The organism is Neotamlana laminarinivorans, from assembly GCF_020523925.1.
Classification (GTDB): domain Bacteria; phylum Bacteroidota; class Bacteroidia; order Flavobacteriales; family Flavobacteriaceae; genus Neotamlana; species Neotamlana laminarinivorans.
Map to the genome: position 1 here is coordinate 1 of NZ_JAJAPW010000007.1, position 115,343 is coordinate 115,343.

At 32.2% G+C, this 115,343-nt stretch carries 94 protein-coding genes, 1 tRNA gene and 2 pseudogenes; 53 read left to right on the plus strand and 44 right to left on the minus strand.

Annotation, left to right across the window (positions count from 1 at the left end; genetic code table 11):
- The 8 genes and pseudogenes from LG649_RS13865 to proB form a co-directional block, all read left to right on the plus strand.
- A partial coding sequence (locus tag LG649_RS13865; RefSeq protein ID WP_226544420.1) for a T9SS type B sorting domain-containing protein occupies positions 1 to 2,675 on the plus strand: 2,675 nt, incomplete at its 5' end.
- A gap of 30 nt (positions 2,676 to 2,705) precedes the next feature.
- Positions 2,706 to 3,638, plus strand: coding sequence for a PorP/SprF family type IX secretion system membrane protein (locus LG649_RS13870; protein WP_226544421.1), 933 nt, complete (start codon positions 2,706 to 2,708; stop codon positions 3,636 to 3,638).
- A 12-nt stretch (positions 3,639 to 3,650) separates the two neighbouring features.
- Positions 3,651 to 5,594 carry an OmpA family protein gene (locus tag LG649_RS13875; RefSeq protein ID WP_226544422.1) on the plus strand — a complete coding sequence of 648 codons (1,944 nt, stop codon included), beginning with the start codon at positions 3,651 to 3,653 and terminating at the stop codon, positions 5,592 to 5,594.
- 138 nt (positions 5,595 to 5,732) lie between these two features.
- Complete coding sequence (locus tag LG649_RS13880; RefSeq protein WP_226544423.1) at positions 5,733 to 6,041, plus strand: hypothetical protein; 309 nt, start codon at positions 5,733 to 5,735, stop codon at positions 6,039 to 6,041.
- Positions 6,042 to 6,353: 312 nt separating this feature from the next.
- Positions 6,354 to 6,791, plus strand: coding sequence for a GNAT family N-acetyltransferase (locus tag LG649_RS13885; protein ID WP_226544424.1), 438 nt, complete (start codon positions 6,354 to 6,356; stop codon positions 6,789 to 6,791).
- 28 nt (positions 6,792 to 6,819) lie between these two features.
- Positions 6,820 to 7,011: a hypothetical protein gene (locus LG649_RS13890; protein ID WP_226544425.1), complete on the plus strand. Its 192-nt coding sequence runs from the start codon at positions 6,820 to 6,822 to the stop codon at positions 7,009 to 7,011.
- 30 nt (positions 7,012 to 7,041) lie between these two features.
- A pseudogene (gene proC, locus LG649_RS13895) lies at positions 7,042 to 7,851 on the plus strand (pyrroline-5-carboxylate reductase); the annotation flags it as partial.
- 1 nt (position 7,852) lies between these two features.
- Positions 7,853 to 8,623, plus strand: coding sequence for a glutamate 5-kinase (proB, locus tag LG649_RS13900; protein ID WP_226544427.1), 771 nt, complete (start codon positions 7,853 to 7,855; stop codon positions 8,621 to 8,623).
- A gap of 5 nt (positions 8,624 to 8,628) precedes the next feature.
- On the opposite strand, the gene LG649_RS13905 is transcribed toward proB, so the two are convergent.
- The 3 genes from LG649_RS13905 to pepT are packed head-to-tail and all read right to left on the minus strand — an operon-like array spanning position 8,629 to position 11,201.
- The gene (locus LG649_RS13905) at positions 8,629 to 9,228 is read right to left on the minus strand and encodes a YdeI/OmpD-associated family protein (RefSeq protein WP_226544428.1); all 600 of its coding nucleotides are present in this window, start codon (positions 9,226 to 9,228) and stop codon (positions 8,629 to 8,631) included.
- Positions 9,229 to 9,241: 13 nt separating this feature from the next.
- Entirely contained in the window at positions 9,242 to 9,958 is a 717-nt protein-coding gene (locus LG649_RS13910; protein WP_226544429.1) for a glycine-rich domain-containing protein, read from the minus strand.
- Between the two features lies 1 nt (position 9,959).
- On the minus strand, positions 9,960 to 11,201 hold the full coding sequence (pepT, locus tag LG649_RS13915) for a peptidase T (protein ID WP_226544430.1): 1,242 nt from the start codon (positions 11,199 to 11,201) through the stop codon (positions 9,960 to 9,962).
- A 131-nt stretch (positions 11,202 to 11,332) separates the two neighbouring features.
- Here pepT and LG649_RS13920 point away from each other — a divergent pair, with 131 nt between their 5' ends.
- The gene (locus LG649_RS13920) at positions 11,333 to 12,367 is read left to right on the plus strand and encodes a quinone-dependent dihydroorotate dehydrogenase (RefSeq protein ID WP_226544431.1); all 1,035 of its coding nucleotides are present in this window, start codon (positions 11,333 to 11,335) and stop codon (positions 12,365 to 12,367) included.
- Here LG649_RS13920 and LG649_RS13925 read toward each other — a convergent pair.
- Positions 12,360 to 13,529, minus strand: coding sequence for a zinc-dependent metalloprotease (locus LG649_RS13925; protein WP_226544432.1), 1,170 nt, complete (start codon positions 13,527 to 13,529; stop codon positions 12,360 to 12,362). The genes LG649_RS13920 and LG649_RS13925 overlap by 8 nt on opposite strands.
- Positions 13,530 to 13,789: 260 nt before the next feature.
- Between LG649_RS13925 and LG649_RS13930 the strand changes: the two genes are divergently transcribed.
- The 5 genes from LG649_RS13930 (at position 13,790) to LG649_RS13950 (ending at position 20,957) form a co-directional block, all read left to right on the plus strand.
- The gene (locus tag LG649_RS13930; protein ID WP_226544433.1) at positions 13,790 to 14,653 is read left to right on the plus strand and encodes a hydroxymethylglutaryl-CoA lyase; all 864 of its coding nucleotides are present in this window, start codon (positions 13,790 to 13,792) and stop codon (positions 14,651 to 14,653) included.
- 92 nt (positions 14,654 to 14,745) lie between these two features.
- Positions 14,746 to 15,945 carry a DUF4856 domain-containing protein gene (locus tag LG649_RS13935; protein ID WP_226544434.1) on the plus strand — a complete coding sequence of 400 codons (1,200 nt, stop codon included), beginning with the start codon at positions 14,746 to 14,748 and terminating at the stop codon, positions 15,943 to 15,945.
- Between the two features lie 91 nt (positions 15,946 to 16,036).
- A complete protein-coding gene (locus LG649_RS13940; protein WP_226544435.1) occupies positions 16,037 to 17,128 on the plus strand; it encodes an imelysin family protein in 1,092 nt (363 codons plus the stop codon).
- 54 nt (positions 17,129 to 17,182) lie between these two features.
- Positions 17,183 to 18,559, plus strand: a complete 1,377-nt coding sequence (locus LG649_RS13945) for an HTTM domain-containing protein (protein ID WP_226544436.1) — start codon at positions 17,183 to 17,185, stop codon at positions 18,557 to 18,559.
- Positions 18,540 to 20,957: a TonB-dependent receptor domain-containing protein gene (locus LG649_RS13950; RefSeq protein ID WP_226544437.1), complete on the plus strand. Its 2,418-nt coding sequence runs from the start codon at positions 18,540 to 18,542 to the stop codon at positions 20,955 to 20,957. The genes LG649_RS13945 and LG649_RS13950 overlap by 20 nt, the downstream gene beginning before the upstream one ends.
- On the opposite strand, the gene LG649_RS13955 is transcribed toward LG649_RS13950, so the two are convergent.
- The 3 genes from LG649_RS13955 to LG649_RS13965 all read right to left on the minus strand — a co-directional run bounded on the left by LG649_RS13955 (position 20,954) and on the right by LG649_RS13965 (position 24,753).
- Entirely contained in the window at positions 20,954 to 22,021 is a 1,068-nt protein-coding gene (locus LG649_RS13955; protein WP_226544438.1) for an imelysin family protein, read from the minus strand. The two genes, LG649_RS13950 and LG649_RS13955, sit on opposite strands and share 4 nt — an antisense overlap.
- 3 nt (positions 22,022 to 22,024) lie before the next feature.
- A complete protein-coding gene (locus LG649_RS13960) occupies positions 22,025 to 23,434 on the minus strand; it encodes a di-heme oxidoreductase family protein (RefSeq protein ID WP_226544439.1) in 1,410 nt (469 codons plus the stop codon).
- Between the two features lie 107 nt (positions 23,435 to 23,541).
- On the minus strand, positions 23,542 to 24,753 hold the full coding sequence (locus LG649_RS13965; protein WP_226544440.1) for an imelysin family protein: 1,212 nt from the start codon (positions 24,751 to 24,753) through the stop codon (positions 23,542 to 23,544).
- A gap of 202 nt (positions 24,754 to 24,955) precedes the next feature.
- On the opposite strand from LG649_RS13965, the gene LG649_RS13970 reads away from it, so the two are divergent.
- Both LG649_RS13970 and guaB read left to right on the plus strand, forming a co-directional pair.
- On the plus strand, positions 24,956 to 27,697 hold the full coding sequence (locus LG649_RS13970) for an outer membrane beta-barrel protein (protein WP_226544441.1): 2,742 nt from the start codon (positions 24,956 to 24,958) through the stop codon (positions 27,695 to 27,697).
- A 114-nt stretch (positions 27,698 to 27,811) separates the two neighbouring features.
- A complete protein-coding gene (guaB, locus tag LG649_RS13975) occupies positions 27,812 to 29,284 on the plus strand; it encodes an IMP dehydrogenase (RefSeq protein WP_226544442.1) in 1,473 nt (490 codons plus the stop codon).
- Positions 29,285 to 29,338: 54 nt separating this feature from the next.
- On the opposite strand, the gene LG649_RS13980 is transcribed toward guaB, so the two are convergent.
- The 10 genes from LG649_RS13980 to LG649_RS14025 all read right to left on the minus strand — a co-directional run bounded on the left by LG649_RS13980 (position 29,339) and on the right by LG649_RS14025 (position 38,873).
- The gene (locus LG649_RS13980; RefSeq protein WP_226544443.1) at positions 29,339 to 30,316 is read right to left on the minus strand and encodes an MBL fold metallo-hydrolase; all 978 of its coding nucleotides are present in this window, start codon (positions 30,314 to 30,316) and stop codon (positions 29,339 to 29,341) included.
- A 121-nt stretch (positions 30,317 to 30,437) separates the two neighbouring features.
- Positions 30,438 to 31,016, minus strand: coding sequence for a type 1 periplasmic binding fold superfamily protein (locus LG649_RS13985; RefSeq protein WP_226544444.1), 579 nt, complete (start codon positions 31,014 to 31,016; stop codon positions 30,438 to 30,440).
- A gap of 10 nt (positions 31,017 to 31,026) precedes the next feature.
- Complete coding sequence (locus LG649_RS13990) at positions 31,027 to 33,426, minus strand: TonB-dependent receptor (protein ID WP_226544445.1); 2,400 nt, start codon at positions 33,424 to 33,426, stop codon at positions 31,027 to 31,029.
- A gap of 40 nt (positions 33,427 to 33,466) precedes the next feature.
- Positions 33,467 to 33,808 carry a hypothetical protein gene (locus tag LG649_RS13995; protein WP_226544446.1) on the minus strand — a complete coding sequence of 114 codons (342 nt, stop codon included), beginning with the start codon at positions 33,806 to 33,808 and terminating at the stop codon, positions 33,467 to 33,469.
- On the minus strand, positions 33,801 to 34,109 hold the full coding sequence (locus LG649_RS14000) for a DUF6787 family protein (protein WP_226544447.1): 309 nt from the start codon (positions 34,107 to 34,109) through the stop codon (positions 33,801 to 33,803). The genes LG649_RS13995 and LG649_RS14000 overlap by 8 nt, the downstream gene beginning before the upstream one ends.
- Positions 34,110 to 34,143: 34 nt before the next feature.
- The gene (locus tag LG649_RS14005) at positions 34,144 to 34,584 is read right to left on the minus strand and encodes a DUF6146 family protein (RefSeq protein ID WP_226544448.1); all 441 of its coding nucleotides are present in this window, start codon (positions 34,582 to 34,584) and stop codon (positions 34,144 to 34,146) included.
- Positions 34,585 to 34,706: 122 nt separating this feature from the next.
- Positions 34,707 to 35,342, minus strand: a complete 636-nt coding sequence (locus LG649_RS14010) for a DUF937 domain-containing protein (RefSeq protein ID WP_226544449.1) — start codon at positions 35,340 to 35,342, stop codon at positions 34,707 to 34,709.
- 115 nt (positions 35,343 to 35,457) lie between these two features.
- A complete protein-coding gene (locus LG649_RS14015; RefSeq protein ID WP_226544450.1) occupies positions 35,458 to 36,408 on the minus strand; it encodes a D-2-hydroxyacid dehydrogenase in 951 nt (316 codons plus the stop codon).
- Positions 36,409 to 36,564: 156 nt separating this feature from the next.
- Positions 36,565 to 37,629: a 3-phosphoserine/phosphohydroxythreonine transaminase gene (serC, locus tag LG649_RS14020; RefSeq protein WP_226544451.1), complete on the minus strand. Its 1,065-nt coding sequence runs from the start codon at positions 37,627 to 37,629 to the stop codon at positions 36,565 to 36,567.
- 182 nt (positions 37,630 to 37,811) lie between these two features.
- Entirely contained in the window at positions 37,812 to 38,873 is a 1,062-nt protein-coding gene (locus LG649_RS14025; RefSeq protein ID WP_226544452.1) for an acyl-CoA reductase, read from the minus strand.
- Positions 38,874 to 38,968: 95 nt separating this feature from the next.
- On the opposite strand from LG649_RS14025, the gene LG649_RS14030 reads away from it, so the two are divergent.
- The 3 genes from LG649_RS14030 to LG649_RS14040 all read left to right on the plus strand — a co-directional run bounded on the left by LG649_RS14030 (position 38,969) and on the right by LG649_RS14040 (position 40,427).
- Positions 38,969 to 39,322, plus strand: a complete 354-nt coding sequence (locus LG649_RS14030) for a 4Fe-4S dicluster domain-containing protein (protein ID WP_226544453.1) — start codon at positions 38,969 to 38,971, stop codon at positions 39,320 to 39,322.
- 98 nt (positions 39,323 to 39,420) lie between these two features.
- A complete protein-coding gene (locus LG649_RS14035) occupies positions 39,421 to 40,023 on the plus strand; it encodes a thiamine diphosphokinase (protein ID WP_226544454.1) in 603 nt (200 codons plus the stop codon).
- Positions 40,020 to 40,427 carry an ACT domain-containing protein gene (locus tag LG649_RS14040; RefSeq protein WP_226544455.1) on the plus strand — a complete coding sequence of 136 codons (408 nt, stop codon included), beginning with the start codon at positions 40,020 to 40,022 and terminating at the stop codon, positions 40,425 to 40,427. Before LG649_RS14035 ends, LG649_RS14040 begins: the two co-directional genes overlap by 4 nt.
- A gap of 48 nt (positions 40,428 to 40,475) precedes the next feature.
- Here LG649_RS14040 and LG649_RS14045 read toward each other — a convergent pair whose 3' ends face one another.
- A complete protein-coding gene (locus tag LG649_RS14045; RefSeq protein WP_226544456.1) occupies positions 40,476 to 43,163 on the minus strand; it encodes a TonB-dependent receptor in 2,688 nt (895 codons plus the stop codon).
- Between the two features lie 193 nt (positions 43,164 to 43,356).
- Here LG649_RS14045 and ychF point away from each other — a divergent pair, with 193 nt between their 5' ends.
- The 8 genes from ychF (at position 43,357) to LG649_RS14085 (ending at position 55,216) form a co-directional block, all read left to right on the plus strand.
- Positions 43,357 to 44,451 carry a redox-regulated ATPase YchF gene (ychF, locus tag LG649_RS14050; protein ID WP_226544457.1) on the plus strand — a complete coding sequence of 365 codons (1,095 nt, stop codon included), beginning with the start codon at positions 43,357 to 43,359 and terminating at the stop codon, positions 44,449 to 44,451.
- A 193-nt stretch (positions 44,452 to 44,644) separates the two neighbouring features.
- Positions 44,645 to 45,097, plus strand: coding sequence for an SRPBCC family protein (locus tag LG649_RS14055; protein WP_226544458.1), 453 nt, complete (start codon positions 44,645 to 44,647; stop codon positions 45,095 to 45,097).
- A 176-nt stretch (positions 45,098 to 45,273) separates the two neighbouring features.
- Positions 45,274 to 47,139 carry a DNA topoisomerase IV subunit B gene (locus tag LG649_RS14060; protein WP_226544459.1) on the plus strand — a complete coding sequence of 622 codons (1,866 nt, stop codon included), beginning with the start codon at positions 45,274 to 45,276 and terminating at the stop codon, positions 47,137 to 47,139.
- A 3-nt stretch (positions 47,140 to 47,142) separates the two neighbouring features.
- The gene (locus tag LG649_RS14065; protein WP_226544460.1) at positions 47,143 to 49,740 is read left to right on the plus strand and encodes a DNA gyrase/topoisomerase IV subunit A; all 2,598 of its coding nucleotides are present in this window, start codon (positions 47,143 to 47,145) and stop codon (positions 49,738 to 49,740) included.
- 755 nt (positions 49,741 to 50,495) lie between these two features.
- Positions 50,496 to 51,065, plus strand: a complete 570-nt coding sequence (locus LG649_RS14070) for a TetR/AcrR family transcriptional regulator (RefSeq protein ID WP_226544461.1) — start codon at positions 50,496 to 50,498, stop codon at positions 51,063 to 51,065.
- 41 nt (positions 51,066 to 51,106) lie between these two features.
- Positions 51,107 to 52,933: a T9SS type A sorting domain-containing protein gene (locus tag LG649_RS14075; protein ID WP_226544462.1), complete on the plus strand. Its 1,827-nt coding sequence runs from the start codon at positions 51,107 to 51,109 to the stop codon at positions 52,931 to 52,933.
- Between the two features lie 306 nt (positions 52,934 to 53,239).
- A complete protein-coding gene (locus LG649_RS14080) occupies positions 53,240 to 53,893 on the plus strand; it encodes a hypothetical protein (protein WP_226544463.1) in 654 nt (217 codons plus the stop codon).
- A 297-nt stretch (positions 53,894 to 54,190) separates the two neighbouring features.
- Complete coding sequence (locus LG649_RS14085; protein WP_226544464.1) at positions 54,191 to 55,216, plus strand: LLM class flavin-dependent oxidoreductase; 1,026 nt, start codon at positions 54,191 to 54,193, stop codon at positions 55,214 to 55,216.
- Between the two features lie 30 nt (positions 55,217 to 55,246).
- Here LG649_RS14085 and LG649_RS14090 read toward each other — a convergent pair whose 3' ends face one another.
- The 4 genes from LG649_RS14090 to LG649_RS14105 form a co-directional block, all read right to left on the minus strand.
- Positions 55,247 to 56,539 carry a PorP/SprF family type IX secretion system membrane protein gene (locus LG649_RS14090; protein WP_226544465.1) on the minus strand — a complete coding sequence of 431 codons (1,293 nt, stop codon included), beginning with the start codon at positions 56,537 to 56,539 and terminating at the stop codon, positions 55,247 to 55,249.
- Positions 56,540 to 56,636: 97 nt separating this feature from the next.
- Complete coding sequence (locus LG649_RS14095) at positions 56,637 to 57,422, minus strand: TerC family protein (protein WP_226544466.1); 786 nt, start codon at positions 57,420 to 57,422, stop codon at positions 56,637 to 56,639.
- A gap of 114 nt (positions 57,423 to 57,536) precedes the next feature.
- The gene (locus tag LG649_RS14100; RefSeq protein WP_226544467.1) at positions 57,537 to 59,363 is read right to left on the minus strand and encodes a cytochrome-c peroxidase; all 1,827 of its coding nucleotides are present in this window, start codon (positions 59,361 to 59,363) and stop codon (positions 57,537 to 57,539) included.
- A gap of 78 nt (positions 59,364 to 59,441) precedes the next feature.
- Positions 59,442 to 61,034: a PhoX family protein gene (locus LG649_RS14105; RefSeq protein WP_226544468.1), complete on the minus strand. Its 1,593-nt coding sequence runs from the start codon at positions 61,032 to 61,034 to the stop codon at positions 59,442 to 59,444.
- Positions 61,035 to 61,310: 276 nt separating this feature from the next.
- On the opposite strand from LG649_RS14105, the gene bshC reads away from it, so the two are divergent.
- The 6 genes from bshC (at position 61,311) to LG649_RS14135 (ending at position 69,194) form a co-directional block, all read left to right on the plus strand.
- Positions 61,311 to 62,912: a bacillithiol biosynthesis cysteine-adding enzyme BshC gene (gene bshC / locus LG649_RS14110; protein WP_226544469.1), complete on the plus strand. Its 1,602-nt coding sequence runs from the start codon at positions 61,311 to 61,313 to the stop codon at positions 62,910 to 62,912.
- A gap of 6 nt (positions 62,913 to 62,918) precedes the next feature.
- Positions 62,919 to 64,289 carry a pyridoxal phosphate-dependent decarboxylase family protein gene (locus LG649_RS14115; RefSeq protein ID WP_226544470.1) on the plus strand — a complete coding sequence of 457 codons (1,371 nt, stop codon included), beginning with the start codon at positions 62,919 to 62,921 and terminating at the stop codon, positions 64,287 to 64,289.
- 281 nt (positions 64,290 to 64,570) lie between these two features.
- On the plus strand, positions 64,571 to 66,106 hold the full coding sequence (guaA, locus tag LG649_RS14120) for a glutamine-hydrolyzing GMP synthase (protein WP_226544471.1): 1,536 nt from the start codon (positions 64,571 to 64,573) through the stop codon (positions 66,104 to 66,106).
- A gap of 259 nt (positions 66,107 to 66,365) precedes the next feature.
- Positions 66,366 to 68,294, plus strand: coding sequence for a LysM peptidoglycan-binding domain-containing protein (locus LG649_RS14125; protein WP_226544472.1), 1,929 nt, complete (start codon positions 66,366 to 66,368; stop codon positions 68,292 to 68,294).
- 40 nt (positions 68,295 to 68,334) lie between these two features.
- The gene (locus tag LG649_RS14130; RefSeq protein ID WP_226544473.1) at positions 68,335 to 68,880 is read left to right on the plus strand and encodes a DUF922 domain-containing protein; all 546 of its coding nucleotides are present in this window, start codon (positions 68,335 to 68,337) and stop codon (positions 68,878 to 68,880) included.
- Between the two features lie 83 nt (positions 68,881 to 68,963).
- Positions 68,964 to 69,194 (plus strand): DUF3820 family protein, encoded by a 231-nt coding sequence (locus LG649_RS14135; protein ID WP_226544517.1) that lies wholly within the window; start codon positions 68,964 to 68,966, stop codon positions 69,192 to 69,194.
- A 3-nt stretch (positions 69,195 to 69,197) separates the two neighbouring features.
- Here LG649_RS14135 and LG649_RS14140 read toward each other — a convergent pair whose 3' ends face one another.
- The 12 genes and pseudogenes from LG649_RS14140 to LG649_RS14190 form a co-directional block, all read right to left on the minus strand.
- Positions 69,198 to 69,707: a DUF3124 domain-containing protein gene (locus LG649_RS14140; protein ID WP_226544474.1), complete on the minus strand. Its 510-nt coding sequence runs from the start codon at positions 69,705 to 69,707 to the stop codon at positions 69,198 to 69,200.
- Positions 69,708 to 69,777: 70 nt separating this feature from the next.
- Positions 69,778 to 70,233: a tRNA (cytidine(34)-2'-O)-methyltransferase gene (locus LG649_RS14145; protein ID WP_226544475.1), complete on the minus strand. Its 456-nt coding sequence runs from the start codon at positions 70,231 to 70,233 to the stop codon at positions 69,778 to 69,780.
- Between the two features lie 94 nt (positions 70,234 to 70,327).
- Positions 70,328 to 70,471 (minus strand): hypothetical protein, encoded by a 144-nt coding sequence (locus tag LG649_RS14150; protein WP_226544476.1) that lies wholly within the window; start codon positions 70,469 to 70,471, stop codon positions 70,328 to 70,330.
- Positions 70,472 to 70,568: 97 nt separating this feature from the next.
- A complete protein-coding gene (locus LG649_RS14155; RefSeq protein ID WP_226544477.1) occupies positions 70,569 to 70,787 on the minus strand; it encodes a hypothetical protein in 219 nt (72 codons plus the stop codon).
- A 21-nt stretch (positions 70,788 to 70,808) separates the two neighbouring features.
- A complete protein-coding gene (locus LG649_RS14160) occupies positions 70,809 to 72,086 on the minus strand; it encodes an NAD(P)/FAD-dependent oxidoreductase (RefSeq protein WP_226544478.1) in 1,278 nt (425 codons plus the stop codon).
- Between the two features lie 12 nt (positions 72,087 to 72,098).
- Positions 72,099 to 72,863 (minus strand): tryptophan synthase subunit alpha, encoded by a 765-nt coding sequence (gene trpA, locus LG649_RS14165; RefSeq protein ID WP_226544479.1) that lies wholly within the window; start codon positions 72,861 to 72,863, stop codon positions 72,099 to 72,101.
- Between the two features lie 403 nt (positions 72,864 to 73,266).
- Positions 73,267 to 74,451, minus strand: coding sequence for a tryptophan synthase subunit beta (gene trpB, locus LG649_RS16400; RefSeq protein ID WP_317197666.1), 1,185 nt, complete (start codon positions 74,449 to 74,451; stop codon positions 73,267 to 73,269).
- Positions 74,452 to 74,487: 36 nt separating this feature from the next.
- Positions 74,488 to 75,153: pseudogene (locus tag LG649_RS16405) on the minus strand (phosphoribosylanthranilate isomerase); the annotation flags it as partial.
- 41 nt (positions 75,154 to 75,194) lie between these two features.
- Positions 75,195 to 75,977 carry an indole-3-glycerol phosphate synthase TrpC gene (trpC, locus tag LG649_RS14175; protein ID WP_226544481.1) on the minus strand — a complete coding sequence of 261 codons (783 nt, stop codon included), beginning with the start codon at positions 75,975 to 75,977 and terminating at the stop codon, positions 75,195 to 75,197.
- 299 nt (positions 75,978 to 76,276) lie between these two features.
- Positions 76,277 to 77,269 (minus strand): anthranilate phosphoribosyltransferase, encoded by a 993-nt coding sequence (gene trpD, locus LG649_RS14180; protein ID WP_226544482.1) that lies wholly within the window; start codon positions 77,267 to 77,269, stop codon positions 76,277 to 76,279.
- Between the two features lie 313 nt (positions 77,270 to 77,582).
- Positions 77,583 to 78,149, minus strand: coding sequence for an anthranilate synthase component II (locus tag LG649_RS14185; RefSeq protein ID WP_226544483.1), 567 nt, complete (start codon positions 78,147 to 78,149; stop codon positions 77,583 to 77,585).
- Between the two features lie 119 nt (positions 78,150 to 78,268).
- Complete coding sequence (locus LG649_RS14190; protein WP_226544484.1) at positions 78,269 to 79,675, minus strand: anthranilate synthase component I family protein; 1,407 nt, start codon at positions 79,673 to 79,675, stop codon at positions 78,269 to 78,271.
- Positions 79,676 to 79,967: 292 nt separating this feature from the next.
- Here LG649_RS14190 and LG649_RS14195 point away from each other — a divergent pair, with 292 nt between their 5' ends.
- From LG649_RS14195 to LG649_RS14210, 4 genes are all read left to right on the plus strand, one after another.
- Entirely contained in the window at positions 79,968 to 80,501 is a 534-nt protein-coding gene (locus LG649_RS14195; RefSeq protein WP_226544485.1) for a TlpA disulfide reductase family protein, read from the plus strand.
- A gap of 5 nt (positions 80,502 to 80,506) precedes the next feature.
- Complete coding sequence (locus LG649_RS14200; protein WP_226544486.1) at positions 80,507 to 81,133, plus strand: thioredoxin family protein; 627 nt, start codon at positions 80,507 to 80,509, stop codon at positions 81,131 to 81,133.
- 109 nt (positions 81,134 to 81,242) lie between these two features.
- Positions 81,243 to 81,557: a rhodanese-like domain-containing protein gene (locus LG649_RS14205; protein ID WP_226544487.1), complete on the plus strand. Its 315-nt coding sequence runs from the start codon at positions 81,243 to 81,245 to the stop codon at positions 81,555 to 81,557.
- 222 nt (positions 81,558 to 81,779) lie between these two features.
- Positions 81,780 to 82,058 (plus strand): hypothetical protein, encoded by a 279-nt coding sequence (locus LG649_RS14210; protein ID WP_226544488.1) that lies wholly within the window; start codon positions 81,780 to 81,782, stop codon positions 82,056 to 82,058.
- Positions 82,059 to 82,123: 65 nt separating this feature from the next.
- On the opposite strand, the gene scpA is transcribed toward LG649_RS14210, so the two are convergent.
- The 10 genes from scpA to LG649_RS14260 all read right to left on the minus strand — a co-directional run bounded on the left by scpA (position 82,124) and on the right by LG649_RS14260 (position 93,303).
- On the minus strand, positions 82,124 to 84,280 hold the full coding sequence (gene scpA, locus LG649_RS14215) for a methylmalonyl-CoA mutase (RefSeq protein ID WP_226544489.1): 2,157 nt from the start codon (positions 84,278 to 84,280) through the stop codon (positions 82,124 to 82,126).
- 6 nt (positions 84,281 to 84,286) lie between these two features.
- Complete coding sequence (locus LG649_RS14220) at positions 84,287 to 84,943, minus strand: hypothetical protein (RefSeq protein WP_226544490.1); 657 nt, start codon at positions 84,941 to 84,943, stop codon at positions 84,287 to 84,289.
- Positions 84,933 to 86,291 (minus strand): methylmalonyl-CoA mutase subunit beta, encoded by a 1,359-nt coding sequence (locus LG649_RS14225; RefSeq protein WP_226544491.1) that lies wholly within the window; start codon positions 86,289 to 86,291, stop codon positions 84,933 to 84,935. Before LG649_RS14225 ends, LG649_RS14220 begins: the two co-directional genes overlap by 11 nt.
- Before the next feature lie 2 nt (positions 86,292 to 86,293).
- Positions 86,294 to 86,608, minus strand: a complete 315-nt coding sequence (locus tag LG649_RS14230; protein WP_226544492.1) for an FtsB family cell division protein — start codon at positions 86,606 to 86,608, stop codon at positions 86,294 to 86,296.
- A gap of 7 nt (positions 86,609 to 86,615) precedes the next feature.
- Entirely contained in the window at positions 86,616 to 87,221 is a 606-nt protein-coding gene (gene udk / locus LG649_RS14235; protein WP_044632449.1) for a uridine kinase, read from the minus strand.
- Positions 87,222 to 87,282: 61 nt separating this feature from the next.
- Positions 87,283 to 87,690, minus strand: coding sequence for a c-type cytochrome (locus tag LG649_RS14240; RefSeq protein ID WP_226544493.1), 408 nt, complete (start codon positions 87,688 to 87,690; stop codon positions 87,283 to 87,285).
- Positions 87,691 to 87,693: 3 nt separating this feature from the next.
- Positions 87,694 to 88,815, minus strand: a complete 1,122-nt coding sequence (locus LG649_RS14245; protein WP_226544494.1) for a PQQ-dependent sugar dehydrogenase — start codon at positions 88,813 to 88,815, stop codon at positions 87,694 to 87,696.
- Positions 88,816 to 88,817: 2 nt separating this feature from the next.
- Positions 88,818 to 91,112: a TonB-dependent receptor domain-containing protein gene (locus LG649_RS14250; RefSeq protein ID WP_226544495.1), complete on the minus strand. Its 2,295-nt coding sequence runs from the start codon at positions 91,110 to 91,112 to the stop codon at positions 88,818 to 88,820.
- Positions 91,113 to 91,222: 110 nt separating this feature from the next.
- Complete coding sequence (locus LG649_RS14255; protein WP_226544496.1) at positions 91,223 to 92,302, minus strand: alpha/beta hydrolase; 1,080 nt, start codon at positions 92,300 to 92,302, stop codon at positions 91,223 to 91,225.
- Between the two features lie 8 nt (positions 92,303 to 92,310).
- Positions 92,311 to 93,303, minus strand: coding sequence for a helix-turn-helix domain-containing protein (locus LG649_RS14260; RefSeq protein WP_226544497.1), 993 nt, complete (start codon positions 93,301 to 93,303; stop codon positions 92,311 to 92,313).
- A 192-nt stretch (positions 93,304 to 93,495) separates the two neighbouring features.
- Between LG649_RS14260 and LG649_RS14265 the strand changes: the two genes are divergently transcribed.
- The 16 genes from LG649_RS14265 (at position 93,496) to LG649_RS14340 (ending at position 114,963) form a co-directional block, all read left to right on the plus strand.
- Entirely contained in the window at positions 93,496 to 95,841 is a 2,346-nt protein-coding gene (locus LG649_RS14265) for a TonB-dependent receptor (RefSeq protein ID WP_226544498.1), read from the plus strand.
- 18 nt (positions 95,842 to 95,859) lie between these two features.
- A complete protein-coding gene (locus tag LG649_RS14270) occupies positions 95,860 to 97,128 on the plus strand; it encodes a DUF4374 domain-containing protein (protein ID WP_226544499.1) in 1,269 nt (422 codons plus the stop codon).
- 80 nt (positions 97,129 to 97,208) lie between these two features.
- Positions 97,209 to 98,198, plus strand: coding sequence for an ABC transporter permease (locus tag LG649_RS14275; RefSeq protein WP_226544500.1), 990 nt, complete (start codon positions 97,209 to 97,211; stop codon positions 98,196 to 98,198).
- Complete coding sequence (locus LG649_RS14280) at positions 98,195 to 99,145, plus strand: iron chelate uptake ABC transporter family permease subunit (protein ID WP_226544501.1); 951 nt, start codon at positions 98,195 to 98,197, stop codon at positions 99,143 to 99,145. Before LG649_RS14275 ends, LG649_RS14280 begins: the two co-directional genes overlap by 4 nt.
- A complete protein-coding gene (locus LG649_RS14285; protein ID WP_226544502.1) occupies positions 99,142 to 99,900 on the plus strand; it encodes an iron ABC transporter ATP-binding protein in 759 nt (252 codons plus the stop codon). Before LG649_RS14280 ends, LG649_RS14285 begins: the two co-directional genes overlap by 4 nt.
- Before the next feature lie 6 nt (positions 99,901 to 99,906).
- Complete coding sequence (locus LG649_RS14290) at positions 99,907 to 100,848, plus strand: siderophore ABC transporter substrate-binding protein (RefSeq protein ID WP_226544503.1); 942 nt, start codon at positions 99,907 to 99,909, stop codon at positions 100,846 to 100,848.
- Between the two features lie 9 nt (positions 100,849 to 100,857).
- Positions 100,858 to 101,658, plus strand: coding sequence for a siderophore-interacting protein (locus LG649_RS14295; RefSeq protein WP_226544504.1), 801 nt, complete (start codon positions 100,858 to 100,860; stop codon positions 101,656 to 101,658).
- Between the two features lie 91 nt (positions 101,659 to 101,749).
- Positions 101,750 to 101,824 (plus strand) — tRNA-Pro (locus tag LG649_RS14300).
- A 233-nt stretch (positions 101,825 to 102,057) separates the two neighbouring features.
- Positions 102,058 to 103,026 carry a site-specific integrase gene (locus tag LG649_RS14305; protein WP_226544505.1) on the plus strand — a complete coding sequence of 323 codons (969 nt, stop codon included), beginning with the start codon at positions 102,058 to 102,060 and terminating at the stop codon, positions 103,024 to 103,026.
- 87 nt (positions 103,027 to 103,113) lie between these two features.
- Positions 103,114 to 103,350 carry a helix-turn-helix transcriptional regulator gene (locus LG649_RS14310; protein ID WP_226544506.1) on the plus strand — a complete coding sequence of 79 codons (237 nt, stop codon included), beginning with the start codon at positions 103,114 to 103,116 and terminating at the stop codon, positions 103,348 to 103,350.
- Positions 103,351 to 103,353: 3 nt separating this feature from the next.
- Complete coding sequence (locus tag LG649_RS14315; protein WP_226544507.1) at positions 103,354 to 104,625, plus strand: type II toxin-antitoxin system HipA family toxin; 1,272 nt, start codon at positions 103,354 to 103,356, stop codon at positions 104,623 to 104,625.
- 462 nt (positions 104,626 to 105,087) lie between these two features.
- Positions 105,088 to 106,641, plus strand: a complete 1,554-nt coding sequence (locus tag LG649_RS14320; RefSeq protein ID WP_226544508.1) for a DNA cytosine methyltransferase — start codon at positions 105,088 to 105,090, stop codon at positions 106,639 to 106,641.
- Positions 106,642 to 106,651: 10 nt separating this feature from the next.
- Positions 106,652 to 108,175, plus strand: coding sequence for an ATP-binding protein (locus LG649_RS14325; protein WP_226544509.1), 1,524 nt, complete (start codon positions 106,652 to 106,654; stop codon positions 108,173 to 108,175).
- A gap of 8 nt (positions 108,176 to 108,183) precedes the next feature.
- Positions 108,184 to 111,366, plus strand: a complete 3,183-nt coding sequence (locus LG649_RS14330) for a Z1 domain-containing protein (RefSeq protein ID WP_226544510.1) — start codon at positions 108,184 to 108,186, stop codon at positions 111,364 to 111,366.
- Positions 111,367 to 112,335 carry a PD-(D/E)XK motif protein gene (locus tag LG649_RS14335; RefSeq protein WP_226544511.1) on the plus strand — a complete coding sequence of 323 codons (969 nt, stop codon included), beginning with the start codon at positions 111,367 to 111,369 and terminating at the stop codon, positions 112,333 to 112,335.
- Positions 112,336 to 114,963 carry an AIPR family protein gene (locus LG649_RS14340; protein WP_226544512.1) on the plus strand — a complete coding sequence of 876 codons (2,628 nt, stop codon included), beginning with the start codon at positions 112,336 to 112,338 and terminating at the stop codon, positions 114,961 to 114,963.
- Positions 114,964 to 115,343 lie beyond the last annotated feature (380 nt).

Genomic DNA, 115,343 nt, shown 5'->3' on the forward strand with positions numbered 1-115,343 from the left:
ATGTACCAAGCACGACGGACGATACGGCAAGTGTAGATGAAGACGATACAGTAAACATTGTAGTATTAGACGACGATAGTTTTGGCGGCGATGGTCCAAGCACCGGCACGATAACTATCACCAGTGGCGCGAGCAATGGAACCGCCACGGTAAACGATGGGGGCACACCAAATGACCCAACGGACGATACGATAGATTACACGCCAACAGGCGATTACAATGGTCCAGATCAAATCACGTATCAGATCTGCGATGCGGATGGCGATTGTGAAACAGCAGTGGTAGATATTACGGTTAACTCGGTAAATGATGATCCTGTAGCAAATGATGATAGCAGTACTACTACAGAAGATGTTAATGTTATAATAGATATTACAGATAATGATACAGATACAGACGGTACTATTGATGATTTATCTATTGATTTAGACCCGAATACTCCAGGTCAACAAAATACTTTTACTGTGCCAGGAGAAGGAACATTTACAGACAATGGAGATGGCACTGTAACGTTTGATCCAGTTCCAGGTTATAATAATGCAACAACAACCATAACATATACTGTTCAAGATGATGGTGGTAATGTTTCAAATGTAGCTGAAATTTCAGTTTCAATTCCAGGTTGTCCAAGTGCTTTAGATACTGATGGAGATGGATTAACCGATTGCGAAGAAACCACAGGAATTGATGACCCTAATACACCTTTAGATCCAACTAATATTCCTGGAGGTCCGCTAAGTGATCCGAATGATCCTTGTGATCCATTGGTAACTACAGGAGATTTAAATAATGCTACATGGTCGGATGCAGATTGTGATGGTGATGGAGTAACAAATGGAGATGAAATTGATCCCGATGGTAATGGAATAGATGATGGTAATGGTACAAATCCTACCGACGCATGTGATTACAACGTATCAGATATCACAGTAACAATAACAGTGACAACCGATTGTGATGGTGATGGAGTAACCGATGCCGATGAGATAGCCAACGGAACCGATCCAAAAGATGAGTGTGATTATAACGTATCAGATATCACAGTATCAATAACAGCTACAACCGATTGTGATGGTGATGGAGTAACAGATGCTGATGAGATAGCCAACGGAACCGATCCGAAAGATGAGTGTGATTATAACGTATCAGATATCACAGTATCAATAACAGCTACAACCGATTGTGATGGTGATGGAGTAACCGATGCCGATGAGATAGCCAACGGAACCGATCCGAAAGATGAGTGTGATTACAACGTATCAGATATCACAGTAGTAATAACAGCGACAACCGATTGTGATGGTGATGGTGTAACAGATGCCGATGAGATAGCTAATGGAACCGATCCGAAAGATGAGTGTGATTACAACGTATCAGATATCACAGTAGCAATAACAGCGACAACCGATTGTGATGGAGATGGTGTAACAGATGCCGATGAGATAGCTAATGGAACCGATCCAAAAGATGAGTGTGATTACAACGTATCAGATATCACAGTAGCAATAACAGCAACAACCGATTGTGATGGAGATGGTGTAACCGATGCCGATGAGATAGCTAATGGAACCGATCCAAAAGATGAGTGTGATTACAACGTATCAGATATCACAGTAGCAATAACAGCGACAACCGATTGTGATGGTGATGGAGTAACCGATGCCGATGAGATAGCCAACGGAACCGATCCGAAAGATGAGTGTGATTACAACGTATCAGATATTACAGAAACAATAACAGCGACAACCGATTGTGATGGAGATGGTGTAACCGATGCCGATGAGATAGCTAATGGAACTGATCCAAAAGATGAGTGTGATTATAACGTATCAGATATCACAGTAGCAATAACAGCGACAACTGATTGTGATGGTGATGGTGTAACCGATGCCGATGAGATTAACGATGGTACAGATCCAAAAAATGCATGTTCTTATATGTCAGATTCTAGAACAGTGTCAGTAACCTCTAGTGTTGAATGTTTGGGAGCTATAGAAGTAGTTAAAATAGCTCATACATCAGGAACAGATGTAAACGATAGAATTACTTATTCAGTTTACGTTGAGAATACTGGAAATATGATAATAACAGATTTAATACTGGAAGATGTTTTCACAGATGTAAATGGAGTTGAAATGAGTTTGACTGAAGATTTAGAATTTGATAGTTCAGATTTAGGTAGTGAAGAAGGAACGTTGTTAGTAGGAGAAATAGCAACTTATACAGCTAGTTTTGTAATAACAGAAGAAGCCTTAAATGCAGGAGGTGTATCAAATACAGTACTTGCTAATGGCGTAGCATCAAATGGGGATTTAGTAGATGATATTAGTGACGATGATGACGATTTTGATGGAAACACAGAAGACGATCCTACAGTAACAGAATTAGGATGTTTAATAACTTTTAATGAATTTTCTCCTAACGGAGATGGAATTAATGATACATTTATTATAAATTGTATTAATAGTTATCCAAATAATATATTAAGAGTTTATAACCGTTGGGGTAACATAGTTTACGAGAGTTCTAATTATCAAAATGATTGGGATGGTATTTCCAATGGACGCGCAACTTATAATAAAAAAGAACAATTACCAGTAGGAACCTATTATTATATCTTAGATTTAAAAGACGGATCAAAACCAAAAGTAGGTTGGATATATATAAACAGGTAAACTAAAAAAATCCCTTAAGATAGAAAAACCATGATAAAAAAATCATTATTTCGAAAGAGTTTAGCGCTAATTACTTTTATAGCGTTGATTAGTACAAAAGATTCGTTTGGGCAGCAAGATGCTCAATACACACAGTATATGTACAATACTATGAGTGTTAATGCTGCTTATGCTGGCCAACGAGATGTTTTAAGTATGACTGGCTTATACAGAACACAGTGGGTAGGTGTAGATGGGGCTCCCAAAACTATGACGTTTGGTATACATTCACCTTTAAGGAATGAAAGGCTAGGGTTAGGCCTAAATATAGTTAGTGATCAACTAGGACCTTCAGTAGAGACTAATTTAGATGTCAACTTTTCATATACCATTCCTGTAAATAGCGATGGGTTAGAATTTTCATTTGGAGTAAAAGGAGGTGTTCATTTTTTAGATTTAGATTGGAGTAAAGGAAGATATCAAAATTCAGATAATTTGTTTAATCAAAATGTAAATTTAATATCTCCAACATTTGGAGCGGCAAGTTATTTGCATTCAGACAAATGGTATGTAGGACTGTCAGTTCCCAATGTAGTTAAAACGGAACATTATGATGATTTTCAGGAATCTGTAGCTATTGAGCGTTTGCATTTCTTTTTAATTGGAGGTTATGTTTTTGATATAAACAGAAACACTAAATTAAAACCAGCATTTTTAGTAAAAGCAGTGGAAGGCGCACCAATAATAGCAGATTTATCGGTAAATGCACTTTTTAATGAAAAGTTTACTTTGGGGCTAGCATATCGTTGGGATGATTCGTTTAGTGGTTTAGTAGGGTTTCAAGTAACCGATGGTTTATTAATAGGTTATGCGTACGATTTAACAAGTACCGAATTGAATAACTATAATAGTGGAACCCATGAAATCATGTTAAGATATGAGTTGCAAAAAGTAGGGCGTTTAATTTCACCAAGATTCTTTTAAAAAATATTAATTATGAGAAAAATATACTTATATATACTATTATTAATTCCAGCATTATCTGTAAATGCTCAGGAGAAATTAATAAAAAAGATATCGAAAAAGAATTACGACAATTTAGCATATGTAAAGACTAGTGAGGTGTTTTTAGAAGTAGCTGAAAAAGGACATGAATCTGAAGAGATGTTTAAAAAATTAGGTAATTCCTTCTATTTTAATAATGAAATGGAATCAGCATCAAAATGGTATGGAAAATTAATGGAAATAGAAACCGGAAATTTAGATCCAGAATATTATTTCAGATATGCACAAGCTTTAAAAGGTATTGGTAATTATGAATTATCAGATCAATGGATGCGTAAGTTTGAAGCACAAAAACCACAAGATTTAAGAGCGAAGGCATTCGCCTCTACAGAAGATTACTTAAGTAAAATAGAAAAGATAAGCTATAAAGACGCCGAGGTTAAAAATTTAGAGATAAATTCAGAATTATCCGATTTTGGATCAACTTTATACAACGGTAATTTAATATTCTCTTCATCTCGTGGTACTGGCGAATTATATAGTTGGAACGAGCAACCATATTTAGATCTTTATTCTGCAGAAATAGACGCCGAAGGAAATTTTTCCAAAGTAAATAAATTTGGTTTAGACATAAATACAAAGTATCACGAATCATCGGCTGCTTATACGCCAGACGGTAAATATTTATTCTTTACGCGTAATAACTATTTTAAAAGTCGATATTCAGAGGATGATAAAAAGTTTAATCGTCTTCAAATTTATAGAGCAGAAATCGATGAAAATGGAGGTTATAATAACCTAACAAGTGTTCACTTTAACAATGATGAGTATAGCGTTGCACATCCAACTATTAATAAAGAAGGGACAAAAATGTATTTTGCTTCAGATATGCCAGGAAGTACTGGACAGTCTGATATATATGTGGTAAATATTAACCAAGATGGCACATTAGGCGAACCAGAGAATTTAGGTATAACTATAAATACAGAAGGCGCAGAAAGTTTTCCATTTATAAGTGATAACGGCGATTTATATTTTTCATCGACAGGATATCCTGGTTTAGGAGGTTTAGATGTTTATGTGGTAAAAAGTTTTGAATCACAATACTCAAGTTCTGAATCAAGAACATTTAAAGTACAAAATATAGGAAAGCCATTTAACAGTAAGCAAGACGATTTTGCCTATTATATTAACGATGAGAAAGGTCAAGGTTATTTCACATCTAATAGAAAGGGAGGAAAAGGCGATGACGATATTTATGCTTTTAATTTACCAGAATGTAAGCAAGAGTTGCAAGGTGTTTTAAAAGACGCAGAAACACAAGAGGTTTTAGCTAAGGCTAAAGTAATTTTACAAGATGCTTTAGGTAATATAATTGCAGAAAGCATTACAGATAAAAAAGGAGCTTATAGTTTAGAAGTAAGTTGTGATACAGAATATTTGATTAGAGGAGAAAAAGTAGATTATGAGTCAAGTGAAAATCGTTTTGTTAGTACCAATCGCTTTGAAAAGCTAACGCAAGATTTAAACTTAGTTCGAGATGTTAAGCCAATACAAGTTGGAGACGATTTGGCTAAAACGCTAAACATACCAATAATTTATTTTGATTTTGATAAACATAATATACGTCCAGATGCAGCGGTAGAACTAGAAAAGGTAATAGCTGTGTTAAAGCAGTATCCAACTATGGAGATTGAAGTACGATCTCATACAGATAGTAGAGCGACTAAGGTGTATAATGAAGCTTTATCAACACGAAGAAATAAATCAACTAAAGTGTATATTATTGAAGAAGGGCAAATAAACCCAGATAGAATAACAGGAGCAGGTTACGGAGAGAGCCAATTAGTAAATGGTTGTAGTGATGGTGTAAAATGTTCAGAAGAAGACCATCAATTAAACCGAAGATCAGAATTTATAATTATCAAAATGTAAGTTATAAAAATAGATTAAATTGTATAAAAGCACCTAATTAAAAAATAGGTGCTTTTTTTATAAAAAAATTAAATTAGGTGTAGGGTAAATAACTATTTGGTTGTCTTTATAATAGATAAATAATAAATACTCCCTAAAATGTCATATTATTTTGTAGCTTTAACTGTAGCTTTAATTGCTTTAAACACCTATTTATATCTTAAATCTTTTATGAAATCGAATTTGGTATCATCAATTGATGTACATGAAGAATATTCTTCATATTTAATGTCTAATAACGAAAAACTTTACAATCAATTAAAAATGTTAGATTGTTTATCGCATTTGGAAATATATCTTTCAGACAATAAATTAAGAACAAATCAGCCTTTTGAACTAGATTCATTTAAAACAATAAAATACGAAACTCAGAAAAGCATTTTAGAAACTGTAGTTAAACTAAAATGAGTATTCAATAAGTTTTGTGTTTATCTTAACAAAGCTAATTTGACTTTAGTGCAGTTGTTTTGTAAATTTGTAATATGGGAATAAAATTGCACGAAAAGCAAAATAATAGAATCTTCAACTTTAACTTTCTGGTTTTTAGAACACAATCAGATAAATTTATTCCTCCTACCTTATAATCAGTATTTATTTTACGTAGCTGTTTAAAATCGCTTCAACCTTTATGGTTTAATGCGTTAAATTTCCTTGTTTCATTATTATAAATTGTCTCACTTTCAGCATTTTTATAAATACTGTAGGTGAATCGTTTTTTATATGACTATAAAAACTTTTGATGCTTTTTCTAGGCTATCATTTAATGATATAAATAGAATAGCCCATTTCTTGTATACATACTCTGGCGAGTTTAGAGATACTAAGCGCGCTATTAAAAAATCAATTCTTTATGCCACTAAAGAAATTTCTGGTTTAGGTGGTTATGTGTTTGTAATAGAAGGAAATAATGAAATTCTAGGAGCTATCGTGATTAATAGAACCGGAATGAACGAATATATTCCCGAGAACATTCTGGTTTATATAGCTGTAAAAGAAGATAAAAGAGGTAAAGGTTTAGGTGAGACTTTGTTAAAACATGCAAAGTTTTATTGCAAAGGTGATATAGCCATACATATAAATGTAAATAATCAGGCAATTTCGCTTTTTGAAAAACACGGGTTTAAAAAAAATAACTTAGAAATGCGATTAACCAGATAAGTATTTCAAAATAAAACATAAAATATAAATGAAAATTATTCAAGTAAAAAGAAAAACAACTTACGAAAAACTACATACCATCCAAATGGGCGAATTAACCACACAAGTAACTAGTATAAAAAGATGCTTGTTTGGTCTGCCTATAAAAACCTTGTATAAATACCGTCAAACTTATTATGGCGAGGTAAAGGAAACAAAAGATTGTATGCTGTTTATATAGAATTGTAATTTAAAAACAACAAATACATACACAATGAAAGTATTAGTAATTGGAGCAGGAAACATGGGGCTTACTTATGCCGAAGGCATGTCTAAATCAAAACTTCTTAAGCGCAAGAATATTATGGTTTTAGATAAATCTGAAGAAAAGTTAGAAGCACTAAATCAAATGGAACATTTTGATGCTTTTAGTGATTTAAAAGATTGCGTTCCCGAAGCAGACATTATTTTTGTAGCCGTAAAGCCCTATCACGCCGAAGCTTTATTTAAAACTATAAAGCCTATGGTAAATAGCCAACAAATAGTAATATCTATTATGGCAGGAGTTACCATTGCTTCAATAAAAGAGCACACTGGTTTACAAAAAATAGTAAGAGCAATGCCAAATTTACCTGCAAAAATAGGTAAAGGTTTAACTTCTTACGTTATATCTCCAGAAGTTTCACGAATAGAAATGTTAACTGTAGAAAGTTTATTAGATACCACAGGAAAATCTTTACAAGTAAGCAACGAAATGCGAATTGATGCTTCCACAGGAATTAGTGGTAGTGGGCCTGCATACGTGTTTTACTTTATGCAAAGTATGATGGAAGCCGCTATGCAAATGGGTTTTTCTAAAAACGAATCAACAGTTTTGGTGAGTCAGACCTTTTCTGGTGCCGTCGAGCTTTTTAAGCAATCGAACTTATCGCCAAATTCTTGGATGGAGCGTGTAGCCTCAAAAGGAGGAACAACACGAGCAGCTCTAGACTCTATGGAAGATAACAATGTAAACGAATTAATTAAAGAAGCCGCTTTTGCTGCATTTAACAGAGCAGTAGAACTTGGTAAAGAACATTAAAATGTACAAAGAAAAAATAGTAATAAAAGTTGGTACTAATGTAATGACCAACAAAGATAACCGTATTATAAAACCTGTTTTAGAAGGTCTTGTAAAGCAAATAGCAGAACTTTACGAGCGCGATATTATTTGTGTATTAGTATCGTCTGGATCTGTAATAGCAGGAAAAGAAGTTTTAGGCAGATCTAACATAGAAGATAGAACCCAACGGCGTCAAGTTTATTCTGCAATTGGGCAACCAAGAATGATGCGACTTTACTATGGTATTTTTCATGATTATGGCATGAAGTGTGCTCAAGTTTTACCAACAAAAAACGATTTTAAAGCAGGTGTACATCGCGAAAATATGAGAAGCTGTTACGAAGGTTTACTATCTGAAGGTGTAATTCCTGTAGCTAATGAAGATGATGCTGTTTCTGTTACAAACTCTATGTTTAGCGATAATGATGAACTTGCGAGTTTAATTGCTGAATTAATTAATGCTGATAAATTAATTATTTTAACAGATATTGATGGACTTTACGATGGACATCCAGAAGAAGCTGATAGCGATGTGATTAGAACAGTAAACCCCAACGAAAATCTTGCAAAATACATTAAGGACAGCGGAAAAACCGAAGGTGAAGGTCGCGGAGGTATGGGATCAAAATTAGGTTTTGCTCAAAAAACTGCAGCTAAAAATATTCCAACATTTATAGCAAATGGTAAAAACCCAAATACAATTATCGATATTATCGAAGGAAAATCTATTGGTACAAAAGTAGCTTTATAGCTGCTTTAGCAATTTTTGTATTTATCATGTAAACCTATGTTATTTAATATCATAGGTTTTATTTTTTCTAATCGGGTTTGCTTGGTAGCTTCACGTTTGGCGCTTTCAATATATTCGCAGTATTCTCGCTGTTTACCAGGAGTTAAGTTTTTAAATGCAGCGTTTAGCTTGTCGTTATTGGTTAATTCGGTTTTTAATTCATTAGGAATAGTTACAGTTTTACCTTTGCGCTCAGGTTTAATTTCTTTACCTAATTTTTGGTTTTCAATAGCTTCTTTCACATAAGCCAGAACAAGTTTTTTGTTAATGTCTTCAAAGGTTTCAAAACGCATTTGTCGTAATGCTTTTGTTTTGTTTTCTTGCGCATTAACCAAAAGTTTAGATTCGTCTTTTAAAAACACACCATTAAAAAACCAAATACCAAAATGGTTTTTAAAGGCACCTAAACCAATAACATTCTTGCCATTTACCGTGTAAACAGGAGCATTCCATTTAATGGTTTCTTCAACTTCTGTAGATAAAATAAGGGTTCTTAAAAGCGTTAAGGCTTCAGAGAAGTTAGCATGACTTTCTATGTATTCTTCTACAGATGTTGGTTTTTTCATGTTCTAATAAATTTTAATCTCCGCAGCCGCTACAACCACCACAACCACTACTGCATCCAGAGTCATCAGAGTAATCACAACCTGTATCACAGCCATCGTTATTATTGTTTTTACCTTTCTTAAAAATTTGTATTAGAATAAAAATAATAATAATTAATATTATAATGGTAGAGGAATTATTATTGGCTTGAATAAATAGCGTAGAACAAATTAACCCTAAAACTAATATTGAAATATTTGTTCTAATATTAGAAGAAGGTTTTTTAATTAACCAATAGTTATCTAAGTTTATGCGTTTGTAATTTACGTTTAGAAATCTTTTTTTAGTATTTAACCAAATTTTTTCTGGTGGCGACATTCCAAATTCAGTTTTATAGACATCAAAAGTTAAATTATAACAATTTGAAAATTTATCCTTTTCTTGATTACCTCCTTTAGTTGGGTTGTGATGAATTTCTTTGCCTATTGTTTTTAAGCAAAAGTCTTTCCAATATGATTTTGTGTATGTAAGATGTAAATGCCATGCTTGATCAACTGCATCGGAAGGTGTGATTTGAGCATTAGAAGCAGCACACAAATAAATAAATTTTTTGTATTCTAGAATTACGTTTTGGGCGAAACTTAATGTCCAATTATTATCTCTTGCAAGTCTATGCGTAAAATTAAATGCAGCATTTTCATCATCTAATTTAAAATCGTTTATTTTTTGCCATAAAACAGTATTTGTCATTTCATGAGTTTTTCAAAGCAGTCAACTCCGCAATTTTACAAATAACTTCGGTGGCTTTAATCATACTTTCTACCGGAACATATTCGTAACGTCCATGAAAATTATGTCCGCCAGCAAAAATATTAGGGCATGGTAAACCCATATAGCTTAGTTGAGAACCATCGGTGCCGCCTCGAATAGGTTTAATAATAGGTTCTATATCTATTTGCTTCATGGCTTCTTCGGCAATATTAACAATATGCATAACAGGCTCAATTTTTTCCTTCATATTAAAATATTGATCTGTAATAACGGTTTCAATAACTTCTTTACCGTATTGAGAGTTTAGTTCGTTGGTAAGTTTTACCATAACTTCTTTTCTAGCCTCGAAATGCATTTTATCGTGGTCGCGAATTATGTATTGCAATTTAGTTTCTTCAACATTACCGTTAATATTATGTAGATGGAAAAAACCTTGATAATCTTCAGTGTGTTCTGGAGTTTCAATTCTAGGTAATGAGTTTATAAATTCTTGAGCAATGTACATGGAGTTTACCAATTTATCTTTGGCATAACCAGGGTGTACAATTTTGCCTTTTACATTTACCACAGCGCTTGCAGCATTAAAATTTTCGTATTCTAATTCGCCAATTTGGCTGCCGTCCATGGTGTATGCCCAATCGGCTCCAAATTTTTTAACATCAAATTTATGAGCGCCACGACCAATTTCTTCATCTGGAGTAAAGCCAACTCTAATTTTTCCGTGTTTTATTTCAGGGTGATTAATTAAGTATTCCATAGCCGAAATTATTTCACAAATTCCAGCTTTATCATCGGCACCTAAAAGGGTTGTACCATCTGTTGTAATTATAGTTTGACCTTTGTATTGTAATAAATCTTCAAAATAATCTGGCGATAATACAATATTTTCAGCTTCATTTAAAACAATGTCTTTGCCATCGTATTTTTCAATAATTTGAGGATTTACGTTGGCTCCGGTAAAATCTGGAGACGTATCAAAATGAGAAATAAAACCAATGGTTGGTACCTCGTGTTCCACGTTACTTGGTAAGGTTGCCATGATGTAGGCGTTCTCATCAATCTCGACATCTTGCATGCCAATAGTTTTAAGTTCTTCAACAAGTTTATTTGCTAAATCCCATTGTTTTTCGGTGCTTGGTGTAGTGTTCGATGTTGGGTCAGATTCGGTATCAACAGTAACGTAACTTATAAAACGTTTTATAATATGGTCTTTTGAAATCATGCTGTTTTTAGATTGGGTTCTGAGTAGAAATTATCAGTTATTTTCGAACTACTAAAATACAATTATTAATTTTTTGTGTTTAGTAATTGGTTGATTTTTTATTTACACTTACTTTTGCACAAACCATACAGATGTACAAACAATTACTTCGTCCGTTATTTTTTCAATTCGATCCAGAAAAAATTCATCATTTTACCTTTTCGTTAATAAAATCGACCTCTAAAATACCGGGTATTCCTTCACTTTTTAAAAGTTTATATGTTATAGAAGATGAGCGATTAGAACGCGAATTGTTTGGATTGAAATTTAAAAACCCTGTTGGGTTGGCAGCGGGTTTCGATAAAAACGCAGTGTTGTACAACGAATTAGCGAATTTTGGTTTTGGTTTTATTGAAATTGGTACGGTAACCCCAAAAGGACAAGCTGGAAATCCTAAAAAACGATTATTTAGGCTAAAGGATGATAAAGGTATTATTAACCGAATGGGGTTTAATAACGAAGGATTAGAAGCCGCTATTTCTCAACTAAAAAAGAATAAGGGTAAATTAATTATTGGTGGAAATATTGGTAAAAATACCCAAACAAAACCCGAAGATTATACCAAAGATTATTTAGAGTGTTTTAATGCATTACATCCTTACGTTGATTATTTTGTACTTAATGTAAGCTGCCCAAATGTTGGTAGTCATGCTAAATTAAACGATAAAGATTATTTAGAAGAATTAATTGCAGCTGTACAAAAAGCAAACAATACGTTTAATGTGCAAAAACCTATTTTATTAAAAATTGCACCCGATTTAAACAATAATCAATTAGATGAAATTGTTGATTTAGTTAAAGAAACTAATCTTGATGGTGTGATTGCTAGTAATACATCTACAGATAGAAGTCATTTAAAAGCTTCAAAGGAGCGATTAGAAGAAATTGGTAATGGCGGTTTAAGCGGACAACCTATTAAGGATAAAAGTACGAGTGTAATTAAATACCTTTCAGAAAAAAGTAATAAGTCTTTTCCAATAATTGGAGTTGGCGGTATTCATTCTGCTAACGATGCTCTAGAAAAAATTGAAGCTGGTGCCGATTTAGTTCAAATTTATACCGGCTTTATTTACGAAGGACCAAGTTTAATAAAGCAAATAAATAAGGCAATATTAAAATCTATTTAATGAATTTTTTAACCACGCTGTTATTTTCATCTTTTAATGAAATTAAATAGCTGCCTTTAGGTAAGTTGTTTACATCAATTTCGGTTGTAGTTGTTTCTCCTTGGCGTAATATTTGTCCTTGTAAATTTGATATTCTGTATGTCACAGCATTCTCAAAAGTAGATAAATTAAAGCTAATTTTACCTCCAGTTACCGGGTTTGGGTAAATTTTAATTTCAGATAAAATATTAGTGTTGTTTAAATCGGAATAATCTGTAGAAAAATTTTCTTTAACCAATTTATAGTATGCGTATATTCTTGAAAATTGTTGGCTTGTGAATGATGCTCTACATGATTTAGGAGAATAAGACATAATATTTTCCACATCTGGAGAGTAAAAATCTCCATTAGCATCAGTTATGCTAGCTATGTATTTACAATTATCATCAACATTATCATAAGATAAGCCTGGATCAGCAGGCGTATCACATATGCCATCACCATCGGTATCACAGTTGCTTCCATCTACTAATTCAGTTGTACTTCCATTGTCACTCCAGCCATGAGTGTGAACTAGAGAAAAAACATGACCAATTTCATGAGCCAAAGAGGTTGTATTTATTGCACAACTCGTTTTCATAGCTATAATGTTTAAGCGCTCTTCGGTATATCCACAAATACTTTCACCTGAAACATTTTCTAAATTATCAATAAAATAAATGTTTATTGCATTATTTGTATAATTGTTAGAAAGGAGCTTATATTCATCACCTTTTTTATAATGGTATAAGTCATCATTATTTATGTAATTAATACCGCCATACAAATAAAAACTCATAGCAGCTTCTTTATAAATATCGTTTAAATTTTCTATGGCTTCATTTAAATCTTTTACAGTAAATTCAGAAGATCCATTGGACATTCTAATAATGTGTGCCTTAATAGGTATGTAATTTAAATCAGAAGTTTTATCTAAGTTACCTTTGGCTGTTTTGATATTGTATTCAGTTTCAAAGCTTTTTAACTGAGGTTTTAAACTATTATAGTAATTTACACGTTCTTTGGAAGTAGTTGTTCCGCAAAACAAATCATTTTGTGCTTTTACAATAAAAAAACTCAGAGCTAAAATAAGCGAACAAAATATGTTTCGTGTATTAATGTATGATGTTTTGGGACGTTGCATATAACAAATGTAGAAGCAACTAGAAGTGAGCCCAAAAAAAGACGATAAAACAATAAATTATTCGTTTAAAGTGTTAAGGGTTAACTTTTTAAGTTAAAATACATTAACATATTAGTGTAATTTTTGTTAAAAAAATATTAATATAACATATATATGAGGTTATAATAATAAATATGTAAATTTTATGAAAACCACATATTTATGAAATTTATGTTTTATGAACTTTATGCTGTATATTTAAAAACTTTTTTTAGGATTTAATGACTGATAATATCAAAATAATTGAATGTCCTCGCGATGCTATGCAAGGTATAAAAGCCTTTATTCCAACCGAGAAGAAAGTGCAATACATACAGTCGTTGTTGCGGGTAGGTTTCGATACTATAGATTTTGGAAGTTTTGTATCGCCTAAAGCCATTCCTCAAATGGTTGATACGGCCGAAGTTTTATCTCAATTAAACTTAGAAAATACAACAAGTAAGTTGCTAGCCATTGTTGCCAATGTTAGGGGAGCTCAAGATGCTTCAAAGCACAAAGCTATTAATTATTTAGGATATCCGTTTTCAATATCAGAAAACTTTCAAATGCGCAATACGCATAAAACAATATCACAATCGGTCGATACACTAAAGGAAATTTTAAATATTGCAGTAAAAACCAACAAAGAAGTTGTAGTTTATATATCTATGGGGTTTGGTAACCCTTACGGCGATCCTTGGAATGTTGATATTGTTGGCGAGTGGACTGAAAAATTAGCCAAAATGGGTGTAAATACTATTTCATTAAGCGATACCATTGGTAATTCTACACCAGAAACTATTAGTTATTTGTTTTCAAACTTAATTCCCAAATATAAAAATATTGAGTTTGGTGCACATTTGCATACCTCGCCGAATTCATGGCACGAAAAAGTTGATGCAGCTTATAGCGCCGGCTGTTTGCGTTTTGATGGCGCTATTAAGGGCTACGGTGGCTGCCCAATGGCCAAAGATGAACTTACCGGAAATATGCCTACCGAAAAACTATTATCTTACTTCACAGCAAAACATGTGAATAATTTAGATGCTATGAGTTTTGAAAGCGCTTACAACGAGGCGCTGAAAATTTTTAATAATTATCATTAAATTAACATTTTTTTAAGATTATTCTTTTTTAATCAAGAGTTGGATATTATATTTGCGCCAAACTATTTTAAATTAATCTAAATAAACAAAAAATGAAAAAGATTGTTTTAAGTGCTCTTGTTATGGGGAGTTTTTTTGTATCCTGTTCTAGCGACGATAATGGAGGAGATTCTGGAGTAGTAGCTCCTGCATCTTATTCTTTTACTAGAGACGGTGAACCTACAGTAGATTTTAATGGGCAAACCACTAGAATTTTAATGGGAGAAGAGTTTTTATCGGCTCTAACCGAAACTAGTAATTCCGAAGCGGTTTTAGATGCTATGTTTGCACATGCCGAAGGAGAAAGCGATTTTAGTGATGCCGATTTAAATGCATCAGATAAAAGTATTAGAAGTAAAACAGCTGCATCAACCGATTATTTTTCTGCAAATACAACAGATGCAAGCGCTATTAAAGCAGAGTTCGACTCTTGGATTGCAGCACAAGTTGATGAAGTTTTCCCTAACTGGGATACAGATGCTGTTTCAGGAACTGCGGGTAAAATTCAAGAAGCTGGTGGTGGTTCTACAAGATATGTAAACGCAAAAGGTTTAGAGTATAATCAGGCAATTAATAAAGGTTTAATAGGAGCTTTAATGGTCGATCAAGCTTTAAACAACTATTTAAGTCCTGCGGTTTTAGATGCAGGATCAAATGTAGCAGATAATGATGCCGATGTTGTTGCCGATGGAAAATCGTATACAAACATGGAGCATAAATGGGACGAAGCTTACGGTTATGTTTATGGATTAAATGCTGATGCTACAAACCCAAATGCAGATTTAGGTGCAGATAGTTTCTTAAATAAATATATTGGTAGAGTAGAAGATGATGACGATTTTGCAGGTATTGCAGACGAAATTTACGAAGCTTTTAAATTAGGAAGAGCAGCAATTGTAGCTAAAAATTACGATGTAAGAGATGCTCAAGCCGAAGTTATTAAAGAAAAGTTATCTGAAGTAATTGGTGTAAGAGCTGTTTATTACTTATTACAAGGAAAATTAAATTTAGGTGTAGATTATGCTTCTGCATTTCACGATTTATCTGAAGGTTTTGGTTTTGTTTATAGCTTACAGTTTACAAGACAACCAAATTCAGACGAGCCATATTTTACTAAAGCCGAAGTAGATGCTTTTATTGCAACCTTAACAGATGGTAATGGTTTCTGGGACATTTCTACAGACGATTTAGATGCTATGGCTACAGAAATAGCCTCTCGTTTTAACTTCACAACAGAGCAAGCTGGAAGTTAATTCACACATACATTATTAATTTAGTTTTTTAAGTTGCTGTTGTATTAATTTACAATGGCAACTTTTAGTATTTTTGTAAAAAAAAATAAAAATGAAAAAAATTATTCTAGGAACTATAATTATTGGCTTTATTATAGCTTGTAGTTCTTCTTCATCTGGTGGCAGTGGTGGAACTACCGATAATTACGACAGAAGCGCACTTCTTGTAAATTTAGCCGATAATATCATTATTCCGGCTTTTCAAGATTTAGAAACCGAGCTTTCGGCACTAACAGAAGCTAAAAACAATTTTGTAGCTACACCAAATCAAGCCAATTTAGAGGCTTTAAGAGCATCTTGGTTAACTGCTTACACAGCATGGCAGTATGTTGAAATGTTTAATATTGGTGAAGCAGAAACGGTACTTTATGGTTTCCAAATGAATATTTACCCAACAAATATTGACGATATATCTGCAAATATAAATTCTGGTTCTTACGATTTAACACATACAAATAACAACGATGCCGTTGGTTTTCCTGCTGTAGATTATATGATATATGGTTTAGCCGATAACGACACCGATATATTAACGTTTTACCAAAGTGAAAACTATACAAGTTATCTTTCAGATTTAATAGATCAAATGGAAAGCTTAACATCAAGTGTTTTAACAAACTGGAATAGTTCTTACCGAAATACTTTTGTAAGCCAAACAGGAAATACGGCAACAAGCTCTTTAAATAAATTTACAAACGATTTTATTTATTATTTCGAAAAAGGATTAAGATTGAATAAATTTGGGACTCCAGCAGGTGTTTTTTCTACAGATCCTTTACCAGAAACAGTTGAAGCATTATATGCCAAAGCATTTTCAAAAGATTTGGCTTTAGAAGCTTTAAGTGCTGTTGAAGCTGTTTTTTATGGCGATGCCTTTTCAGGAAGTGGTTCTGGTGAAAGTTTTGAAAGCTATTTAATTAGCTTAGATAGAGCAGATTTAGTAACCGAAATTGCAACGAAGTTTGAAGATGCCAGAGAAAAAATTGAAGCTTTAGATGATAGTTTTTACGATCAAATAAATACAGATAATACAAAAATGACTGAAGCTTATGATGCATTACAGTTATTGGTAGTATCTTTTAAAGTTGATATGTTACAAGCCTTCAATATTAGCGTTGATTATCGTGATAACGATGGCGATTAATTTTTAAAATATTTTAATTAAAGGTTGCTTAAAAGCAACCTTTTTTTTGTTAAAATGAACATGAGTTTAAGCTCGTATTTAAATAAAAAAACAAATGCAGCACCATTAGCAGTTTTTAGAATTGCTTTTGGCATCATGATGTGTTTAAGTATGGTTCGTTTTTCGTATCATGGTTGGATAGAAACCCTTTATTTGCAGCCTAAATTTCATTTCTCTTATTATGGTTTTTCTTGGGTTAAACCAATTGGTAATTACACCTATTTACTTTTTGTAATTTGTGGTTTATCAGCGTTATGTGTTGCCGTTGGGTTAAAATATAGGTTGGCCATTATTACCTTTTTCTTAAGTTTTACTTATATCGAGTTAATGGATAAAACCAGCTACTTAAACCATTATTACTTTATAAGTTTATTAAGTTTTTTAATGATTTTTTTACCGGCAAGTACATACTTTTCGGTGGATAATTTAATTCGAAAAAAGACTTTTAAAAACGTTCCTAAATGGAGTATAGATAGTATAAAATTACTACTCGGAATCGTTTATTTTTATGCTGGTTTAGCAAAATTAAATTCCGATTGGTTATTTAGAGCTCAACCTCTAAAAATATGGTTGCCTTCAAAATACGATTTACCCATTATAGGCGATACATTAATGCACCAAACTTGGTTTCATTATGTTATGAGTTGGAGTGGTATGTTGTACGATTTATGTATTCCTTTTTTATTGCTTTATCGTAAAACCAGAATATACGCTTTTATTTTAGTGGTGTTTTTTCATGTGTTTACACGAGTTTTATTTCCCATTGGTATGTTTCCGTTTATCATGATTGTAAGTTCATTAATATTTTTTGAGTCGGACTTTCATCAGAAAATAATAAATTTTTTAAAACGTGTTTTAAATAAGCTCTCATTTAGTTCTAAACAAGTACCTCATTTAAAAATCTACGATTATTGTGCTATAAAAATTAAAAAAGCAACGCTAACTATTGTTGGGCTGTTTTTTATACTGCAATTAGCAATACCATTTCGTTATTTGCTTTATCCTGGAGAATTATTCTGGACCGAAGAAGGTTACCGTTTTTCGTGGCGCGTTATGCTTATGGAAAAAATGGGAATTGCTACTTTTAAAATAGTTAACGCAGAAACAGGCGACTTTTTTTATGTTGATAATAGCGATTTTTTAACACCATTCCAAGAAAAGCAAATGAGCTTTCAACCCGATTTTATTTTAGAGTACGCACATTATTTAGGCGATCATTTTACATCTCAAGGTCATAAAAATGTACAAGTATTTGTAGATAGTTATGTGGCACTTAATGGACGTTTAAGTAAGCCGTTTATTGATAAAACCGTAAATTTGTACGCCCAAAAAGAATCGTTTAAATCAAAATTTTGGATATTACCTTTTAAAGATGACATTAAAGGACTTTAAATTTATTATCGCACTAATTTTTAGTGTGTCTGCTTTCTCTCAACAAAACGTTACCGGTGTGGTAACATTTCAAGAAAAACCTGTAAACGCCGTTAATGTTTACGATAAAGACTCCGGTTTATTAGCCATTACAGATGCCTCTGGAACTTTTAAATTTTCAACACATAAAATAAATTTAACTTTAGTGTTCTATGCTTCAGAATACGAAATAAAAGAAGTTATAATTAACTCCAAACAATCCAATAATTTAAAAATTGAACTATATAGTTTAGCCACCGAACTTTCCGAAGTTGTTGTAAATGCTAACAAACGTAAAGCGTTCGAACTAAAACGTTTAAACGATGTTGAAGAAACCGCTATTTACGCTGGTAAGAAAACCGAAGTGGTTTTAATAGATCAATCTATGGCGAATTTAGCAAGCAATAATGCACGCCAAATTTACAGTCAAGTAGCGGGCTTAAATATTTACCAAAACGACGATGCTGGTTTGCAATTAAATATTGGTGGTCGTGGCTTAGATCCAAACCGAACGGCTAATTTTAATACCAGACAAAACGGTTACGATATTAGTGCCGATGTTTTAGGTTACCCAGAAAGTTATTACTCGCCACCTGCAGAGGCTTTAAGCGAAATTCAAATTGTTCGTGGTGCGGCTTCGTTGCAATACGGAACACAATTTGGTGGTTTGGTTAATTTTAAATTTAAAGAACCGAACTCTTCAAAACCATTAGAGTTTATTACTAGAAATACTTTAGGAAGTTTTGGCTTGTTTACAAATTTTACAAGTGTTAGCGGAACACAGAATAAATTAAGTTATTATACTTATGCAAATTATAAAAAAGGTGATGGGTTTAGACCAAATTCAGAGTTTGAATCTATAAACACTTTTACTCATTTAGGTTATCAACTTTCCGAAAAAACTAAAATTGAAGGCGAACTTACTTATTTAAATTATTTGGCAAAACAAGCGGGCGGTTTAACCGATGATATGTTTTACAACAATCCTTATCAAAGTAATCGCGCTAGAAATTGGTTTAAAGTAGATTGGTTACTCTATAATTTAAAATTAGCCCACGAGTTTAATGCCAATACCAATTTTACGTTTAATTTTTTTGGATTGAATGCGTCGCGAAAAGCTTTGGGTTTTAGAACAAACCGTGTAAGTCAAGTAGACTCTGGTGAAGCGCGTGATTTAATTGTAGGCGATTTTAATAATTTCGGATTCGAGTCTAGATTACTAAGCAAGTACACAATTTTAAATAAAAATGCCACCTTTTTAATTGGAACTAAATTTTATAAAGCCAATAATTACCAAAGACAAGGTCCTGGGAGTGATGGTGCTGATGCTGATTTTAATTTTTATAATGATGATTTTCCTAATTACTCAGATCAATCGGAATTTGATTTGCCAAACTTTAATGTTTCTGTGTTTGGAGAAAATATTTTTTATGTAACCGATAAGTTTTCGGTAACACCAGGATTTAGATTTGAATATATTAAAACCGAAAGTGAAGGTTTTTACAAACAAATAAATACAGATGCTGCTGGAAATGTAATTTTTGAAGAAGATGTTGCAGATAATAGAAATTTTGAGCGCTCGTTTGTGTTATTGGGCATTGGGTTAAGTTATAAACCTAATAGTAGTTTAGAATTTTACGGAAACGTTTCGCAAAACTACCGTTCGGTTACATTTTCCGATATAAATATTGCGAATCCTGCTTTTTCAATAGATCCAGATATTACAGATGAAGAAGGCTTTACAGCCGATTTAGGTATTCGTGGAAATTATAAAGGTTACGTATCTTACGATGCTGGTTTATTTTGTTTGTTTTACAACGGAAGAATTGGTTTTGTGCAAAAAGAAGCTGCCGATGGAAGTATAACAAGCCAACGTGGTAATGTTGGAGATGCTGTTATGTATGGCGTAGAGTCTTTATTCGATTTTAATTTGAAAAAGATTTTAGGTTTGAATAATAATATTCAGCTTAATTATTTTATAAATACTTCAATAATTAATTCGGAGTACACCAGTTCGGAAGAACCGGGAGTAGAAGGTAATAAAGTAGAATTTGTTCCCGATTTAAATTTAAAAACAGGTTTAAACGGTGGTTACAAAAACCTACTGGCAAGTATTCAATATACCTATTTGGGGCAACAGTTTACAGATGCTACAAATGCAACGGCAGGAAGTATTAGTGGTGTTATTGGAGAAATACCAGCTTACGATATTTTAGACCTGTCGTTATCGTATAAATACAAAAAATTTAAGCTTGAAACAGGCGTAAATAATGTTTTAGATAATGCCTACTTTACAAGACGTGCAACCGGTTATCCGGGGCCGGGAATTATTCCTTCGGCGCCCAGAAATTGGTATGTTACTTTGCAAATTAAGCTTTAATCGCCATCATTATCGGTGGCAAGTACAGAAATAGATAAAGTACTAGCACCATCAACCGAAAAATATACGACTAAAGTATAAAGTTCGTTGTATAGAAGTTCTACGTTTTCATCATTATTTAAAATAGCATCGTATAAACTAGAATCTATATTATTTATATAAGTGAAAATGTTTGTGAAACTAGCATCAATATTATCCGATAGTTCTGTGTTACCTGCAATGTCGTCCACAATATTCGCGAAATTAGCGCTACTTAAAGCATAGGCGTTTTGCACTTCTTCTAATTCGCTTTTAATTAAGTTTAGCGATTGTCCGCTGCGGTAAGCTTCTAAATCAGTTACAGTTGCACTGCTTGAGCTTTCCAAACCGCTTGGTTTTCCTAATTTGGTTACGCGAATAACATCAATAACATTAATAAGTTGGTTAAAGGCCAAACAACGTGCGTTTTCGGTACAGGATACATCGGTTAAATTAATAAATGTGTTTTTGTAATTAAGTTCCCAAAAATCAACTAAATTATTGGTTTGGTTTAAAACTTCTGTAGTAACGCCAAGCAAATAATCTACTCTAAAGGTGTCATTTTGTAAAAGGCTTAAAGCAGTTGCTTCATCTTGTTCGTTGTAAAGTAAATATTCCAAAGCACCTAAACCTTTTGATACTGTACTTTTTGTACTAAAGTAAGTAGCATCGTAAGTTGTTTGTTCTTCAATGTTGGTTTCAATAACCGATGGTGTTACAGGAAAATTGTAAATTATAATATCGTAAAACAAAGATTTTACTGCAAGCACGTTATATGGTCTTACTTTCGCAAAAGCTTCAGTGGTTGCTAGCCATTGGTTTTGTAGGCTAATAAAATTTTCTTTTGTTGGTGTTGTTTGAAACGTTTCAGATAAACTGACTTGTAATTCTACTTGAGCTTTAAATGTAGTAAGCGCAGGATAAATATTTTCGTTGTAATAGTTGTTGTGAAATGTTGTAATTGCAGATTCTGAATTGTCATCATCTTTCTTACAGGCAATTACTAAAATAGCCAAGGCTAAAATGCTGAAAATTAGTTTTTTCATTTTTTATAAAGAGTTTAGGAAGCTTAAAAGTTGTTCCCGTTCGGTTGCTGTTAAATTCATAAAATTGTTTTTTGATGTTTCGGCTTCACCACCGTGCCATAAAATAGCTTCTTCAATATTACGAGCTCTTCCATCGTGAAGTAAAAAGGTATGATCGTTTACAAGTTCAATCATGCCTAATCCCCAAAGTGGTTGCGTACGCCACTCGTTACCTGTTGCTAAAAAATCGGCTCTATCATCGGCTAAATCGTCTCCCATATCGTGTAATAAAAAATCGGAATATGGCCTAATTGTTACATTGTCTATAATTGGAACAATTTCAGATTGTCCGGTAACGTAATAATCGACATGGCAGTTTACACAAGCTAAATTTTTAAAAAGTTCTTTTCCTTTTAGCACATCGTAAGTATCGTAATCTCGTCTTACAGGTACAGAAATGCTACTCATATAAACCATCATTCGGCTAAGTTGGGTATCTGGAACTTCTACATCTTCACCTTCATTATTTCCATTTGGAATAGTAGAACAATCTACACCAGAAGGACAGTTTTCTTCAGGAAAAAGGGTAGTGGTTAATCCCATGTCTCCATTAAAAGCCCCAGAAACTTGCTGTGTTAATGTAGGTTGATTAGCCTTCCAGCCAAATTTCCCTAAAGTAGTTTTGTTTTCGGCAATATTCCAAACATAATTGGCTTTACCAGAAATGCCATCGCCATCGGTATCAAACTCGTCTTCATATTCTAAAATACTGGCATCGCTTAAAGCTTCAATAAAACCTAAACCAATAAGTTGTTGCCCAATTCTAGGTGATTGTTCTGCAGAAAGTGCTCCATAATTTGTGTTAATTACTGTGTATGTAGGTTTGCGTAATTCGTAAGTTGTGCCATCTGGATATGCTCCAGAAATATACTCGAAATTAACGGCTATATCGCCTTCGGCTTCAATGTTTAGGTTAGAAGCATCTTGTAGTTGATCGCCATATGTAGCATGTGGTATTGGACCAGTTATAGGGTTGTTCCCCGAACTTAATCGCAGTAAAAAACCACTACTTGCAGCGCCAGTTTCTAGTATAGGTTCTCCACGACCATCGTTTAAGTGACACGTAGCACAAGCTCTAGCATTAAAAATAGGACCTAAACCGTCACGAGAAGTTGTTGAAGCTGGAGCTGAAACCCATGTTTGATTAAACATAGCGTTGCCAACTCCAAAGAATGCAGTTTCTAAGTCTGTTAAGTTGGGTATATTTGTGCCAAAAGCTTTATCTGCAGTAAAGCCTGTTATTGAAAAATCTGAAACTAAATTTTCTTCATCAATTTCATAAGTTAAGTTTATATAATCTTGCTCGGTAAACTCATCATCTTGACAGGAGAAAACCAAAATAGATACGCATAGCAACCAACTAATCTTTTTCATCTACATTTTTTTTGGCAAATTTATAAAATAACTAAAGTCTCAATAAAAATATTGAGACTTTAGTTTATAATAATATGTTGTTTTAATATAGTGCAGTAATGCTTATATTATTGAATTGTAATACTAACACCTAAAGCGGTAGCAGCTTCAGAAATAGCTGTACTTTGTGTAATTAAAGCAGAAGCTAAATCGCCAGCAGGCCCTCCAGATTCTAAAGTTTCTTCGCTAATTATTTCGTCGAAGTTTTTACCTAAACCTAATAAGGTATCTAACTTATCTAAAGTATCGTTTGCATCGGCTTCTAAATTTGAAGCTGTGTCACCAGATACTAAATCAATTAAAGAAGTACCCGAAACAGTAGTTCCGCTTTCTGTTGTGTAACTACCAACAATTACGTTGTTAATTCCGTTTACGTTTGCCCACATATCTTGGTTAGTGTTATCAGAGAAACAAGAATGTTCGTTTTCTTGACCTTCATCAATAGCAGGGTAAATACGCTCTTGAGCAACCTCACCGTTAGAAATAAAACCAATACCATTTAATATGTTTGTTAACGCTGTATCTTCATCTAAAGCTAAAAATGTTGTACGGTAAGAACCTCCAGATGCCCAAGTTGTGTTTAAATCGCTTAAATCGTTTACTAATAAATCGGTAACAATTTTTAAGTAAGTCGCTCTACGATCTGCAAAATCAGCAGTTGTATAATCTGTATATGCTCTTTCTCCAGAAACAGAATAATCGGTTTGAAAATTAGTTGTGTTAATATTATAATCTTGCCCCCAAAGTAAGAACTCGATGGCGTGCCATCCTGTTGAAATGTTTTCAGGAATATCGTCACCCTCATTTGCTCCAATAATATTTGCTTCTGTTAACTCGAAAGAGTCATCACCAATTAAACCGTTATTTACTAAGGTGTGTGTCGTGCTATCGTAAACGTAATCAATATAACCTTCATCTAAAGGCCATGCGTTAATGCGTCCTTCTGTTCCTAATAAATCTTCGTTATCAATTGGTCCGTTAGCTTCCCTAAAAGCTTCTGTTTGTCCGTAAAAATCACGAGCATATAACCAAGCATCTTGTGCTGCTACAAAAGTAGTTTCATTAGGGTCTGCAAGAAAAGCATCAATGGCAGTTTGCATATCTACAGCAGTGTTGTATGAATCTGAATAGTTTGCAGAAACAATTTCTGCATAAGTTTCTATAAAGTCGGCAACGTCTGCAGTTTCTTCTGTTCCACCTCCATTGTCATCACTAGAACATGATGCAAAAACTAATGTAATAACCAATAAAAAAATTTGGTAAGTTGATTTCAATTTCATTTTATCAATTTGTATTTAGACTTATTTTAAATAATAGTGCAAATATATTTGCTTTTTGCTTAAAACAAAATTTATTTAGAATAAATCTTAATAAAAAGTTAATGGGTTTGTGTAATAAAATTCTTTAAGTATTTTTTAACAGATTGAAATTAAACCATGTAAAATAATTACAGTCTTAAAATAAACCAACCAAACAACTACATTGAAAAAAATATTCATTTTGCTTGCATTGAGCTTTTCTGCTACCATGTTTGCACAAAAATTTATGCTCGAAGGTATTGTAAAAGATAAAGATTCTCTTACCCTAGAAGCCGCTACCGTTTATTTACAAAGTATTTCTGATAGCATTCCTATTGCCTATGGCATTACAAATAGAGAAGGTAAATTTTCGTTACAAGTAAATACTTATGAGGATACTAAGGCAATTTTTAATATAGCTTATATGGGATATAAGCCTTACAGTAAGACAATTGCTGTGCCTAAAAGTGATTATTTAAATTTAGGAACGCTTGTTTTAGAAGATCAAGCTGAGGCTTTAACCGCTATATCCATAATAGCTAAAGCACCACCTGTGGTTATTAAAAAAGATACGATTGAATATAATGCTGACAGTTTTAAAAGCTTGCCAAACGACAAAGCCGAAGATTTACTAAAAAAACTTCCAGGTGTAGAAATTGATGCCGATGGTTTAATAACAGTAAATGGTGTTGAAGTTGAAGCTATAAATGTTGATGGTATGCCATTTTTTGGTGAAAAAAACGGAGAAATAGCTTTAAAAAACCTGCCAAGTGGTGTAATAAGTAAAGTACAGGTTACCGATTTTAAAACCAACATGCAAAAATTTACAGGAGAAGAATCTGATTCTGGTACAAAAGAAATTAACTTTAAAATTAAAAAAGGAAAAAATCGAGCCATGTTTGGCGATATTAAAGTAGGCGCAGGAACAGATAATAAGTACCAAGGCAACGCTAATATTTTTCAAGTTGTAGATGGTAAACAACTAGGTGTTATTGCTGGTACTAATAATATTAACATGTCTAGAGGTTTTAGTGCTTTACCTAATACCAGTGCGAGTACCGGATATTTAGAATCCGATTTTGTTGGCGCCAATTATAGTAAAGGTAAATGGAACGAAAATAGAATAAACTCCAATTACAACTACACAGCTCAAGACCGCGAAACAGCTCAAAAAAGTTATAGAGAAAATTTTTTACCAGATTTAAATTACATAACCGAATCTGAAAGTACAGGTTATAACGAATCCGATAGCCATAAAGCTAAAGCCGATTTGCAAAAAATTATAAACCCAAAATATAAATCATCTAAGCAAAGGTTAAAAATATCTAACGAAACAAATTTTAATTTAGCAAATACCATTTCGGGCAGTCAAAGTGCGAGTACATCGTCGTATAGCGATGGTGAGTTAGTTAGCGATTATACATCCAGAAACCAAACAGAAGCTTCAAATTATAATATTCAAAATAATTTTGATGTAACAGCATCGCAAGGTCATGGTAATTATTTTAATATAGGTGTAAATACTAATTTTAGTAAATCTAATAGCGATGTAAATAGTTATTCTGAAAACATTTTGTACAACACCGATGAAACCATTATTCAAGATCAAGAAAAGAATAACGAAAATAAAAGCAGTAACATAAATGTAAATACAATTTTAGTAAAAGAAATTTTTGAAGATTTTAAAATTATACCAAGATATTCAGCAACTGTAAACACATCAAAAACAGAAAATTTTATTTATGATTTTAATGAAGATTTACAAACTTACAGCGATTTTAATGAAAACATAAGTACTAATAGTAAATACATTACAACAACTTTAAAACCTTCGCTAAAATTACGATATGATGTTAGTGATTTTAGATTTGAAATAGAAGGCGCTCACACAACAACCTACAGAGATTATAAAGATGAACTTATTGAAGCTAGAAATTTTAAAAGAGGCTTTAAATATTTAACTTATAGCGGCAGAATTCGTTATCGCGACGAAAAAGGTTATAAACGCATAACTTTAGACTATAACCAAGGTGTAAATTTACCTTCGGTTAGCCAATTACAACCCGTAGAAGATGTTAGTAATATTACCCACATTCGCGTTGGTAATCCCGATTTAGAGCCACAAATAAATCATAATATTAGGTTTCGTTATCAAAACGATATTGCATTTCATAACATAAATGTATCAGGCGATGCACGAGCCGAATTTACACAAGACAAAATTTTAAACTCAACCATTACCAATTCCGATTTAAATAAATATACCACGTATACCAATTTAAACGGCGATTACTATTTACGCGGTAATGCATCAGTTTCAAAATCATATTTCAATAAAAAAACAAATTTTAATCTTAACGGAAGCTTAATGGCGAGTTTCGATAATAGTTTGTCTTTGCAAAACGGATTAAAGTTTACTGCACAAACAATAACCATTCGCCCTAGAATATCACTTAATTGTTTGTATAACGACATTATAGATGTAAACACAAGTTACAGCTATTCAACAATTAAAAGTGTTTACGATACCGATAGTTTTAGCGATAACAATTACTTTATTCAAAATTTACAGTTTAATTCTTCCATATTTTTTATTAAAAATGTGTTATTCGTTACCAATAAAGTGTCCTACAGATATAATAGTCAAGTAGGAAACGAATACGATGCCGATGCTATTTTTTGGAATGCTGGTGTAGGAGCCGAACTTATTGAAAATAAAGCCACAGTAACCTTGGTTGGTTACGATGTTTTAGGGAAAAATAATGGTTATAGGCGTTCGGTAACAGATACTTACATTCAAGATGTTGAAAATCGTATTTTAGAGCAATATTTTATGCTGAATTTTACCTATAAATTTGGAAGTTTCGCCGGTCAAAAAATGAGCGGATTTAATTCTAACAAAGGAAGACGTGGTGGTAGAGGTTAACCATCATTAACATATGGTATTTAAATTAAAGTCTTAACATTAAATTTAGAATCAAATTAAAAAATGAAGCTATAAATTATGTATATTTGCACGCAATTATAACGTAATTGCAACATGAACGCACATCTTAACAAAATAGTAGGAGAGGGACTAACCTACGACGACGTTTTATTAGTTCCAGCTTTCTCCGAAGTTTTACCTCGCGAAGTAAACATTCAAACAAAATTTACAAGAAACATTACCATTAATGTGCCTATTATTTCGGCGGCTATGGATACTGTAACCGAAAGTAAAATGGCTATTGCTATGGCGCAAGAAGGTGGTATTGGTGTGCTTCATAAAAACATGACTATAGAGCAACAAGCACTAAAAGTACGTCGTGTTAAACGTGCCGAAAGCGGTATGATTCTAGATCCCGTTACTTTACCGTTAACAGCTAAAGTTAGAGATGCTAAGCAAAATATGGCAGAACATGGTATTGGCGGTATTCCTATTACAGACGATAACGGTATTTTAAAAGGGATTGTTACAAACCGTGATTTACGTTTTGAGCATGATGACGAAAGATTGATTACCGATGTTATGACCAGTGAAAACTTAGTAACTGCAGGTGTTGGTACATCGTTGGTTGATGCTGAAGCAATTCTTCAAAAACATAAAATTGAAAAACTACTTATTGTAGACGATAATTATAAACTTACAGGTTTAATTACGTTTAGAGATATTACTAAATTAACACTTAAACCTATTGCTAATAAAGATGAATTTGGGCGTTTACGTGTAGCCGCTGCCATTGGTGTAACTGGCGATGCTGTAGAGCGTGCTGAAGCTTTAGTAAATGCAGGTGTTGATGCTGTAGTTATCGATACGGCTCATGGGCATACAAAAGGTGTTGTTGGTGTTTTAAAAGCTATAAAAGAAAAATTTCCAACACTTGAAGTTATTGTAGGAAACATTGCAACGGGTGCTGCTGCTAAATATTTAGTTGAAGCTGGAGCCGATGCTGTAAAAGTAGGTATTGGTCCAGGGTCTATTTGTACAACGCGTGTGGTTGCTGGTGTTGGTTTTCCTCAGTTTTCTGCGGTGTTAGAAGTAGCTGCGGCTATAAAAGGTAGCGGTGTTCCAGTAATTGCCGATGGAGGAATTCGTTATACAGGCGATATACCTAAAGCTATTGCAGCTGGAGCCGATTGTGTGATGTTAGGTTCGCTTTTAGCAGGTACAAAAGAATCTCCAGGTGAAACTATTATTTATGAAGGACGTAAGTTTAAGTCTTACCGCGGCATGGGATCGGTTGAAGCGATGAAAGAAGGTAGTAAAGACCGTTATTTCCAAGATGTTGAAGACGATATAAAAAAATTAGTTCCAGAAGGAATTGTAGGTCGTGTACCATATAAAGGTGAATTGTTTGAAAGTATTCACCAATTTATTGGCGGTTTACGTGCAGGTATGGGATATTGCGGTGCTAAAGATATTGAAACCTTAAAAGAAACAGGTCAGTTTGTAAAAATTACAGCTAGTGGTATTAACGAAAGTCATCCGCACGATGTAACCATTACTAAAGAATCTCCTAATTATTCTAGATAATACTAGATGATATGATTATATAAAAAAAGGCTTGAGTTTTACTCAAGCCTTTTTTTATAGCTTATAAATATCATGAATTTGGGCAATATTAAAGCCTGCTTTTATAACAGTTTGCGCTTCTTCACTATTTAAATTAATTACAGGATTGGTGTGATTAAAATGAATAAATATAATTTTGTTTTTTTCAGAAAGTGGTAAGTTCTTAAATAAATCTAAGCTTTCTTGAATAAACGGATGCGGAATTGTAGACATATCGCGGTTATTTAACTCTTTACCACTAAAAAATGTGGCATCAACAAAGGCGTAGTCTACAGTTTTAATTTCTTCAATAATACTTTTTTTCCATTTACTCCATTTATCAATGTCTGGGATAAATAAAGCGGATTTGTTTTTACCTTTTATTTTGTAGCCAACCGTTTCGGAATACTCGTCTCTGTGTGGTACTAAAAAAGGCGTAACGTTTAAGTTATTGGTTAAAGTTATAGTTTGCTCATCTTGAATATCTTTTAAAATAATATCTTCAGTTTTAACTAACTGACTCCAAGGTCCGTTGCTTTCTAAAAATGTTTTCATTTTAGGCATGGCAAAAACAGGAACTTTACTGGCATTCATAGCTTCTTTACCCAAATACATTAAGCCCGTATAATGCCCAATGTGTGCATGTGTTAAAAATATGCCATCAGGAATTTCGTTGGTGTTTTTTATGTTTGGATTAACAAGCGCCTTAGTTTGGGTTACAAAATCGGGTGAAGCTTCAAACATATATTTCTTTTTAAATTCATTATCAATTAAACCTAAAGAAACTACCTGTCTGTTTTTATCTGGATTATTAAAAAGTGTTTTGCAGCAATCTTTTTGGCAACCAATTTGTGGCGAACCGGCATCTTGGATGGTTCCAAGAATTATTATAGCTGTTTCATTTGAGTTTATTTGGGGTGTTGAGGTTTTTGTATTGGATTTCGCGATGTTTTTTTCTTTACATGAAAAAGATATTAGTATTACTAAAAGGAGTGCTATACGAGTTCGGTTCATTTTATAAACGTTTTATGATTTGCCAAGTTATTAAAATTGAAAACAAGTATGCAATGGGTGTAAATAAAAAAAGCAACTAAATTAATAGTTGCTTTTTTTAACTGTATTACAAAAAAATTTTTTAAGTGAAAACTACCTCAATAGCGAAAGTTACTTCTACGTCTGTGCTACCACCTGCATCTTCAGAAGTTCCATCGTTTGGTTTTGTAGGTTCGTGCTTTAAAACAATAGTTAAAGAACCTGTACCTGCTTCACCTGTTGTTAAAGATGTGTCAATTCCAATTGGGTTACCGTCTTCATCAACATCGTTTTTTGTGATTACGATATCTGAAATGGTAGAAGTATAGAAAAATTCGTGCTCGTCACCTTCTTCTTCAACTTCTTCAGTAATGTCTTCAGCAGGATCTTCTGTTTCGTTTAATAATTGAATAGAACCAGAATACTGAGTATTAGCTACAAAACTTCCAGAAACTTCAGTAGTTCCGTCTGCACCACCATCACCGTCTAAATCTTCAAAAGTAAGGGTTACCGTGTTTCCATTTGCATCTTCTAGGGTATAAATAACTGTTGTTATAAGTTCTTCTTCGTGTTCGTGATCATCATCGTGATCGTCGTCACTAGAACAGCTAACTAAGGCTAAACTAGAGATAAAAAATAAGGCTAATAATTTTATTGTTTTTAATGAATTTATTTTTTTCATGATTTTTGTTTTAATAATTTATTTTGATTTTTAAGTTAAAGTTTCTTCCTAATTCATCGCCAAAATACCTCAGTCTATTAAGGTATTCTCTGTACGATGTGTTGAAAATATTTTCAACGTTAAATTCAACTTTTAAAGTTCCGGTTTTAAATGCTTTAAAATTAGCAGAACTGTTAAAACCGAATAGAGAGTAGGCCGAAGGCGGTGTACTAATATCTACATAAACATAATCGTCTACAGTAGCATTGTAAGTGTAAAAATTGTAATCTGGATATCTTTTTTGTTGTAATACAGTTTTGTGGTTTAAACTAATAGATAACTGATTTAAATTTTTGTTATAATAAGTAATACTATTAGAAAAATTTGTGGATGGCATTTGTATAAGCGGAATATCATCGGTTAAATTATCGCCTTGAAGTAAGCTTATACTGCCACTATAATTAAATTTTGAGTTTAGTTTTACATCTAAATCTACATCAATACCAAAAATTCTGGCATCAACTTGTTCGTATTCCCAAACCGGAAATGCACCACGAACAGTGGTAGTTATGCCAGCAGGTATTAATTGAATGTAGTTGTTTATAGCATTGTAATATGGGCTAATGGTAAAACCAAATTTTTGACTGTTACGCTGTAAGGAGAACATAAATTTATTGGCTACTTCTTTACCAATGGTTAATTTTCCTGTTTCAATTCTAGCGGCACTATGGTGTAAACCATCACTAAATAATTCTGATGGATTTGGCATTCTAGAGGCTAATCCGTAGTTAAAAAATAGTTCGAAATCATTACTAAAATGCCTAGTGTAACCTAAGTTTGCAGAAAAATTATGAAACGTAAATTCTGGATAGGTTAATGTTTCTGAATTATCAGTTGTTCCAGATTCAAATTCTGGGAATAACTCATCATAATTGTAAGTTTCTTCCCAATCTGTGGTATTATACCATTTTACGGCTTCAATTCTAGAAAAGTCATATCGGACACCTGCACTAATATCATTAAACAAGTCCATTTTATAGTTTGCTGTAGCATAAACGCCGGCATCATATTTTTCGTAATCTGGAATAAGCGGGCTAACACCGGTTCCTGAAATTGCGTCGTTTTGCTGAAAGCGTAATAAAAAGCCTGTGTTTATCTCAAAATCATCAATAGCATCAATTAATAAGTTGGGCTGAAATGAAGTTGTAAATAACCTTAAATCTATTACAGGTGTATCGCTATAATCGCCTCTTCTTAAATCGTATTCTTTTCTACGGTTTATTTGAAAGTCGTATTGCGCAGTTAGTTTTCCTATGCCTTTAAATCGCTTGTAAGCTTCTACTTTTGCTAAATGATGTAAAATACTTTGCTTTGGATAATCTATGGTATATGAAAAATCGTCCGCTATACTTGGTTCTTCATTATTAATAGCTGTAACCAAATCGTTTACATTACCAATGTGCGACGACTTTAGTATGGCAAACTCGTTACTTACAATACTATAATAGGCATTAAAACCTTTTTCAAAGCTATTGTAACCCATAGTTAATGAGGTGTTTATGCTTTGAACACCTGTGTTGGTTAAATAATAATTTGGCGCTTTAAAATCTCCAAACCGTTTAAAACTTGCTTGTAATTTTGCATAATAACCAGATTTGTAGGTTTTTATTATTTCAGAATTAATAATACCTCCATTACCGTTAGAGTTTAACGAAATTAATGAGCTACCAAATAAACTATCAATAGCAGCATACTTTTTTGGTTTAATTAAAATTAAACCACCAATGGCATCACTACCATATTTTAAAGTATTGGCTCCTTTTACAACTTCAATACTATTACTAGCATTTATATCTATATTAGGAGCATGCTCGTCGCCCCATTCTTGGTCAAACAAACGCACATTATTATTAATAATTAAAAGACGGCTACTGTGTAAACCATGAATTATAGGTTTTACAATAGTGTTGCCTGTGTTTAACGACGAGACGCCACTAATGGTGTTTAGAGCGTCCCCTAAAGACTTATCTGCAAAATTATCAATGGTTTGTTGTTTTATAGATTGTTCTATACTTGTTGTTTCTGTTCTTGTGTTTGCACTTACAACAACTTCGTCAAGTTCATCTAAATGGTGCTCTAAAAAAATAGTTTGAAAAGGCATTTCCTCAATATTAACCGTTATTGTTTTGGTTTCACAGCTTAAATGAGAGATTTCAATTTTTATACTTTTATCGCAAATATTTGTTAGGGTAAATTTTCCGTTAATATCGGTAACAGCGTAAGTGTTTGTGTTTATAATCTTAATTACAGCTTTTTCAATAGGTGTTGCGTTATGAAAATCTATGACTTCACCTTTTAAAATGTATTTGCAATTTTGACTTATAACAACCGTACTAACTAGAAAACATATTGCTATTAATATATTTTTCATTAATTAATATGAATGATTACTAAATCAGTTTTAATTATAATTATGAAATAATAGTAGGAGGGGCTCTTAAAGAAAAAGATAAATGTTGATGATTTACTAAGAAGTTGTATGTTTTAGCTGGTATTTTATTTGAAGCTAAAACATTTAAATAAGTAAAAGTTTGTGTAGGAAGCGTGAAAAAATGATTAAGTGGGAATTTTTGAAAATCGCAATCAAAATCTGTTTTGTGAATATGTGTTGAAGCACTTTTAGTGCAACAAACATTTATGTGCTCATGATGCTCAAAAATATGATTTAACTTAACTGCCGTAGGGGCAAACAAGGCACCTATAACTACAAGAGTTAAAATTTTAAAAGCAATATGTTTAGCTATTTTATTCACTATCCTTTAAAAACTTGAATCCTAATCTTCGAAGCATTTTTTTTTCGAAATTCCAGAAAAATTTGTGCTGTCCAAAAATCCAGCCAAAAAACACTAGTAAAAATTGGTAAACAACGAAAAGCAAAAGTATACGAATTACCCAGTAAAAAAAAGGATTTAACGTTTCTGTAGTAATATTTAAGAAATTTAAAATGGGTTTACCTATATAAGAAGCTGTAGAACCTGTTATGGCAAATACAATAAAGATAATGGCTATTTGCCAATTACTTGTAATGCCCCAACGCTCTTTTAACTTTTTCAATTTTGAAATTTTTACCAAAAATAAGTAAAAGCATTTAAATTCTGGGGGTAAAGCTCCCCAACCTTTGGTTATATTTTAATTGAAAATAAATAAAGTAGTTATATAGTTTGTAATTTACTTCGTATCCATAATCTATATTAGGCTGATAATCTATTTGTAATTCGTAAAGATTCGTATTGTAACGAAAGGGTTGGTTAACGCGTTGGTTCCATTCAACTACGTATTGGTAGTTTCTGGTCTCCATGTATTGTTGTGAATAAAAACCTTCAGGTCTGGCTGTACTGACTAGCCAGGTATTAAAACCTGGTTCTATTATTATAATTTCGTATTCTACTTTATCACTAGAAATTTTAACGGTATCGTTTTCTTTTATGTTTTGTAAGCGTTCGTTTTTTTGTGCAATAGATGTTTTTGATGTGTTACAATTAAATATAAAAGCACTACATATTATAATTATTAAACTTAGATTTTTCATAATAATTTTTATCTTAAAATTACAAGAATTATGCTTTAAGTTAACTGTTTTATAGGTGTTTAACAAAAAAGAGTTAAGCAAAATGCTTAACTCTTTTATATTCTATATTATTAAATGGGAAATTATTTACCAAAAAGCCCGCCTAATAAACCGCCAAGACCGCCTTTCTTTTTACTACCTCCAAGTACCATTCCAGCTACATCATCAACTACACTACCGTCTCCATCGGCATCAAGAATAGACTCTAAAAAGCTTTGTTCTTGTCCAGCAGAGCTACCACCAATTAAGCCTCCCAATAAATCGGTTATTCCACTGGCGTTACTTACATTGTTTTGTTGTGTTTGCTTACCTAAAACACCCATTAAAATAGGGGCAGCAACTTTTAATATTTGAGAAACAGAACCAGCATCCATTCCAGATTTAGCACCTAAAGTACTTGCAACAGCTTGTTCTTTGCTTCCTAATACATGTCCTAGAATTTTACTACCGTCGTTTAAAACGTTATCATCAACACCACCGTTAAATAAACCACCTAAGTTATCTAAAATACTACCATCATGTTTACTGCTTAAAGCACTCATTAAACCAGCAGCGCCTTCTGGAGTAGAGGCATTACGTTTCATAGCTTGCATTAAAACTGGTAAAGCCATTGTTAATACGCTTTGAGTTTTTTCTTGAGGTTGGTTGGTTTGGCCAGCAACGCCACTTATTAAAGTTTTTCCTAGGTCGCTGTTTAATAAATCTAAAATTCCAGACATGTTATTTTTATGTTTTTAATTGTTAAACAAAATGGGTTATCCAATTTACAAAAAAAGTCCTAACCATTTATAGTTAGGACTCAAATATACCATATAGGTCACATTTTATTTTTTGTTATCCAAGAATACTAATAATTTGTGTAGCTAATTCTGCACCAATTCTGTCCTGAGCTTCGTTTGTTGCAGCACCAGTGTGTGGTGTTAACGACAACGCAGGATTCATTAATAATTGCATTTCTGGTTTAGGCTCTTTTTCAAAAACGTCTAAAGCAGCTCTTGCTACTTTACCGCTTTCAATAGCTTTTACTAAAGCTACCTCGTTTAATACACCACCACGAGCGGCATTTGCAATAATAACACCATCTTTCATCATGTTAAATTCAGCTTCATCAATTACATAATCTTTTTGTGCTGGTACGTGTAATGTTAAAAAGTCTGCTTGTTTTAAAACATCTTCTTTAGATATTGTTTTGATTTCGAAGTTAACTTTTTGTCCGTCGAAAAACTCTAACTCTAAATTAGCTTCTTCCATAAACGGATCAAAAGCAACAACTTTCATGCCGGCACCAAGAGCTACTTTTGCTGTAGCTTGACCAATACGACCAAATCCTAGAACACCTAGTGTTTTTCCTTTTAATTCTGTTCCTTTAGCATAAGCTTTTTTAAGGCCTTTAAAGTTACTATCGCCTTCTAAAGGCATTTCGCGATTAGCGTTATGTAAAAAACGGGCTAAACCGTAAAGGTGACCAAAAACTAGTTCGGCAACCGAATGCGATGAAGCAGCAGGTGTATTAATTACACTTAAGCCTTTTTCACGGGCATACTCTACATCAATATTATCCATACCAACGCCACCACGACCAATAATTTTAAGGTTTGGGCAAGCATCAATTAAATCTTTTCTAACTTTTGTGGCACTACGAACTAATAATACCGAAATATTATTTTCATTAATATAATTAATTAGTTGTTCTTGTGCTACTGTAGTTGTAGATACTTCGTATCCTGCTTTTTCTAATGCATCAATTCCACTTTGTGAAACACCATCGTTTGCTAATACTTTCATTATTTAGGTTTAATGTTTAAAGTTTAAATTTTTAAGCTTAATAAGCTTAAAGTTTATAACTTAAATTTTATATTTATTTATTGTTATTATTAAGAACAATTTTGTGGAGACTTATCTCTTAGTTCGAAATAACTAGTTAGCTTTAATTAAAAATGTTTAAGCTTTGCTTTCTAACTCACTCATAACTTCAACAACTACTTTTACACTATCTAAAGGTAAGGCGTTGTACATTGAAGCTCTATAACCACCAACACTTCTGTGTCCGTTTAAACCATTAACACCAGCTTCTTTAAGCATAGTATCGAAAGTTTCTTTTAGATTTTCGTTTTCAAGTGTAAAAGTAGCATTCATTAATGAGCGATCTTCTTTTGCGGCAAACCCTTTAAATAATGGATTTAAATCAATTTCAGAATACATTAAACGAGCTTTCTTTTCGTTTTCTTTTTCAATGGCAGCAATACCGCCTTGACCTTTTAGCCATTCTAGAGTAAGCATAGATGTATAAACTGCAAAAACAGGAGGTGTATTAAACATACTACCTTTATCTATGTGCGTTTTATAATCCATCATTGAAGGTATTTTACGAGATACTTTACCTAAAATATCTTCTTTAACAACAACTAGTGTTGTTCCTGCTGGCCCCATGTTTTTTTGTGCACCTGCATAAATTAAATCGAATTTAGAAAAGTCTAAAGATCGAGAAAAAATATCGCTACTCATATCACATACCATAGGTATTGGTGAGTTAGGGAACTCTTTCATTTGCGTACCAAAAATAGTATTGTTTGATGTGCAGTGAAAATAATCGTAATCTTCTGGTATGTCGTAGCCTTTAGGTATGTAGTTGTAGTTTGCATCTTTAGATGAAGCTACTTCGTAAATATCGTCATATATTTTGGCTTCTTTTATGGCTTTTGCTGCCCAAGTACCAGAGTTTAAATAACCAGCTCTTTTTTCTAAAAGGTTTAAAGCCACCATTAAAAACTGGGTGCTTGCTCCGCCTTGTAAGAATAAAGCTTTATAGCCTTTGCCTTCTAGTCCTAAAAGTTCAAGAGCTAGGGCCCTAGCGTTTTCCATAATATCTACAAATGCTTTGCTTCTGTGTGATATTTCAATTAAAGATAATCCGCTATTATCTAAATCTAATACAGCTTGTGATGCTTTTTGTAAAACTTCTTGAGGTAAAATACATGGTCCCGCGCTAAAATTGTGTTTTTTCATCTGTTTGGTTTTTGTCTTATTTCTTATTTCAGATGCCATCTTAAATAAAGAAATTACTGCTTTAAAACTTGATTTAAAGTAAGTAATTTTAGCTATAATAAGATTTCATTTTTTCGATAGAAAATTAAGCTGTAAAGTTGGTGATAAATTGAGTATTTTATGTTAAAAATTCAATAATTTTTTCACGGAATCGCTAATAAAAATTCAACAGAATCGATACTATCCGCATAATCGTTTAGATTAGGCATTTGAGTATGCCCGAAGGCAATTTCAGCATCACTAAAATTATGAGCAACAATGCACTGAATTTGATCTTTTTCTGCATTTAACTTTTCTTTTAGAACTCCAACGTTTTCGTAATATTCATAGAACAGAGTAGCAATTGGTGATGCATAACTTTCGTCTTCTTTTATCATAAAAAATCCGTTTTCAAGCATGTCAAATTCGCTCATTAAATACACTGCTTTATTATAGTCGTAATTATTAGCGTATTTAGCGTGTTCAATAATGTTGTGCCAATGGTAAATGCCCTCAAAAAAAGCGTTAAAATTATAACCTTTAGGTACATACATTTTAGAAACATTACGGCATCCTAAACCATAATATCTAAAAATATCTTCAGCCAAATTTTTTAAATCATCAATAGTTTCATTGCCAGTTAAAACAGCAACCGAGTTTCTGTTTTTTCTAATTATAGATGGTTTATTTTTAAAATAATATTCAAAATAACGAGCCGTATTATTACTTCCTGTAGCAATTACAGCATCAAAATTTTCTAATTTTTCTTCTGTAAATTGTATTTTGCCTTTAAAATTAGGTTCGGCATATTCTAAATATTTAGCTAAATAGGGTAGTAGTTGTTTATCGTTGCTCGATTGTTTTACTAAAACATTATGTCCAGTAATTAAAACACTTAAAAAGTCGTGAAACCCAACTAAAGGAATATTTCCTGCCATAATTATGGCAACAGTTTTAGGTGGAATATCGCCTATTTTATACGGTTTTAACCAAGTTTTTAAATTTTCTATAGTTAATGCATTTGCCCAATTATTAATAGAAAACCTTAAGTTTTCTGCTGTAAACCAACCATTATGTTCTTGGGCAAGTTTTAATTGGTGTTTAAAGCCATCAAAAAATAAGTCGTTATTTTTAACATTATTTTCCTTTTTTATTGTTTCGTTTGAAAATTGTTTTAAAAACAACCCTAAATTCACAAAAGCATTAATTCTCTGTTCTAATTGCATTCTAATTTGGTTATGAATGGTTTTGGCTTTATTTTTGCAACTGCAAATTTAAGGAAACTATAACGAGTTCTTGAATTTTAAAAACAAAAATTACTATGGCAATTATAATAACAGACGAATGTATAAACTGCGGTGCTTGCGAACCAGAGTGCCCAAATACAGCAATATACGAAGGTGCCGACGATTGGCGCTATAAAGATGGTACAAGCCTTGAAGGATCTATTGTTTTACCTAACGGAAAAGAAGTTGATGCAGACGAGCCGCAAGAACCGGTAAGCGACGATTTATATTACATTGTTCCAGATAAATGTACAGAATGTAAAGGATTTCACGACGAGCCACAATGTGCTGCAGTTTGTCCTGTAGATTGTTGTGTGCCAGATGAAGACGTTGAAGAAACTGAGGAAGAATTATTAGCAAAACAACGCTTTATGCATCCAGAAGGATAATTTTTTAAATATCATTATACAATTATAAAAAATCCTGAGTTTTTAAGCTCAGGATTTTTTTTGTTCTTAAATTGCTGCTTTAAAAAATTAAAATACAATTGAAAAAGGCATTTTTATTAATTAACGGAGAACCACCAGTAACGTTTCCAGACCTAACAAAATACAATTTAGTTTGTGCAACAGATGGTGGTTATAAACACTTGTTGAAGCATCAAGTTAAACCAGATTTTATTAGCGGTGATTTTGATTCGTTGCATGATTTGCCTAAAGATGTTGAGGTAATACATACTCCAGATCAAAACTTCACAGATTTTGATAAAGTTTTAAAAATTTTAAAAGAAAAAGGCTTTACACATATTGATGTTTATGGTGCTAGCGGGCAAGAACAAGATCATTTTCTGGGAAATTTAAGCACTGCAATACAATGGAATAATGATATAAATTTGATGTTTTATGATAATTATGGCTATTATTTTTTAGCTGATAAGTATACAGAAATAAAAAAATGTAAAAACAAAATAGTATCGCTAGTTCCGTTTTTTAATGTTGAAGGCGTTACAACAAAAGGCTTAATGTATCCTTTAAATAATGAAGCTTTAATTTTTGCAAAACGTATAGGAACACGTAATATAGCAATTAAAGATTCGGTTGAAATTACATATGAAAATGGATATTTATTTGTTTTTGTAAATGATAAATGAATAAGGAAGGTAAAAAAAACTTAGCAGAGCTAATAAAACATATGAAACCAAAATTAAATGATGGCGAGTATGTTTTTGTAAGCTTACCTAATATTGATAATATTAAAAGAGAAGATACACTTTTCGAATTTAAAGAAGCTGAAGGTATTACCGTTGTGCTTGAAAAAAGTAAAGCAGATAATTTAAAGTTAAAATACCATTTTGTAGCTTCTTGGATTACTTTGCAGATTCATTCTGCGCTTGAAGCTGTTGGGTTAACTGCCAAATTTTCGGTAGAATTAGCAAAGTATAATATAAGTTGTAATGTGGTTGCTGGTTATTTTCATGACCATATTTTTGTAGATAAAACAGATGGTTTACGTGCAATTAAAGTTTTAGAACAATTGGCAGATAGCTACAAATAAAAAAAAAGACCCAATTGGGTCTTTTTTTTATTTATAAAATGAGTTCTCTTAAAATGTAAAATTAAGTTTAGCATAGTAATACGCACCACCAAATCCCATTTGTACAGAATCCCAATATCCACCAGCTTCAGTCCAATCGTCTTGTTGGTCTGGATAAATATTAAATAAGTTGTTTGCACCAACATTTATTTTTGTGCTCTCACATACATCGAACCCTAAATTTAAATCGGTTACTATTTTAGAAGAGTATGTGTCTGTAGCTGCAGCAACTTGGTCTGCAAGTGTGCCGTAATCTGCTGTGTCTTCATACATTTGCCAATCAAGTAATTCAACTTCGCTAAAACGTGTAAACGAAAGCGCAGCATCAAACCAATCTTTATCGTAGTTTAAGTTTAAGCTTATTTTGCTATCTGGAGCAGAAGCTAATAAAAAGGCTTTGTCACGCTCTCCAAAAAACGTTTGTTCGTCTAGATCTCCATTTAAAACATCATCAATTTCCATATTGTTGAAATTGGCAAGTAATGTTGCGCCTAATCGGCTACCATTACCTAAAGTTTCTTTGTAAGATAAAATAACATCTAAACCAGTTGTACTTGTATTAACACCGTTTGTAAAAAATTGTGCAGACCCAACATTGTCAATATCTGTAGCTTCAAAATAACCTGTTAATACAATACGATCTTTTACTTTAATATAATAACCATCTAAAGTAGCTGTAAATTTCCCAAAAGAAGCAGTGAAACCTAAAGCGACGTTTAGGGCTTTTTCTTCATATAAATCTTCAATTCCAAACGATTTTGTTACAGGGCTATCGTTTGCAGCTAATAAAACTTCTTCTGTACCACTACTTGATACGTTAGTAAATTTTAAGTTGTAATAAATTTGAGCTAAAGATGGTGCTCTAAAACCAGAACTAACAGAACCTCTAATATTTATGTTGTCTGAAGCTTTTAAACGCATCGCTAATTTTCCGTTTAAAGTACTACCAAAATCACTGTAGTTTTCAAAACGTGCGGCACCACTTAAAAGGAAGCTATCAGTAATATCTAATTCCGCATCAGCGTAAAGCGATAAGTTACTTCTGTTTTCGTTAACTTCATTATCTGGACTATAACCAGGGAAGCCCTGTGAGCCCCCAGGTCTTAACTCTCCAGATGTAGCATCGTAATACACGTAATTAGCAGGATCAGTGTTTGCAGTAACAGGTTCTCCGTTAACGTCGTATGTGGCGTAAGATCCTTCTTCGCCTGCAAAAATGGCAAAGTTTTCAGTTCTAAACTCTGCTCCAAAGGCTAAGTTCATACCGGCTAAAACATCGTCGTAGTATTTAGATAAATCTAAGTTTATAGTATTTTGACTTAGGCTATGCCCGCCAGCATCAAAACTAGTTGGCGAGTTGTCTTCTAAAGAGGCGTTTAAAGTCCCTTCAATATAATAGTGAAAATTGTTTTTTCCGTAGGTGTTACTAAAATCTAAATTCCAGCCACTTGGCATTTCTGTTCTAATACCTGCAGAAACAGAGTTGTCTAAAATAACAGATGTAATTCTAGGTGTAAATCCATCAGGGTAAATAGATTCTACAACACGAGCACCGTCGTTTCTTGTAAATGCATAAGCATCAGTGTCTCTGTAATTACGTCCTCCAAAGGCATAAAATTCTGTGTTTTCAGATAAAGGAATGGCAACGTTTCCAAAGAAATTAAAACCATCAATAGCGGCTTCACCAAACCCTTTTCTAAATTCAAAAGATGGACGTAAAGTTTTATTCTTGCTTAAATATTCTGTTGTAAAATTGGCATAACCTTCTTCGCCAATTTTAAACCCATAATTGGCTGCAATTTTTACAGAGCCACCATCAAAATTTTTATCGTCTCCAATAGCATTTCCATCTTTTTCAGTGTCTAATCTATAACCATCTGTGTTCCAAGAACCGTATTCCCCAAAGTCGCTAGTATCAACATCAGGGTTGTTGTTGTATGCACCATACGAAATGCTACCTGTAAACTCTTCAACATTATCTTTTAAAACAATGTTAATTACACCAGCAATGGCATCAGATCCATATTGTGCGGCGGCACCATCTCTTAAAATTTCAATTCTTTTAATAGATGCAGAAGGAATGGCATTTAAATCGGTTCCTGTATTACCACGACCACGCGTACCAAAAAGGTTAATTAAAGACGATTGATGTCTTCTTTTACCATTAATTAAAACTAAAGTTTGATCTGGCCCTAAACCTCTAAGCGATGCCGGATCTACATGGTCAGCACCATCAGATCCAGATTGTTTATTGGCGTTAAAAGAAGGTGCAGCGTATTGTAATAATTCGTTAATTTCTACTTTTCCAATTTGTGTGTTAACTTCAGTTACATCAATAACATCAATAGCTACAGCAGTATCTACAGCTGTTCGTTTCGGGCTTCTAGAACCTACAAGTACAACAGCATCTAAGCTAACCCCTTCTTCTAAGGTTACGTTAATTGTAGATTGGCCATTAACTGCAATTGTAGCAGTATTGTAGCCTACGAAACTAAATACAAGGGAGGCATTATCGCTAACGGAAATAGAATAATTTCCATCAAAATCGGTTGTGGTACCATTGGTTGTACCGGCTTCACTAATGTTTACACCAGGGAGAGGGATTCCTGAGGCATCTTTTACAGTTCCGCTAACAGTTTGTTGTGCAAAAGTTAGACATACTGAAAAAAATAATAAATAAAAATGGATTGTTTTCATATGAGTATATTATAGTTAGGTAAGCTAATTTATAGTAAAACACCTAAAAAAACTAAGAAAAACATTAAAAAGGTTGTTGATAATTCTGTAAATACGAGTTTTTGTTGAAAAATTGTTAGCGTCTTCAATTTTAAAAAAAATGTAAAAAAACAAACAAGATAGTCTATATTTGCACTCGCAAAATACAGTTATTATGAAAGCAGGAATTGTAGGATTACCAAATGTTGGAAAATCAACGTTATTTAATTGTTTGTCTAACGCGAAAGCGCAAAGTGCAAACTTTCCTTTTTGTACTATTGAGCCTAATATAGGTGTTGTTAATGTACCAGATCCTAGATTAGAGAAATTAGAAGAATTGGTAAGTCCAGAACGAGTAATACCTGCTACTGTAGAAATTGTAGATATTGCTGGTTTAGTAAAAGGGGCAAGTAAAGGTGAAGGTTTAGGAAATCAATTTTTAGCAAATATTCGTGAAACAGATGCTATTTTACATGTTTTACGTTGTTTCGACAATGATAATATTGTACATGTTGATGGAAGTGTAGACCCAATTCGAGATAAAGAAACCATTGATATGGAACTTCAATTAAAAGATCTTGAAACTGTAGATAAAAAACTAGATAAAGTAAAGCGTGCCGCAAAAACAGGTAATAAAGAAGCTCAAAAAGAAGAAGCTATTTTATTAAGTATTAAAGCTGGTTTAGAAGCAGGAAAATCTGTTAGAGCTTTAGAGTTTAGTGAAGAAGATTATATAGATTTTGTAAAGCCAGCGCAATTAATTACCGATAAACCAGTGTTATATGTTTGTAATGTAGATGAAGGTGCTGCTGTTTCAGGAAACGATTATGTAGAAAAAGTAAAAGAGACAGTTAAAAACGAAAATGCAGAAGTTTTAGTGCTTGCAGTTGGTACAGAAGCCGACATTAACGAGCTTGAAGATTACGAAGAGCGTCAAATGTTTTTACAAGATATAGGCTTAGAAGAACCAGGATCGGCAAAATTAATTAGAGGAGCTTATAAACTTTTAAATCAGCAAACCTATTTTACAGCCGGAGTTAAAGAGGTACGTGCGTGGACTGTAAATGTTGGTGCAACTGCACCCCAAGCAGCGGGAGTAATTCATACCGATTTTGAAAAAGGTTTTATTCGAGCTGAAGTTATTGCATATAATGATTATGTAGAGCATGGTAGCGAAACAAAGGTAAAAGAAGCTGGTAAAATGCGCGTTGAAGGTAAAAACTACATAGTTAAAGATGGTGATGTAATGCATTTCTTATTTAATGTTTAGTCTTAATCTTATGATTCCCTATGAGAACATCTTAAACTTAAAAAAGATTTTTTTAGTTTATCATAATGATTGCCTTGAGAAATTTTTAAACACATAATTTTTAAAAAACGTTTTTAACATTTTTAAGTTTGTTAAAAACGTTTTTTTATATTGTGCTTTTAAAATAAATTACAAGCTATTACAATCGATTCTTATGCCTCTAATTGAAGTAGAAACAGAAATAAACGCTGACATAAAAAAATGTTTTGATTTAGCAAGAGATATCGATTTTTATCGCGAGTCTGTAAAAAATAGTACAGAAATTCCCATAAACGGAAAAATTTCTGGACTTGTGGAAAAAGGAGATATAACTACCTGGGAAATTAGTCATTTATTCTTTTCGCAACACATAACTTTAAGAGTTTCAGAGTTTAATAATCCCTTTTTGTTTACAGATGTACTTGTTAGTGGTAATTTTAAAGCCTATAAACACGAGCATATTTTTAAACCTATAAAGGCCAATACCTTGATGGTAGATAGGTTTTTCTTTCAATCTAAAAACGGAATTATAGGAAAAATATACGATTCATGTATTCTTAAATATCACGTTAAAAAACTTATAATTCATAGAAATACATTGCTTAAAACAAAGGCAGAGAGTATTTAGGTTTTAATTAACGCTGATTGCATTTTATAGATTACTTTTATTAAGTGAAAACTATTTAAAGTTAGCTTCTTAACATTTTATTGTAAGTTTTGTTAATTATTTTATGAGTTGGTTATTTTATTTTTTAATGCGTTATGCTATATTAGCAAGCAATCTCACTAAATCAACCTTTTTTTATGGCAGAACAAACCAAATATACCGAAGATAATATTCGTTCGTTAGATTGGAAAGAGCATATTCGTATGCGACCGGGAATGTATATTGGTAAATTGGGTGATGGTAGTTCGCCAGACGATGGTATTTATATTCTTTTAAAAGAAGTTTTAGATAACTCTATTGATGAGTTTGTAATGGGCGCAGGGAAAACCATCGAAATTTCAATACAAACTAACAAAGTTACAGTTAGAGATTATGGTAGAGGTATTCCTTTAGGAAAAGTGGTTGATGTAGTTTCAAAAATGAACACAGGTGGTAAGTACGATTCTAAAGCCTTTAAAAAATCTGTTGGTTTAAATGGTGTTGGTACAAAAGCTGTAAATGCATTATCTACCTATTTTAGAGTAGAGTCCAACCGAGATGGTAAATCCGCTTCTGCAGAGTTTGAAAAAGGAGAGCTTACAAATAAAGAAGATTTAATTGAAACATCGCGCCGTAAAGGAACAAAAGTATCTTTTATTCCTGATGAAAATATCTTTAAAAACTATAAATTTAGAAATGAGTACATAGTAAAAATGTTAAAAAACTATGTCTATCTTAATCCAGGTTTAACCATAGTTTTTAATGGTGAAAAGTATTTCAGTGAAAACGGACTTAAAGATTTATTAGCTGAAAAAATTAACGAATCAGATTTACTTTATCCTATAATTCATTTAAGAGGCGATGATATTGAAATTGCACTTACACACAGTAAAACTCAGTATAGCGAAGAGTATAATAGTTTTGTAAACGGCCAAAACACAACACAAGGAGGAACTCATTTAAATGCTTTTCGAGAAGCTATTGTTAAAACGGTAAGAGAATTTTACGGCAAAAATTATGATGCATCCGATGTTCGTAAATCTATTGTAAGTGCCATAGCCATTAAAGTTATGGAGCCTGTTTTTGAAAGTCAAACAAAAACTAAGTTAGGCTCTACAGATATGGGAGGAAATTATCCAACAGTGAGAACCTATGTAAACGACTTTGTTAAAACAAAACTAGATAATTACCTTCACAAAAATCAAGAAACAGCCGAAAAGCTTCAGCGAAAAATTTTACAAGCCGAGCGTGAACGAAAAGAGCTTTCGGGAATTAGAAAATTAGCAAAAGATCGTGCTAAAAAAGCAAGTCTACATAACAAAAAATTACGCGATTGTCGAGTACATTTTGGCGATACAAAAAACGAACGCAATCTAGAAACAACCTTATTTATAACCGAGGGAGATTCTGCTTCTGGTAGTATAACCAAATCACGCGATGTAAATACGCAGGCGGTATTTAGTTTAAAGGGAAAGCCTTTAAATTGTTATGGTCTTACCAAAAAAATAGTATATGAAAATGAAGAGTTTAATTTATTACAAGCCGCATTAAACATAGAGGAATCTTTAGAAGATTTGCGTTATAACAATGTTGTAATTGCTACCGATGCCGATGTAGATGGTATGCATATTAGGTTACTTCTAATTACATTTTTTCTTCAGTTTTTTCCAGAAGTTATAAAAGAAGGCCACCTGTATATATTACAAACACCTTTATTTAGGGTAAGAAATAAAAAGGAGACTATTTATTGTTATTCAGATGAGGAGCGAGTAGCCGCAATAAATAAGTTAAAGCCAAAACCGGAAATAACACGATTTAAAGGATTAGGTGAAATTTCGCCCGATGAATTTAAACATTTTATAGGCGACGATATTCGATTAGACCCTGTAATGCTAGACGATGGCATGTCTATTGAAGATTTATTATCATTCTACATGGGTAAAAATACCCCAACCCGCCAAGAGTTTATTATAGAAAATCTAAAAGTAGAGTTAGATTTAATAGAAGAAGAGAAAGCCTCATAATATATGATAGACGAACAAAACGACGAACTAGCCAACCAAGAAAACCAAGAACCAAACGAAACCATAACCCGAGTTACGGGTATGTATAAAGATTGGTTTTTAGATTATGCATCCTATGTAATTCTAGAACGCGCAGTACCTGCTATTGAGGATGGGTTTAAACCTGTACAGCGCCGTATTATGCACAGTATGAGGGATTTAGATGATGGGCGCTATAACAAAGTAGCAAATATTGTTGGGCATACCATGCAATATCACCCGCATGGAGATGCAAGTATTGCAGATGCCATGGTGCAAATTGGGCAAAAAGATTTGTTAATAGATACCCAAGGAAACTGGGGAAACATTTTAACAGGAGATAGTGCAGCAGCATCACGTTATATTGAAGCACGACTATCAAAATTTGCGCTCGATGTAGTTTACAATCCCAAAATTACAGAGTGGCAAGCCAGTTATGATGGCCGTAGAAAAGAACCCGTAAACCTTCCAGTAATGTTCCCATTGTTATTAGCACAAGGAGGAGAAGGTATTGCGGTAGGGCTTTCAACTAAAATATTACCACATAATTTTATCGAACTTATTGATGCTTCAATTAAGCATTTAAATGGGAAACGATTTACGTTAGTTCCCGATTTTCCAACAGCAGGAATTGCCGATTTTTCAAATTATAACGATGGTTTAAGAGGCGGAAAAGTACGTGTGCGTGCTAAAATTTCTCAGCGCGATAAAAATACTTTAGTAATTACCGAAATTCCTTTTGGTACAACAACGTCATCGTTAATCGATTCAATATTAAAGGCCAACGATAAGGGGAAAATAAAAATCAAAAAAATTGAAGATAATACGGCAGCAGATGTTGAAATTTTAGTGCATTTACCTTCAGGGTTGTCCCCAGATAAAACAATAGATGCACTTTACGCCTTTACTAGCTGCGAAAGTTCAATTTCACCATTAGGTTGCGTAATTGAAGACAATAAACCTCTGTTTATAGGGGTTTCTGAAATGCTGCGTAGAAGTACTGATAATACAGTGCAACTTTTAAAACAGGAGTTAGAAATTAAGCTTGGTGAGTTTGAAGAGCAATGGCATTTTGCATCGCTTGAGCGTATTTTTATTGAAAATAGAATTTATCGCGATATAGAGGAAGAGGAAACCTGGGAAGGTGTAATTAAAGCCATCGATAAAGGGTTACAACCACATATAAAGCATTTAAAACGTGCAGTTACCGAAGAAGATATTGTCCGTTTAACCGAAATTAGAATTAAGCGAATATCTAAATTCGATATTGATAAAGCACAACAAAAAATTGATGCTCTTGAAGAACAGATTGCCGAGGTAAAACATCATTTAGATAACTTAATAGATTACGCAATAGCTTATTTTACAAGGCTTAAAAAAGATTATGGAGAAGGGCGAGAGCGTAAAACAGAAATTCGCACATTTGCAGATGTTGATGCTACAAAAGTAGTTATAAGAAATACAAAGCTTTATGTAAACAGAGTAGAAGGTTTTATTGGAACCTCATTACGACGAGATGAATATGTTTGCGATTGTAGTGATATAGATGATATCATTGTATTTACCAAAGCAGGAAAAATGATGGTAACAAAGGTTGATACAAAAACCTTTATTGGTAAAGATATTATACATGTAGCGGTATTTAAAAAGAAAGACAAACGTACTATTTATAATATGGTTTACCGCGACGGAAAAAGTGGTCCATCTTATATTAAACGTTTTGCAGTTACTGCTGTAACTAGAGATAGAGAATACGATTTAACAAATGGTAACAAAGCATCAACCATGTTGTATTTTTCGGCAAATCCTAATGGAGAAGCCGAGGTAATTACAGTTATGCTAAGGCAAGCAGGAAGTATTAAAAAATTAAAATGGGATATTGATTTTGCTGATATTTTAATAAAAGCAAGAACATCAAAAGGTAATTTAGTTACCAAATATTCTGTTAAACGCATAGAGCTTAAAGAAAAAGGCGTATCCACTTTAAAACCCCGAAAAATTTGGTTTGATGAAACCGTTCGTCGCATTAACGTTGATGGCAGAGGTGAGTTAATAGGTGAATTTAAAGGTGAAGATAAATTACTTATAATTAACAAAAAAGGAGTTGTTAAAACGGTAACACCAGAGGTTACTATGCATTTTGATGATAATATGGTTGTGCTTGAAAAGTGGATACCGAATAAACCAATTTCGGCTATTTATTACCATGGCGAAAAAGAAATATATTACGTAAAACGTTTTGTAATTGAACAAGAAGATAAAGAAGAAACATTTATAGCAGATCACCCAAAATCACAACTAGAAATTATTTCAACCGATTGGAAACCTATGGCAGAAGTAGTTTTTGCAAAGGAACGTGGTAAAGAACGCAAAGAAAACCTAGAGGTAAATCTAGAAGAATTTATTGCTATTAAAGGTATTTCGGCGCTTGGTAATCAATTAACTAAAGATAAGGTAAATCAAATTAATTTATTAGAGCCTTTATCCCACGAGATAGAAGAAGTTGAAGAAAATATGATCGAAACTGAAGAAACTGAAGAGGGTAAAGAAGATAATGATGAAGATCAACCAACGTTGTTTTAAATTGATTAAAGGCTATTAGTTATGAGTAATGAAAATAAATATTATTTAATAATTAACTAAAACATTAATCATTACACAATAGAGGTAAGCTTATTTTAAGCTAAGAAATACTCCGTTAAAGGTTTTAGTGGAGGAAAAATTGCTTTTTTGATAGATTTTTTAATTGGGAATCTATAATTTCTTATGATAATATATATTCAATTATTTTTCAAGAGTATTGTTTAGTATTACTTGAATTTTAATGAGTGATTTAAAGTTAATACCGTTAATAATCTGTATACTAATGATTCAATATGTGTTTTTGTTTATGGCTTATTCTCAAGAGAAGTAAGGATTAATGAAGAAATTTACATACTATATTTTGATTTTTTTCGTTTTAATCCATTTCACTTTTATATTGTATTTTCCAGATAAAAAAAATTATTTAATAGATTTATTTTTTGTGATCACATTTTATCAACTTTGCCTTTTTTATTAGGAGGTATTCTATTTTTTTTACACTGCTTGATTGTTATAATTACTCACTTATTTGAATTTGCTTTAACTCTTTTAAAAATGTGTTTTAATTAGTTTATTAATAGGTGTGTATGTGTTGTTATGATGTGATTTTTTTTAATTCTTCCCGATATTTGTTTACGAGTACTACAGATAAAAATCCTTTAGATATTAAATGTCTATAAATACTAATTTTATCTATATTTTTTGTTAAAAACATTTAATTTTACCGATCGTTAGGTAATTTATATATTTGCAATATGAGACCCAAAAAAGTAGTAGATAAAGACATGTTAATTGGTTTAAGTAAAGTTTTTAGAGATAAAGGTTATGAAGGCGCGAGTTTAAAAGAATTAGCAGAAATTACAGGTTTAAAAAAAGCTAGCCTTTACCATAGATTCCCTAAAGGCAAGCAACAAATGGCTGAAGCCGTTTTTACTCACATTGATGAATGGGTACGCGCAAATATTTTCTCAGTTTTAAATGATAAATCTAAAACGCCACAAATAAGGCTTAAAAACGGTTTAATGAATATTAAAAAGCTTTATGCAGGAGGAAAAGAATCATGCATATTTAATGCCTTTTCGAAAGAAACAGGCATGTCTTTGTTTGAAGAATCTATAAAAAATAGTATGGTAGAATGGGTTAAAGCTTTTACCGAAATAGGACTTGAATTAATGTTGCCTATTAAAAAATCAAAAGCATATGCCATACAAACATTGATAGAAATCCAAGGAAGCCTTATAGTAACCAAAGGACTTAACGATATAAATTTATTTGAAACAACATTAAATCACATAGAAAAAAGGTATTTAAATAAACAGTTTTAAAATACACTCCATACCCCAAAAATTTTAAAGAAAAAGAAAAAATGAAAAAACACCTACTTATTTTAATTACTACTTTTAGTATAAATGTATTTGCACAAGAGCTAAGTTTTACTGAAGAAAGAAATATTAACTTTAATAAAGATTACGATAGTTATATAAGCGAGCATATAAGATCTGGATTTACAATAGATAATGAAGACAATAAAATTATTGTTGGTCAATTTGATGGTGTCGATGTAGATTTTGGAGGTCCAAATTTAATAGATTCAGAAGAAGACTTTAATATATTTATTGCAAAATATAATAAAAACAATGATTTATTATGGTTCAAAAATCTTGGAAGCACATATTTTCAGCTTCCACACTATTCTGGTAAATATTATACTAACGATTTTGCCAGCGATGTAAAAGTAGACAGCGAAAACAATATTTATGTGCTTGCGACTCTTGATGTAGGTACTCCTGAAACTGTTGACCTAGATGCAGAACATCCTACAACAAATTCTATAATTACAACTAGTAATTCTCCAGCTTTAGGTAGTAATAATAATCTAAACCTATTCTTAATTAAATATTCCTCTAATGGTATGCTTTTATGGTACAAAGAAATACAAGACGATTTTTCAGAAATTTCTTTAAAATTACATGTAGATGCGAATGATAATGTTTTGTTTACAGGATACAATTTGGGTTATACATCACATATTATCGATTTTGATCCTTATAATACGTATCCAGATGATATAGATTTAATTCCAGGAGAATTTTTTATGCTTGGTTTTATTGTTAAATATGATAGTGAAGGGAATTTTATAAACGTTTATGGTACAGGTAACGGACGAATTTCTGATTTACACGCTAGAGGCTTACCATCTGGTAATATTTATGCTTCTGGTTCGTTTAGTGCGAGCATAAGTTCAGATACATCAAATCCATTTGGTTTAGGTTTATCTTTATTTAAAAATAAAGAAAACCCAACCTATATAGAAAGTTTAGGATACTTTGAATTTGCTCCACAAAATGAAGATATTTTTATTACAAAATATGATAATACAGGTCAAGTTTTATGGGTAAACACAATAAGTTCTACATTAGAAAACCGTATTTCTGAGATGGTATTTGATGAGAATGAAAACATATATGTATCTGGGCGTATAAATGGTGCTTCAGTAGATTTTGATACTAATAATTCATCATCAACAGATATGTTAAGCGCCGTATCTGGAGGTTCTGCTTTTATAGCAAAATATAGCGGCGTAGACGGAAGTTTAATTTGGGCAAAAACAATATTGGGCGGAAACTTTTCTATAGTAAGAGGTTTAGCAATTAAAAATAATAAATTAGTTTTAGCAGGTGAATTTAATGGGGCTATTACTATAGGTACTTCATCTCTTAATACCAGTATTACTAATCCATTTATGGCTATAATGGATACCGATGGAAATTGGGAGAAGGCAGGGAAAATAGAAAAACTTACTTTTGCTTCTATTTCAGATATAAGGATAGATAATGATGGAGCTATACATTATTTTGGTTTTGATGCAGTAAGTGTATCTAATAATATACACAATGTTAAAAATATGTTTTTAGGAAAAGTTAATGATGTTACACTTTCCATTGATAACCCTAACTTAGGTATCTTTACAATATTTCCAAACCCCACAAATGGTAAAATATATATTAAGAATAATTCTAATATAAAAATAAAGGAAATAAACATATATGATATGTTAGGTAAATTAGTTTTAACTGAAAAGAATCTTATAAACTCTTTTATAGATATAAGCTTGTTACCTTTAGGGGCTTACATTTGTAATATAAAAACAGCAGAAAATAGTTTTTATAATTCAAAAATAATTAAAAAATAACTAAATTATAAAATATATTCATTTAAAAGAAGTATTGCTTTTTTTAATAATATCGTTTAGAGCAGAACCTTGGTTACCAATATTAAAGATAAACTAAAATAGATTCTGTTTTACTTCATCACGAAGATTTTGTGGAATATATATTTACTTTAGAGTCTGAATTTAATTTGAATACATTCGAAATGATTAAAACTGAAGTAGAATATTCTATTGACTGAAGAACCTCATAAAAAAGTTTTTAAAACAATAAAATTTTAAAAAGTACATTTGAAATAATGAATAAAAATAAATATATTTAATAGTTATATGAAAAAAATATACTTACTATTAATAGTTTTATTTTTTTTGGGTTGTATAGGTAAAGAGAAAAAGAATATTGCCCTGAACCGGGAAGCCTATATATTTTGGATTGATACAATCTCTAATGGTAAATTTTTAAAGATATATTCAAACCCTGAAAAGGATGAGCAAAATTTAACAGCAGTATATGGAAACGAAAAAATAAAAAATAAAATTAACTTATTGATTGAGGATTACCAAATAACTAGAATTCCATTTTCAAACAAAGTTAATTGGATTACTGAAAAAAGCTTTGCAATAGTATATGCATGTGGAACAGGTTGTATTAATGTTATAATTTTTAATATAGAAAAAGAAAAACCTCTAATTCAAACAATTTTATACTACCCTAGTGATGAGTATTTAGATTTTGAAACTGATAATCCTAATTTATATATTGCTTCTATTGGAAATATTGAAGATAATCCAAGCTTTGTAATTATCGATACAGATACTCAAAAAAAGGACACTATTAACTTACCCAAAAAATGGATTAGAGGACTAGGCACAATTTATAATATTGTTGATAAATTAAAAATTGAAAACTCTATAATTGAAATAATACAAAATCAAGAAAAAGGAGAAATTAAAAAAATACAGGAAACAATACATTTAAAATAAACCGACAAGAGTTAATACCTCTTTTTTTAATTATATATTAAACTAGATTAGTTGTTTTTTTATTAAAAAAATTAAGATAATAAATAAAATAGAGAACTATTAACTTTAATGAACATTAATACAAGTCAATTCCCAAAATATATACTAACAGCTGTAACAGCTGTAGGACGTACAATTATTGATTTTTTTTAAAAAAGAGGAGTTTTATTTAATTACAGTTTATGCTTTTTTAATCCAATAAATCATCAGCTAAATTTTAATAAAATTTATTACTGATTTAAAAAACTTCACAAAATTATGAAAAAAAAAGAAGTAGCATATTCTGTTTTAGAGCTTGCCATAGTATCAGAAAAACAGACGTTTAAAGACACATTTAATAATACAATAGCTTTAGCAAAAGCTGCTGAAAACTTTGGTTATAAAAGGTTTTGGTTAGCAGAGCATCACAACTCTGCAGCTATTGGTAGTAATGCCACATCAGTTTTAATTGGTCATGTTGCCGAAAAAACCGAAACAATAAAAGTTGGTTCAGGAGGTATTATGTTGCCCAATCATTCTCCATTAATTATTGCAGAACAATTTGGAACTCTAGGTACTTTGTATCCCAATAGAATTGACTTAGGTTTAGGAAGAGCTCCGGGAACAGACCAAATTACAGCAGCAGCTATTCGGTCTGATTTTTTTAATGCGGCACAATCATTTCCTTCCGAAGTTGAAAAAATTCAAGACTATTTTTCTGTAGATAATCAAAATGAAAAAGTAAGAGCAGTAATAGCCGAAGGTGTTAATGTACCAATGTATATTTTGGGTTCTAGTACAGATAGTGCTTATTTAGCTGCAAAAAAAGGATTGCCTTATGCTTTTGCTAGTCATTTTGCACCAACACATTTAGCTAATGCGTTTAAGATTTATCATGAAAATTTTCAGCCTTCAGAAAGTTTAAGTCAACCTTATACACTTGCGGGTGTTAATATAATAGTTGCAGATACTGATGCTGAGGCAGAACAAATTTCTACTTCATTATATCGCATGATTGTTAATTTTTTAAGCGGAAAAAGAAGTTATTTACAACCGCCAACAGAAATGACATCAGATTTAAAAGCATTAACAAATCACCCATCGGTGCAGCAAATGCTTAAATATACCTTTATAGGCAGTAAGGAAACAGTTAAGGCTAAAATTTTAGACTTTATTAATACAACTCAGGTTAATGAAATTATTGCGGTTACCAATATTTATGGTATAGAAAACCGAATAAAATCTTATCAATTATTTGCACAAGTAATGCAAGAGATAAATGCTAATAAATCTGCTTTAGTATAGTAATATTATGGTTGTTATGTGTAAGCTTTTTTATTTTATGCGTAACAACCAAACTTTATTAAATCCATCTTCTTTTTGTTTGCTAAAGGTACGTTCAACGGCTAATTCTTTATCATCATAACGATCTACATAAATATAATAGAATTTATCGCCAGTTTTACGTCCTGCTCTAGCATAAATACCTTGAGATTTTAAACGTTCTACTTCTTTGTTGGCATTGTTTTCGTTAACAAAACTTCCTAAAATTATATAATAACCAGATTTTAAGACACCGTTTTCAATATCGGAAGGAGAATCTTCACTCATTACAGGTGTATCGCTAGCGTTAGTTTTTTCTGTGTTTGTTTCAGTAATAAAATCTTCAGCTATATCTTCTGTTTCTGAGGTTTGTTCAACAGTTTCGGTAATTATAGGTTCTGGTTTTTTTTCTTTCTTTCTTCTACCTAATTTCTCTCTACTTCGTTTAACGTTAGCTAACCATTCTGGTATTTCTTGTTCTTTTGGTGTTAAATCTACGGAAACCCCTACAGAATGCACACGATTAAAGTTTTGAGAACCTAGGGCACTTTCAATAGAGTAGCTTACTCTAAAATATTTAAAAAAGCGTCCGCTAATGGTAGCATTAAAAGAATAATCGTCCTTATAGCTTAAAGCCAATTCGTAATTGCCTTTGTAATTAATATTGGCAGCACCTTCAACAATGTTTAAGTCGCTGTAAGAGTTGTATTTTGCCATAGGCGTAATCCTTAAATTATCAGAAACTCTTATTCTGTAGGCTGCATATGCTGTATAACCATCACTACTGGTTAAGGGTTCGATTGGAGCTAAAGACAAATCATTTTGAATTGGGTATGTTGTTAAAAAACCACCAATGGTTAAGTTAAAATTAGTGTAATGTGCCCCCAATTTATAAACAGAACTAAAGCTATTATCGTTCGATGATCTATTTTCGTTAACTCTATCTATACCAATTGAAGCTCCTAGGTTAATGTAATTAAATTCGTTACCTAAATTAAATTTAAACCGTGTATTTAAGAATAGTTGTGTATAGTGATAAATTTGATAGCTATGATTTGAATAATCTAAACCAAAAGCAAAATTATCAAAAGGAGCTAATTGTGCATTTACATATTGTGATGTGTTAGATATGTTTGTGTCTGAAGCCTGAATAATTCCTGTCATGTTATAACGACCATTTAAAGCTAAAAATGAAGGATCGTCTAAATATGGATTTATAGGATTTTGATTAGGAAAAACTACACGTTGGCCAAATATTGAAATAGAGACGAATAGAAATAATACAATGCAGTTGGCCTTTTTCATGATTTGAAGCTTTTATATGAAGTAAAGTTAAAAAAAATACAACAGTTACTAATATAATCCTTTTACAAAACTATATGTAACTTAAAATAAAACCGAATTATTGTTTTTTAGTTGTTTTAAAGTTTAAAAACTCTACAAAAAGTGAAAAGGCAATAGCAAAATACAAATAACCCTTTGGTATGGCACCAACCTCGTTGCCAAATAATTTGGTGTGCGATAGGTGAGCGGCTTCGGTAATTAGCATAAACCCAATTAGAATTAAAAAGGCTAAGCCAAGTAGCTGTATACTAGGGTGGTTATTAATAAATTTACGAATTGGATTTGCAAACCCAATCATTATGGCTATTGAAATTACAACAGCAATTATCATGAGTACTAAAGTGTAATTATGGTTTGGGTGTAAACCGTTTGTCATACCAACCGCAGTAAGTATAGAATCGATTGAAAATATAAAGTCTATAATTAAAATTTGTGTTATGGCTTGCTTTAGGCTTTGCATTTTTTTGCCTTTAAGATTTTGTTCACTGTGGTTGGGGTGTTCAACTTTTTCATGAATTTCGCTAGTACTTTTATATATTAAAAAAATACCACCAACAAAAAGTATTACGGCTTGCCAACTTATCTCGGCATGAAACCACGACAGGTTAACAGTATAAAAAGGTTCTTTTAAACCTACTAAAAAACTAACAAAAAACAATAAAATAATACGCTGCGCCATGGCTAAAAGTAAACCAATATTTGTGGCTTTACTTCGTTGGTTTTCTGGTAATTTGTTGGCTGCAATAGATATGAATACAATATTGTCAATGCCTAAAATAATTTCTAAAAAAGTTAAGGTTAGTAACGCCATTATAGCGTCTGTTGTAAGTAAAAAATCTATCACAATAAAAAAGGTGTTTATATCAAATCTAATGAAAAATTAGACACAAAAATAAAGCTTCAAAACATTTGTGAATTTGTTTTGAAGCTTTTCTAAATATGAATCTAATATTGGTGTTTAATAGTTTTCGTAATCTTTATCGGTTAAAGTATTCATAAAGGCTATTATAGCATCAATTTCGTTTTCATTTAAATCTAAAGGAGTTGGAGGCAAGGTTTGATACGGCACATCTAGACCTAAACCTTGTCCGCCACCTAGGTTGTAAAACTCAAGAACCTGTTCTAACGTTTCAAAAGCACCGTTGTGCATGTAAGGAGCTGTAAGTGCAATGTTTCTAACGGTTGAGGTTTTAAAATAACCGCGACGTTCTTCAACTTCATAGGGGTAATATAATCCTGGGTCGTTATCTAAAACAGGATTTTCAAAATCTGATGTTTTAGTTAGACCTAAGTGTTCAAATTCGGTTTCTGCAAATTTTGGTGGTACAGTACCATAAAAAGTAGGCGGGAAATGGCAGGTTGCACAAGCGGCTTTTCCCATAAACAAATTAAAACCTAATACCTCTTTTTTAGTTAAAGTGTTTTCTAAATCTTGCATATTTCTATCGAATTTAGAATTAAATGGTGTTAAGCTTCTAATGTAGGAGGCAATGGCATTTCTAATGTTTCTATTAGTAATTTTACCTTTGTAAATAGAATCGAATTGTTGTTTGTATTCTGGTTTAGCTTTAATGTTTTCTTCTAAGGTTTTTAAATCTATATGAAATTCATTTTTATTATTTGTAACGCCTACAATTTGGCCTTCTAAACCATCACCACGACCATCATAAAAAAAGCTTCTTTGGTATACCGCATAAGGAAGTGTTGGTGTGTTTCGCAGTAGTGGTTGGCCGTTAGTTCCTAAGGCAATTTTATTACCATCGGTAAATGCTTTTTCTTTTATATGGCATGTAGCACAGCTAATGGTGCCAGATCCAGAAAGTGAAGTATCGTTGAATAACGCTTTACCGAGAGCTATACTTTTTTCTGTGATTTTTGGAGTGTGAGGAGGCGAAAACATCTTTTTATTGAAGAAGGTTTCGGAAAACACATTAGTACTTTTGGGGTTTAACGCCCGAGAGGTACTTAGTTCTATATTCCAAGCATTAGCAGTTTGGTTTATTAGTTTTAATTGCTTGTTTGTGTGTTTTTTTATGAAACTATACCGATCAAAACTATCAAAATTACCTTGGTTAAGTGTTTTTATAGTAAGTTCTATTTCATTTAACCAAGCCTTATAAATTGATTCGTTTAAAGTGTTTTTGTAAATGGAAAGCACATGTTTTATAGACTCGTAATTATAAATGGCTTCTGTAAGTGAATTTGCAAGTACTGGCGAATCGAAACCTGTAATACCTTTTAAGGCTACGTTTACAATGGCATCTCGCATCATTTTTAAATGATGTCTGTCGCGTTGTTTTAAAATACCATGGTTTTTAACAATGTAAGGTATGCGCAGTTGTAAGTAGTTATAAACACGAAAAAGTTCTTTATTTTCAATAGTATCTTCGCCAAATAAGTATTCTTCAAGAACTTGATAGCTTTTAGGTTTAATTTTTTTAATGTCGGTATGATCGTCTATTTCAATTTTAAGCAAATTAGGAGCATTCATCGATTGGTAATTCTCATAATCATATGCAATTAACAGCGGTTCAGCTCTCTTATACCATTTTCTGCTTAGTAAAAGATTGTTTTGGTTTTCTTTTAAAGATTTTAGTGTATCTATTTTTTTTATGTAAAACGCAGCGCTATCTAAAGTTTGAAAATAATATTGCTTAATGTCGTCATTAAACATAGAATCACTTGTTGTAGATATTGTTTTTTCTGGAAGTGTTTCCGTTTTTTTACAAGAATAATTAATTAAAATTAACGGAAGTATTAGCCATAAAGCTTTAAAAATTTTCATTTTTAAGATAGTTAAATTTTATGCAAAAAGGCTCCTAGTAAATAGGAACCTTTTTTTGATTGTTTGAAATTGTTTGTATTATCTAGGAAGTCCTGTAATTTTGAATAAAGCAGAACCTTCTTTAGCAGCATAAGCCTCGTCTATTGCAGTTGGATCGTAAAAAGCATGTCCGTCTGCTCTTGTTGAGTTATCTGGGTTATTATCAGCGTTCCAACCATGTACTTGAGCGCCTCCAATAAAAGTAGATTCTGTAGCTCCAATAATATCGGTAACATCAATTAAACCTGTAATTTCCCACATGCTAGTTGTGTTTCCAACATTTAATCCAGCGGCTGTAGTTTGGTCACACTCCATAACTTCTGTAAAAGCACCAGTAGCAATATCATATTGCCATAATTTTGCATATCCAACAATGTCTGCATTTAAAGAAGCATAACCATTAGGGTCTTCTTGAATGTAAGCATAATTTTCTGTAACTAAAATGTTGTCAGGAGAGTGCATACCATCTCCAATACCACCTTCTTTATCACCATCTACAATTACAGTTAATTTAGCATCGCCTGTTGGGTCGTTTTCATTTAACTCTAATTTGTAAACTCTACCAAAAGAAGTTCCTCTGTTTGCTAAATCTGGGTTATCGCTACGAATTCTTCCTGTAGCATTAAAAAATACATTTCTGTTGTTTGCAGCCGATCCTTTTTGCCAATCGATATCTTCAATTCTTTGGAAACCAATAGCTGAAGCATCAATAGCCTCTTGGTTTAATTCTGCTAAAGTACGCTCGGTTACTTCAACCCATTCTACGTCGTATTCTGTACCTTCTGCCATACCCATTTCGAATAATTGACCACCTTCACCAATACCAGTTTCAACAGGATTTTTTCCTCTTAAAACATAAAGGCTACCAGTTTGTAAATCTCCAAGTCCGCCAACGTACATTGCAAAATGTGCTTGAGGGTACGTATTGTTACTATCGTCATCGCCCATAAAAACAACAGTTTGTCCTGGGTAAGCGTTTTTACCAATAGCAACGGCGTTTTCTGTTGCCCATTCACCTAAAGCAGGTAATCTTTCGGCTTCAACGCGATCTTCAGCAGAACGGAAAGGATTAATTTTATAAACACCTTTAGCGTTACCACCCCATTCTCCACCAGAAAGGAATAATGGACCAAAACCGTGCTCTTCCATAGTAATAGAAGAACCAGAACACATAGCTGTAAAAGCAGTTGCAGTGGCATTAACAATGTAATCGCCTTCTAAAGGTTGTAAATCTGAGTTTAAACGAATTCTAGCAATAGAGTAATCCACTTCTAGGTTGTTAATTAATGCGTAAGTTCCATCTTCGTAAGGGTAAAGTGCAGCACCATCCATGTAAGCTCCATAAACAAATGTAGAATCTGATGGTAAAATATCAGCAGATGTCATTATCATATTTAATTCTGCAGTTGAAGCAAAAGCACCTTTTAAGGCAAATAATGAGTTAGGTGTAACAGAGCTTGTAAGAGGTTCTAATTCTGTAGCTGTAAGGTCTTCACCATCTTCACCATCTTCGCCATCTTCACCGTCAACGCCATCAATTCCGTTTTTTCCATCTTCAACATCACAGCTAACTAATGTAGCAGTAGATGTAAGTACAAATAATAATAAAAAGATTTGTAATAGTTTTTTCATGAGTTTTTGATCTATTTTTTGTTGTTAATTTGATGTGGTAAAGCTATAATTTAAAGAAGCTGTAATTGTTAATTTATTAAGGTGCTTGTTTTAAAATATTGTTAGACTAACTTTACCAAGGTTACCTCGGTATTAATATTTAAAATGAGTTTAAATAGTGTAGGAGAAAATGTTTAAAGTTCCCATGAGATATCAAATCGGGAGTTTTTTCTTAACTTAATTTTTAGAAATTAACAATTGCAATAGCCGTATATTTACGGTTTCTTATAATCAACCATGCAAAAACAAAGTCTTCCGTTTAAACAAACAGGTTACTTTTCGCAGTTAATTTGCGATTATTTAGACCAAAAAACAGAGTTAAATACGTTTTACAATAATTACCCGAATTTAAGTAGCTTTAAAAAGCAAATAGAAGAAAAACAAAAGGGGTTTAATAAAAATACGCGACTCGTTTTAGTAGAAAGTTTAAAACGTCAATATGCTCAATTAAATACTTCAGATAAAACCTTAAATAATATTGATCTTTTAAAAGAAGATAACACATTTACAGTTACAACAGGACATCAGTTAAATTTATTCACTGGGCCATTATATTTTTTGTATAAAATTGTAGCTACTATAAATTTAACAGAACAATTAAAAAAGGAATATAAAGAACAACATTTTGTACCTGTTTATTGGATGGCTACAGAAGATCATGATTTTGATGAAATAAACTATTTTAATTTTAAAGGAAAAAAAGTAGTTTGGAATAAAGCTGCAAATGGAGCTGTTGGAGAACTGTTAACCAATGGACTAGATGCTGTTTTTAATGTATTTTCAACAGAATTAGGTAGTAGTAAAAATGCAGAAGCCCTAAAACAACTTTTTAAAAGAGCTTATTTAGAGCATAGTAATTTAGCTGAAGCAACCCATTTTTTAGTAAACGAATTGTTTAAAGATTTCGGTTTGGTAATTATTGATGCAAACCAAAGTGAATTGAAGCGTCTTTTTATTCCTTATATAAAAGAGGAATTAATAAAACAGACCGCTTTTAATGAAGTAAACCAAACAAATGAAGCTTTAGTTCAAGTTTCGGATGTGTATAAAATTCAAGTAAATCCGCGTGAAATAAATCTGTTTTATCTAAATAAAAATTTACGAGAACGTATTGTTCTTCAAGATGAAGTTTACAAAGTTTTAAATACAGATATTACTTGGAGTAAGAGTGAAATACTTAAACACCTCGAAGAGGCACCAGAACGTTTTTCGCCAAACGTTATTATGCGTCCGCTTTATCAAGAAGTTATTTTACCTAATTTATGTTACATTGGTGGTGGCGGAGAGTTGGCATACTGGTTTCAGTTAAAAGATTTTTTTACAGCTGTAAATGTGCCGTTTCCTATATTGTTGTTACGCAATTCTGTGTTGTTACAGTCCAATAATCAGCAAAAAAAGCTTGAAAAACTTAATATAAGTACCGAGCATTTATTCTTGAAAAAGCATGCCTTTATAAATAAGCGTGTGCGAGATATATCGAATGTAGACATCGATTTATCACCTCAAAAAGAACATTTAGTAAATCAGTTTAAAGATTTATATACATTAGCCGAAAAAACAGATAAATCTTTTATAGGTGCAGTAAAAGCACAAGAAATAAAGCAAATAAAAGGCTTAGAAGCTTTAGAAAAGCGTTTGCTACAAGCTCAAAAACGCAAGTTAAAAGATGAGGTTGAGCGTGCTACCACAATAAAAAACGAATTATTTCCTAATGAAAGTTTACAGGAACGTTATACCAACTTTTCTGAAATATATCTGGAATATGGCGATAATTTAATTAAAGCCTTAGTTTCTAATCTAGAACCGTTAAAATCAGAATTTTTAATAATCACGCTATAATATTAAATGCATAAAATAGATATAGATTTAGTTGAAATGACATTAGATGTCATGAAGTATACCATAGACCGTGTATCTAACACAAAGTTCGATATTGGTATTCCCAAAAAGGCTGAAGAGTTAAAAGCTTTGGTAGGCGAAACCATTACACCAAAAGGTGTGGGAGGCGAATATGCTTTCGATATGTGGAAAAAACACCTATCAAAAGCTGTTGTGCCAATAGACCATCCTAGGCATTTAGCATTTGTACCGGCATCTCCAACTCGTGCGGCAATAATGTTCGATTTGGTAACATCTGCATCAAGTATACATGGCGCCTATTGGATGGAAGGCGCAGGTGGTATTTTTTGTGAGAACGAAGCCATGTCCTGGATTGTGTCTTTAACAGGTCTACCAGAAGGTGCATTTGGTGTGTTTACCAGTGGTGGTACTGCAGCAAATTTATCGGCTATTGTTACAGCCCGAGAACATTGGCGCGAAAATGCCGTTCATAAAACACAACGCGGCTTAATTATAACATCTTCAGGAGCACATTCTTCCATTAAAGCTATGGCAAAAGTAGCAGATGTAGATATTTTGCTTGTTGAAACCGAAGATGTAATGAGTGAAGAAGGTTTACAAGATTGTATAAACAGTTTAAGTAAAGATCAGCGTGAACGTTTATTTGCCATTGTAGCAACTGGAGGAACAACAAATGCCGGAATTATAGACGATTTAACAGGAATTGCAAATATTTGTGAACAAGAAAATTTATGGTTTCATATTGATGCTGCTTATGGTGGTGGTGCTTTGGTAGCAGATTCGGTAAGGCACTTATTTAATGGCATTGAGCGTGCAGATAGCATAACTATAGATCCGCATAAATGGATGTTTTCACCATACGATTGTGGCGCCGTAATATACAAACAACCAGAATTAGCTAAAAAAGCGCATTCGCAACAAGGTTCGTATCTAGATATTTTTAAAGATGAAGGCGCTCATGGGTTTAACCCAACCGACTACCAAATACAATTAACGCGTCGCGTTCGTGGCTTGCCTTTGTGGTTTTCTTTAGCAACTCACGGCACAAACCGTTATAAAGAAGCCGTGGAACGCGGTTTAGAATTAGCACAAATTGCAGGGAGATTAATAAAAAACGCACCACATGTCGAGTTGGTTAGAGATCCAAGTTTATCTTGTGTACTATATAGAAGAATAGGGTGGAATCCTGAAGATTATACGCATTGGACTTACGAGAACCAAAAATCGGGCTTTGCACTGGTAACACCAACAAAATGGAAGTCTGGAAATACTTATGAAACCGTTTCTCGTTTCTGCTTTATAAATCCAGATACCACAGAAGAGGATATAAAATTGATTTTGGAGTCAATGAAATAAGTAAGTATTTATTTTTCTCGATACAATTCCTGGTGCCTCGGAATCACTCGAACCGACGAGTGTGCTTAAATTGATATTCTTCGTCACTTTGAGTGAATTTACACAGAGCAACGAAGCAAATTTGTATCGAGAAGTATTTTATCTTTAGTTGATACTAGTTAATTTATTTTTTTGTTTTGTTAATTTTTAAAGATGAGGTTTAAAAAAAGTTTTGTTGACAATTAAGTAAAAAAATTACGACTGGTAATTAGCAATTAAAAAATCAATTATTATTTTTGCGCATGCAACACGACAAGGTACTTATTTTAGACTTCGGATCGCAATACACACAACTTATTGCGCGCAGAGTTAGAGAGCTTAACATCTATTCCGAAATACATCCATTTAACAAAATTCCAACCAATTTAAGCGAGTATAAAGCTGTTATTCTTTCCGGTAGTCCAAATTCGGTAAGAGGCGAAAAGGCTTTACACCCAGAATTAAGCGAATTACGTACAAAAAAGCCAATGCTTGCGGTTTGTTACGGTGCACAATATTTAGCCCATTTTTCGGGAGGAGAAGTAGCACCATCAAACACCAGAGAATATGGTCGTGCTAATTTATCTTACATAAAAGGTGATGAGGTATTTTTTGAAGGTATAAATGAAGGTAGCCAAGTTTGGATGAGCCATAGCGATACCATTAAAAAATTACCTTTAAATGGTGTTTTATTGGCAAGTACAACCGATGTTGAAAATGCTGCTTATAAAATAGAAGGCGAAACTACTTATGCTATTCAATTTCACCCAGAGGTGTATCATTCCACAGACGGTAAACTATTGCTAGAGAATTTTTTAGTAAAAATAGCAGGCCTAAATCAAGATTGGACACCACAATCGTTTGTTGAAGAAACGGTTGAAGCTATTCAAGAAAAAGTAGGAAACGATAAAGTTGTTTTAGGCTTATCTGGTGGTGTAGATTCTACTATTGCTGCAGTTTTATTAAACAAAGCTATTGGAGATAACCTGTATTGTATTTTTGTAAATAACGGTTTATTACGTAAAAATGAATTTGAAAACGTTTTAAAACAATACGAAGGTATGGGTTTAAATGTTAAAGGTGTAGACGCATCGCAACGTTTTCTTGATGCTTTAAAAGGTATTGAAGACCCAGAGAAAAAACGTAAAGCTATTGGTAATGCTTTTATTGAGGTGTTTGATGATGAAGCACATAAAATTAAAGATGTTACATGGTTGGCTCAAGGTACTATTTATCCAGATGTTATTGAAAGTGTTTCGGCAACTGGTGGACCATCTGCTACTATTAAAAGTCATCATAATGTTGGTGGTTTACCCGATTTTATGAAACTTAAAATTGTAGAGCCATTGCGAGCTATTTTTAAAGATGAAGTACGCCGTGTAGGTGCAAGTTTAGGGGTTAGTCCGGAATTATTAGGCAGACATCCGTTTCCGGGTCCTGGTTTAGGAATTCGTATTTTAGGCGATATTACGGCCGAAAAAGTGCGCATGTTGCAAGATGTTGATGCTATTTTTATTAATGGCTTAAAGGAATGGGGGCTTTACGATAAGGTTTGGCAGGCTGGAGCTATGTTATTACCGGTTAATAGTGTTGGTGTAATGGGAGACGAGCGTACGTACGAAAAATGTGTGGCGCTTCGTGCTGTTGAAAGCACTGATGGAATGACTGCCGATTGGGTTAACTTACCTTACGAATTTTTACAAAAAACAAGTAACGATATAATAAATAAAGTAAAAGGCGTTAATAGGGTAGTTTACGACATTAGTTCTAAACCACCTGCAACTATAGAGTGGGAGTAAACTTTTGTTTAAGCCTATTTTTAGCAAGTACACCCGCGTTAGGGATTGCAGCGGTATCCTTTTTGTGTTTTTTATAATAAATAGTTAGCACAAAAAGATTTAGCGGAAAGCCCGACCACGCCTTAAGCGGGGTAACGACCAAAACATTAACTTTGGCATGCTATATGCTGTTAAAGTGTAGTTTTAAATCTATATTAAAAAAATAAGCGTATATAATAAAACCTTTTGGTTTTGTAATATTTAGTCTCCCAATAATAGTATGAAGAAATTTTTAATAGTTTTTGTTTTAATTAGTTGGTTTAATACCGTTAATGCCCAAAATTTTAGCACACACCAAGTTAAAGAAGGTGAAACTGTAGAGTTAATAGCCGAAAGGTATTTTGTTACTCCATCTGAAATTTATAGTTTAAATCCAGATGCCAAAAAGGAGTTGAAACCCAATACTATTTTAATAATTCCTTTATCTAAAGCAAAAAAGCCTAAGGTTACTGTTATAAAAGAGCTTGAAGGTTTTAAAACACACAAAACCAAGCGTAAAGAAACGCTTTACGGTTTATCTAAAATGTATAATATTACTGAAGATGAACTTAAAAAAAATAATACCTTTTTGTATGCTAACCCTTTAAAGAAAGGTGACGAAATTAAAATTCCTATATACAAAATAACCGAAGTTGTTGAAGAAATACCTCAAACCGTAGAATATACGGTTTTACCTCAAGAGGGTAAGTGGCGTATTGCTTATAAATATGGAATTTCGGTAAAAGAGTTAGAAGAATTAAACCCAGATATGGGAGCCGTTTTAAAAGAAGGACAAATAATTAATGTGCCTAATTTAGAAAAGACGGAACAAAAAGTTGTTGACGAAAAATATAGTTATTACAAGGTATTACAAGCGGAAGGGTTTTACCGTTTAAAAGTAAAATTAGGGTTAGAGAAAGACCAAATTGAAGCTTTAAATCCTGGGCTGGCCGAAAGTGGTTTAAAAGAAGGTATGATTTTGAAAATACCTTACTCTAATACGCTTGAAGCTATAAATTCTTCAGGAATGAAAGCTATAAATTTAGCAGACAGCATTAGCGATTTTAGCACCAAGCATATTGCTATAATGTTACCTTTTAGATTAGATAGAGTAGATTTTGACTCGATTGTAGATACTAAAAAAAGTATTAAAACAGATAGATATTTAAATGCGTCTTTGGATTTTTATTCGGGCGTTTTAATGGCTTTAGATTCTCTAAAAAAACTTGGTGTATCTGTTAAGGTTGATGTTTACGACACTAAAGGACAAGTTAGTGAGGTTACTAATATTTTAGCTAATAATGATTTTGAAGGGATAGATGCTGTAATTGGGCCTTTAACTACTAAGACTTTTGATAAAGTGGCTTCGGAACTAAATAGATTTTCTGTTCCAGTGGTTTCACCAATAGGTTCTAACCTAAAGTTACATGGTAATGTATTTCAATCGAAGCCGTCTGATGATTTATTAAAAACTAAAATTATTAATTACGTTAAAAAGGATTCTTTAGCCACAAATATTGTAGTTATTTCAGACACTAAAACCGCAGATATTGCATTAGAGTTAAAAAATGAATTTAATGCAGCGCGTTTAGTTACTTCTAAAAAAGATAAGAAAACAGGTAAAGATGAATTTTATGTAATGCAAGGTGATGTACAACGTGTGCTTACTCCTGGTAAAAATATTGTATTTTTAGAGACTTCTAACGAAGGATTTGCATCTAATGTTTCTAGTATATTGGCGTCATTAAATAATAAAGTTTTAATATCAGGTAGCAAACCAACCGAAATTATTTTAACCACTACAAACGTAAATGAAGCTTTTGAAGGCGACCAAATAAATAACACGCATTTATCGAATTTAAAATTTTTATTCGCTACAAGCTCTAAAGAATCGAGTTTTAACGATACAAGTAGTTTTACCAAAAAATACGACAAACTTTATAACATTACACCTAACAAACGTGCTGTAAAAGGGTTTGATTTAACTATGGATGTTATTTTACGTTTAGTAACATCAGAAAATTTATTTATATCGGCTAAGGAAACATTACTTACAGAGTATGTAGAAAATAAATTTTCTTACAAACATATGCTTTATGGAGGCTACTACAATGATAGCGTTTATTTAGTAAGATATGATAACTTATCTGTGGTAGAAGTAGAACAATAATAAATAGATTATAAACGTTTTTAGTTTTTTATATCTAGAAATGTTAAACAGACTATTTATTGCTAGTTTTCTCTTTTTATGTAATTACCAAGATCAGCCAGTTAAATCATGGAAAGCAGATTACAAATTAATTTGGGCAGATTTTAAAGGGAAACCAAATCCTAACCACTCTGCAGTGGCTGTAACAGCTTCGGGTATTACATTTGGATTTTCAATAACAGAAACCAATACTAATAAGGTTGTAGATTTTAATGCAGAAGTTTATGCACATTTTTATCCAGAACAATCATGGTATGCTCCAAATCGTGCTAATGCTCATGTTTTAGGTCACGAACAACTTCATTTTAATATTACTGAATTATTTGCCAGAAAGTTTAGGCAGAGAATTAGTAAACTGAAAAAATCTAATAACATAAGAAGAGAGCTTAAAACACTTCATAATACTATAAATAAGGAATTAGCTCAATTTCAAAATAAATATGATACTGAAACCGATTTTTCTAGGAATTTTGAAGCTCAATTAAAATGGGAAAAGTATATTGAAGCCGAATTGAAAGAATTGGAAGATTTTGCGATTATTGAGTAATGTTTTGGTTAGAGGCTAGAATTAAGAATCAAGATACTATAAACAGCCAACAAAAAACAACAAACAACAACCAACAAAAAATAATGTTTCCTAATAAAGATTTTTTAATAAAACTAGCGCATACTAAAATGCCATTTGGTAAATATGAAGGACGCTATTTAATAGATTTACCCGAGTATTACATTGTTTGGTACAATAGTAAAGGTTTCCCAAAAGGGCAATTGGGCGATATGCTTCGGCAAGTTTATGAGCTTAAAGTAAATGGTTTAGAAGATATTGTTAGGAATATAAAACAACAATTTCCTAAAAAATAAACGCTATTTAATGCGTTTTGCCTGTGTTGTAAACGATAAACCTTGTTGTCCCATAGTAGAATTCATAACGCCTTCAAACAAAGGTTCTGGTGCGTTTAATGGTGTTTTCCATTCAAAAATAAAATTCGATCCGGTTCCGCCAATAACATCAATTTCATCAATTATAATTTCTGCAGTTTCAAGTGGTGCTAAAAAAATAGGTTGTTTAAAATAGCTTCTTATGGAAGCGCCGTGGGTATCAAAATATTCGGCTCTTAAAACATAAACAGTGTCGGTTTCGCTTATGTTTCTTAAACTTACCATAGAGGTTAAATTATGTGTTTTATGCTCAGACATACTATAAATTTGAGCATAAATAGAAAGGTAAGATTTGCCGTATTCTAAACTATCCGTTGGGTTAATTTTTGCATAACGTTTGCTCCAGTTTTCAGGATTTATAGAGCTAACTTCCTTGGTTTCTTCACAGCCAATAAGTAAAACAGATACTAATAATAATAATATAGTTGTTCTCATTTTTGTTATTGGTTTTGGTTTTAAGAAAACAGTAAAGATATTTTTAAATCTACTAAAAAGAAATGGTTTTTTATAATTTTAATTGCCTAATACCTTCGTAAATAGTAATACTTACAGCATTAGCTAAATTTAAACTTCTAATATGTTCGCTAAACATGGGGATTTTATAAAGCTGATTTGGGTATTGTTCAATAATAGCTTTTGATAACCCAACAGATTCTTTTCCAAAAATTAAAAAGAAATCATCTTCAAACGGAATGTCCCAATGGTTTTTTGTACCATGGCTCGATAGAAATCCCATTTTTTTTGAGGCGTTTACACTAAAGAATTCTTCGGTGTTTTCATAATAAATTACTTCTAAATGTTGCCAATAATCTAAACCAGCACGTTTTAAACGTTTGTCGTCTATTTCAAAACCAAAAGGTTTAACCAAATGCAGTTTGGATCCAGAAGCCAAAGCTAAGCGTCCAATATTTCCTGTATTATTAGGTATTTCGGGTTCTATTAAAACAATATTTAAAGGCATTTTATATAAAAATTAAATAGAGGGTAAATATAAAATAACCTATTCTAAAAAATAGAATAGGTTATAAAATATTAATTAAGCAGTTTATAATTAATTATTGTTTATTTTGCTGCTTTTTTATTGTGGTTTCGTTAATATCAAAATCATTTGTATTTTGATTTATGTTTCCCGAAGGGTTTGTTGGATTACTTTGGTTTTTAGTTGTATTAAATTTTCTTTTGTCTTCAATAATTCCCATATCATTTAAATTTTAATGTTCACTTTTAATATAACAAATATTTTTTATAATAATGTCAATGCTGTGTTAAGTACTGATAATGAATATGTTAAAAATGTTAAATACCGTTTTTAAGTTTAATTGTTAAAGCAATAATTAAAAGTATAAAAGGCGAGCCATGTAAAAATACATCAAACCAATCCATTAGTTGCATTTCTTTTGCTCCACCACAAATCCATTTTAATTTTCCCCAAATATGTGGCTCAGGAAAAAAAGGGGCTAAGCCCAATGTTAAACAAAGCAGTAATATTATTCTGATGTTTTTTATTAAAATCACTATCTTAAGTTCTAGTTTTAGTTACAATTTAGTTTTAACTTTTACCTTAACAGGTTTCATTAAAATACGAAGTGTACTATCGTTATTAAAGTAACTAATCATCCAGTTCATAAAAATTAAAAGTTTATTCTTTACACTTAATATTAGCATTAAGTGAATAAACATCCATGTAAACCAAGCTAATCTTCCTTGGAAGCTAAATTTAGGCAAATCTACTACGGCTTTTCGTTTTCCAATAGTAGCCATGGAACCTTTATCGGTATACTCAAATTCCTTTAACGGTTTGTTTTTAGCTTCACTTATTAAGTTTTTAGCTAATAAAGCTGCTTGCTGTATGGCAACGCTAGCTACTTGTGGGTGCCCTTTTGGAAAGCTTTCCGTTTCCATATAAGCAATATCGCCTAGTGCGTAAATATTCTTTACGGTTTTGATTCTATTAAATCTATCTACAACCAATCGGTTACCTCTAGTAAAAGTGTCTTTTGGTAAGCCTTTAATAATATTTCCAGTTACACCTGCAGCCCAAATTACATTTTTTGAAGTTATATGTTCGCCTGTATTTAGGGTTACAATTTCACCATCGTAATCTTTTACAAGTGTGTTGGTTTTTACAATAACCCCAAGGTCTTCAAGATATTCTTGCGATTTGGTTTGTGAACCTTCGCTCATTGGGCTTAGTGTATGTGGCGAACCTTCTAGTAAGTAAATGGTTAGTTTTGAGAAATCTTTATCAGGATAATCTTTTGGTAAAATGTGTTTTTTCATTTCGGCCAAAGCACCAGCGAGTTCAACTCCCGTTGGGCCACCACCAACAATTACAAAGTTTAGTAGGGTTTGTAATTCGGTTTCGTTTTTTGTGTTTAATGCATCTTCAAAGGTTTGTAAAATTCTATTTCTAAGCTGAATGGCTTCAGGAATAGTTTTCATTGGGTATGCATAATCTGCAAGATTAGCATTGTTAAAATAGTTTGTTGTGCACCCAATGGCAATAATTAAATGATCGTATTCAAATGTGCCAATTGGTGTAGAAATATAATTTTCTTCTGTGTTTATTTCTTCAACTTTAGTAATTCTAATTTTTACATTTTTAGCTTTTTGAAACACTTTTCGCAACGGAAAAGAAATACTAGCAGGCTCTAATCGCGCCGTAGCCACTTGGTACATTAACGGTTGAAATTGATGATAGTTGTGCTTATCTATTAATAAAACCTCGCAAGCAGGATTGTTTATTAAATCTTGAGCAACTCGTAAGCCGGCAAAACCTGCACCTACCACTATTACTTTTTGTTTTTGTACCATGATGTATTGTGTTTAACTTAAAATTGAAGAAACAAACGTATCTATTTCTTTTGCGTTTTTTGCTGTTAAATGTTTTACAAAAGCGCTACCTATTATGGCGCCTTTTGCATATTTTGTTGCAGCTGTAAAGGTGTCGTTGTTACTAATACCAAAACCAACTATTTGCGGGTTCTTTAAATTTAGACTGTTAATGCGCTCAAAATATGCTGTTTGCTCTTTACCAAAACCAGATTTTGCACCTGTTGTACTAGCGCTACTAACCATGTAAATAAAACCGTTTGATACGGAATCGATATAACGAATGCGCTCGTCGCTAGTTTGTGGTGTTATTAAAAATACATTCGATAAACCATATTTCTCGAATGTAGATTGATATTTTTCGTGATATACATCTACCGGTAAATCCGGAATTATGAGTCCGTCGATGCCTATTTCTTGGCATTTTTTACAAAAAGCTTCAACACCATATTGAAACATAGGGTTGAAATAGCCCATAATTATTAACGGAATATTTACCGTTTTACGGATGTCTTTAAGTTGATTAAAAAGCACCTCGGTGGTCATACCATTTTTTAAGGCTTGCGTTGAGCTATCTTGAATGGTTGGTCCATCGGCAAGAGGATCGCTAAATGGTAAGCCTATTTCAATCATGTCGACACCATTTTTTTCAAGATCTTGTATTATTGAAACCGTATCGTTAAGGCTAGGGTATCCTGCCGTAAAGTATATGGATAGTAACTTTTTGTTTTCTTTTAGTTTGCTGTTAATGCGATTCATTTTACTCAAATTTTCATTTTGAATTTAGCTCGAAAACTAAATTAATTTTCTACTATATGTCATCCTGAACTTGTTTCAGGATCTTAGTATAATTATATGTTCATTTTGTCTTGATACAAAACGAACCAAAAATCAAATCAAAAAACAGGAAATTGCTAAAGCATCATTCACTTTTAGAGTTTTGTGCTTGAAGCTTCGCTTCGCAACGTCACTCTTTCGTTCATTATTTCTGATTTTTGATGATTCCGATATTATCGGAAATAGGGACTCGACTTTTTGTTTAATTTGTTTTTAATTATTACTAATTGTTTGTTTCGCGTTAGGGATTGAGGCATTGTTGGAGCTCCTCTTGGAGAGCGACTGCCGAAAGCCCGACCCTTGTGGTAACGCCCAAATTATTGTGTTATATTTTAAAATACTCAATATAATTATTCAAATCTTTATCGCCACGTCCCGATAAACTAACTACTACAATGTCGTCTGGTTTAAATGTTTTTTGCTCGAAAATGGCCAAGGCGTGCGAACTCTCTATAGCTGGAATAATACCTTCTAGTTTACATAGTTCTAAACCGGCATTCATGGCTTGGTCGTCGGTAATAGACATAAATTCCGCACGACCTGTTTTTGCTAAATGTGCGTGCATTGGGCCAACTCCAGGATAATCTAAACCTGCCGAAATAGAGTAGGGCTCTGTTATTTGTCCGTCGTTAGTTTGCATTAACAACGTTTTACAGCCGTGAATAATACCTTCTTTTCCTAATACCGATGTGGCTGCACTTTCGCCAGAATCTACACCTAAACCAGCAGCTTCAACAGCTATAATTTTTACATCTTCGTCGTGTAAATAGTGGTAATAGGTTCCTGCAGCGTTACTGCCTCCGCCAATACATGCCACAACATAATCTGGGTTTTCTTTGTTTTCGTGCTCTAGTAATTGCCATTTAATTTCTTCTGAAATTACAGCTTGAAAACGGGTGACCATGTCTGGATATGGGTGCGGACCAATAGCAGAACCAATAATGTAATGCGTATCTATGGGGTTGTTAATCCAATCGCGAATGGCTTCGTTAGTGGCATCTTTTAAAGTACGACTTCCTGATTTTGCAGGAACTACTGTCGCGCCAAGCATTTTCATACGGGCAACGTTTGGAGCTTGTCGTGCAATGTCAATTTCGCCCATATACACAATACATTCTAAGCCCATTAATGCACAAACGGTGGCAGTTGCAACACCGTGTTGGCCTGCGCCAGTTTCAGCAATTATGCGGTGTTTACCTAAGCGTTTTGCCATTAAAATTTGACCAATAGTATTGTTTATTTTATGTGCACCGGTATGATTTAAATCTTCGCGTTTTAAATAAATTTTGGTATTGTATTTTTCTGAAAGGCGTTTTGCAAAGTACAATGGCGATGGGCGCCCAACATAATCTTTTAAAAGTTGATTGAATTCTTCTTTAAACGAAGGTTCGCTCATTACTTCTAAATATTTTTGGCGTAACTCCTCGACGTTTGGATAGAGCATTTCTGGAATGTATGCACCGCCAAATTCGCCGTAATAACCTTTTTCATCTACATTATATAAATTCATGTTTTTATTATTGAGATGGTTTTTGAATGCTTTTAAGGCCGAAACTTTTTTAAGTCCGGGTTCAATTTCAAATTTACTATTTATATCGATAGCATAACAGTATTTTGAGGCTTCGCTAGTTTTAAATTTATTAATTACATCTACATCGCTTAAGCCAATACCACCGCTTAAAAAGAAGGGTTTTGTTGATGGGTAATTGTTTAACAAACTCCAATCGAACTTGTAACCATTACCTCCTGGAAGTTTGCCTTTAGTATCGAACAGAAAATAGTCGCAAACCACTTCGTAAGGCTCTAATTGATTAAAATTGAAGCTTTCGTTTACAGAAAACACTTTAATAATTTCAACTTTATTTTTTGTGAAAAGTTTGGTAGACTTTAAAATACTGCAATAATAAGGCGATTCGTGACCGTGAAGTTGCACCGCTTGCAAGTTGTAATCGGTTACAGTTTTAATAATGGTGCTAATTTCGGCATTTACAAAAACGCCAGTTTTTTTTATGGATTCTGGAACATTTGTAATGGTTTTAGCATCGTAATTTCTAGGTGTTTTATCGTAAAATATAAAGCCAAGATAATCGGGTTGAAGCGATGCGACTTGCTCGATATTATCTTGGTATTTCATACCACATATTTTAAGCTTTATAGCTGCGCTATCGGTTTGTTTTGTAGCTTGTTGTGTTATGTTTGAAGTGTCTTTCATTTTCTGTGTGTTGGAATATGAATTCTGATAATGTGGGTGAATTAACTTAGATTTTTAATAAATTCTGTTGCACTTGCACCAGGATTATCGGTTTTCATAAAATTTTCTCCTATTAAAAAACCTTGGTAGCCGTAAGGTTGTAATTGTTTAATAGCTTCAATATTGCTTATGCCACTTTCTGATACTTTTACAAAATTGTTAGGAATTATTTTGCTTAATGCTTTGCTAGTGTTTAGGCTAACATCGAACGTTTTTAAATTTCGGTTATTAACGCCTAACATATCTAAACTTGGCATTATAGATTTGTGTAATTCTTCTTCGTTATGAACTTCTAAAAGCACATCTAATTTTAAGCTTTTGGCTAATTCTGAAAATTGCTTGATTTCGTCTCTGGTTAAAATAGCTGCAATTAGTAAAATAACATCGGCGCCGTAAGCTTTGGCTTCAACAATTTGATATTCATCAATAATGAATTCCTTGCGTAATAGCGGTAAATTGCAACTGGCTCTTGCCGTTAATAAATCGTCTAGAGAACCACCAAAATATTTTCCATCGGTTAAAACCGACATACCACAAACGCCTGCGTTTTCGTAACCTGAGGCTACATCTTGAACATTTAAACCGTTATTTATAACAGATTTTGAAGGTGAACGTCGTTTATGCTCAGCGATTATTCCTGATTTACTATTTTTTAAATTTTGAGCCAAAGAAGTGGTTGCTCTTGTAAATAAAACAGATTGTTCTAGTTGTGAGATAGGGATTAAGGATTTTCTTAAATCTACTTCTTTGCGTTTATCTATTACTATTTTGTCTAAAATATTCATTTTTTTATTTTATTATGTTCATTTTGTCTTGATACAAAACGAACCAAAAAATCAAATCAATCTAAGGAAATTCCTTCGGAACATTCGCTTTAAAAACTTAATGCTTGAAGCTGCGCTTCGCAATTCCGTTTTTCGCTCTCTATTTCTGTAGATTGATACTTTCGACTGTGTCGAAATTTGGGACTTGCTTTTTTGCTATTTTTTTCCTTGTTCTATTCTAAAATTTTAATCTTTCAAACTTCAAACTTCAAACTTCAAACTTCAAACTTCAAACTTCAAACTTCAAACTTCTACTAAATCTATTTACTCAATTCAATTAATTTATCTAAACTCTGTTTTGCTTTACCTGAAAAAAGCGATTCTTTGGCTAGTTCAAAACCGGCTTTATGTGTAATTTGTTTACTTGTTGCAATGGCTAATCCTGCATTAGCGCAAACCACATTGTTTTGGGCTTCGCTACCTTTTCCTGAAATAATATCGACAAATATTTTTGCAGCATCTGCAATGGTATCGCCTCCATAAATGGCTTCTTGTTTTATGGTTTTAAGCCCTAATTGTTCTGGCGAAAAAATAGTTTCTGAATGATTGGAAACTATTTTAGCTTTTCCGGTTAGGGATATTTCATCATAACCATCAAGAGCAAAAACGATATTGTAATTTTTATCGGTATTTTGATATAGGAAGCTATACAAACGCAACACTTCTAAATTAAAAACACCTAATAATTGATTTTTTGGAAACGAAGGATTTACCATTGGCCCTAACATGTTAAAAAATGTTTTTACACCTAGTTCTTTTCTAATTGGTGCTACATTTTTCATGGCAGGGTGGAAGAGTGGTGCATGTAAAATACATATTCCGGCTTGGTCTACACAGCGTTTTAAAAAATCTTCGTTGTTCGAAAATTTAACACCCAAATGCTCCATAACATTTGAAGAACCAGATGTTGATGACACACCATAATTACCATGTTTTGAAACCCGAACACCGGCACCTGCTGTTATAAAAGATGATAAAGTTGAAATGTTAAATGTGTTTTTACCATCTCCACCAGTTCCTACAATATCTATGGCATTAAACTCACTTAAATCGATAGGAATGCAAAGTTCTAGTAGCGCATCTCTAAAGCCTTGCAACTCATTTAAAGTAATGCTTCGCATCATAAAAACCGATAAGAAACATGCAATTTGGCTAGGGTTGTACATATCGTTGGATATGTTTACAATAATTTGTTTTGCCTCTTGTGTGGTGAGGGTTTCGTGGTTTATTAGTCTGTTTAGTATGTCTTTCATTAATTGTTCTTTTTTATTTCCGCGAAAGCGGAAATCTATTTTATTTATTCATTTTTTGCTTGTCCAAAAAACGAATCAAAAAAGGACATTCAAGTCGAGGAATTTTTTCTTCAGATTTATGTCTGAAGAAAAACCGATTTGAAAACTCCGCGCCGAACTGCGTTCTCCTGATTTCGGAGCTTTTCTTCATCTATTCTGCGCCTTGATGATCAATTCTACGAATTGAAAAGGGACTTGAATTTTTTCAATTTTTATTTCTTGTTCTATTCTAAAATTTTAATCTTTCAAACTTCAAACTTCAAACTTCCATCTTCTAATGATTCACCCAGTTTTCTAATATTTTTTTTCCGTCTGGTGTTAAAACCGATTCGGGGTGGTATTGCACACCGCGAACATCGAATGTTTTATGGCGTAATGACATTATTTGCCCATTTTCATCAAATGATGTTGCTTCTAAACTTTCTGGTAAATTTGCGTTTACAACCCATGAGTGGTAACGGCCAACTTCGATGTTTTTATTTAAACCTTCAAAAATATATTCATCATCAACACTTAAAGTTACGTTGGTTGCAACGCCATGGTAAACATCGTCTAAATTTTCTAGAGAACCTCCAAATACTTCACCAATAGCTTGTTGCCCTAAACACACACCAAAAATACTTTTTGTTGCTGCATATTTTTCAATAATAGCTTTTAAAAGGCCAGCTTCATCTGGGATTCCTGGTCCTGGAGATAATACAATTTTATCGAATGCTTCAACATTTTCTAATTGTAATTTATCGTTTCTAACAACGGTAACTTCACAGTTTAAATCTTCTAAATAATGTACAAGATTATATGTAAAACTGTCGTAATTGTCTATAACTAATATTTTTTTCATAGTTGTTACCCTGAACCTGTTTCAGGATCTTTTTTAAATTATCTTTTATTAATTCAAATGTTCATTTTGTCTTGATACAAAACGAACCAAAAAATCATATTTCAAACTTCAAACTTAGGCTATATTTCCTCAGCCACTTTAATAGCTTTTTTAAGCGCACCTAGTTTGTTGTAAACTTCCTGGGTTTCACTTTCTTCATTCGATTTTGAAACCATTCCCGCTCCGGCTTGCCAGTTTAATTTGTAATCTTTACTTAAAAAGGTACGAATCATTATGGCGTGGTTAAAGTTTCCTTCAAAATCCATAAAACCAATGGCGCCGCCGTAATAGCCACGACTTGTTTTTTCGTATTTTTCAATAAGTTGCATAGCCATGTGCTTTGGGGCTCCACTTAAAGTTCCTGCTGGAAAGGTGTCGGCAACGACCTGCATTGTAGAAGTCGTGTCGTGTTTTTTACCAATTACTTTACTTACTAAATGGATAACATGCGAGAAAAATTGAACTTCGCGATATGTTTCTACATTTACGTTGTTTCCATGTCGACTTAAATCGTTTCGAGCTAAATCGACAAGCATAACGTGTTCGGCATTTTCTTTGTCATCGTTTTTTAGCTTTTCTGCTAAAATTTCGTCTTGCTCTTCATCGCCTGTGCGTTTAAAAGTTCCTGCAATGGGGTGAATTTCGGCTAAACCATTACTTACAATAAGTTGCGCTTCTGGCGAGCTACCAAATATTTTAAAATCGCCATAATCGAAATAAAATAAATATGGCGACGGATTTATACTTCGTAAGGCACGATATACATTAAAATCGTCGCCAGTAAATTCTTGAGAAAAACGGCGCGATAATACTAATTGAAACACATCACCACGTTGGCAATGTTTTTTAGCTAGTTTTACCTGTTCTTTAAACTCGTCGTCGGTTAAATTAGATGCAATTTCATTTTTGGCACTAAACTTATATGACGCAAAGTTTTGCACGTTTATTAATTTATCTATTTCATGAATATTGTTTTCTGAACCTTCTGGACAATGCGCAAAAATATAAGCTTCATTTTTAAAATGATTTATGGCTATTATATTTTTATAAACCGCATAATACATGTCTGGAATGGTAACCGAATCGTCTTTTTTACTAATATTGATATCTTCAAAATAACGAACAGCATCATAAGCCGTATAACCAAAAATACCGTTGTTTATAAACTTGAAATCTTCTTCAGATTCTACATCAAATTTTTGGGTAAAATTGTAAATTTCGTCTACAACACTAACTTGATCTGTAATATTAACTTCAGTCGAACTACCATCTGGAAAAGTTTCGTTTATAACTTCGTTTTCAACTTTAATTGATGCTATTGGGTTAAAACAGATGTACGAAAAGTTTTTGTGGTTGCGGTGGTAATCGCCACTTTCTAGTAAAATACTGTTTGGGTATTTGTCGCGTATTTTATAGTAAACGGTAACCGGAGTTATGGTGTCGGTTAATATTTTTTTATAGTACGTATGTAATTTGTATTGTTTCATTTAGTTTGTTTTTCAAAATAAATAGTTTGATTAAAACCATTAAAAAAGGCCTGTCGCGAATGACAAGCCTTTTATGATATTTTTAAATTAAATATACGAGGAATTTGCTTCACGAACGTTAGTTACGTAAACACCACCACCAAGTATTATTTAATAAATTTTTCATTGTTTTGTTTTTGTTGCTTCAAAGATAAAAATGAAAATAGTATTACCCAAAACTTTAAAAGATTTTTTGATTAAAAGTTTGTTAAACTATTAGAAAATCAGAAATTAGTTGATTATTTTTAAACTTATGAAACTAAAACTTATTTTTATTGTATTTTTTGCATTAATAAGCTGTAAAAAAGAAGCCCAAGCCAATAAAGAAACTAATAAAAAAGAAGCTGCTACCGTAAATAAAACTAGTGAAGCTCTTGAAGTATATGACTTTAATGGCTTAGAGAAATTTTTAAATTTTAAAGATGATAAAACATATGTGGTTAACTTTTGGGCTACTTGGTGTGCGCCTTGTGTAAAAGAGTTGCCTTATTTTGAGCAATTAAATGAAGCGTATAAGGATAAAAGCGTTGAAGTTTTATTAGTAAGTTTAGATTTTCCACATCAATACGACACAAAATTGAAACCATTTATAAAAGAGCATAAATTAAAATCTAAGGTTTTAGTGTTGGATGATGCAGATATGAATACTTGGATTCCTAAAGTAAATGAAAACTGGTCGGGCTCTATTCCGGCAACCTTAATCTATAATAAAAATAAAAAATTATTTTTTGAACAATCTTTTAACTTTGAAGAGTTAGAAAACGAACTAAAACCATTTTTAAATTAAAACCTATGAAAAAATCAATTAAATTAATTTTAGCTGTTTGCGTTGTTGGGCTTGTTAGTGCCTTTACATTAAAACCAACAGCAGAATATGCCGGCTATAATATTGGAGATATTGTTGAAGATTTTAAATTAAAAAATATCGATGGAGAAATGGTCTCCTTATCCGATTATGAAGACGAGCTAGGTGTTATAGTAACATTTACATGTAACACATGCCCGTACGCTGTTGCTTATGAAGATCGTATAATCGCGTTAGATAAAAAATATGCAGATAAAGGATACCCTGTAGTCGCTATTATGCCAAATGATACAAGTGTAAAACCAGATGACGATTTATCATCAATGAAAAAGCGTGCCGAGGAAAAAGGATTTACTTTTCCTTATTTAATTGATGCAAAACAAGATGTTTATCCAAAATTTGGAGCAACTAAAACACCTCACGTATTTGTTTTAGATAGAACAGAAGCAGGATTTGTAGTGTCTTATATTGGTGCAATAGACAATAATTATAAAGATGCATCGGCAGTTACTACAAAATATGTTGAAAATGCGGTTGATGCCTTAATAGCAGGAACACCAATAAAAGAAACAGAAACAAAAGCCATTGGTTGCTCAATAAAAGTAGCTAATTAATAAGATATATATTGGTTTATATAAAACTGAAGTTTTGTAAAACTTCAGTTTTTTTTCGTCTAAACTTAAATATATAGTAATTTTGTAGTACAATTTTAAAGTTATAAAAATGGAAGATTTAACACAAGACGAATGGCAAGAGCAGTTAGCTGATGATGCTAATGCTGTAATTTTGGATGTAAGAACAGATGCTGAAGTAGCAGATGGTATTATTCCAAACGCCATTCATTTAGATATTTATAAAGGTCAAGAATTTATTGAAGAAATAGATAAGCTTGATAAAACTAAGAATTATTACGTGTATTGTCGTTCTGGAAACAGAAGTGGGCAAGCTTGTAAAATAATGGAAGAACTTGGTTTTAATAACGCCTATAATTTAGAAGGCGGCATGCTACAATGGACTGGTGATGTTGTAGATAAATAAAGGCATAAACAAAATTAATAAATAAAAAATCTCTTAGAATTAAGCCATTAATTCTAAGAGATTTTTTATTTAAAATTATTTTAACCTCTTTTTTAGTACTTTAACTTTTTTATTTTATGTATTGGTTAAAGTTTATTAATTTTATTCTAGAACTGTGTTAGTAATTAAAAATACACAAGTTTTCCGCATAAAAATATTAATTAATTAATCCCTCATTAAGTCATGGAAAACGGTTATGTAATTTTAGGTATAGTAGCATTATTATTTTTAAGTATGTATGGCTACTCCTATTGGTCTGTTTTTAGAGAAAAAATGGCTCAGAAAAAAATTGAAGAAGAAGAACTAAAAAGACGTGAAATTAGGCGCGAACGTCGCTTAAAAAACCAAGCTTTAATTGATGCTAAAGTAAATGCTTTTAATAAGCGAAAAGAAGAAATTAGGCAAGAACTGCAAATGCTTAAAAAATCAGCTTCATTAAATGAGCAACAAAAGGTTAGCTAATTTAAAAACTTAAAAAAACTCATATATGTTATATGGGTTTTTTTTATGCGATAATTTTACTATTACTACTTATTTAATAAACGTTCTAATAATTGTATGGCAGTAACAGTTATTTTAGAGCCAGATCCAAAAATTGATTCAACCCCAGCATCTAGCAAAAATTTATAATCTTGTTTGGGTATTACACCGCCTGCAATAACCATAATATCGGTTCGATTTAAAGCTTTTAAGTCATTAATAAGTTGCGGAAGTAGTGTTTTATTGGCGCCTGCTAAACTAGATATGCCTATAACATGCACATTGTTTTCAATGGCTTGTTTAACAATTTCATTTGGGGTTTGAAAAAGTGGAGCTATTTTTACATCAAAACCTATATCTGTATAACTTGATGCAACAACTTTTGCACCGCGATCATGACCATCTTGACCTAATTTAGCAATTATAATTCGAGGATTGCTTCCTTCTTTTTTTATAAAGTCTTTAACCAATTTTTTGGCTTCTAAAAAAACATTATCGCTCTCAATTTCTTTGCCGTAAATACCGGAAAATGATTTTGCTTGTGCCTTGTGTCGTCCAAAAGCTACTTCTAAAGCTGCGCTTATTTCTCCTAAAGTAGCACGTTGTTTTGCGGCAGTAATAGCTAAGGCTAATAAATTTGAATTTTCGTTAAACCCAGAAGCTTTTGTTTCAGATTTTACAAAATTAGTAGCTGCAGTAGTAATATTTTTTAAAGCAACATTAACTGCTGAATCATTACGTGTAAATTTAATCGATTTTAAACGTTTTATTTGTTGTTGCTTAACCTTTTGGTTATCAATTTCTAAAATGTTTATAGGTAATTCATTTTGTAATTGGTATTTGTTTACACCAACTATTATATTTTTACCAGAATCAATGCGAGCTTGTGTTTTTGTAGCTGCTTCTTCTATACGTTGTTTAGGTAAACCAGCTTGAATAGCTTTAGTCATGCCGCCTAAATCTTCAATTTCTTGGATCAATTTCCATGATTTATCGTAAATGTCTTTAGTAAGTTTTTCAATAAAATAACTTCCAGCCCACGGATCTACAGTTTTAGTAATACCTGTTTCTTTTTGTAAATAAATTTGAGTGTTTCGTGCAATTCTTGATGTGAAATTAGTAGGTAAAGCAATAGCTTCATCTAAAGCATTTGTATGTAAACTTTGCGTGCCTCCAAATACTGCAGCGGTGGCTTCAATACTTGTTCTAGCAATATTATTGTATGGGTCTTGCTCGGTTAAACTCCAACCACTAGTTTGGCAATGTGTTCTTAAAATTAATGATTTAGGATTTTTCGGGTTAAATTGTTTTACCAATTTAGCCCAAAGTATTCTGGCTGCTCTCATTTTGGCAATTTCCATAAAATGGTTCATGCCAATACCCCAAAAAAAAGATAATCGAGAAGCAAAATCATCAATATTTAAACCAATTTCTAGTCCTTTTTTTATGTATTCTATACCATCGCATAATGTGTAAGCAAGCTCAATATCGCAGGTTGCTCCAGCTTCTTGCATGTGGTAACCAGAAATACTTATACTATTAAAATTAGGCATCAACTTACTGGTGTATTCAAAAATGTCAGCCACAATTTTCATTGATGGTTTTGGCGGATAAATATAGGTGTTGCGCACCATAAACTCCTTTAAAATATCGTTTTGAATGGTGCCTGAAAGCTGTTCTAACTTTACACCTTGCTCTTGGGCAGCAACAATATAAAATGCTAGTATGGGAAGAACAGCGCCATTCATGGTCATTGATACTGAAATTTTATCGAGAGGAATATCGTTGAATAATATTTTCATATCTTCAACAGTATCAATGGCAACTCCAGCTTTACCAACATCGCCAACCACACGATAATGGTCGGAATCGTAACCTCTATGCGTAGCCAAATCAAAAGCAACTGATAAGCCTTTTTGACCAGCTTTTAAACTATTCAAGTAAAACGCATTACTATCTTCTGCAGTGCTAAAACCTGCATATTGCCTAATAGTCCATGGTTTTTTTACATACATGGTGCTGTATGGACCACGTAAGTATGGAGGAATTCCAGCAGCAAAATTTATATGCTCTAAACCTTCAATATCTTTATATGAATATAAAGATTTAAACTCGATGTCTTCGGCGTTTTTAAATACAGAAGAATCGACATTTTCCTTTATAATTTCGGAGTTTAATGTTATATGTTGAAGGTTTTTTCTCAAAAAAAATTAGTGTTTGTTTGGTATTGGTAATCTTTTGTTTTCTTGCGTTTTTGGTGTTAAAGAGTCTGTGTTTTTAAATGTTATGTTAGTAAAATCTTCATTATACATTTTGGCATAATACATATCGAAGGCTACATAGGCAGACAAGAGTTTATCTGAATTTAAAAATTTATAGCGACTCATTAAAGGTGTACCAAAAAGTTTTGGAGACATGCTATTGGTTTCAATTAAAGCATTTAACGTGGTTCTTAAATTTGTATCTTTTATTCCAGAAGATATACATTTTAATAAGTTACTGTGGTAATTTAAATTACTATTTTCTGTTAACTGCCATAAATCTTCATCTTGTTTTAAAACATTTAATATTTTTAAGGTATGTGGTGTAATTATTTCTGAAAAGGGAACATTTCCATACACACTATTTCTAAGAAATTGTGAGTAAGCCACAGGTAAAGAAGGATTTGTTCTGTTTTTGTTATAATGATTATAAATGTCTTGCTCGAAGGCGTAAACAGCTTCACTAAATAGTTTTTCGTTTATGGTAGGGCAATTAAAAACCAACGGTTTATCTGCAAATTTATAATTTTTAAATTCTGGTTTTTGTTTACAGTTAATTAGTAAAATAGATAAAACTAGTGTTAAAAATGTAATTTTAGTTTTCATAATTTAATCGTGATTTTTCAAAGTTTTCGGTAATACGTTTTTCAATTATGGGTTCTATTAAAGTTTTTCTTGGTTTTGTTTTAACAAACGGATAAATTTCTATGTTGTTCTTTATGTTATGTTCGTTGGCTTCATATTTATTAGTGCCAACAATAATAAGTTCGTTGTTTTTAAATTGTTGTTCTTCCTTTAGGGCACTTTCTTTTATTTTACGTTGTACAGTTCCTGTTTTTAATTGTTTTAAAAAGCCGCCGTTTTTTTCAATATTTTTAAATAAATCTAGCGCTTTTTCTGCCAATTGCTGGGTTATTGTTTCAATATAATAAGCACCGTCTGTTGGGTTATTTACTTTGTTAAAATAACTTTCATGTTTTAAAATTAATAATTGATTTCTTGCTATTCGGGTACTAAACGCATTTGTTTTTTTATAAATAGCATCAAACGGAAGATTAAAAATAGTATTTGCCCCACCAAGTATAGCGCTCATACATTCTGTAGTGGTTCGGGTAATATTATTTTCTTTATCCAATAGCGTTTTATTTCGTTTGGTTGGTATTGCTATAATATTGCATTTTGATGTTATGTTGTAAGCTTTCGCTAGTGAATCCCAAAGTAATCTTAAGGCTTTTAACTTAGCAATTTCAAAAAAGTAGTTGGAGCCAATTGCGACCTTAAAATTAGGTATAATATGAGTTAGGTTTTTACCAGCAATTTCTAATTGGTTAATATATTCGTTAGCATGTGCTAAAGCATAGGCTAATTGCTGCACCATATTTGCACCCGAATTTTGGTACAAAGTTGAGTTAACTGTTATACTATTTATATATGTGTAACTGTTTAAAAATGATGAAAAATCGTGGTTTAAATTTTTATACCAATTCCCTGTTTCTGCTAAATTATTAATGATATCTGTATGAACAAAAACGTTTGTATTTAAAGGAATTGATTTTAAATAAGCTTCTGGTGAAAATTTTAAGTTCAGGTGTATTTCAACTAAATTTAAATCTATATTTTGTAGCAGTTCTGTTATTAAAACTTCATCTGAAGCAATAATGAAAGCAATACTTTCTGCGCCATTTTCAATAGCTTTAATAGCATTTAAGTTAGATTTTTTAGTATCTGCAACAAAAATATTTTGCCCTATTTTCCATTCTGAAGCTTTGGTGTTGTGGAGTGGAGGTGGTGTTTTAAAATCATCAGCATGATAAAAGGGTTTAACTAAAATATCTTCATTAGTTTTCCATACCAAGGCATTGTTATAATCTTCACCTTGTAAATCAAACTGAATTTTTTGTTTCCACTGTTTGGCTGAAACAGCATTAAAATCGTTAAACAACTTTTGGCTCATTGTTATTCGGTTTTAAGGCTGTCTTCGTATTCTATAATAAATATTTCTTCGTTTTCGCGTTTCATGTAATATTCTTCGCGAGCAAATTTTTCTAAGCCTTCGTCTGTACTTAATTCTTTTAAGGCTTTTTTATCTTTTTCAATTTCTTTTCTGTAATACTCTTTTTCTTTTTCTAAATTTTCGATATCTGTATTTAATTCATGATGAATAAGCCACGAGTTGGCATCGAAAAAAAACATCCAAACCGCAAAAATAACCAGTATAAGTATAAACCAATTTTTAAATGGTTTTAGGTATTTATTTTTGAAGGTTTTCATTGTACTATTACAGTTTGTCGTTAATTATAGTTTTTACAATATCTATAGCAACAGTATTGTAGTGGTTGTTAGGTATTATGATATCTGCATACTCTTTCATAGGCTCAATAAATTGCGAGTGCATTGGTTTTAATGTGGTTTTATATCGGTTTAAAACCTCGTCTAAATCACGTCCGCGCTCTGTAATATCTCGTCTTAAACGACGAATTAAGCGTTCGTCGCTATCGGCATGTACAAATATTTTAATATCGAACATTTTACGCAATTCGGGGTTGCTTAACACCAAAATGCCTTCAACAATCATTACTTTTCTTGGTAATGTGTGAATAGTATCACCAGTTCTATTATGTTTAACGAACGAATACACAGGTTGGTCTATGGCATTCCCTTTTTTTAATTCGGTTAGGTGTTCTTCAATTAAATCAAAATCAATTGATCTTGGATGATCGAAGTTTATTTTAACGCGCTCGTCGAACGATAGGTGAGACGTATCTTTATAATAAGAATCTTGTGATAATATACCAACTTCGCCTTCTGGAAGTTCTTTTAAAATTTGATTTACAACCGTTGTTTTACCACAACCTGTACCGCCTGCAATACCAATAACTAACATAAAAAGTAATTTTTTTAGGTTACAAAGTTAACTATTTGCTAAGCTAAAGCTAAAAAGAATTTTACTTTTTAATATTAGAAACCTCTGTTTCTGTAATTATTTTTTTATTCTCGTTACCCCAACTATTGGTAATATAGTTCATAACATCGGCTACTTCTTTATCGCTTAAGCCCATAGGAGCCATCATGCCTTTGTAGGTGTTTCCGTTTACTTCAATGGTGCCTCTAAGTCCATATTTAATAGCTTTAATGCTGGCTTCTCTGTTTTGCATTAAATAATCAGATTTTGCTAAAGGCGGAAATGCACGTTTCACACCTTCACCATTAGCCATGTGGCAAGTCATGCAGAAATCTTGATAAATAGATTCACCACGTTTTACACTTTCTTCGAGTTTTTTATCTTGTGCTTGTAAATTGTTAATAGACAAAACTGAAATTAGAATTACTATAAAAATTGAAGTTGATTTCATATTTTATTTTTTAGGAACTATTTTAACTATACCATAATTTTCGATGCCTACGTAAATGTATCCGTCAGGAGCTTGAACTACATTTCTAACTCTGCCTAAACCTTCAAATAGTTTTTCACGCTTAACAACTTTATCATTTTTCAATATTAAGCGCTCTAAATACATAAATTTTAAAGAGCCAACCAAAATGTTATCTTTCCAGTCTGGATATATTTCTGAGGTTACAAAAGCCATTCCGCTTGGTGCTATAGAAGGCACCCAGTAAAAGAGTGGTTGTTCCATGCCTTTTTTTGCTGTAATATCTGTAAAAGATGTGCCACTATAATTTACACCATACGAAATTACAGGCCAACCAAAGTTAGCTCCTTTTTTTATAATATTAATCTCATCGCCACCTTTTGGACCGTGTTCATGTACCCAAATTGCTCCGGTATAAGGATGTTTTATCATGCCTTGCGGATTACGATGCCCGTAGCTGTAAATTGCCGTTTTTGCATTTTTTGTGCTTACAAAAGGGTTATCTTTAGGGATAGAACCATCATCATTTAATCTGTAAATTTTGCCACCATCTCTTGTTATATCTTGAGGGTTTACATCACGCTGTCCGCGTTCGCCCACAGAAAAATATAAATAACCGTCATTATCAAAAGCTATGCGAGACCCAAAGTGTTGGCCACGAGTTGTGTTTGGTGTGGCTTTGTATAAAAGTTCTTTTTCTACTAATGTGTTATTTTTAATTTTTGCACGCATAAGCGCTGTGTTACCGCCGCTGCCTTCACCTTCGGGTGATGCATAAGTAAAATAAATCCAGCCATTATTTTTATAATTTGGGTGAGCTTCTATATCTAAAAATCCGCCTTGACCACGAACATATATTTCGGGTAAACCAGAGATTGAAGTTGTTTTTCCGTTTTTGTAATGAATTAACTCACCAGATTTTTCGGTTATTAAAATACTTCCGTCTGGTAAAAATGCCATTCCCCAAGGGTTAAATAAATCTGGAACAATTAATTCTGTAGTATAATTAATATTAGTGGGCGTTTCGGCAATAATTTCGGTTTCTTTTTGTTGAGCACAGGCCAAACAAGTTATGAACGTAATGAGTATTAAGCTGAGTTTTTTCATAATTAAAATTGATATTTTAAGTTGGCACCGCAAAAATAATTTACGGGATTGCCTGGGTAATAATATCTTGGTGCGCTTGCGCCAAAACCAGTGGCATTTATTAAAATTTGTGATGCATATTTTGTGTTAAAAATATTATTTATGCCAACAAAAATATCGGTTTTAAGTTTTTTGCCTAATGCCTTTTTAAAACCAAATTTACTATGTGTTAGGTTGTAATTTTTTGAATAAAGCGTGTTTGCATCTGTTACTGGTATTTTGCCAACATGTTGAAAATTAATGTTTCCGTATATTCCAAGCATACTATTAAAATCTACAATAAAGTTAAACATATTCTTTGGAACACCGGTTACTTCATTGCCAGAATAATCGTTTTCATCATCTATAAAATCTTTAAACTTATAGTGGTTTAAAGTAAAATTTGAGGTTGTTGCAATTTGAATTTGTGAATTTGAAATAAGTTGATAATTCAAATTAAGTTCTAGGCCATTATGTTGCGTTTTTCCGGCATTTATACCAATGTATTCATCTTCGGAAGTTCGGCGGGCAACCAGTAAATTTTTAACTTGTAAACTGTAAATGGATGAGTTTAATTGAAGCTTATTATTATAAAAGGAATGTCGAGTTCCAATTTCGTAGTCCCAAGCGGTTTCAGGTTTTAGGTCGTTATTTATTTGTCCGTTTGGTAATAAGGTTTCAGATAGTGTTATTGGTGAAAAACCGTGACTTACACTTGCATAAACAGATGTGTTTTTATGAAATTGATGCGTAATGCCCAATTTTGGAGAAAAAATGGTTTTATAATTATATGAGCCCGATTGGTCCGGGTTTTCGTTTGAAGCTGGAAAATTATCTTCTAAATTATACCAAGTCTGATTCAAATTAATGCCAAAGTTTAACACTGTATCATCGTTTATATTTTGGTTGGCTTCAAAAAAAAGATTGAAATAGCTACGATTTTCTTTAAAATTTGAAAGTTCTTCACCTTTTACACTGCCTGTGTTAGGCGGAAAAGATTCATATAAATTTTCAAAAGTTTTGTAAGCGTAATTATCTGTAAATAACTCGATTCCAGTGGTCCATTTTAAGGTGTTTTTAAACAATTTTGTGTTACCAATGGTTCGTGTTCTTATACCAAAAGCCAAATTATCATCGGTTAAAATATTAAAAGGTCTGGGTTCGTAATTGTTTTTAAATGAAGTAAATACACTTGTAATTTGTTTTGTGTTTTTTGAAAACAGATGCTCCCAAGACAACCCGAAGACACCTCGGTTAAAATCTTCATGACCTTGTGAAGCTTCCCATGTAAATGCAGCACTCGTTGGGGTGTTTAAATAGCTATCTTCATCAATCGAGCTTGGTATAAAGGCTTTTAAATCAACATAACTCATTAAAAAATGTAATTCGTTATTTGGGTTTATGTAGTGGTTTGCATTTAAGGTAAGTGTTTGTCTGTTATAGTTGTTATTATCGCGGTAGCCATCATGATCTGTATAACTGTAAATAGCATTTATACCGGTTTTAGTGGTGTTGGTGTTTAATTGAACCAAGTTTTTAAATAAACCAAAAGAACCGAAAGTAAATGTATTTGAAAGTGTACTAGACTTGAAATTTGACGATTTTGGGTTTAATTGAATTAATCCTCCCAGACCAGCACCATAAATACTAGAAACGGCACCTTTGGTAATTTGTAAACTACTAATGCTGCCAAGTTCAAAATCTTCAATATTAGTTTCGCCGCTACCGTTAGTTAGTGGTATATCTTTAAAATAGGCTCTAATTTTTGATGTGCCATATTGATTTCTAGCACCTATACCTCGAATAGATATTTTGTTTGTATTTAACGAGCCAGTTTGCATAAAAACACCTGGCGTTCTGTTTAAAACTGAAACAAAATTAATGTTGTTTGAGCGTTCAATATCTTGAGATGTAATAATGCTGATTGCCGCCGAGGTTAGCTTTAAACTTTGCGGAATTAAATTACTGTTTACAATAACTTCGTTTAATTCTGAAGGGTTTATATTGAGTTTTACAACCTTTTTTTTAAATGTAGATACCTCAATAGTTACCGGTAAATACCCCGACTTTTTAAAAGTATATAAACCTAAAGAGGTTAATTGAAAGGTTCCATTTACATCTGAAAATATTGAGTTTCCTTCTTGAGTTTTAATTATTTCAGCGAAAGCTATAGCTGAGTTTGTTTCGGCATCAATAATTTTTCCATTTATGGTATTTTGAGTGTAACCAAATAAACCTGAAAACAGTAATAAGTAGAGTAGTCTTTTTGTTAATTCCAATGCCAATTTTATTTATTAGCATAAAGGTAGTAATTAAATTAGGGTTTAGTAAAAGTGAAATAAAACAAAAAACCTTGAAATTAAAACTTCAAGGCTTTTATTAAATTAATTTATTCGTTTACCGCATTTTTATAAGCTTCTTTGGCGTGTTTACTTTGCGGATAATATGTGGTGTTTTTTTGTAACAGGGTTTTATATTGCTCTATAAGTCCTTGTTTTTTGCAAACCATAGCGAGTTGATGTATTGTTTTTTCATCAGGAATAACTTTATATCCTAACTGTTTAGATATTTTAATAAGATGCTCGTCTATTAAATTAGGTTCCTTCATTGCGCCTTTTACAGGCAATTGATAATCTTTAAAAATATAACGTATACCGTCGTATTCGGCAGGAATTACAACCGAGCCGTGATCTTCACCTTCGTAGATTTTATAATTGAAACTAAAATTTGCAGGTTCTGGTATTGCATTCAATTTATCAAATAACTTTAAAATGGCTTTGTGATGCGCTTCACCAGAACCAGAATCTGTGGCTTTGGCAATATAAATGCGTTTGTTTTGATGGTTTTTAGTTACCCAGGAATCGCCCATATTGGTTAAAATATTTTCGTTATTCCACCACATGCTTGGGTCTATAGCTAAATAGGCATTGAAATATTCTGGGGTATTAACAAAACAATTTATAGTAGCTAAACCGCCAAAAGAGTGCCCACTTAAAATAGAATAATTAGTAGTTCTGTAGTTACTGTTTACAAAAGGTTTAAGTTCTTTTTCAATAAAATCCATAAAAGCTTTGTTACCGCCACTGGTAGAAAAGTTGGCTCTTTTCCAGTTTTCTGGTGTCTCCATTTTTGTTGGCGTAAGCTCGTTGGTTCTATCTTTTTGCAAAATGGCAACCATTATAATTTCTGGTATGCTAGCATAAACATTACGGGTAAGCCAATCTTGTATTGCCGAAAAGTTTTTAAAATGTGTGTCGCCATCAAAAAAATAACAAACAGGGTAGTTTTTTGGTGCGTAAATAGTGTAGTTGTAACTACTTGGTACGTTAATCCAAACTTCTCTAGTCTCGTTTAAAATTTCAGATTTTAATTCAATTTTTTCACCTAAAACAATACTGTTTTGCGCAGTTATTTTATTTGATGTAATAAGAGTTAATAACAGGTAAATGGTTAGAAATTTATAATTCATGTTATAATTTAAAAGTTAGCTACTTTTTTTAATTGGCTAGGTAAGTAATTGTATTTTCGTTTAAAAGCGGCGGTAAAATGTTGTGGGTTTTTGTATCCAATTTCATACGAAGCTTCCGAAATTGTAAAACCACGTTCGCTAATAAGTTTTTTAGCTTTTTCCATGCGTAAATCTGTAATATAACTAAACACGGGTTTTCTGTAAACACGTTTAAAATTCTGTTTTAGTTTACATTGATTTATTCCTGTTATAATTGAAAGCTCTGGAATTGTAGGCGGATTTTTTAAGTTTTCTTCAATAATTTTACCAGCCTCAATAATTTTTAAGTAGTCTTCTTCTTCAATATTAGTTTCAAAACTACTCTTGTTTTTAAGGTAATTAAAAAGGATGGTTAGTATTTCGGTAACTTTAGACTCTAAGTATATTTTTTTAATACTGTCTTCAAACTTACAATTAATAATATCTTGAATTATACTGTGTAAAATAGGAGTAATAGGTTTGCTTTGTTGCCACATTAAAAACGGAATATCTTTTTTTAATGCTTCGCCGTAAGAAGAACTAGCTTCAGAAAAAGCTTCACCAAAAACACGTTTTAAATAGTCTTTTGTAAAGTTAATTTCTACACTTTTTCTAACAGGGCTGTTATAAGTAAGTGTACCTTTTACTTTAGGTAAGAAAAACAAATTATAATGTCCGTCTGGAATATCAACAGCTAAACTTTTATTGTTTTTGGGTGTGTATTTACTATTGCCTTCAATTTCGAAATGCATTTTCATAAAAGGAAAATCATGTTCTACTTCAACAACAAAAGGCGGGTTAATTTTTTCGTTAATAACCCGTATTTGTATGCCGTTAAGTAAAATTTCTTGAATGTTAAGCTTTAAATCGGGGTTTTCGTAATTTATTTGCTCTTCAATAAGTTCACTAGTTTTCTTATTTAAAGCAAAATGCTTAACTATTTCTTTTTCTGTGTAATAATCGCTTCGGAAAACTGATTTCATAATAATTCTTTTTACGTCTTTTTTAATCCAATTCGCGTTATATTTTTTTTAAACACTTCAAATAAATTTGCATTTATTTAAACTAAATCTAAATAACAAAATTAAATTTTTATTTAACGTAAGTCAAAAAAGCGTGTTAATGTTTAGCTAAAATTTTAATGACTTGCTAAAACCGGATGAAAAAAAGAATATATGACAAAGTATTTATACATCTTACTTTTATGTTCTTGGGGACAAATTAGTTTTGCGCAAAATGCAGAATTAAATGGTGTTGTTTTAGATAATGAAGGCGAACCATTAATAAATGCAACCGTATTTTTTAAAAATACCAGTAATGCTACATATACAGATTTTGATGGGAAATATAAATTAAAATCAGTTTCTGGAACTTATACCTTAGTATGTTCTGCAGTGGGGTATCTTAAGCAAAACATAACTGTTGTTTTAAATGAAAATGAAGCCAAAACCATAAATTTTAACCTAGAAGTAGATCCAGATTACGCACTCGATGATGTTGTAATAATAGGTAAAAGCGAAGTTAGAAAAATTGAAGAATCTGGTTTTAATGCCGTAGCTATTGATGCTAAACCGTTTCATAATGCCACAGTTGGTATGTCGGAACTTTTAGAGCGCGCCTCTGGAGTTAAAATACAAGAAGTGGGTGGTTTAGGCTCTGAAACTAATGTAACCATTAACGGTTTAAGCGGCCGACATGTTCGATTTTTTATAGATGGTATGCCAATGGACGCCATGAGTTCTGCATTCCAAATTAATAATATACCTATAAATTTAGCCGAACGCGTAGAAGTTTATAAAGGTGTGGTTCCTGTTAATTTTGGGTCTGATGCTTTAGGTGGCGCCATTAATATTGTAACTAAAAAAGCCGAAGGCTCTTACGTAGATGCATCGTATTCTTACGGTAGTTTTAACACGCATAGAAGTTTTGTAAACGCCGGATATACTTCAAAAAGTGGTTTTACTGCTCAAATTAGTGCGTTTCAAAATTATTCGGATAACGATTATTATGTAGATGCGACTATAAAAGATTTTGAAACTAATTTATTATCGCAAGAAACTCAAAGCGTAAGACGTTTTCACGATGTGTATCACAATGAAACGGTTATAGCCAAAATAGGGTTAGTAAATAAGCCGTTTGCAGACCAATTATTATTTGGTTTTTCTTTAGGGCATGAGTACGACGAAATTCAACATCCTGCATATTTAAATTTAGCATTTGGTGAAAAGTACCAAACTTCTACACTTATTATGCCCTCTTTTTTATATAAGAAAGACGATTTATTTATTAAAAACCTAGATTTTAGCTTTGCTGCAAATTATAATTTTGGAGGCGGACATAATTACGATTTATCCGATAGAGAATACAATTGGTTAGGCGAGTGGGAAACTTCTAAATCGCTGGGAGAAAGTAATTATTCCGATTTTATTTATGAAGACAATAACGGAACCATAAACTTTAATTTAGATTATCAAATAAATGAAACGCATAAGTTAACCGTTAATAATATTTATAACTTCTTTTCGCGTGAAGCCGATGAAAGAAAAGCTGAAGATGATTATATAAACGATGAACCTCGAGTTAATAACCGAACTGTTTTAGGTGTTGGTTTAACTAGCGATTTTTCATCAAAATTTAGTACATCGGTATTTGGTAAAGTATATTCTTATCATGCCTCTGCTTTATTAAACTTATCGCAGCAAAATGGAATCGATAATTTTGAAATTGTTACCAATGGAGATACTAAATTTGGTTATGGTTTTACAACAACTTACTTTTTAAATGATAATTTACAACTTAAAGCTAATTTTGAAAACACCTGTCGTTTACCTGTAAGCGACGAGTTATTTGGAGCCGTTTTTGGTTTTTATGTAGCCAATTTCGATTTAAAACCAGAAACCAGTCGTAATTACAATTTAGGTTTCAATTACAATGCCAATATTTCTAATAGCAGTGTTTTGGGGTTCGATGTAAATGCATTTTATCGCTATACTTCCGATTATATTCGGTTAAATATTACCTATTCTCAAGGCGAAGGGACCTACGAAAATACCGAACTCGTGAAAACACCAGGAATAGACATGGAAATGCGCTATTCTTATAAAAGTCGTTTTACATCTGGCGTAAGTTTTTCGTATTTAGAACCTAAAAATTACACCGAAGGTTCAACCTATTACAAATCTACATTACCAAACCAGCCAACTATGTTTGGGCAATTTAATGCATCGTATTTTGTAAATAATTTTTGGCTAGACCAAAGCAAATTAAGTTTTAATTATACGTTGCAATATGTAGATTCTTTCTTATACGATTACGATGCATATCAAGCATCAAACAGAGCAGAAGTACCCGAACAAGTAAGTCACGATTTCTTTTTAACCTATAGCTGGAAACGTGGTAAATACAACCTCTCTCTAGATTGTAAAAATATACTAGACGAAAAACTTTACGACAATTATAGCTTACAAAAACCTGGACGCAGTTTTTCTGTAAAGCTTCGATATTTTCTTGATAAACTTTAAATTACTAATATATAAATTATGAAAACACCTATTAAATATTTAAAATTTGCTGTTATAATAGCAGCGTTAAATGTTGTTGCTTGTTCTAGCGACGATAATTCTGGAGGTAGTGATGACGATGATGATACAACAGTAACATCAACTTACGTTATTGCAGCATCATCTAGTGAAAACGATTATATTGTTTCTGGAGATGATATTTCTGCAAGTGCTGTTTTTGATGCAACATCGGTAGATGCTGTACAATCACCAGGAGATAGAATTTGGTCATTTTACCAAGATCAAGTTTTATACGGTTTCTTGTATAACCAACAAGATGCAGGTACTACAGCTTCATATATTTTAAATGAAGATGGTACAATTACCAAAAGAAACGAACTTGCCCTAGATGTATCAACCCATATAAAAGAAGAAGTTGGAGATTATTTAATTTTAGGATATTCAGATAGATTATCTGATACTTCTACAGATCAATTAGGATATTTCCATAAAGTAGATCCAACAACAGATGTTTCAACAGAGTTTACTATTGTAACAGACGATTTACTTGAAGAAGGCGAAGCGGCTTACTTTACAGATTTAGCATACTATGAAGGTTATATTATTGCTGGAGCAAGAAGTATAAATTCAAGTGGATTTACTTCAGATTATTATAACAATACTTACGTAGTTGTTTTTAATGATGATTTTACCTTAAATCAAGTAATTAAGGATGAAGGAAGAACAGGTTTTGTTGCAGGACAAAAATACTCGCAAGGCGACACTGGTTTAGAGGTTGTAGATAACGGTGATTTATACGTGTTCTCTTCAGGGCAAACAAGTTATGCAGATCAAGATTTAGTTACTGTACCTTCAGGAATATTAAAAATTAACCAAGGTGATTTTGCTTTTGATGACGATTATTTCTTCAACATAACAGAAGCTTCTGGTGGTTATAACTTATTCAGAACGTATTACATGGGAGGAAGTACTTTTATCCTAGCTATGTACCCTGGTACAAACGCCGATGCAACTTTTGGAATTGATGCCGATCGTTTTGCGGTAGTTGATGTTGAAGCAGAAACTTTTACATGGGTAACTAATTTCCCTGAAGATGCTTTACCAAACTGGGAATTTAGAACACCTTACGCAGATGTAGATAACGGTAGATTACTAATTACAGCAGTGCCAACCGAAGGCGAAAACTATTTATACGAAATAGATGCAGCAACAGCAACGGCAACACAATTGTCTAGTATTGAAGCTGAAAGTGTAAAAATTATAGGAAAACTATCGGTTACAGAATAAAAAAATAAATCATAACCTTTTTCATAAATAGCTCCAACTTTTAAGGTTGGGGCTATTGGTTATTTTAAATATTACTTTTTTTGAACGTCATAAAAAACTATAATACGTTAAAATTATTTGGGTTAGCAGCTTTAGTACTTGTCTTGGCTATTGTGTCTTTATTTATAGGTGTAAAAAACATTTCACCATTACAAGTGTTAAACTGGAACAAGCAAGAAGTAATGTTGCTTACCATAAGTCGTTTTCCAAGAACTATTGCATTAGTAATTACCGGTGTTGGAATGAGCATTTGTGGTTTAATAATGCAACAAATCACTCAAAATAAATTTGTATCGCCAACAACATCAGGAAGTTTAGATGCAGCTAAACTAGGTATTTTAACAACCTTAATTGTAATACCTCAAGAACAAGCATTAGTTAAGTTAATAGTGTCGTTTTTAGTAACGTTTTCGGCAAGTTTATTATTTATAAAAATCATAAATAATTTAAAACATAAAAGTATAGTTTTTGTACCTATTGTAGGATTACTTTTTGGAGGCATTATAAACTCAATAACGTCGTTTTTTGCCTATAAATTTAATATTGTACAAGATGTTGGGGCTACTCGCGACATGTCTGGTTCGTGGTTAATGGGCGACTTTTCTGGAATTTTACAGGGCAATTACGAGGCTGTTTATTTATGCTTGCCAGCTGTAGTAATAACTTATGTTTATGCCAGTAAATTTACGGTTATAGGTATGGGTAAAGAAGTATCTTTAAATCTAGGTTTAAACTATAGCTCTGTTTTAAATATTGGTTTATTATGTGTGTCGTTAACTATAAGTGCAATTGTTGTTACTGTTGGAATAATTCCGTTTTTAGGTTTGGTAATCCCTAATATTATAAGTCATTTTAAAGGTGATAATTTAAAAGCTACTTTGCCATATACCGCATTATTTGGAGCTGCTTTTTTATTGGTTTGCGATATCATAGGACGATTAATAATTTTTCCTTTTGAAGTGCCCATTGGTTTAATGATAGGACTTGTTGGCGGTTTTAGTTTTTTAATCTTATTAATAAAAAAACAATGACAGCCATAACCAAAAAAATGAGTATTCTGTTGCTTTTAACCTTGGGGTTAATTGCTTTGTTTTTGTTTATAGGTTTGCCAAATAATTGGGATTATGCTTTAGAAAAACGAAGTGTGAAAATTGTGGCTATTATTGTGGTGTCGTGCGCTGTGGCAACGGCATCAGTAATATTTCAAACATTAACAAGTAACCGTATTTTAACACCATCTATTATGGGGTTTGAAGCGGTTTATTTTCTGTTTCAAACGGTAATAATCTTTATTTATGGCGATAAAACATTTCGTGTAATAAATCAGGAAAATAACTTCTTTTTATCAATTTTATGCATGCTACTTTTCGCTTTTGTAATTTTTAAGCTGCTATTTAAAAAAGAGAAAAATAACTTATACCTGCTCTTATTAATTGGTTTGGTATTGGGCACGCTGTTTCAAACGGTGAGTTCTTTTTTACAACTAATTATAGATCCTAATGAGTTTTTAATGCTTCAAGGCAGTTTATACGCGTCGTTTAATAGTATTAATTACGATTTATTGTGGTACGCTAGTGGTACCTTATTACTATGTTTTGGTGTTGTGTTTTGTTTCACAAATCACTTAAACGTGATGTTATTGGGTCGAGATCAATCTATTAATTTAGGTGTAAATTATTTTAAAAAAACACAGTTGTTTTTATTTTTAATAGCGATTTTAGTTTCGGTGTCAACAGCTTTAGTTGGCCCAATTACTTTTTTAGGCGTTTTAGTAACAAATTTAACTTACGAGCTTTTTAAAACATATAAACATCAAATTTTAATTCCGGCATGTTGTATGGTTAGTGTTGTTTCAATATTACTCGCGCAATATGTTGTAGAAGAAGTGTTTCAATATAATTCTACCATAAGCATCATTATAAACTTTGTAGGTGGTATTTACTTTATGTACTTACTTTTTAAAGCAAAAAAGCTATGATTTCACTAAAAAACATAACAAAAACATATAAAAATACACCAGTTGTAAAAAACGTAACGTTAGAGTTGCCTAAAGGAAAAATAATATCATTAGTTGGTAGTAATGGCGCTGGAAAAAGTACGCTTTTAGGTGTTATAGCTCGAGTTTTAAATCCAGATGATGGTCAAATTATTATAAACGAAAGAAATATTGAAGACTATAAAACACGGCTTTTAGCGCAGCATATTTCAATTTTAAAACAATCCAATCATTTAAATTTAAAACTTGCGGTAAAGGAATTAGTTGCTTTTGGGAGGTTTCCATATTCACAAGGAAAATTAAATACCACAGACCAAGAGAAAATTAATGAAGCTCTAACTTTTTTGGAGTTAGATGATTTAAAAGATAGATATGTAGATGAGTTGAGTGGCGGACAAAAACAACGTGTATTTCTAGCTATGGTTGTAGCTCAAGATACCGATTATATTTTGCTCGATGAGCCTTTAAATAACCTTGATATGAAGCATTCTGTACAAATAATGAAAACCTTGCAGGCACTTTGTAAACAAAAGGGTAAAACTATAATTATGGTGGTTCACGATATAAATTTTGCTTCACAATATTCACATTATATCGCAGCATTAAAATCTGGTGAAATTAAATATTTTGGTAAAACTCAAGATATAATTGAACCCAAAAAACTAAAAGATGTATTCGATATAGATTTCGAAATTTTAGAACATAACAATAAAAAAATTTGTAACTATTTTAATTAAATAACAATGTATAAATCAATAAAAAATAAAGCAATAATTCTTTTAAGCGCGATGGTTTTGGTTGCTTGTAAAAACAAAGTAAAACAGGACGAAGCTAATAAACCTGCTAAAGAAACCGTAACTATAACTCATAAATTAGGAACTGTAAATGTGGTTAAAAACCCTAAACGTGTGGTTGCTTTAAATTATTCGTCTTTAGAAAATTTAGATGAATTGGGTATTAATGTTATTGGTATTCCTAAAAGTCATGTGCCAAAGTATTTACAATCTTATAAAGATGACGAAAGTGTTGCTAATCTAGGAACCATTTTCGAAATAGATTTTGAGAAACTAAATAGTTTAGAACCCGACGTTATTTTTATGTCTGCCAGAATGGAGAAGCATTACGCAGAACTTTCTAGAATTGCTCCAACTATATTTTTAACATCAGACCCAAGTGATTTGTTAGGGTCTTTCGAAACTAATATTTCAATTTTTGGTAAGTTGTTCAATAAACAAGAAGAAACAAATAATTTAGTAACTAGGGTAAATCAAAAGGTAGAAACTTTAAATGCTAAAGCGCAAGCATCTGGAAAAACAGCTTTAATCATTTTATTTAATAATGGTAAATTTAGTGCCTTTGGAAAAGCATCACGCTTTGGCGTTATTCATAATTTATTTGGTTTTAAGGAAGCTTTAGAAAATTTATCTACAAACAGACACGGACAAGCGGTGTCAAATGAATTGATACAAGAAGCCAATCCCGACTACTTGTTTATTGTAGATAGAAGTGCTGTAGTTAATAAAAAAGCAACTAATAAAGCTGAAATTGAAAATGCTTTAATACAACAAACAAAAGCTTACAAAAACGGAAATATTGTTTATCTAGATCCTGAAGCTTGGTATTTATCTGGCGATGGTATTGCATCTTTCGAGATTATGATTAACGATGTAAATATTAATTTTTAAAAACTTTTTATGTCTAAAATTGTTCAAGATGTATTTACAGTAGTTTCAAAAAACTTTGTAACACCAAATTATATTCGTGTTGTGCTCACAGGCAATGTAAGTTTGTTTAAAGGTGCAACCTTAGGCGATAACAATAAAATATTTATTCCACCAAAAGGCATGAAAAAGGTACACATGCGAAGTTATATTGAAGAAACCAACGAATGGATTTTACCAGAATTAGCCGTAAGACCATTTATGCGCACTTATACAAACCGTGCAATTAATTTTGAAACTAACGAATTGGTTTTAGAATTTGCAAACCATGGGGAAGAAGGGCCAGCATCGGCTTGGGCAAATGCAGCACAAATAGGAGATGAGTTAGGTGTAGCCATGAAAATAAGCGGTAAACAGCTCTTTCCAGAAGTTAGTAATTATTTGCTCGTAGGCGATGCTACGGCAATACCAGCTTTAAGTGTAATTTTAGAAAACCTGCCTTCAACTGCAAAAGGGAACTGTATAATTGAAGTTAAAACTGAAGAAGACAAGCAAAGCTTAAAAACCAAAGCCGACATTAATTTTAAATGGATTTATAATGAAAACCCCGGCGATGGAAATGCATTATTTGAAGCAGTAAAAGCAGTAGAACTTCCAGAAACTTCAAAGTTTGGTTTTGTAGCTTGCGAATTTGCAACTGTAAAACAGATTAGAACTTATTTAAGAAAAGAAAAGCAATGGGAGCAAAATGAACTATTTGCTTACTCTTACTGGAAAAAAGGAATGGCAGAAAACGAATCGGCAAAAGATAGGCAAAAAGAAAAAGCCAACTAAATTTTGTAATTATAATAAATAACTTATATTTGCACCCCGTAATAATAAAAGGGCTTTAATTATAATTATTAAAACTACTTTTTTTATTCTTCGGGGTGTAGCGTAGCCCGGTTATCGCGCCGCGTTTGGGACGCGGAGGTCGCAGGTTCGAATCCTGCCACCCCGACAAATATGGAAACCATATTAAATTAAAACCTTGTAAATTGTATGATTTACAAGGTTTTATGTTTTTTAGGTGTTCATATAAATTGAATTAATATGGTTTAATTCGGTTAACAATTCGGTTAACAGTTTGCAAAGTAAAAAAGTGTTAACCGAATTGGATCTTAAAATTCTGTAATTGAGATAGTTGATTTGACTTTCGTCTTGAATAAATGTTTAACAAAAAAGGCGACAACTATGCAATCACATCTAACATTTACCCAATCCTTTTGGGTAAGTACTTCTCGTATAAAAAATAATGAAGTTTCTGTTTATTTACGCATAACTGTAAATGGAAAGCGGGCAAACATCAGTTTACATCGTAAAGTAGATTTATCCCTATGGGATCCAACAAAAGGAAGAGTAAAAGGAAACAACCATGAATCCCGTTTACTAAATCGGTATCTAGACGAGGTTAAAAACAGAATATATCAAGCTCATGATGAGCTTGTAAAGGAAAAAGTCATTTTGTCGGCGCAATCCATTAAAGTGCGCTTTTTAGGAGAAGACAAAGAAGAATACACTTTGCTCACATTAGTGGAATATCATAATACACAAATGAGTGTGTCTTTAAGTTATGGCACCTTAAAGAATTACTTTACGACGCATAAGTATATTAAACTATTTCTAAACAAAAAGAAACTACAGGACATCTATTTATCGCAACTTACATTTCGTTTTCTGGTAGACTTTGAAAAGTTTCTGCGAACCTATGAGCCGATAGACCATCAAAAAAAGATGCAGAATAATACCGTTATGAAACATATACAAAGGCTTCGAAAAATGGTAACCTTGGCCTATAAAATGGAGTGGATAGAAAAAGACCCTTTTATAAAGTTCAAGCCCACATATATCAAAATTGAACGCGAATTTTTAAGTGATGATGAATTACAAGCTATTGTTGATAAAAACTTCGGAATTGAGAGGTTAGATTTGGTAAAAGATCTGTTTCTTTTTAGCTGTTATACAGGACTATCCTACATAGACGTTATGCAGTTAAGTGAAGATAATTTAGTTATCGGAATTGATGGTGGGCAATGGATAATAACGAGTCGACAGAAAACAAACCATAAAGTTAAAATACCCATGCTACCAATTGCAGAAGCATTAATCAACAAATATAAGGATGATATAAAAACCAAACACACAAAATTAAAAATATTTTAGCCAATAAATTGGTTATTTTTACACAAAACCCCTATATTTAACCAATATAATGGTAATAATATGTTAGAGGTAATAACAATAAAAGAGGTGAAAATTAAGATTGGTGAGGCGTGTAAAGCACTTCGTAAATCAAACAACCTGTCTCGAGAAGATTTGGCGGAGGCTCTAGAGGTCTCAAGCACAACCATTCAAAACATCGAAAATGGTAAAAATGCAACACTCGACAATGTATTAAAAGTAGCAAATCATTTTGGGCTATTGCAAGCTATTACTAAAGAAATAGATAAAACCATAACAAACCAAAACAATATATCACTCTATTAATAAATGGCCAGAGATAAAATTATAGAGCTTATGGCGTTTGGCCTAGAAATAGGAAAATTAGGCTACGATCCAGATCAAGGCAAATCCGTTTTTCAATACAACCCCGAATTCTTAGATTCGGGTAAGTATTCAAAACTATTTCCCTTTATTTTCAAACGTACTAAACAAGCGCAAGTATTCACAGAATACCAACAGGATACCTTTCAAGGCTTACCGCCTATGATTGCCGATTCCTTACCGGATACTTTTGGGAATATAATATTCCAAGAATGGCTTACCTCACGAGGAATTCAAAAAGTAACGCCGCTTGAGCAACTGGCCTATGTGGCAGACCGTGGTATGGGCGCACTAGAATATAAACCGGTCAAAGAGTTGCCTAATGCTACTAAGGTTAACTTGGATGAGGTAATTACTATTTTAGAAAAAGTTCTTAAACTAAAAGAAGACACAACAGGTAAAAACCTCAGCGAATTAGCCCTACTTAATGTATTCAAAATAGGAACCTCAGCGGGTGGGGCAAGACCTAAAATATTAATATCTGAACATAAAGAAACTGGGGAAATTATTGCTGGTGATAGAGCATTTAGCGACGCCTATAATCACTATTTAGTAAAATTACATATGGATGATGGCGATGGGTATAATAAAGAAAAAGTAGAATATGCCTATTACCTATTGGCCCAAGAAGCAGGCATAAATATGATGCCATCAAAGCTTATAGAAAACAAACATTTTGCAACCCTTAGATACGACAGACAAAACGGTGAAAAACAGCACGTGCTTACAGTAACTGGTTTAACGGGGTGGGACTTTAAAAGTCAACCTGAAAATTCATCCTATGAAAATGTTTTCAAAGTTGCCTTAAGTCTAGAAGTGCCTCATAAAGATATACAGCAACTATTCAAACGTATGGTGTTTAATCTTGTGTTTAAGAATGTAGACGACCATTTAAAAAACCATAGCTTTATCTATAATAAAGATAATAATACCTGGAATTTAGCCCCCGCATACGATCTAACTTATGCCCTAAATCCGCTATTCACGTTTAAAACCACCTCCAGAGCCTTATCTATTAACGGTAAACGCACAAATATTACAATAAAAGACCTATTAACTATGGCCGAGGAGTTTGCTATTAAAAACCCTAAAGGAATTATTAAACAGGTCCATGCCCTAATTCCACGATGGTCAGCACTTGCAACGGAGTTAGAAATACCCGAAAAGATTACTAAAGCCATTCAAAAAGAATTAACAGTAATAGAATATAGCAAGTAAATCACACGCGCATATTTAAGGGAAAACAGACCAAACGAAACCAATTAAGTAACGCATGTCATTCATAAAAATAGCTATAGATCGAGGGAGAATTTATCCGTCTCTAAAGCCTCCATGTCATTTGCCATAGAAAACTAGAAATCATTCCAGTCCCTTGATCTAAAGTAAATTCAAAACCTAGTCCAATTCAATCAGAAGTATCCATTATATAAATCCAACTATGATTAAACATATTAAGACTTCAAGCACTACTAAAAAATATGTAATGATAGATTTTTTCAACTTCATATTTAAGTTAGGTTAAAATAAAACTAATAAAAATTAATGTGTATTGAAGTATTCTTCTTGTTTTATTAGAAGTTAAATTAAAATAATATGTATAATTAAAACTTTTTTCTTAGTTACAATTAATAATTTTTTTAATTGTACTGATGTTAATTTTTTTTTATTTTACTCATTTTTATGCAAGAGACTAAACAAATACCTATAATAGATTTATTTGCTGGCCCTGGAGGTCTTGGAGAGGGCTTTATGGTATTAAAAAACAAAGAAAAAAAATCAGTTTTTGATATTAAACTTTCCATAGAAAAAGATATAAATGCGCATAAAACACTAACATTAAGAAGTTTTTATAGACAGTTCGTGAAAAAGAATAAATCTGTTCCTCAACAATATTATAATGCTTTAAAAGAAGCTGATTTATCAAAAAGGGAAGTTCTTATTGAAGAAATGTTAGATAATTATGATGAGGGGTATATTGCGAGAAAGGAAGCTAGACTAATCGAATTAGGTTCTAAAACATGGACTGCAAAAAAAGTAGATCAAATAATTAAAGATCAATTAAAAGGAAACAAGGATTGGGTATTAATTGGAGGTCCTCCTTGTCAAGCTTATTCAAATGTTGGACGCTCAAGAGTTGGAGGAATAAATAAGGAAGATCATCGTGTTTATTTGTATCAGGAATATCTCAGAATCATTAAAAAGCATAAGCCTGCTGTTTTTGTAATGGAAAACGTCAAAGGTCTTTTATCTGCTAAAGTAGATAATGAAAAAGTTTTTGACTGGATGAAACGAGATTTAAAAGTCAGTAATAATTACGAAATACATTCATTAGTAAAGCCTGTCTCTAAAGATTCAGATTTTTTAATAAAATCAGAGAAGTATGGTATTCCTCAAAAGCGTCATAGAGTAATTCTTTTGGGAATTAGAAGAGGTTATAGTCATAAGGGAGAATATTTGAAAGAGAAAACTGAAGTTACACTGAAATCAGTTATTGGTAATTTACCAAAAGTTAGAAGTGGATTAAACAGAAGTTTCACTCATTACCATTTAAATGAAGTTTATAGAAATGGCAAACCTAAGCGATTATATAAAAATCTACCTGACACCAGTGAAAATTGGCTAAAGGAAATGTCAAAAAACATAAAGCAAATTAAGTTATGGGGTGAATTGGAATTAAACGGACTCGCTAATGGTCCAAAAGAAATAGAATTTGGTACTGGCGCTGAGTACCTAAAATCCAACAATTTAATATCTACAAGTCATATATTAAAAGATTGGTATACAGACAAACGATTAAAAGGAGTAATAAATCATGAGTCTCGTTCACACTTAACTCAAGATTTAATGAGGTATTTATTTGCAAGTTTATACGTTGAAAAACATAATAGATTTCCACGCTTAAACGATTATGCTGAACACAGTAAAGATCTTCTTCCGGATCATGCGAATGTTGCATCTGGTAAATTTGCGGATAGGTTTAGGGTACAAGTGCCTGACAAACCTGCAACTACAATAACTAGTCATATATCAAAAGACGGACATTATTTTATTCACTATGACCCATCTCAATGCAGATCCCTAACTGTCAGGGAAGCTGCACGTATACAAACTTTCCCTGATAATTATTTATTTAGAGGAACTAGAACAGCACAATATCATCAAGTAGGCAACGCTGTCCCTCCTTATCTAGCTTATCAAATTTCTTCGATTGTATATAATATTTTAAAATCATAGAGTTTTCTATATGAGAATAGTAAATACTAAAATTAAAAGTGAAGATGCATCTCCAAATCCAGAGTATCTAATAAAATCTATAGCAGAGCAAGGGTATAGTTTAGAAACTTCTTTAGCTGATTTAATGGATAACTCTATTTCTGCAGAAGCTAATAAAATAGAAGTCTTGATTGACACAGATTCTGAGCCTTTTAAATTGTTTTTAGCTGACAATGGCCAAGGAATGACAGAAGAGGAATTAAGCAGCAATATGCAGTTTCCAAGTAATTCCCCTGAGGATTCTAGGTCAAATTCTGACTTAGGGAGATTTGGTTTAGGGATGAAAACGGCATCCTTTTCACAAACACGAAAATTTACAGTTTTATCAAAAAAGAAAGGTGACAACAAATATTATGGTAGAACTTGGGATGTTGATTTTTTGAAAGCTAATGGATGGAAAATAATTATCAATTCAGATGAGGAAGTTGCTAGATTAATGTATCAATATAACCAGTTATCTAAAGAATTTTTAAAAAGATTTGATGATTATGAGCCTAACACTATTGTCATTTGGGAAGGTCTTTACAAGTTTGAGAGTTATTTAAAAGAAGGCAATAGGAAAGAGGCTTTAAAAAAAGAAATAACTGAGGTAACTTCTGATTATTTAGCATTGGTTTTCCATAGGTTTATGGAAAAAGATAACAATCCATTAAAAATTAGAATTAACAATACAATTGTTAGCCCTTTCAATCCTTTCCCAGAAGAAGAAAAGGATTTTAGACAAATCGAGCCTAAACAGAGTTCGTTTAGATCAGATGTAATAAAAATTGAAGGTTTTGTACTTCCGTCAAGAGCAATCACAGAAAGCAAAAAAGGCCTTACTAAATGGACGACAACATATCGAGGATTAATGGACATGGAAGGTCTTTATATCTATCGAGCTAACAGAATTATATTATTTGGAGGCTGGAATGGAATTGTTAAGAAAGCTCCTAGGCTGCAATTAGCAAGATTAAGAGTTGAAGTAGGTAATAGTGTAGATCATTTACTCCATCTAAATGTAGCCAAGTCACAGATAGTAGTACCACACGAACTTAGAAATGCTTTTGAAGATTATATTGGAGAATTAAAAATAGAAGCTGAAAGAGAATATTACAACAGAGGAATTAGGAAATTCTCTGGCACAAAAACTCAAAACCACGTTCAATTATTTGAACGCGGCTACTCAAACAAAGGTTCAATATTAGAAGTTAACAACAACTTTCCTCTCGTAAGAAATCTTAAAGATTCTCTTGATAAGAAACAAAAATCTCAATTAAATCTTCTCCTAAGAATGATTAACACTAGAGTTAATAATATTAGACATGTTCATGAAGAAAAAGAATTTATGGGTATCGAGGAAAAAGATGGTATTAGCCTAGAAGAACTGTATAATAATATTTTAGAATTATTAACTAGTGGAATTTCAAAAGAAATGATTAAGGAAGAAATAATTCCTCATCTAGGATTTAAATACGCTTCATTACCTGATGTTATAAAATCAATATTTAAATAAACAAATTAATGAACTATATAGATGTTTTTAAACAAATTATAAAAGAAGAAGTTAGTAAGTCCATAGTGGACAAAAGGTTCATTGATGATTTATTCCATCAAATAAAAGAATCGGTTATTAAGACAGCTAAACTTTTACGTCTTCCAGAGGTAGATGAAACTACTCTAAAAAGTTATTTTGAAACTGCAAAAAATGAATATCTATCGGTTAACCCAATTGATCCAGGAATTAGTCACTCTTTAACGAAAGAAGGTTTCAAAACATGGCTAAATGATAAAAGAGAAAAAGAAATAACCTGGGACTATTCAAAAAGATATTTTGAACACTTAAAAAAAACTGGAAGATCTGAAAAAGTTGTCAAGGAAACGGAAGATTCTAGTTTTTCTATCCTTGGTAAAATGGCTGACCCTAAATCAAAAAATCCAATTTACAATAAGGGTCTTGTTGTTGGTGCTGTTCAATCAGGTAAAACTGGAAATTTTAATGCTGTAATAAATAGAGCTATAGATGCTGGTTACGAAATTGTAATTGTGCTTGCTGGTATTATGGAAGATTTAAGAAGTCAAACTCAAGAAAGAATAGAAAAGGACGTAATCGGTGAAGGAAAAATAGATTCCGGTGAACCAACTGGAACTAAGGGAGTTGGTAAAATTAGACGATTTGGTGTTAGAGGTGACGATAAGGTTATACAGATAAAATCGCTTACCTCTGAAAGTAAAGATTTCAGTAAAGCTGTTAAGGAACTTGATCATACGTTAAATGACAAATATGTGCTTGTGTGTAAAAAAAATGTCAGTGTATTAAAAAATCTAATAATATGGCTACATAATTCTTTAGAAGAAGGCAAGGACAAGCATAATATTCCACTGTTAATAATCGATGATGAAGCAGATAATGCATCATTAAATAATATGGGTGCGAAAGGAAGAAATTATGCCAGTAAAACAAATGGGCACATTAGAGCTATTTTAGAACTATTCCATGTAAAGTCTTATTTAGGCTATACTGCAACACCATTTGCTAATGTTTTACAAGATCGAAATGAATATCCTGAAAATGATTGGGAAATTAAATATAAGTTTAAAGGAGATGATGTTGAAAAACAGCTAAAAAGAGTCGATAATATATTTCCTGATGATTTTATCGAGTTATTAAATCCACCATCAAATTATGTGGGAGCTAAGCAAATATTTGATACAGTCATGCCAATAGATAATCAAACAGATGACAATGAAAAAATCCCTTTAGTCGCGCCTGCTGTAAATGATTACATAGATAATTTTCCCTCTAGACTTTATCAAAATGATGATGAAGATATTGTTGGTGTAGAAAATATTAGAAGCAGGAGTGAATGGGATGAAAAATTTGGATTTGGTGGTTATTTAGATTTTGATTCTTATACAGATTACAGGAAAGAGACTTGGGCTTCTCGAAAAGAAGATGATTTTCCAAAAGAATTGCCGGAATCATTAAAGACAGCAATTAAGTGTTACATCATTGCCTTGACTATTCGAGAAACAAGGATACCAAGCATGGTTAATTCAGATCTATATCAACCTCATAACACCATGCTCGTTCATGTTTCAAGATTTACATTTTGGCAGAACACAACCAAGAAGTTGATCGATGAATATGTTAATGAAATTGTTTCTAAAATTAATAACGACAAACCTAATAGTTCAACTTCAATATATACGGAATTGAAAAAATTATGGTATAGTCCTTATGGTTTTGCGCATATTGTTGAAAATATTAAAAGTTATTTACCAAAAGGATATGACGATGAATTTATGAAGCCTATAGTGTTTGATTCATTAATTCCTGTTTTTATCGACGCAGTAAAAGGTATAGAGGTAAAAGCAATAAATAGTTTTACTAAAGATAAATTAGAATACCCAAAGAATTCACCAAAAAAATACATCGCAATTGGTGGAAATAGGCTCTCAAGAGGATTTACTCTAGAAGGACTTACTATCAATTACTTCATTCGAGTTACTAACTATTCAGATGCCTTACTTCAAATGGGTAGATGGTTCGGCTACAGACCTGGATATCTAGATTGCTGTAAAATATTTACTACACAAGATTCTCTTGAAAAATTTAATGATACAACTCTGTGTATTGAGGAACTAGAGACTGAGTTTATCAAAATGGAAGAGCAAGGAAAAACACCTCAAAACTTTGTATTGCGTGTAAAAAAACACCCAGGCACTCTTAAAATTACAAGACCCTCAATTTTGAAAAATGCTGTTGAAGTTAAATGGTCTTATCAAGATTCCTTAGTAATGACCACTCAATTAAAAGTGGATAAAAATAGCATAGTCAATATTTGGGATAATTTCAAGAACAACATTGCGCCAAAATTTCACAAGAGTGAAAAAAAAGATATTCTTATTTATAGAACTGATGCAAATGAGGTTATAAATATTTTAAAAACCCAACCGAACAATTTTAATGATAAGAATCCTGAACATTTAACTAAGTTTATTGAATTATGTAATGAAAGAGGATATTTAAATAATTGGACAATTGCATTAAAAATTACTGGTTCATCTAAACCTGGTTTATCCAAAGAATTAGTTGGTCTTAGTAACGATTTAGATTTTGGACACGTTGAATTAGCCAGAAGATCTGGTCCGAAAAATAAAAATGACAAAGATTTATTTTTCAATAAAAAACTATTTAGAGCCAGTAGTAAAAGTGCAAATATCATATCCTCTAATGAGGATATGTCAATATTACTATCTGACAATCAAAAGGATCAGGCCAAAGAAAATTTTTACAAGTTTAAGGCAACTGAATATAGGCGAAAAGATAAGACCATAACAAAGGAGATAGCTGAACAAAAAGCGAAAAAGCACAAAACTATACCAGAAAGATATTATAGGGAGAAAATGAACGAAACAGAAGGACTTCTTATGATTTATTTATTTGATGCTAGATATTCATTCAATCAACGTGGCGTTGATGAAACTTTAAAAGAGGAATTTAAAGACTATATTATTGATAATGAACTTACTGATGTGATTGATAATACACCGTTAGTTGGTTATGCTATTGAATTTCCTCCTATTCAAAATGATCCAGGAGGAACATATTTGCAAGGGGATTATGAATTAGATCTTGACGAAGAAGCAAGCAATGAAATAGATGATGAATTAGAAGGAATTATTGATATAACAGAAATTTAGATGAATAAGAATGAATTAAATTCTAAATGGGAGAATATCGCATCTTTCAAAAATAAAAAAGGCTACAAGGCTCTAAGAATTACTGCGGTAAGTATACCAGATCTTTTTTTAGCGACAGATGAAGATGGTCACAGGTGTTTACTACTTTTTTTACCCAAAAAAGTGGATGTAAAACTCAAAGGAGTAGATAAGAGTAAATTATTAATTTCATTTCTGCCATCAAAAGGAATAGTGCTGATAAAATTAAAAGATTTTGATTTTAAAGATTTATTTGATGATTTGATTTTATCAATTTACTCAAAAATCAATCTTATCTCTAAACCAGTCCAAGCATCTGAAGAATTTATAAAGACGTTCTATAAATGGGCTTTATTTTTTGAAGATAAAAAAGTAAAAAAACTGGGAGAAGAACTAATACAGGGTTTGTTTGGTGAATTGTTTGTTTTAAGTCAATATTTAAATGAATCAAATCCATCAAATATTAATTCTATACTTGATTCTTGGAGAGGACTTTATGATGCTGCCAACGATTTTGAATTTGATTTAAAAAATATTGAGGTAAAAACTAAAAAAGAATCAACCCGATTCGTGAAAATTTCTAGTGAATACCAATTGGAAAAAGTATTGGATAAGGATTTAGAATTAGTAGTAGTCTCTGTGAAACTAGATTTAATTGAAGGTAAATCAATACATGACATGCTTCTAGAAATTGTAAAACAGGTAAGAGAAAACCTTGGTGATTTATCAATATTGTATCAAGCATTAAATCAAAAAGGACTAACTCTTGAAAATTTAAAACAATATAACAATTATAGATTCATTGTTACAAAAACAGAATCATTGAATGCTGGTCATGATGATTTCCCAAAGCTATCAATATCTAATATTGTAAGTGAAGTTTCGAATTTGAAATATATGTTAAGAGTAACACAGTTGAATCAGTTTTTAATTGAATCAAAAAAGTATTAAATGATTTTAGAGGAGTATTTTAATTATAGAAATGAATTGTTAGATCAATCAAAAGATGATGAAGGTTTTATACAAGAAAATTTAATCCTTTCACAAGTTTTGCCATCAATGTTAGATGCAAAATTGATAGATTCAGAAGATTTCACTAATTCTTATTTTAAATCAACTGCAGATAAATTAAAAATAAATGCTTACAGCATTAATGAATCAGGCGAAAGACTTCAGCTCTTCCTAATAGATGAGAATTCTATCGATTTGTCTGCTACATCAAAAGAACTCATGATCTCGACTAAAGCTTCATATGAAAGTCAGTTTAAAAGGTGCACAAACTTTCATAATAAGGCTATTAAGGGACATCTTAATGATGAAATTCAAGATTCTAGTCCAGTAAGACCATTAATTTCCAGTATTTCTTCTTCACAAGGAGCAGAACAATTCGATGTTGTAGAAATATTTCTAATTACATTAACTTCAACTGTTTCACTTAGAGGTGCTTCTCCTCAACCTAATAGAATAGAATTTGAGGATGAGGAGATTGTTGTGACATATCAGAAAAACAGGGAGAGAAAGAAAAAAGATTTACTTCTTAAAAAGAGAATAATAGATTTAAATTTCTTGTATAATGTTCTCATATCTCAAGGAAGTAGAGAAGCATTAACGGTAAATTTTGAGAAAACTTTTGGTGAATCTTTATATTCTATTAAAGCGGCAGATGAAGACTATTTTGAATCTTATTTATGTGTCTTACCTGCTTCAATACTTTCAAGATTATATAAAGAATTTAGCACTAGGCTATTAGAAAAAAATGTTAGGTCTTTTTTGCAGTTTAGAGGAGTTAATAAAGGTATTAGGGAAACAATTAGAAAGGAGCCAGAGAAATTTGTTGCTTATAATAATGGATTAACCATTACAGCGACTGACGCAGATATTTCATATGAATCTGGTCAATATAAAATTAAATCTTTAACAGACTTTCAAATTGTAAATGGTGGTCAAACTACTGCAACAATATATTTCACGCAAAAAGACGGTTTCGACATTAGTAAGGTGAAAGTAATGGCGAAGATAAATGTTGCAAAAGAAGCTACGGATGAAGAATTAGAAGAACTAATCTCTAATATAAGTACCTATTCTAACGCACAATCTAGAGTCTCTAAAGTAGATTTAAGATCAAGGAATCCTCAGTTAGTGCGAATAAAATCCCTAAGTGAAAGTGTAATGACTCCTTCTGGGAAAAAATGGTTTTTTGAAAAGGCAAAAGGTGAGTTTAACACAAAGTTGAGAATTGCGGGGTCCAACAAAAGAAGATTAGCTAAAGAATATCCTACGCAAAGAAGATTTTCTAAAGAATTAATGGCAAAATATTACTCTGCATGGGGAAATCAGCCTCATCTAGTAAAAAAAGGTGGTGAGAAAATATTTAGATATTTTATTGAAAAACTAACAGGTGAAGGTGAGTTTAAGAAACCTATAAATGTAAATCGAGATTTTTATGAGGAGCTCATAGCAAAGATTATATTATTTAGAAGTCTAGAAAAAATCTATGGTGCAGGAAAGAATTCAATGGGCCAATTAAGATCAGCCGCTGTACCATATAGTCTTTCTGTTTTATTTATGATAACAGATGCCGATAAAAATGCACCTTCATTTGATCTTTTAAAAATATGGTTAAATGAAGAACTTGAAAATGACCTTGCAGCATATTTAACTCAACTTTTGAAGTTAGTCAATGAGCTTATTAAGAAATATTCTGAAAGTGATGATTATGGAGAATATTCTAAAAAGGAAGAGTTATGGAAGAGAATTAGTTTATCAAAAGAAATTAAAGAGTTTACAGGTAAAGACGACACCAAAAAAATCATCGATAAATATGGTATTAGCAAAACTGAATTAAAGAAAAGAAAAGGTTCAAATGAAAATTTAGAAGAAGTAGATTTTAAAAGTTTAATTGATAATGTATTAATCCATTCAAATGGTATTAACTATTATAAATCAATACAGTCAAATACTGAACTATTATCTGGTTCAGATGAAAGAAAACTTTCAGGATTAGTACATGCAATAATTAACAAAAAGGATATTGAAGACGATTTAGTGTTATTTGAAAGCAGTTTAACAAACAAACTTAGAGTTGAAGTTCCTGATTTTTTTGATAACATTGAAAGAGAAGATAGTTTACTATACAATACATTAGATTATGTGATTACACATTATAATAAGTGTATTAATGAGAAGAATGATGTTCTTTTAGAATTTCAAAAAATTGAAGCAATTGCAAAAGCTAAGCAAGTAAAATATGCATCAGTATTTGATCAAATAGGAAAAAAATTGGTTAAAGGGATTCCTCCTAAAATCAAAGAAATGTATTATGCTTCTTATATTTTAAAAGATAAAAATATAAAAGAATTAAAGCCTATAAAAACACTTGATATTAGTAAAGTTATAATAAACGAGCTATTATTAAGGAAAATGTTCGAATGGGATTCTACTGCAAAAATTTTAAGTCCGAAAGAACGTGCTTATATAGCTGATTTTGCTTGGGGATTAAAAAAGTTAAATTCTTTCCATGAAAAAAATATTAGAAGGCATTTAAAAAATCTCGTGAATAAAGGATATTTAATTTATTAAAAATGCTCAAAGTTCAAAAAAAATTGATTAATTTATTAATACGCTAAATTGTGTTACTCTTCATATTATTTTTTGAAAAAAAAAGAAAATCGGTTTATTTAAATTTAATAGATAAATTATAAACGCAGGTAAAGCGGTGTTCCGCCTTCGGTCGTTGGCAAAACCTGCGCCAAACCTGTATAGCACTTGTTTTATGCCATATTATTTTAAAAGTTAAAACAAGAGCTATAAAGCCCTTGGGGTGTTTTTATTAAACTCAGGCAAACCCCTCCAAGCGTAAATCCAATCGCGGTTGCCCAAAGTGTAATTAAAACAGTTGGGCACACGTTTTTCGCGCCTCGGTCAGTTGTCACGGTAGTTCCTTTACTTGTGTTGCAACG

Excerpts from the sequence above, each read along its gene's own strand:
- LG649_RS13905 (WP_226544428.1), bottom strand. The coding sequence starts at position 9,228 with ATGAAAAAACCAACATCTGTAGAAGAATACATAGAAAGTCATGCTAAC.
- LG649_RS14255 (WP_226544496.1), bottom strand. The coding sequence starts at position 92,302 with ATGAATTATAAATTTCTAACCATTTACCTGTTATTAACTCTTATTACA.
- udk (WP_044632449.1), bottom strand. The coding sequence starts at position 87,221 with ATGTTAGTTATTGGTATTGCAGGCGGTACAGGTTGTGGTAAAACAACG.
- LG649_RS14285 (WP_226544502.1), top strand. The coding sequence starts at position 99,142 with ATGATTTCACTAAAAAACATAACAAAAACATATAAAAATACACCAGTT.
- LG649_RS13935 (WP_226544434.1), top strand. The coding sequence starts at position 14,746 with ATGAAAAAGATTGTTTTAAGTGCTCTTGTTATGGGGAGTTTTTTTGTA.
- LG649_RS13930 (WP_226544433.1), top strand. The coding sequence starts at position 13,790 with ATGACTGATAATATCAAAATAATTGAATGTCCTCGCGATGCTATGCAA.
- LG649_RS14060 (WP_226544459.1), top strand. The coding sequence starts at position 45,274 with ATGGCAGAACAAACCAAATATACCGAAGATAATATTCGTTCGTTAGAT.
- LG649_RS13950 (WP_226544437.1), top strand. The coding sequence starts at position 18,540 with ATGACATTAAAGGACTTTAAATTTATTATCGCACTAATTTTTAGTGTG.
- LG649_RS13940 (WP_226544435.1), top strand. The coding sequence starts at position 16,037 with ATGAAAAAAATTATTCTAGGAACTATAATTATTGGCTTTATTATAGCT.
- LG649_RS14085 (WP_226544464.1), top strand. The coding sequence starts at position 54,191 with ATGAAAAAAAAAGAAGTAGCATATTCTGTTTTAGAGCTTGCCATAGTA.
- LG649_RS13890 (WP_226544425.1), top strand. The coding sequence starts at position 6,820 with ATGAAAATTATTCAAGTAAAAAGAAAAACAACTTACGAAAAACTACAT.
- pepT (WP_226544430.1), bottom strand. The coding sequence starts at position 11,201 with ATGATTTCAAAAGACCATATTATAAAACGTTTTATAAGTTACGTTACT.
- LG649_RS13990 (WP_226544445.1), bottom strand. The coding sequence starts at position 33,426 with ATGAAAAATATATTAATAGCAATATGTTTTCTAGTTAGTACGGTTGTT.
- LG649_RS14200 (WP_226544486.1), top strand. The coding sequence starts at position 80,507 with ATGAAAAAATCAATTAAATTAATTTTAGCTGTTTGCGTTGTTGGGCTT.
- LG649_RS14140 (WP_226544474.1), bottom strand. The coding sequence starts at position 69,707 with ATGAGAACAACTATATTATTATTATTAGTATCTGTTTTACTTATTGGC.
- LG649_RS14340 (WP_226544512.1), top strand. The coding sequence starts at position 112,336 with ATGATTTTAGAGGAGTATTTTAATTATAGAAATGAATTGTTAGATCAA.
- LG649_RS13985 (WP_226544444.1), bottom strand. The coding sequence starts at position 31,016 with ATGAAAAAAATAAATTCATTAAAAACAATAAAATTATTAGCCTTATTT.
- proB (WP_226544427.1), top strand. The coding sequence starts at position 7,853 with ATGTACAAAGAAAAAATAGTAATAAAAGTTGGTACTAATGTAATGACC.
- LG649_RS14245 (WP_226544494.1), bottom strand. The coding sequence starts at position 88,815 with ATGAAAAAACTCAGCTTAATACTCATTACGTTCATAACTTGTTTGGCC.
- LG649_RS14320 (WP_226544508.1), top strand. The coding sequence starts at position 105,088 with ATGCAAGAGACTAAACAAATACCTATAATAGATTTATTTGCTGGCCCT.
- LG649_RS14030 (WP_226544453.1), top strand. The coding sequence starts at position 38,969 with ATGGCAATTATAATAACAGACGAATGTATAAACTGCGGTGCTTGCGAA.
- LG649_RS14010 (WP_226544449.1), bottom strand. The coding sequence starts at position 35,342 with ATGTCTGGAATTTTAGATTTATTAAACAGCGACCTAGGAAAAACTTTA.
- LG649_RS14240 (WP_226544493.1), bottom strand. The coding sequence starts at position 87,690 with ATGAAATCAACTTCAATTTTTATAGTAATTCTAATTTCAGTTTTGTCT.
- LG649_RS14105 (WP_226544468.1), bottom strand. The coding sequence starts at position 61,034 with ATGAAAAAACTATTACAAATCTTTTTATTATTATTTGTACTTACATCT.
- LG649_RS14270 (WP_226544499.1), top strand. The coding sequence starts at position 95,860 with ATGAAAACACCTATTAAATATTTAAAATTTGCTGTTATAATAGCAGCG.
- LG649_RS14075 (WP_226544462.1), top strand. The coding sequence starts at position 51,107 with ATGAAAAAACACCTACTTATTTTAATTACTACTTTTAGTATAAATGTA.
- LG649_RS14205 (WP_226544487.1), top strand. The coding sequence starts at position 81,243 with ATGGAAGATTTAACACAAGACGAATGGCAAGAGCAGTTAGCTGATGAT.
- LG649_RS14055 (WP_226544458.1), top strand. The coding sequence starts at position 44,645 with ATGCCTCTAATTGAAGTAGAAACAGAAATAAACGCTGACATAAAAAAA.
- LG649_RS14150 (WP_226544476.1), bottom strand. The coding sequence starts at position 70,471 with ATGGGAATTATTGAAGACAAAAGAAAATTTAATACAACTAAAAACCAA.
- trpA (WP_226544479.1), bottom strand. The coding sequence starts at position 72,863 with ATGAATCGCATTAACAGCAAACTAAAAGAAAACAAAAAGTTACTATCC.
- LG649_RS14295 (WP_226544504.1), top strand. The coding sequence starts at position 100,858 with ATGTCTAAAATTGTTCAAGATGTATTTACAGTAGTTTCAAAAAACTTT.
- LG649_RS14135 (WP_226544517.1), top strand. The coding sequence starts at position 68,964 with ATGTTTCCTAATAAAGATTTTTTAATAAAACTAGCGCATACTAAAATG.
- LG649_RS14225 (WP_226544491.1), bottom strand. The coding sequence starts at position 86,291 with ATGAGCCAAAAGTTGTTTAACGATTTTAATGCTGTTTCAGCCAAACAG.
- LG649_RS14330 (WP_226544510.1), top strand. The coding sequence starts at position 108,184 with ATGAACTATATAGATGTTTTTAAACAAATTATAAAAGAAGAAGTTAGT.
- LG649_RS14145 (WP_226544475.1), bottom strand. The coding sequence starts at position 70,233 with ATGCCTTTAAATATTGTTTTAATAGAACCCGAAATACCTAATAATACA.
- LG649_RS14260 (WP_226544497.1), bottom strand. The coding sequence starts at position 93,303 with ATGAAATCAGTTTTCCGAAGCGATTATTACACAGAAAAAGAAATAGTT.
- LG649_RS13955 (WP_226544438.1), bottom strand. The coding sequence starts at position 22,021 with ATGAAAAAACTAATTTTCAGCATTTTAGCCTTGGCTATTTTAGTAATT.
- LG649_RS13925 (WP_226544432.1), bottom strand. The coding sequence starts at position 13,529 with ATGCAACGTCCCAAAACATCATACATTAATACACGAAACATATTTTGT.
- LG649_RS13870 (WP_226544421.1), top strand. The coding sequence starts at position 2,706 with ATGATAAAAAAATCATTATTTCGAAAGAGTTTAGCGCTAATTACTTTT.
- LG649_RS14100 (WP_226544467.1), bottom strand. The coding sequence starts at position 59,363 with ATGAAAATTTTTAAAGCTTTATGGCTAATACTTCCGTTAATTTTAATT.
- LG649_RS13980 (WP_226544443.1), bottom strand. The coding sequence starts at position 30,316 with ATGAACCGAACTCGTATAGCACTCCTTTTAGTAATACTAATATCTTTT.
- LG649_RS14160 (WP_226544478.1), bottom strand. The coding sequence starts at position 72,086 with ATGGTACAAAAACAAAAAGTAATAGTGGTAGGTGCAGGTTTTGCCGGC.
- LG649_RS13885 (WP_226544424.1), top strand. The coding sequence starts at position 6,354 with ATGACTATAAAAACTTTTGATGCTTTTTCTAGGCTATCATTTAATGAT.
- LG649_RS13965 (WP_226544440.1), bottom strand. The coding sequence starts at position 24,753 with ATGAAATTGAAATCAACTTACCAAATTTTTTTATTGGTTATTACATTA.
- guaA (WP_226544471.1), top strand. The coding sequence starts at position 64,571 with ATGCAACACGACAAGGTACTTATTTTAGACTTCGGATCGCAATACACA.
- LG649_RS14130 (WP_226544473.1), top strand. The coding sequence starts at position 68,335 with ATGTTAAACAGACTATTTATTGCTAGTTTTCTCTTTTTATGTAATTAC.
- LG649_RS13910 (WP_226544429.1), bottom strand. The coding sequence starts at position 9,958 with ATGACAAATACTGTTTTATGGCAAAAAATAAACGATTTTAAATTAGAT.
- LG649_RS14195 (WP_226544485.1), top strand. The coding sequence starts at position 79,968 with ATGAAACTAAAACTTATTTTTATTGTATTTTTTGCATTAATAAGCTGT.
- LG649_RS13920 (WP_226544431.1), top strand. The coding sequence starts at position 11,333 with ATGTACAAACAATTACTTCGTCCGTTATTTTTTCAATTCGATCCAGAA.
- LG649_RS14220 (WP_226544490.1), bottom strand. The coding sequence starts at position 84,943 with ATGAAAACTAAAATTACATTTTTAACACTAGTTTTATCTATTTTACTA.
- LG649_RS14045 (WP_226544456.1), bottom strand. The coding sequence starts at position 43,163 with ATGAAAACAATCCATTTTTATTTATTATTTTTTTCAGTATGTCTAACT.
- LG649_RS14070 (WP_226544461.1), top strand. The coding sequence starts at position 50,496 with ATGAGACCCAAAAAAGTAGTAGATAAAGACATGTTAATTGGTTTAAGT.
- LG649_RS13875 (WP_226544422.1), top strand. The coding sequence starts at position 3,651 with ATGAGAAAAATATACTTATATATACTATTATTAATTCCAGCATTATCT.
- LG649_RS14280 (WP_226544501.1), top strand. The coding sequence starts at position 98,195 with ATGACAGCCATAACCAAAAAAATGAGTATTCTGTTGCTTTTAACCTTG.
- LG649_RS14015 (WP_226544450.1), bottom strand. The coding sequence starts at position 36,408 with ATGAAAGTATTAGCAAACGATGGTGTTTCACAAAGTGGAATTGATGCA.
- LG649_RS14315 (WP_226544507.1), top strand. The coding sequence starts at position 103,354 with ATGGCCAGAGATAAAATTATAGAGCTTATGGCGTTTGGCCTAGAAATA.
- trpD (WP_226544482.1), bottom strand. The coding sequence starts at position 77,269 with ATGAAAGACATACTAAACAGACTAATAAACCACGAAACCCTCACCACA.
- LG649_RS14265 (WP_226544498.1), top strand. The coding sequence starts at position 93,496 with ATGACAAAGTATTTATACATCTTACTTTTATGTTCTTGGGGACAAATT.
- trpC (WP_226544481.1), bottom strand. The coding sequence starts at position 75,977 with ATGAATATTTTAGACAAAATAGTAATAGATAAACGCAAAGAAGTAGAT.
- LG649_RS14115 (WP_226544470.1), top strand. The coding sequence starts at position 62,919 with ATGCATAAAATAGATATAGATTTAGTTGAAATGACATTAGATGTCATG.
- LG649_RS14305 (WP_226544505.1), top strand. The coding sequence starts at position 102,058 with ATGCAATCACATCTAACATTTACCCAATCCTTTTGGGTAAGTACTTCT.
- LG649_RS14005 (WP_226544448.1), bottom strand. The coding sequence starts at position 34,584 with ATGAAAAATCTAAGTTTAATAATTATAATATGTAGTGCTTTTATATTT.
- LG649_RS14040 (WP_226544455.1), top strand. The coding sequence starts at position 40,020 with ATGAATAAGGAAGGTAAAAAAAACTTAGCAGAGCTAATAAAACATATG.
- LG649_RS14190 (WP_226544484.1), bottom strand. The coding sequence starts at position 79,675 with ATGAAACAATACAAATTACATACGTACTATAAAAAAATATTAACCGAC.
- LG649_RS14090 (WP_226544465.1), bottom strand. The coding sequence starts at position 56,539 with ATGAAAAAGGCCAACTGCATTGTATTATTTCTATTCGTCTCTATTTCA.
- LG649_RS13945 (WP_226544436.1), top strand. The coding sequence starts at position 17,183 with ATGAACATGAGTTTAAGCTCGTATTTAAATAAAAAAACAAATGCAGCA.
- LG649_RS14080 (WP_226544463.1), top strand. The coding sequence starts at position 53,240 with ATGAAAAAAATATACTTACTATTAATAGTTTTATTTTTTTTGGGTTGT.
- LG649_RS14125 (WP_226544472.1), top strand. The coding sequence starts at position 66,366 with ATGAAGAAATTTTTAATAGTTTTTGTTTTAATTAGTTGGTTTAATACC.
- LG649_RS14230 (WP_226544492.1), bottom strand. The coding sequence starts at position 86,608 with ATGAAAACCTTCAAAAATAAATACCTAAAACCATTTAAAAATTGGTTT.
- trpB (WP_317197666.1), bottom strand. The coding sequence starts at position 74,451 with ATGAATTTATATAATGTAGATGAAAAAGGTTATTACGGCGAATTTGGC.
- LG649_RS14335 (WP_226544511.1), top strand. The coding sequence starts at position 111,367 with ATGAATAAGAATGAATTAAATTCTAAATGGGAGAATATCGCATCTTTC.
- LG649_RS14185 (WP_226544483.1), bottom strand. The coding sequence starts at position 78,149 with ATGAAAAAAATATTAGTTATAGACAATTACGACAGTTTTACATATAAT.
- LG649_RS14025 (WP_226544452.1), bottom strand. The coding sequence starts at position 38,873 with ATGCAATTAGAACAGAGAATTAATGCTTTTGTGAATTTAGGGTTGTTT.
- bshC (WP_226544469.1), top strand. The coding sequence starts at position 61,311 with ATGCAAAAACAAAGTCTTCCGTTTAAACAAACAGGTTACTTTTCGCAG.
- LG649_RS14065 (WP_226544460.1), top strand. The coding sequence starts at position 47,143 with ATGATAGACGAACAAAACGACGAACTAGCCAACCAAGAAAACCAAGAA.
- LG649_RS13880 (WP_226544423.1), top strand. The coding sequence starts at position 5,733 with ATGTCATATTATTTTGTAGCTTTAACTGTAGCTTTAATTGCTTTAAAC.
- LG649_RS14325 (WP_226544509.1), top strand. The coding sequence starts at position 106,652 with ATGAGAATAGTAAATACTAAAATTAAAAGTGAAGATGCATCTCCAAAT.
- LG649_RS13960 (WP_226544439.1), bottom strand. The coding sequence starts at position 23,434 with ATGAAAAAGATTAGTTGGTTGCTATGCGTATCTATTTTGGTTTTCTCC.
- ychF (WP_226544457.1), top strand. The coding sequence starts at position 43,357 with ATGAAAGCAGGAATTGTAGGATTACCAAATGTTGGAAAATCAACGTTA.
- LG649_RS14210 (WP_226544488.1), top strand. The coding sequence starts at position 81,780 with ATGGAAAACGGTTATGTAATTTTAGGTATAGTAGCATTATTATTTTTA.
- LG649_RS14290 (WP_226544503.1), top strand. The coding sequence starts at position 99,907 with ATGTATAAATCAATAAAAAATAAAGCAATAATTCTTTTAAGCGCGATG.
- guaB (WP_226544442.1), top strand. The coding sequence starts at position 27,812 with ATGAACGCACATCTTAACAAAATAGTAGGAGAGGGACTAACCTACGAC.
- serC (WP_226544451.1), bottom strand. The coding sequence starts at position 37,629 with ATGAAAAAACACAATTTTAGCGCGGGACCATGTATTTTACCTCAAGAA.